The 115343-nt window shown below is 62.3% G+C and carries 100 protein-coding genes and 1 tRNA gene (2 of these 101 only partly in view); 53 read left to right on the top strand and 48 right to left on the bottom strand.

Going from position 1 to position 115343, the window contains the following annotated elements; all coding sequences use genetic code 11:
- From FVE66_RS01535 to FVE66_RS01520, 4 genes are all read left to right on the top strand, one after another.
- Nucleotides 1-2570, top strand: the 3' portion of a protein-coding gene (locus tag FVE66_RS01535) for a pilus assembly protein (protein WP_151445627.1). Its footprint begins 511 nt before the window's first position; only the last 2570 of its 3081 coding nucleotides appear in the window; the start codon falls outside the window, past its left edge; it ends in the stop codon at nucleotides 2568-2570.
- Nucleotides 2571-2582: 12 nt separating this feature from the next.
- Complete coding sequence (locus FVE66_RS01530) at nucleotides 2583-3086, top strand: GspH/FimT family pseudopilin (RefSeq protein ID WP_151445626.1); 504 nt, start codon at nucleotides 2583-2585, stop codon at nucleotides 3084-3086.
- Between the two features lie 10 nt (nucleotides 3087-3096).
- Nucleotides 3097-3666, top strand: a complete 570-nt coding sequence (locus FVE66_RS01525; RefSeq protein ID WP_151445625.1) for an energy transducer TonB — start codon at nucleotides 3097-3099, stop codon at nucleotides 3664-3666.
- An 80-nt stretch (nucleotides 3667-3746) separates the two neighbouring features.
- Entirely contained in the window at nucleotides 3747-4430 is a 684-nt protein-coding gene (locus FVE66_RS01520) for a UPF0149 family protein (RefSeq protein ID WP_151445624.1), read from the top strand.
- Nucleotides 4431-5371: 941 nt separating this feature from the next.
- Here FVE66_RS01520 and orn read toward each other — a convergent pair.
- On the bottom strand, nucleotides 5372-5980 hold the full coding sequence (orn, locus tag FVE66_RS01515) for an oligoribonuclease (RefSeq protein WP_151445623.1): 609 nt from the start codon (nucleotides 5978-5980) through the stop codon (nucleotides 5372-5374).
- Between the two features lie 49 nt (nucleotides 5981-6029).
- On the opposite strand from orn, the gene FVE66_RS01510 reads away from it, so the two are divergent.
- The 6 genes from FVE66_RS01510 (at nucleotide 6030) to ppnP (ending at nucleotide 11288) form a co-directional block, all read left to right on the top strand.
- A complete protein-coding gene (locus FVE66_RS01510; RefSeq protein WP_151445622.1) occupies nucleotides 6030-7292 on the top strand; it encodes a M48 family metallopeptidase in 1263 nt (420 codons plus the stop codon).
- Nucleotides 7289-7636, top strand: coding sequence for a 4a-hydroxytetrahydrobiopterin dehydratase (locus FVE66_RS01505; RefSeq protein ID WP_151445621.1), 348 nt, complete (start codon nucleotides 7289-7291; stop codon nucleotides 7634-7636). The genes FVE66_RS01510 and FVE66_RS01505 overlap by 4 nt, the downstream gene beginning before the upstream one ends.
- Nucleotides 7633-8529, top strand: coding sequence for a ribosome small subunit-dependent GTPase A (gene rsgA, locus FVE66_RS01500; protein ID WP_151445620.1), 897 nt, complete (start codon nucleotides 7633-7635; stop codon nucleotides 8527-8529). Before FVE66_RS01505 ends, rsgA begins: the two co-directional genes overlap by 4 nt.
- A 117-nt stretch (nucleotides 8530-8646) precedes the next feature.
- A complete protein-coding gene (argF, locus tag FVE66_RS01495) occupies nucleotides 8647-9558 on the top strand; it encodes an ornithine carbamoyltransferase (RefSeq protein ID WP_151445619.1) in 912 nt (303 codons plus the stop codon).
- A 60-nt stretch (nucleotides 9559-9618) separates the two neighbouring features.
- Entirely contained in the window at nucleotides 9619-10851 is a 1233-nt protein-coding gene (locus tag FVE66_RS01490; RefSeq protein WP_151445618.1) for an argininosuccinate synthase, read from the top strand.
- A gap of 119 nt (nucleotides 10852-10970) precedes the next feature.
- Nucleotides 10971-11288, top strand: coding sequence for a pyrimidine/purine nucleoside phosphorylase (ppnP, locus tag FVE66_RS01485; RefSeq protein WP_151445617.1), 318 nt, complete (start codon nucleotides 10971-10973; stop codon nucleotides 11286-11288).
- A gap of 27 nt (nucleotides 11289-11315) precedes the next feature.
- Here the strand turns inward: ppnP and murB are convergent, their stop codons facing one another.
- The gene (gene murB, locus FVE66_RS01480) at nucleotides 11316-12344 is read right to left on the bottom strand and encodes a UDP-N-acetylmuramate dehydrogenase (protein WP_151445616.1); all 1029 of its coding nucleotides are present in this window, start codon (nucleotides 12342-12344) and stop codon (nucleotides 11316-11318) included.
- A 109-nt stretch (nucleotides 12345-12453) separates the two neighbouring features.
- Here murB and FVE66_RS01475 point away from each other — a divergent pair, with 109 nt between their 5' ends.
- Complete coding sequence (locus FVE66_RS01475) at nucleotides 12454-12939, top strand: YajQ family cyclic di-GMP-binding protein (protein ID WP_151445615.1); 486 nt, start codon at nucleotides 12454-12456, stop codon at nucleotides 12937-12939.
- A 76-nt stretch (nucleotides 12940-13015) separates the two neighbouring features.
- Here the strand turns inward: FVE66_RS01475 and aroG are convergent, their stop codons facing one another.
- From aroG to FVE66_RS01455, 4 genes are all read right to left on the bottom strand, one after another.
- The gene (gene aroG / locus FVE66_RS01470; protein ID WP_151445614.1) at nucleotides 13016-14086 is read right to left on the bottom strand and encodes a 3-deoxy-7-phosphoheptulonate synthase AroG; all 1071 of its coding nucleotides are present in this window, start codon (nucleotides 14084-14086) and stop codon (nucleotides 13016-13018) included.
- 274 nt (nucleotides 14087-14360) lie between these two features.
- The gene (gene tldD / locus FVE66_RS01465; RefSeq protein WP_151445613.1) at nucleotides 14361-15821 is read right to left on the bottom strand and encodes a metalloprotease TldD; all 1461 of its coding nucleotides are present in this window, start codon (nucleotides 15819-15821) and stop codon (nucleotides 14361-14363) included.
- Between the two features lie 156 nt (nucleotides 15822-15977).
- Nucleotides 15978-16790: a carbon-nitrogen hydrolase family protein gene (locus tag FVE66_RS01460; RefSeq protein WP_151445612.1), complete on the bottom strand. Its 813-nt coding sequence runs from the start codon at nucleotides 16788-16790 to the stop codon at nucleotides 15978-15980.
- Nucleotides 16791-16799: 9 nt separating this feature from the next.
- Nucleotides 16800-21056: a YhdP family protein gene (locus FVE66_RS01455; RefSeq protein WP_151445611.1), complete on the bottom strand. Its 4257-nt coding sequence runs from the start codon at nucleotides 21054-21056 to the stop codon at nucleotides 16800-16802.
- A gap of 120 nt (nucleotides 21057-21176) precedes the next feature.
- Here FVE66_RS01455 and glnE point away from each other — a divergent pair, with 120 nt between their 5' ends.
- A complete protein-coding gene (glnE, locus tag FVE66_RS01450) occupies nucleotides 21177-23900 on the top strand; it encodes a bifunctional [glutamate--ammonia ligase]-adenylyl-L-tyrosine phosphorylase/[glutamate--ammonia-ligase] adenylyltransferase (RefSeq protein WP_151445610.1) in 2724 nt (907 codons plus the stop codon).
- Nucleotides 23901-23971: 71 nt separating this feature from the next.
- Here the strand turns inward: glnE and gap are convergent, their stop codons facing one another.
- Nucleotides 23972-24982, bottom strand: coding sequence for a type I glyceraldehyde-3-phosphate dehydrogenase (gap, locus tag FVE66_RS01445; RefSeq protein WP_151445609.1), 1011 nt, complete (start codon nucleotides 24980-24982; stop codon nucleotides 23972-23974).
- Nucleotides 24983-25023: 41 nt separating this feature from the next.
- Nucleotides 25024-26991, bottom strand: coding sequence for a transketolase (gene tkt, locus FVE66_RS01440; protein WP_241672961.1), 1968 nt, complete (start codon nucleotides 26989-26991; stop codon nucleotides 25024-25026).
- A 172-nt stretch (nucleotides 26992-27163) separates the two neighbouring features.
- Between tkt and FVE66_RS01435 the strand changes: the two genes are divergently transcribed.
- The 7 genes from FVE66_RS01435 (at nucleotide 27164) to FVE66_RS01405 (ending at nucleotide 35429) form a co-directional block, all read left to right on the top strand.
- Nucleotides 27164-27889: a 16S rRNA (uracil(1498)-N(3))-methyltransferase gene (locus tag FVE66_RS01435; RefSeq protein ID WP_151445608.1), complete on the top strand. Its 726-nt coding sequence runs from the start codon at nucleotides 27164-27166 to the stop codon at nucleotides 27887-27889.
- Between the two features lie 127 nt (nucleotides 27890-28016).
- A complete protein-coding gene (locus tag FVE66_RS01430) occupies nucleotides 28017-28994 on the top strand; it encodes a bifunctional riboflavin kinase/FAD synthetase (protein ID WP_151445607.1) in 978 nt (325 codons plus the stop codon).
- Nucleotides 28995-29061: 67 nt separating this feature from the next.
- Complete coding sequence (gene ileS / locus FVE66_RS01425; RefSeq protein WP_151445606.1) at nucleotides 29062-31932, top strand: isoleucine--tRNA ligase; 2871 nt, start codon at nucleotides 29062-29064, stop codon at nucleotides 31930-31932.
- A 69-nt stretch (nucleotides 31933-32001) separates the two neighbouring features.
- Nucleotides 32002-32529: a signal peptidase II gene (lspA, locus tag FVE66_RS01420; RefSeq protein ID WP_151445605.1), complete on the top strand. Its 528-nt coding sequence runs from the start codon at nucleotides 32002-32004 to the stop codon at nucleotides 32527-32529.
- A gap of 83 nt (nucleotides 32530-32612) precedes the next feature.
- Nucleotides 32613-33869, top strand: a complete 1257-nt coding sequence (gene coaBC, locus FVE66_RS01415) for a bifunctional phosphopantothenoylcysteine decarboxylase/phosphopantothenate--cysteine ligase CoaBC (RefSeq protein ID WP_151445604.1) — start codon at nucleotides 32613-32615, stop codon at nucleotides 33867-33869.
- Nucleotides 33866-34315, top strand: a complete 450-nt coding sequence (gene dut / locus FVE66_RS01410) for a dUTP diphosphatase (RefSeq protein ID WP_151445603.1) — start codon at nucleotides 33866-33868, stop codon at nucleotides 34313-34315. Before coaBC ends, dut begins: the two co-directional genes overlap by 4 nt.
- A gap of 13 nt (nucleotides 34316-34328) precedes the next feature.
- On the top strand, nucleotides 34329-35429 hold the full coding sequence (locus FVE66_RS01405) for a M48 family metallopeptidase (RefSeq protein WP_151445602.1): 1101 nt from the start codon (nucleotides 34329-34331) through the stop codon (nucleotides 35427-35429).
- Nucleotides 35430-35520: 91 nt separating this feature from the next.
- Here the strand turns inward: FVE66_RS01405 and clpA are convergent, their stop codons facing one another.
- Complete coding sequence (clpA, locus tag FVE66_RS01400; RefSeq protein WP_151445601.1) at nucleotides 35521-37821, bottom strand: ATP-dependent Clp protease ATP-binding subunit ClpA; 2301 nt, start codon at nucleotides 37819-37821, stop codon at nucleotides 35521-35523.
- Nucleotides 37818-38132: an ATP-dependent Clp protease adapter ClpS gene (gene clpS, locus FVE66_RS01395; RefSeq protein WP_151445600.1), complete on the bottom strand. Its 315-nt coding sequence runs from the start codon at nucleotides 38130-38132 to the stop codon at nucleotides 37818-37820. Before clpS ends, clpA begins: the two co-directional genes overlap by 4 nt.
- A 326-nt stretch (nucleotides 38133-38458) precedes the next feature.
- On the opposite strand from clpS, the gene cspE reads away from it, so the two are divergent.
- The 4 genes from cspE (at nucleotide 38459) to FVE66_RS01380 (ending at nucleotide 40757) form a co-directional block, all read left to right on the top strand.
- Nucleotides 38459-38665: a transcription antiterminator/RNA stability regulator CspE gene (cspE, locus tag FVE66_RS01390; protein ID WP_151445599.1), complete on the top strand. Its 207-nt coding sequence runs from the start codon at nucleotides 38459-38461 to the stop codon at nucleotides 38663-38665.
- Nucleotides 38666-38953: 288 nt separating this feature from the next.
- Nucleotides 38954-39118: a hypothetical protein gene (locus FVE66_RS20110; RefSeq protein ID WP_161993152.1), complete on the top strand. Its 165-nt coding sequence runs from the start codon at nucleotides 38954-38956 to the stop codon at nucleotides 39116-39118.
- Nucleotide 39119: 1 nt separating this feature from the next.
- Complete coding sequence (gene asd / locus FVE66_RS01385) at nucleotides 39120-39980, top strand: archaetidylserine decarboxylase (RefSeq protein WP_151446362.1); 861 nt, start codon at nucleotides 39120-39122, stop codon at nucleotides 39978-39980.
- Between the two features lie 282 nt (nucleotides 39981-40262).
- A complete protein-coding gene (locus FVE66_RS01380; protein WP_151445598.1) occupies nucleotides 40263-40757 on the top strand; it encodes a Dps family protein in 495 nt (164 codons plus the stop codon).
- Between the two features lie 245 nt (nucleotides 40758-41002).
- On the opposite strand, the gene icd is transcribed toward FVE66_RS01380, so the two are convergent.
- Nucleotides 41003-42256: an NADP-dependent isocitrate dehydrogenase gene (gene icd, locus FVE66_RS01370; RefSeq protein ID WP_151445596.1), complete on the bottom strand. Its 1254-nt coding sequence runs from the start codon at nucleotides 42254-42256 to the stop codon at nucleotides 41003-41005.
- Nucleotides 42257-42616: 360 nt separating this feature from the next.
- Here icd and FVE66_RS01365 point away from each other — a divergent pair, with 360 nt between their 5' ends.
- The gene (locus FVE66_RS01365) at nucleotides 42617-43219 is read left to right on the top strand and encodes a pseudouridine synthase (protein WP_151445595.1); all 603 of its coding nucleotides are present in this window, start codon (nucleotides 42617-42619) and stop codon (nucleotides 43217-43219) included.
- A gap of 9 nt (nucleotides 43220-43228) precedes the next feature.
- Here the strand turns inward: FVE66_RS01365 and FVE66_RS01360 are convergent, their stop codons facing one another.
- Both FVE66_RS01360 and FVE66_RS01355 read right to left on the bottom strand, forming a co-directional pair.
- On the bottom strand, nucleotides 43229-44371 hold the full coding sequence (locus FVE66_RS01360) for a HupE/UreJ family protein (protein WP_151445594.1): 1143 nt from the start codon (nucleotides 44369-44371) through the stop codon (nucleotides 43229-43231).
- Nucleotides 44368-45519 (bottom strand): hypothetical protein, encoded by a 1152-nt coding sequence (locus FVE66_RS01355; RefSeq protein ID WP_151445593.1) that lies wholly within the window; start codon nucleotides 45517-45519, stop codon nucleotides 44368-44370. Before FVE66_RS01355 ends, FVE66_RS01360 begins: the two co-directional genes overlap by 4 nt.
- A 163-nt stretch (nucleotides 45520-45682) precedes the next feature.
- On the opposite strand from FVE66_RS01355, the gene FVE66_RS01350 reads away from it, so the two are divergent.
- Both FVE66_RS01350 and FVE66_RS01345 read left to right on the top strand, forming a co-directional pair.
- Nucleotides 45683-45889: a hypothetical protein gene (locus tag FVE66_RS01350; RefSeq protein ID WP_151445592.1), complete on the top strand. Its 207-nt coding sequence runs from the start codon at nucleotides 45683-45685 to the stop codon at nucleotides 45887-45889.
- Between the two features lie 97 nt (nucleotides 45890-45986).
- Nucleotides 45987-46436 (top strand): DUF192 domain-containing protein, encoded by a 450-nt coding sequence (locus FVE66_RS01345; protein ID WP_151445591.1) that lies wholly within the window; start codon nucleotides 45987-45989, stop codon nucleotides 46434-46436.
- 278 nt (nucleotides 46437-46714) lie between these two features.
- Here FVE66_RS01345 and rpsT read toward each other — a convergent pair whose 3' ends face one another.
- Nucleotides 46715-46978: a 30S ribosomal protein S20 gene (rpsT, locus tag FVE66_RS01340; RefSeq protein ID WP_151445590.1), complete on the bottom strand. Its 264-nt coding sequence runs from the start codon at nucleotides 46976-46978 to the stop codon at nucleotides 46715-46717.
- A gap of 189 nt (nucleotides 46979-47167) precedes the next feature.
- On the opposite strand from rpsT, the gene murJ reads away from it, so the two are divergent.
- Both murJ and FVE66_RS01330 read left to right on the top strand, forming a co-directional pair.
- The gene (gene murJ, locus FVE66_RS01335) at nucleotides 47168-48718 is read left to right on the top strand and encodes a murein biosynthesis integral membrane protein MurJ (RefSeq protein WP_151445589.1); all 1551 of its coding nucleotides are present in this window, start codon (nucleotides 47168-47170) and stop codon (nucleotides 48716-48718) included.
- A gap of 75 nt (nucleotides 48719-48793) precedes the next feature.
- A complete protein-coding gene (locus FVE66_RS01330) occupies nucleotides 48794-49633 on the top strand; it encodes a SirB1 family protein (RefSeq protein WP_151445588.1) in 840 nt (279 codons plus the stop codon).
- A gap of 74 nt (nucleotides 49634-49707) precedes the next feature.
- Here the strand turns inward: FVE66_RS01330 and FVE66_RS01325 are convergent, their stop codons facing one another.
- A complete protein-coding gene (locus FVE66_RS01325; RefSeq protein WP_151445587.1) occupies nucleotides 49708-51630 on the bottom strand; it encodes an ATP-binding cassette domain-containing protein in 1923 nt (640 codons plus the stop codon).
- 124 nt (nucleotides 51631-51754) lie between these two features.
- On the opposite strand from FVE66_RS01325, the gene FVE66_RS01320 reads away from it, so the two are divergent.
- Nucleotides 51755-51829: transfer RNA gene (locus FVE66_RS01320), tRNA-Arg, on the top strand.
- Nucleotides 51830-52118: 289 nt separating this feature from the next.
- Here FVE66_RS01320 and FVE66_RS01315 read toward each other — a convergent pair.
- Nucleotides 52119-52772: a helix-turn-helix domain-containing protein gene (locus FVE66_RS01315; protein ID WP_151445586.1), complete on the bottom strand. Its 654-nt coding sequence runs from the start codon at nucleotides 52770-52772 to the stop codon at nucleotides 52119-52121.
- A 223-nt stretch (nucleotides 52773-52995) separates the two neighbouring features.
- Between FVE66_RS01315 and glnT the strand changes: the two genes are divergently transcribed.
- The 4 genes from glnT to FVE66_RS01295 are packed head-to-tail and all read left to right on the top strand — an operon-like array spanning nucleotide 52996 to nucleotide 57305.
- Nucleotides 52996-54324: a type III glutamate--ammonia ligase gene (gene glnT / locus FVE66_RS01310; protein WP_151445585.1), complete on the top strand. Its 1329-nt coding sequence runs from the start codon at nucleotides 52996-52998 to the stop codon at nucleotides 54322-54324.
- 58 nt (nucleotides 54325-54382) lie between these two features.
- Nucleotides 54383-55291 carry a class II glutamine amidotransferase gene (locus FVE66_RS01305; protein WP_151445584.1) on the top strand — a complete coding sequence of 303 codons (909 nt, stop codon included), beginning with the start codon at nucleotides 54383-54385 and terminating at the stop codon, nucleotides 55289-55291.
- Nucleotides 55279-55971 carry a GltB/FmdC/FwdC-like GXGXG domain-containing protein gene (locus FVE66_RS01300; RefSeq protein WP_151445583.1) on the top strand — a complete coding sequence of 231 codons (693 nt, stop codon included), beginning with the start codon at nucleotides 55279-55281 and terminating at the stop codon, nucleotides 55969-55971. The genes FVE66_RS01305 and FVE66_RS01300 overlap by 13 nt, the downstream gene beginning before the upstream one ends.
- Nucleotides 55971-57305, top strand: coding sequence for an FMN-binding glutamate synthase family protein (locus tag FVE66_RS01295; RefSeq protein WP_151445582.1), 1335 nt, complete (start codon nucleotides 55971-55973; stop codon nucleotides 57303-57305). Before FVE66_RS01300 ends, FVE66_RS01295 begins: the two co-directional genes overlap by 1 nt.
- A 129-nt stretch (nucleotides 57306-57434) precedes the next feature.
- Here the strand turns inward: FVE66_RS01295 and FVE66_RS01290 are convergent, their stop codons facing one another.
- Nucleotides 57435-58031 (bottom strand): HutD/Ves family protein, encoded by a 597-nt coding sequence (locus tag FVE66_RS01290; protein WP_151445581.1) that lies wholly within the window; start codon nucleotides 58029-58031, stop codon nucleotides 57435-57437.
- 21 nt (nucleotides 58032-58052) lie between these two features.
- Nucleotides 58053-59237 carry an NAD(P)/FAD-dependent oxidoreductase gene (locus tag FVE66_RS01285; RefSeq protein WP_151445580.1) on the bottom strand — a complete coding sequence of 395 codons (1185 nt, stop codon included), beginning with the start codon at nucleotides 59235-59237 and terminating at the stop codon, nucleotides 58053-58055.
- 144 nt (nucleotides 59238-59381) lie between these two features.
- On the opposite strand from FVE66_RS01285, the gene FVE66_RS01280 reads away from it, so the two are divergent.
- Both FVE66_RS01280 and hutG read left to right on the top strand, forming a co-directional pair.
- Nucleotides 59382-60353, top strand: a complete 972-nt coding sequence (locus tag FVE66_RS01280) for a LysR family transcriptional regulator (RefSeq protein ID WP_151445579.1) — start codon at nucleotides 59382-59384, stop codon at nucleotides 60351-60353.
- Nucleotides 60354-60363: 10 nt separating this feature from the next.
- On the top strand, nucleotides 60364-61179 hold the full coding sequence (hutG, locus tag FVE66_RS01275) for an N-formylglutamate deformylase (RefSeq protein ID WP_338325367.1): 816 nt from the start codon (nucleotides 60364-60366) through the stop codon (nucleotides 61177-61179).
- 36 nt (nucleotides 61180-61215) lie between these two features.
- On the opposite strand, the gene FVE66_RS01270 is transcribed toward hutG, so the two are convergent.
- The 3 genes from FVE66_RS01270 to FVE66_RS01260 all read right to left on the bottom strand — a co-directional run bounded on the left by FVE66_RS01270 (nucleotide 61216) and on the right by FVE66_RS01260 (nucleotide 72056).
- Nucleotides 61216-61950 carry a FecR family protein gene (locus FVE66_RS01270; protein WP_241672960.1) on the bottom strand — a complete coding sequence of 245 codons (735 nt, stop codon included), beginning with the start codon at nucleotides 61948-61950 and terminating at the stop codon, nucleotides 61216-61218.
- Between the two features lie 11 nt (nucleotides 61951-61961).
- Nucleotides 61962-70316 (bottom strand): beta strand repeat-containing protein, encoded by an 8355-nt coding sequence (locus FVE66_RS01265; protein WP_151445577.1) that lies wholly within the window; start codon nucleotides 70314-70316, stop codon nucleotides 61962-61964.
- A 78-nt stretch (nucleotides 70317-70394) separates the two neighbouring features.
- Nucleotides 70395-72056, bottom strand: a complete 1662-nt coding sequence (locus FVE66_RS01260) for a ShlB/FhaC/HecB family hemolysin secretion/activation protein (protein ID WP_241672959.1) — start codon at nucleotides 72054-72056, stop codon at nucleotides 70395-70397.
- Between the two features lie 534 nt (nucleotides 72057-72590).
- On the opposite strand from FVE66_RS01260, the gene FVE66_RS01255 reads away from it, so the two are divergent.
- A complete protein-coding gene (locus FVE66_RS01255; RefSeq protein ID WP_151445576.1) occupies nucleotides 72591-73040 on the top strand; it encodes a glycine zipper 2TM domain-containing protein in 450 nt (149 codons plus the stop codon).
- Between the two features lie 211 nt (nucleotides 73041-73251).
- Here the strand turns inward: FVE66_RS01255 and FVE66_RS01250 are convergent, their stop codons facing one another.
- Nucleotides 73252-73944: a fumarylacetoacetate hydrolase family protein gene (locus tag FVE66_RS01250; protein WP_151445575.1), complete on the bottom strand. Its 693-nt coding sequence runs from the start codon at nucleotides 73942-73944 to the stop codon at nucleotides 73252-73254.
- Between the two features lie 151 nt (nucleotides 73945-74095).
- Between FVE66_RS01250 and FVE66_RS20105 the strand changes: the two genes are divergently transcribed.
- Complete coding sequence (locus FVE66_RS20105; protein ID WP_161993151.1) at nucleotides 74096-74398, top strand: YkvA family protein; 303 nt, start codon at nucleotides 74096-74098, stop codon at nucleotides 74396-74398.
- Nucleotides 74399-74461: 63 nt separating this feature from the next.
- On the opposite strand, the gene FVE66_RS01240 is transcribed toward FVE66_RS20105, so the two are convergent.
- The 6 genes from FVE66_RS01240 to FVE66_RS01215 all read right to left on the bottom strand — a co-directional run bounded on the left by FVE66_RS01240 (nucleotide 74462) and on the right by FVE66_RS01215 (nucleotide 79600).
- Complete coding sequence (locus FVE66_RS01240; RefSeq protein ID WP_151445573.1) at nucleotides 74462-75187, bottom strand: ABC transporter ATP-binding protein; 726 nt, start codon at nucleotides 75185-75187, stop codon at nucleotides 74462-74464.
- Complete coding sequence (locus FVE66_RS01235; protein WP_151445572.1) at nucleotides 75184-75954, bottom strand: ABC transporter ATP-binding protein; 771 nt, start codon at nucleotides 75952-75954, stop codon at nucleotides 75184-75186. Before FVE66_RS01235 ends, FVE66_RS01240 begins: the two co-directional genes overlap by 4 nt.
- Nucleotides 75951-77174, bottom strand: a complete 1224-nt coding sequence (locus FVE66_RS01230; RefSeq protein WP_151445571.1) for an ABC transporter permease subunit — start codon at nucleotides 77172-77174, stop codon at nucleotides 75951-75953. Before FVE66_RS01230 ends, FVE66_RS01235 begins: the two co-directional genes overlap by 4 nt.
- The gene (locus FVE66_RS01225; RefSeq protein ID WP_151445570.1) at nucleotides 77171-78100 is read right to left on the bottom strand and encodes a branched-chain amino acid ABC transporter permease; all 930 of its coding nucleotides are present in this window, start codon (nucleotides 78098-78100) and stop codon (nucleotides 77171-77173) included. Before FVE66_RS01225 ends, FVE66_RS01230 begins: the two co-directional genes overlap by 4 nt.
- 100 nt (nucleotides 78101-78200) lie before the next feature.
- Entirely contained in the window at nucleotides 78201-79151 is a 951-nt protein-coding gene (ispH, locus tag FVE66_RS01220; protein WP_151445569.1) for a 4-hydroxy-3-methylbut-2-enyl diphosphate reductase, read from the bottom strand.
- Entirely contained in the window at nucleotides 79148-79600 is a 453-nt protein-coding gene (locus FVE66_RS01215) for an FKBP-type peptidyl-prolyl cis-trans isomerase (protein WP_151445568.1), read from the bottom strand. The genes ispH and FVE66_RS01215 overlap by 4 nt, the downstream gene beginning before the upstream one ends.
- A gap of 102 nt (nucleotides 79601-79702) precedes the next feature.
- Between FVE66_RS01215 and radC the strand changes: the two genes are divergently transcribed.
- The 4 genes from radC (at nucleotide 79703) to FVE66_RS01195 (ending at nucleotide 81545) form a co-directional block, all read left to right on the top strand.
- The gene (gene radC, locus FVE66_RS01210; protein WP_151445567.1) at nucleotides 79703-80377 is read left to right on the top strand and encodes a RadC family protein; all 675 of its coding nucleotides are present in this window, start codon (nucleotides 79703-79705) and stop codon (nucleotides 80375-80377) included.
- 135 nt (nucleotides 80378-80512) lie between these two features.
- Nucleotides 80513-80782: a 50S ribosomal protein L28 gene (gene rpmB, locus FVE66_RS01205; RefSeq protein ID WP_151445566.1), complete on the top strand. Its 270-nt coding sequence runs from the start codon at nucleotides 80513-80515 to the stop codon at nucleotides 80780-80782.
- Between the two features lie 31 nt (nucleotides 80783-80813).
- Nucleotides 80814-80981: a 50S ribosomal protein L33 gene (gene rpmG / locus FVE66_RS01200; RefSeq protein ID WP_151445565.1), complete on the top strand. Its 168-nt coding sequence runs from the start codon at nucleotides 80814-80816 to the stop codon at nucleotides 80979-80981.
- A gap of 165 nt (nucleotides 80982-81146) precedes the next feature.
- A complete protein-coding gene (locus tag FVE66_RS01195) occupies nucleotides 81147-81545 on the top strand; it encodes a hypothetical protein (RefSeq protein ID WP_151445564.1) in 399 nt (132 codons plus the stop codon).
- Between the two features lie 83 nt (nucleotides 81546-81628).
- Here FVE66_RS01195 and FVE66_RS01190 read toward each other — a convergent pair whose 3' ends face one another.
- The 6 genes from FVE66_RS01190 to FVE66_RS01165 form a co-directional block, all read right to left on the bottom strand.
- Complete coding sequence (locus FVE66_RS01190) at nucleotides 81629-82837, bottom strand: DesA family fatty acid desaturase (RefSeq protein WP_151445563.1); 1209 nt, start codon at nucleotides 82835-82837, stop codon at nucleotides 81629-81631.
- A gap of 68 nt (nucleotides 82838-82905) precedes the next feature.
- On the bottom strand, nucleotides 82906-84249 hold the full coding sequence (locus FVE66_RS01185) for a mechanosensitive ion channel family protein (protein WP_241672958.1): 1344 nt from the start codon (nucleotides 84247-84249) through the stop codon (nucleotides 82906-82908).
- On the bottom strand, nucleotides 84246-85529 hold the full coding sequence (locus tag FVE66_RS01180) for an RsmB/NOP family class I SAM-dependent RNA methyltransferase (RefSeq protein WP_151445562.1): 1284 nt from the start codon (nucleotides 85527-85529) through the stop codon (nucleotides 84246-84248). Before FVE66_RS01180 ends, FVE66_RS01185 begins: the two co-directional genes overlap by 4 nt.
- Before the next feature lie 22 nt (nucleotides 85530-85551).
- The gene (gene purN / locus FVE66_RS01175; protein ID WP_151445561.1) at nucleotides 85552-86166 is read right to left on the bottom strand and encodes a phosphoribosylglycinamide formyltransferase; all 615 of its coding nucleotides are present in this window, start codon (nucleotides 86164-86166) and stop codon (nucleotides 85552-85554) included.
- Nucleotides 86167-86217: 51 nt separating this feature from the next.
- Entirely contained in the window at nucleotides 86218-86682 is a 465-nt protein-coding gene (locus FVE66_RS01170; RefSeq protein WP_241672957.1) for a barstar family protein, read from the bottom strand.
- Nucleotides 86683-86685: 3 nt separating this feature from the next.
- Nucleotides 86686-87138, bottom strand: a complete 453-nt coding sequence (locus FVE66_RS01165; protein WP_421828780.1) for a guanyl-specific ribonuclease — start codon at nucleotides 87136-87138, stop codon at nucleotides 86686-86688.
- Nucleotides 87139-87223: 85 nt separating this feature from the next.
- On the opposite strand from FVE66_RS01165, the gene FVE66_RS01160 reads away from it, so the two are divergent.
- Entirely contained in the window at nucleotides 87224-87586 is a 363-nt protein-coding gene (locus FVE66_RS01160) for a hypothetical protein (RefSeq protein WP_151445559.1), read from the top strand.
- A gap of 33 nt (nucleotides 87587-87619) precedes the next feature.
- Here FVE66_RS01160 and FVE66_RS01155 read toward each other — a convergent pair whose 3' ends face one another.
- The 10 genes from FVE66_RS01155 to FVE66_RS01110 all read right to left on the bottom strand — a co-directional run bounded on the left by FVE66_RS01155 (nucleotide 87620) and on the right by FVE66_RS01110 (nucleotide 97922).
- On the bottom strand, nucleotides 87620-88816 hold the full coding sequence (locus tag FVE66_RS01155) for a patatin-like phospholipase family protein (RefSeq protein ID WP_151445558.1): 1197 nt from the start codon (nucleotides 88814-88816) through the stop codon (nucleotides 87620-87622).
- Between the two features lie 98 nt (nucleotides 88817-88914).
- Nucleotides 88915-90696, bottom strand: a complete 1782-nt coding sequence (ggt, locus tag FVE66_RS01150) for a gamma-glutamyltransferase (RefSeq protein ID WP_151445557.1) — start codon at nucleotides 90694-90696, stop codon at nucleotides 88915-88917.
- A gap of 107 nt (nucleotides 90697-90803) precedes the next feature.
- Nucleotides 90804-91562 carry a 3-hydroxyacyl-CoA dehydrogenase gene (locus FVE66_RS01145; protein WP_151445556.1) on the bottom strand — a complete coding sequence of 253 codons (759 nt, stop codon included), beginning with the start codon at nucleotides 91560-91562 and terminating at the stop codon, nucleotides 90804-90806.
- A gap of 108 nt (nucleotides 91563-91670) precedes the next feature.
- Nucleotides 91671-93827: a sodium-translocating pyrophosphatase gene (locus tag FVE66_RS01140; RefSeq protein ID WP_151445555.1), complete on the bottom strand. Its 2157-nt coding sequence runs from the start codon at nucleotides 93825-93827 to the stop codon at nucleotides 91671-91673.
- Between the two features lie 225 nt (nucleotides 93828-94052).
- Complete coding sequence (gene adk / locus FVE66_RS01135; protein ID WP_151445554.1) at nucleotides 94053-94709, bottom strand: adenylate kinase; 657 nt, start codon at nucleotides 94707-94709, stop codon at nucleotides 94053-94055.
- A 129-nt stretch (nucleotides 94710-94838) separates the two neighbouring features.
- Nucleotides 94839-95600 (bottom strand): 3-deoxy-manno-octulosonate cytidylyltransferase, encoded by a 762-nt coding sequence (kdsB, locus tag FVE66_RS01130; protein ID WP_151445553.1) that lies wholly within the window; start codon nucleotides 95598-95600, stop codon nucleotides 94839-94841.
- A gap of 13 nt (nucleotides 95601-95613) precedes the next feature.
- Complete coding sequence (locus FVE66_RS01125; protein WP_151445552.1) at nucleotides 95614-95814, bottom strand: Trm112 family protein; 201 nt, start codon at nucleotides 95812-95814, stop codon at nucleotides 95614-95616.
- Nucleotides 95795-96796, bottom strand: a complete 1002-nt coding sequence (gene lpxK, locus FVE66_RS01120) for a tetraacyldisaccharide 4'-kinase (protein ID WP_241672956.1) — start codon at nucleotides 96794-96796, stop codon at nucleotides 95795-95797. Before lpxK ends, FVE66_RS01125 begins: the two co-directional genes overlap by 20 nt.
- A gap of 75 nt (nucleotides 96797-96871) precedes the next feature.
- A complete protein-coding gene (locus FVE66_RS01115; protein WP_151445550.1) occupies nucleotides 96872-97303 on the bottom strand; it encodes an ExbD/TolR family protein in 432 nt (143 codons plus the stop codon).
- A gap of 13 nt (nucleotides 97304-97316) precedes the next feature.
- Nucleotides 97317-97922 (bottom strand): MotA/TolQ/ExbB proton channel family protein, encoded by a 606-nt coding sequence (locus tag FVE66_RS01110; RefSeq protein WP_151445549.1) that lies wholly within the window; start codon nucleotides 97920-97922, stop codon nucleotides 97317-97319.
- A gap of 416 nt (nucleotides 97923-98338) precedes the next feature.
- Here FVE66_RS01110 and xseA point away from each other — a divergent pair, with 416 nt between their 5' ends.
- Nucleotides 98339-99700 (top strand): exodeoxyribonuclease VII large subunit, encoded by a 1362-nt coding sequence (gene xseA / locus FVE66_RS01105; RefSeq protein ID WP_151445548.1) that lies wholly within the window; start codon nucleotides 98339-98341, stop codon nucleotides 99698-99700.
- 98 nt (nucleotides 99701-99798) lie between these two features.
- On the top strand, nucleotides 99799-100377 hold the full coding sequence (gene sodB, locus FVE66_RS01100; RefSeq protein WP_151445547.1) for a superoxide dismutase [Fe]: 579 nt from the start codon (nucleotides 99799-99801) through the stop codon (nucleotides 100375-100377).
- Between the two features lie 221 nt (nucleotides 100378-100598).
- On the opposite strand, the gene FVE66_RS01095 is transcribed toward sodB, so the two are convergent.
- Together FVE66_RS01095 and FVE66_RS01090 are read right to left on the bottom strand one after the other, a co-directional pair.
- Nucleotides 100599-101603, bottom strand: a complete 1005-nt coding sequence (locus FVE66_RS01095) for a PA2778 family cysteine peptidase (protein WP_206668698.1) — start codon at nucleotides 101601-101603, stop codon at nucleotides 100599-100601.
- A 21-nt stretch (nucleotides 101604-101624) separates the two neighbouring features.
- On the bottom strand, nucleotides 101625-102020 hold the full coding sequence (locus FVE66_RS01090; RefSeq protein ID WP_151445546.1) for a PA2779 family protein: 396 nt from the start codon (nucleotides 102018-102020) through the stop codon (nucleotides 101625-101627).
- Nucleotides 102021-102310: 290 nt separating this feature from the next.
- Here FVE66_RS01090 and FVE66_RS01085 point away from each other — a divergent pair, with 290 nt between their 5' ends.
- The 9 genes from FVE66_RS01085 (at nucleotide 102311) to FVE66_RS01045 (ending at nucleotide 111376) form a co-directional block, all read left to right on the top strand.
- Nucleotides 102311-102730: a DUF411 domain-containing protein gene (locus tag FVE66_RS01085; RefSeq protein WP_151445545.1), complete on the top strand. Its 420-nt coding sequence runs from the start codon at nucleotides 102311-102313 to the stop codon at nucleotides 102728-102730.
- Nucleotides 102731-102927: 197 nt separating this feature from the next.
- On the top strand, nucleotides 102928-103935 hold the full coding sequence (locus tag FVE66_RS01080) for a sugar-binding transcriptional regulator (protein ID WP_151445544.1): 1008 nt from the start codon (nucleotides 102928-102930) through the stop codon (nucleotides 103933-103935).
- Nucleotides 103932-105470, top strand: a complete 1539-nt coding sequence (gene glpD / locus FVE66_RS01075; protein ID WP_151445543.1) for a glycerol-3-phosphate dehydrogenase — start codon at nucleotides 103932-103934, stop codon at nucleotides 105468-105470. The genes FVE66_RS01080 and glpD overlap by 4 nt, the downstream gene beginning before the upstream one ends.
- Complete coding sequence (locus FVE66_RS01070; protein ID WP_151445542.1) at nucleotides 105470-106543, top strand: ABC transporter ATP-binding protein; 1074 nt, start codon at nucleotides 105470-105472, stop codon at nucleotides 106541-106543. Before glpD ends, FVE66_RS01070 begins: the two co-directional genes overlap by 1 nt.
- A 15-nt stretch (nucleotides 106544-106558) precedes the next feature.
- Complete coding sequence (locus FVE66_RS01065; protein ID WP_151445541.1) at nucleotides 106559-107854, top strand: ABC transporter substrate-binding protein; 1296 nt, start codon at nucleotides 106559-106561, stop codon at nucleotides 107852-107854.
- A gap of 166 nt (nucleotides 107855-108020) precedes the next feature.
- A complete protein-coding gene (locus FVE66_RS01060) occupies nucleotides 108021-108902 on the top strand; it encodes a carbohydrate ABC transporter permease (RefSeq protein ID WP_151445540.1) in 882 nt (293 codons plus the stop codon).
- Nucleotides 108899-109720, top strand: a complete 822-nt coding sequence (locus FVE66_RS01055) for a carbohydrate ABC transporter permease (RefSeq protein ID WP_151445539.1) — start codon at nucleotides 108899-108901, stop codon at nucleotides 109718-109720. The genes FVE66_RS01060 and FVE66_RS01055 overlap by 4 nt, the downstream gene beginning before the upstream one ends.
- A 10-nt stretch (nucleotides 109721-109730) precedes the next feature.
- Nucleotides 109731-110585, top strand: a complete 855-nt coding sequence (locus FVE66_RS01050) for an endonuclease/exonuclease/phosphatase family protein (protein WP_151445538.1) — start codon at nucleotides 109731-109733, stop codon at nucleotides 110583-110585.
- Entirely contained in the window at nucleotides 110582-111376 is a 795-nt protein-coding gene (locus tag FVE66_RS01045) for an HAD family hydrolase (protein WP_151445537.1), read from the top strand. Before FVE66_RS01050 ends, FVE66_RS01045 begins: the two co-directional genes overlap by 4 nt.
- Nucleotides 111377-111479: 103 nt before the next feature.
- On the opposite strand, the gene FVE66_RS01040 is transcribed toward FVE66_RS01045, so the two are convergent.
- Nucleotides 111480-112406 carry a patatin-like phospholipase family protein gene (locus FVE66_RS01040; RefSeq protein ID WP_151445536.1) on the bottom strand — a complete coding sequence of 309 codons (927 nt, stop codon included), beginning with the start codon at nucleotides 112404-112406 and terminating at the stop codon, nucleotides 111480-111482.
- Between the two features lie 174 nt (nucleotides 112407-112580).
- Nucleotides 112581-115343 carry the 3' portion of a bifunctional diguanylate cyclase/phosphodiesterase gene (locus tag FVE66_RS01035; protein ID WP_161993150.1) on the bottom strand. The gene runs 81 nt beyond the window's last position, so the window shows 2763 of its 2844 coding nt (coding positions 82-2844); its start codon lies beyond the right edge, outside the window — the gene reads right to left on this strand; it ends in the stop codon at nucleotides 112581-112583.

The raw sequence follows: 115343 nt of genomic DNA, 5'->3' as shown, positions 1-115343 counted from the left end.
TGATCTACGCACTGACCGGGAATGCGCTATCGTCGAAAACCGCGACCACCTACAACTCGCCGGTCGCTTCGGGCTGCGAGAAGAACTACATCATCTACGTCAGCAACGGCCCGTCCAACGACAACAATTCCGCGATCACCCAATCCAATTCAATGCTGAGCGCGGCCGGTGGCAGCACCACCCAGCTGGCGATCTCGCCCACCGGTTCGCAAAGCAATCCGATCGACGAATGGGCGCGCTTCATGAAAAGCAGCAGCCTGAATGCGGTGACCTACACGGTCGATGTCGATCCGACCACTACCGGCCAGGGACCGGGCTGGAGTGCGGTGCTCAAGAGCATGGCGAATGTCAGCGGAGGGCGCTATGTGCCGGTCAGTTCCTCCGCCGGGTCGGCGGCGCTGGAGGCCACGCTCGGCAAGATTTTCACCGAGATCCAGTCGGTCAACAGCGTGTTCGCCTCGGTCAGCTTGCCGATTTCGGTCAACACCCAGGGCACCTACCTGAACCAGGTCTACATCGGCATGTTCCGCCCGGACGCCAGCAATTTCCCGCGCTGGCCTGGCAACCTGAAGCAATACAAGATGGCCTACATCAACAACGTGCTCAAGATGGTGGACGCGGATGAGAACAGTGCGATCAATGGTCTGACCGGCTTTGTCACCGAATGCGCGCGCAGCTACTGGACGCCGACCAGCGCCGACAGCTACTGGGCATTCCGGCCACAAGGTGTGTGCATACCCCCTTCCGGCTCGGCCAGCGACCTGTACCGCAACTCCAACTACCCGGATGGCAACATCGTCGAAAAGGGTGGCCAGGCTTACATGACGCGTTCCTCCACCACCCGCACGGTGAAGACCTGCTCCAGCACGTTTTCTTCCTGCACTGAACTGCTCGATTTCAACAACACCAATGTCAGCGCCAGCAACCTGGGCGTATCGACCACGACCGAGCGTGACACGCTGATCAACTGGGTCAAGGGTCTGGATACGCAGGACGAAGATGTAGACGGCACCACGACCACTGAAATGCGGCCCTCGGTGCACGGCGACGTGGTCCACTCGCGCCCGGTCGCGATCAACTACGGCACCGATGTGGCGCCATCCATCGTCGTGTACTACGGCGGCAACGACGGCCTGCTGCGCGCGGTGAATGGCAACCGCAGCACCAGCATCACGACCGGCGGCACCACCTATGCCGCAGGCCAGGAGTTGTGGACCTTCGCCCCGCCGGAGGCATTCCCGGTGTTCAAGCGCACCTACGACAACAGCACGCAAATACTGAACCCGAATAACGCCACAGGCTTGCCCAAGCCATACGGCGTGGACGGCACCATTACCGCCCACCAGAACGGCAGCAATGCATGGCTGTATGCAACCATGCGCCGCGGTGGCCGCGCGCTGTATGCGTTCGACGTCAGCACCCCCGGCACCCCGGCCCTGAAATGGAAAGTCGGCTGCCCGAGCAACTTCCCTGTCTCGGGAACGGTCAGCGATACCGGCTGCAGCACGGGCTTTTCCGGCATGGGCCAGACCTGGTCTTCGCCGAAGATCGTCAAGTCCAGCGGCTACGGCAGCGGCAATTCGCCAATGGTGGTGATGGGCGGCGGCTACGACACCTGTGAAGACGGCGACCCCCAGACCTGCAGCAGCGGTACCCCCAAGGGCAACATGATCTACGTGATCGATGCCGATAGTGGCGCCTTGCTGAAGTCGCTGCCGACAGCGCGCAGCGTGGTCGGCGATATCGCGATCGTTCCAGACACCGCGACCGGCCTGGCCAAGTACGCGTACGCAACGGACCTGGGAGGAAACGTCTACCGGGTCGACATCGGCAGCAGCGCACCAGGCTCCTGGACCATCACCCGCGTGGCGGCGCTCGGTTGCGATTCGCTGGCCAGCACCTGCACCGACAACCGCAAGTTCATGTTCGGTCCTGACGTGATCTTCGAGAACGGCATGTACACCCTGCTGCTGGGTTCTGGCGACCGCGAGAAGCCGCTCACCAACTACACCCATGCATATGGCGTGGCCAACCATTTCTTCATGCTGCGCGACGATCCGACAAACGTCAGCTGGCTGACTTCGGAAAGCGCCAACTGCTCGGCCACCAGCGTGATTTGCAAGGGCTCGTTGCTGCAAATCACAGCGTCCAGCACGCCAACCGTGGCCGAAGTCGAAGCGAAGAAAGGCTGGTACCTCGATCTCGCCGCCGGCGAAAAAGTGGTGACGTCATCGATCACGCTGTTTGGCACCGTCACCTTCAGCACGCACCAGCCGGCGGTCGCCACGGCGTCCAGTTGCAGCGCCAATCTTGGCACCTCGCAGGTCTACAACATCAGCTATGCAAATGCTGCGGCTGCAAACGGCGTGGCGCGCTACCAGCGCATCGTCGGCGACGGCTTGCCTCCATCGCCGGTGGCGGGCCTGGTTACGCTGGACAACGGCCAGACCGTCCCGTTCGTGATCGGCGCCAGCCCCAATTCGCCGCTGGAGGCGTCTCCCGGCGCGCCAAGCCCATCCAGTTCAGTGACGCAGCCCAAGAGCCGCGTCTACTGGTACATCCAGCAATAAGGGACGGGCGCCATGCAAACCCGTCATAACCGCGGTGTCACCCTGGTCGAGCTGATGATCACGCTCGCCATCTTTGCGATCCTGATCGCGGTGGCGGCGCCATCGTTCAACGACATCATGCTCGGGCCACGCCTTGGCAGCTACGCCAATTCCATGAGCGCCAGCGCGACGCTGGCGCGTAGCGAAGCGATCAAGCGCAACGCCGCGGTCACCCTCTGTGCATCGTCCGACGGCGCCAGCTGCGCCACCAGCGGCGACTGGGAACAGGGTTGGATCGTCATCAGCGGCACCTCGGTGATCCAGCGGCAACAGGCGCTGCCATCGCACTACAAGGCGCTGGAAACGCTGGCCGCCAGCCGCAGCTTGAGTTTCCAGTCCACCGGCGCGGGAGCGACCCAAGCTGCGATCAGGTTCTGCCAGGCCACGCCCGCCGCAGGCCCCCAGGAACGTGTCGTGACGATCAGCGCAACCGGCCGCACCTCGGTCGCCACCACCCGCACCGGCTCCTGCGCCTGAAATGAGGCGGATGCGCCGCCCCGGATTCCTGCTGCTGTCCGGCGCCGTGCACGCCGGGCTGGTGCTGGCCCTTGCGCTGCATCCAGGACCGGGCGGCTTCGAGCCACCGCGGCTGGGACCAACATCGGTATCGGTGCGGCTGCTTCCCGCTGCCGGCGGCGCCACCGCCGCGGCCCAGGAAGCGGGGACTGCCAGCGCCGGGCCGGCCGCTGCAACGCAAGAGCCGGCGCTGCCTGCCGCGCGCGACCCGCAGCGGGCCACGCAACCCGATGCCTGGCTGCCGAGCGGGCGCCTGACCCGGCTTCCGGTCCCGCTCGATTCGGTCGACCTCGATCCGGCCGAGATGCAGCCGGCCGGATTCAGCGGCCGCATCGAACTCACCTTGCTGGTGGACCGGCATGGCCGGGTCAGGGATGTGCAGTCCAACAGCCGCGATCCGGGAGCGCGCGCTTTTGCCGAGCGCGTTGCCGGCCGGTTCCGCGCCGCTCGCTTCACGCCGGGTGAAATAGACGGAGTTCCCGTCAATGCCCTGCTGAAGATTGCTGTCGTCAGCGAACGCAGCACCAGCGCCGACATGTGAAACCCCGGCTTGCGTCGAATGGTGGCATACGGCGGTTGGCCCAAGTACACTAGTGGCTTTCCTCCTTGACGGTCCCGCCCATGCGCCTCGACATGCCCCTGACAGACAGGGAGTTCGATGAACTCGACCACTTCCTGCTATCCGATCGCTGCAGCGACGAATGCATGACACTGGATGCGCTGCACGGCTTCCTGACTGCGCTGCTGATCGGCCCTGTTCCTGTCCCGATGGAAGAGTGGCTGCCACGGATCTGGGGTCCGTCCGCAAAGGATGCCCCCAAGTTCCGCACGCCAAAGGAAATGGAGCGCATCACCGGTCTGATCGCCCGCTTCAGCAATGAAATCGCGATGACTTTCGAAGTCGCGCCCAAGGATTTCGAACCCCTGTTCTCGCAGTTCGAGGCCGATGGCCATCAATACATCGATGGCGAACCATGGGCGTGGGGATTCTGGGAGGGAATGCAGATGCGCGCCCAGGACTGGGACGCTGCCTGGGAGTCAGACCTCGGCCCGCTGTTGCAGCCGATCTACCTGCTCGGCGCCGAGGAACTGGAAGACGACGAAATGCCGCTGGTCGACACCCCGGCCAAGGTACACCGGCTGTCGCTGGAGATTGAAGCCGCCTTGCCGGAAATCCGGCGTTACTGGATCGCGCACCGCAAGCCGGGCGTGCCAATCGAGCGGGAGGCGCCCAAGACGGGACGCAATGATTTGTGCGCGTGTGGCAGCGGCAAGAAATACAAGAAATGCTGCGGGGCGCATTGAGGGGATGAGCGTCGACGGCCGATCGACTTCATGGCTCCCTCCCTTTCAAGGGTGAGTATTACCCATAACCGTGGGTGAGCGGTTCTGTGGTTTTGCGGCTTCCTGGCTTGCGGGTGGTGTGGCTGGGTTTGATGGCTGTGGTTGTGAAGCCGGGAGACACCCCGGCGGGTGTGTTCCTTTCTTTTGGAAAAAGAAAGGAACCAAAGAAAAGACGTCAAAACCCACTTGGCCAACGGCGGGTCCGATTGCCAACCAGACTCGGATGTCTGGGCTAATCCAGTGCGACGTTCGCGAGAGATGATCCCTCGGCTGTACGCCGCTTACCTAATCAGCCAACCCCATGAAGTGTCTTATACCGATGCCCAGCGCACCGTTGACTCTTAAATTTTTTCGAAGCTACAAACAAGCCACGGAGGGGATCAATTCAGGAACGGCAGAAATCCCCTGAGATCCCCATTCCCGCTGCCAATCGGACCTCAAGAGCCAATTTGCGGCTTCGAAAATAATTGGGAGTCAACGAGCGGTGGTGTGCGGTCGGCGGCATTGAAGCGGGTTGGCTGATCCCGGTCAGAGGCGAACGTGTGCCAGCACCTTCCTCGCGAACGCAGCAATGGTTCGGCCCAGGCGTCCGAGTCTGGTTGCCTATCGAAGCGGGCGTTGGCCAAGTGGGTGTTGACGTCTTTTCTTTGGTTCCTTTCTATTTCTAAAAGAAAGGAACACACCCGCCGGGGTGTCTCCCGGCTTCACAACCACAATCATCAAACCCAGCCACACCAGCCGCAAGCCAGAGAGCCAGAGAGCCAGAGAGCCACAAAACCACAGAACCGCTCACCCACGGTTATGGGTAATGCTCACCCTTGAAAGGGAGGGAGCTACAAGGTCGATCGCCCATTGCCGCCCTCCAAGTCGAGATGCGGGCAATGCTCGGTCCTCGCCCCACCCTACTCCTTGATGAAATTCTCGCGGTAGTACTTCAGTTCCTCGATCGACTCCAGGATATCGGCCAGCGCCGTATGCTTCTGCTGCTTCTTGAAGCCGCTGTGCACCTCCGGCTTCCAGCGGCGGCACAACTCCTTCAGCGTCGATACATCGAGGTTGCGGTAGTGAAAGAACGATTCCAGCTTCGGCATCCCGCGCGCCATGAAGCGCCGGTCCTGGCAGATGGTGTTGCCGCACATCGGCGATTTGCCGTTCGGCACGAATTTGCGCAGGAAATCGATCAGCACATCCTGCGCCTGTTCTTCAGTGATCGTCGACGCCTTGACTCGCTCGATCAGCCCCGACCTTCCATGCGTGCCCTTGTTCCAGGCGTCCATGCCGTCGAGCATTTCGTTGGATTGGTGAATTGCCATCACCGGACCTTCGGCAAGTATGTTCAGCTGCGAATCCGTCACGACCACAGCCACTTCAATGATGCGGTCGGTGTCCGGGTTCAAGCCGGTCATTTCCATGTCGACCCAGACCAGGTTGAATTCATTGGGCCTGTTGGCAGCCGCTTGGGCGGGCGGGTGGGCAGGCTGCCCGGCGTTGGAATCGGTCGCTTGTGACATAATCATTTCCTCTTCAGAACCGCGCATTTTCTCACAGGCGCCCGCCACCATGTCCTCGCAGTTGTTTTCAATCGTATTTGTCGGCTTCCTGTTGCTGACCCTTTCCATCCGTTTCTGGCTGAGCTCGCGCCAGATTCGCCATGTGCTAGCGCATCGCGATGCCGTGCCGCCACAATTTGCCGAACGCATCCCCCTGTCCGCCCATCAGAAAGCAGCCGACTACACGGTGGCAAAAGGTAAATTCGGACTAGTCCTCATGCTGCTGAATGCCGGCGTGCTGATCGGATTCACCCTGCTGGGAGGCCTGCAGTGGCTGTCGAGCACCGTGTTGGCCATGACCGGCCCCGGCATGTTCTACCAGCTCGCGCTGATTGGCGCCTTCGTCCTGATTTCGGGTCTGATCGAACTCCCCTTCGACTATTACAAGCAGTTCAGCCTGGAGCAACGTTTCGGATTCAACAAGATGACCAGGCCGCTGTTCTTTTCGGATCTGGCGAAGTCGATCCTTCTGGGCGTGGCGATGGGCTTGCCGCTGATCTGGATCGTATTGCTGCTGATGGAGAAATCCGGCGACCTGTGGTGGTTGTATGCGTGGATGGTGTGGAGCGGATTCCAGCTGCTGATGCTGGTGCTGTTCCCGACCGTGATCGCGCCGCTTTTCAACAAATTCACGCCGCTGGCCGATGACAAGCTGCGCCAGCAGATCGAGGCGCTGATGCAGCGCGTCGGCTTCGCGTCAAAGGGCCTGTTCGTCATGGACGGCTCGAAGCGCAGCGCCCACGGCAATGCCTATTTCTCCGGCTTCGGCGCCGCCAAGCGCATCGTGTTCTTCGACACCTTGCTGTCGCGACTGGCGCCGGATGAAGTCGAAGCCGTACTGGCCCATGAACTGGGGCATTTCAAAATGCGCCACATCATCAAGCGCATCGTCGTGCTGTTCCTGGCCTCGCTTGGATTCCTGGCACTGCTGGGCTACCTGAAGACGCAGGCCTGGTTCTATTCCGGGCTCGGTGTCGACCCGACGCTGGCCGCCAGCAACGACGCGATGGCGCTGATCCTGTTCATGCTGGTGCTGCCGGTGTTCACCTTCCTGCTGTCGCCGCTGAATTCGCTGACTTCGCGCAAGCATGAATTCGAGGCCGACGCATTCGCTGCCCGCCACAGCAGCGCACGCAATCTCGTGTCCGCGCTGGTCAAGCTGTATGAAGACAACGCCGCCACGCTGACGCCCGATCCGGTGCATTCGGCGTTCTACGATTCGCATCCGCCGGCCACGATCCGCATCAGCCGCTTGCTGGAACAAGCAGCATGACCGGCGCCGAACAGCTGCGGCAGCGGACCTGCCGTCACACGGACAGCGCTCTGGACGAGGCGACAATCGCCGAATTGCTGGCTGCGGTTCCTGGCTGGCAACGCGAGGGGCAACGCATCGTCCGGCATTTCCGCTTCGACAACTATTATCAGACGCTGGCCTTCGTCAACGCGCTGGCATGGATCGTCCACGCCGAAGACCATCATCCGGAACTGAACGTCACCTATAACTGCTGCGTGGTGAAGTTCGACACCCATTCCGTCAATGACGGCAAGGGCGGACTCTCGGAAAACGATTTCATCTGCGCGGCCAAGATCGACCTGCTGCTGGCCGCTTCCGCATGAGTACACTGCGCGGCACCATCATCGCGGCCCATGGGCGTCATTACATTGCCCAGGCCGGAGCCGAACGGCTGCAATGCGTTACTCGCGGCAAGAAAAGCCATGTCGCAGTCGGCGACATGGTCGACCTCAAGAAAACCTCCGGCGACCAGGCGGTCATCGAGCGGGTCGCCGAACGCAAGACGCTGCTGTACCGCTCGGACCAGTACAAATCGAAATTCCTTGCAGCCAATGTCGACCAGATCCTGATCATGGTCGCCACCGAGCCGGGGTTTACCGAGGACCTGGTGTCGCGCGCGCTGGTTGCCGCCACCGCCGCCGGCGCGCAAGCGCGCCTGCTGCTGAACAAGACCGATGTCGAGGCCGGACTGCAGAAGGCGCGCGAACGGGTGGCCCGCTATGCGCAACTGGGCTATCCGGTCCATGAGCTGTCGGTCCGGGCCTATCCGGAGCAGGCAGTCGCGCTGCTGGCGCCCTTGCTGGCCGGCCATACCAGCATCCTGATCGGACAGTCCGGCATGGGCAAATCCTCGCTGGTCAACCTGTTGGTGCCCGATGCCGACATTGCGGTGCGCGAAATTTCCGAAGCGCTCGATACCGGCAAGCACACCACCACCTTCACCCGTCTCTACCAGCTGAACGACGACACCGCCATCATCGACTCGCCAGGCTTCCAGGAATTCGGACTGCATCACCTGACCGAAGGCATGCTGGAGCGCGCCTTCCCGGAGTTCGCTCCCGCCCTGGGAAAATGCCGTTTTACCAATTGCCATCACGTGGCCGAGCCGGATTGCGCGGTGCTGGAAGCGGTGCGCCGCGGCGAGATTTCGCAGGCACGGCATGGCCTGTACCTGCAACTGCGGCACGAATCGATGCAGACGATAGGCTACGGCTGACCGGCCACCGAGCGGCGGGATGGGCTTTTCGGTCTGCCTTTTCGAAAGAAAACGCCTTATAATTGAACAAGTTACAAACTCCGGCGGCCGGCGCCAGCTTGGCCGCCGTTTTCATTCATGGCGATCAAACACTTCCTGCAGTTCTCCGACTTCACGCTTGACGAGTTCGAGTACGTGATCGACCGTACTCGCCTGATCAAGCGCAAGTTCAAGAACTACGAGCCGCACCACACGCTGCTCGACCGTACCCTGGTGATGGTGTTCGAGAAAAATTCGACCCGCACCCGGCTCTCGTTCGAAGCCGGCATGCACCAGATGGGCGGCGCCGCGATCTACCTGAACACCCGCGACAGCCAGCTCGGGCGCGGCGAACCGGTGGAAGACGCGGCGCAGGTCATGTCACGCATGTGCGACATCATCATGGTGCGCACCTTCGGCCAGGACATCATCGACCGCTTCGCCGCGTTCTCGCGGGTGCCGGTGGTTAACGGCCTGACCAACGAACACCATCCGTGCCAGGTGCTGGCCGACGTCTACACCTATATCGAACATCGCGGGTCGATCGCGGGCCGCAAGGTGGCCTGGATCGGCGATGCCAACAACATGCTGTATTCATGGCTGCAAGCGGCGCAGGTGTTCGGGTTTCACCTGCATGTGTCCACGCCGCGCGGTTATGACATCGACCCGGCGCTGGTCGCGCCGGGCAACAGCAACTACACCGTGTTCGCCTCGCCGTCGGACGCCTGCGGCGGCGTCGACCTGGTCACGACCGATGTCTGGACCAGCATGGGATTCGAAGAAGAAAACTCAGCCCGCGTCAAAGCCTTCGACGGCTGGATCGTCGACGAAGCGAAAATGGCGCGCGCGCAGCCCGATGCGCTGTTCATGCACTGCCTGCCTGCGCATCGCGGCGAGGAAGTCTCGGCCGGCGTCATCGATGGCCCGCAGTCGGTGGTGTGGGACGAAGCCGAAAACCGCTTGCACGTACAGAAAGCACTGCTGGAATACCTGTTGCTGGGCCGGCTGTAGGCGACGCGCCTGACCGGCCAGCCCCGCATTTGAAATCTTGTTGATGGAAGAAAGAAGAGCATGAGCGATATCAAGAAAGTCGTCCTCGCCTACTCAGGCGGCCTGGATACCTCAGTCATCCTGAAATGGCTGCAGGACAATTACCACTGCGAGATCGTGACCTTCACCGCCGACCTCGGACAGGGCGAAGAGCTGGAACCAGCGCGCCAGAAGGCGCTCAAGTTCGGCATCAAGCCGGAAAACATCTTCATCGATGACGTGCGCGAAGAGTTCGTGCGCGATTTCGTGTTTCCGATGTTCCGCGCCAATACCGTCTATGAAGGCGAGTACCTGCTGGGCACCTCGATTGCGCGCCCGCTGATCGCCAAGCGCCTGATCGAGATCGCCCGTGATACCGGCGCCGATGCGATTTCGCATGGTGCCACCGGCAAGGGCAACGACCAGGTTCGCTTCGAACTCGGCGCCTATGCGCTGATGCCGAACGTGAAAATCATCGCCCCATGGCGCGAATGGGACCTGCTGTCGCGCGAAAAGCTGCTGAAATACGCTGAAGATGCCGGCATCGACATCGACATGAAGCACAAGAAAGGCGGCGCTCCGTACTCGATGGACGCCAACCTGCTGCACATCAGCTTCGAAGGCCGGCACCTGGAAAACCCGGGCGCGGAAGCCGAGGAATCCATGTGGCGCTGGACGGTCAGCCCGGAAGCCGCCCCGGACGAAGCAGAATACCTCGACATCGAATACGAGAAAGGCGACATCGTCGGCCTCAATGGCAAGCGCCTGTCGGCTGCCGCCGTGCTGACCGAGCTGAACCGCCTGGGCGGCAAGCACGGCATCGGCCGCCTCGACCTGGTGGAGAACCGCTATGTCGGCATGAAGTCGCGCGGTTGCTATGAAACGCCGGGCGGCACCATCATGCTGCGCGCCCACCGCGCCATCGAGTCGATCACGCTCGACCGCGAAGTCGCCCACCTGAAAGACGACCTGATGCCGCGTTATGCTTCGATGATCTACAACGGCTACTGGTGGTCGCCGGAGCGCGTCGCACTGCAAACCCTGATCGATCACACGCAGCAAAGCGTGAACGGCTGGGTGCGCGTCAAGCTGTACAAGGGCAACGTCATCGTCGTCGCACGCGACTCGAAGACCGATTCGCTGTTCGACCAGACGATCGCCACCTTCGACGAAGACTTCGGTGCCTACAACCAGGCCGACGCTGGCGGATTCATCAAGCTCAATGCGCTGCGCATGCGCATTGCCGCCAACGCCCGCACCAGGCGCGGCCAGTAATGACCTCTTTGCCGCCTGGCTCCGACGAGCCGGGCGGCAATCAACGATCCGTGATCGATTCCGGACGCGTTTTCAGGCCCGCTTTCAGGCCCACTTTTACACCCATTTTCAAGCCAATCATGACTGCTCAATTCGACGAAGTTACCGTCATCAAGAAAGCCAACGTCTATTTCGACGGCAAGTGCGTATCGCACACCGTGCTGTTTGCCAACGGCACCAAGAAATCCCTGGGCGTGATTTTCCCGTCCTCGCTGGTGTTCAACACCGGCGTGCCGGAAATCATGGAACTGAACGGTGGCAAGTGCCGCGTGCGCATCAAGGGCCAGCAGGACTGGCACACTTATGCAGCCGGTCAGAAGTTTGAAGTGCCGGGCAATTCCAGCTTCGAGATCGAAACGCTGGAAACGCTGGACTACGTTTGCCATTACGAGGCCTGACGGTCTCTCCGGGCCGGGATCAGCTTCTCAGACGAGGATCGGTTCCGGCTCCAGTTCCACGCCAAACCGCTTTGCCACATCGGCGCGGATTGCAGCCGCCAGCTGCATGACTTCCGCCCCGGTCGCCCCACCCAGGTTCACCAGTACCAGCGCCTGCTTCTCGTACACACCGGCGGCGCCCTGCACTCGTCCCTTCCAGCCGCACTGCTCGATCAACCAGCCAGCCGCCAGCTTGTAGCTGCCGTCCGCCTGCCGGTAACTCACCATGTCCGGATGCGCCGACAGCAGCGCGTCGCGTATCGACGCCGCCACCAACGGGTTCTTGAAGAAGCTGCCTGCATTGCCGATGCGGGCCGGATCGGGGAGCTTGCGCTGGCGGATGGCGATGACGGCGTCCGCCACCTGCATCGGGGTCGGCTCGGTGATGCCGCGAGCGCGCAACTCGTTCGACAATTCCGTGTAGGCAATGCTGGGCTGCCAGCGCTTCGGCAGCGCGAAGGTGACATCGACGATCACTGCACGGTCGCGCAGCGCGTGCTTGAAAACGCTGTCACGGTAGGAAAAATCGCAGTCCGCCCTATGCAACACACGAGTCTGGCCATCGCTCATGTCGAACAGCGTCAGGCTGTGAAAACGATCTTTCATTTCCACGCCGTAGGCACCGATGTTCTGGATCGGCGAAGCACCCACGCTGCCGGGTATCAGCGACAGGTTTTCCAGCCCGGGCAAGTCGTGCGCCAGCGTCCAGAGCACGAACTGGTGCCAGTTCTCCCCGGCCGCTGCTGTGACCAGCACTGCTTCATCGAGCTCCCCACTGACCTGGATGCCGCTGGTGCACATGTGCAGCACCAGACCGTTGAAATCGCCGCTCAGGACGATATTGCTGCCACCGCCCAGCACCAGCCTGGGCATGGCTGCCAGTTGGTAGTCTGCCGCAACGGCGCGCAGCGTGTCGGTGCTTTCAATCCTGATGTACCTGGCCGCGGTGGCATCGATGCCGAAGGTGTTGAAGGCGCGCAGCGCGACATTGTTCTGGATCGGAAGTGAGGATGGCATAGCGGGCGATTATATCCATTGGCTGGCTTTTGACTGGCGGCCGGCACGCCGCTCCGATAGAATTGCCGATTGCAAAACAGGCCTGCATGGCCAGACGGAGAACCCCATCATGCCATCATTTGACGTAGTTTCCGAAGCGAACATGGTCGAGGTGCGCAACGCACTCGATCAGGCCAACAAGGAGATTTCGACCCGCTTCGACTTCAAGGGCTCGGACGCCCGCGTGGAGCAGAAAGAAAGGGAACTGACCGCCTTTGCGGATTCCGACTTCCAGCTCAGCCAGGTGCGCGAGGTGCTGACCTCCAAGCTGGTCAAGCGCAGTGTCGATGTGCGCTTCCTTGATCTCGGCAAGATCGAGAAAATCGGCGGCGACAAGGTCAAGCAGGTGATCAAGATCCGCAATGGCATCGAGTCGGACGCAGCCAAGAAGATCGTGCGTACCATCAAGGACAGCAAGATGAAGGTGCAAGCCAGCATCCAGGGCGAAGCGGTACGCATTGCCGGCGCCAAGAGGGATGACCTGCAGGCAGCGATGGCACTGCTGCGCAAGGAAGTGTCGGAGCTGCCGCTGGAATTCAACAACTTCCGCGACTGAAGCAGCCTTTCCCCGCCGCCATTTGATCGGCGGCCGGGTCACGTGCATCAGCCCCGTGGCCCGGCCGCCTTTTCGCTTACTCCTCGTCTGCTTCCTTGCGCAACCGCCGTTGCCGTACGGACTCGGCCAGGCCTTCCAGCACCTTCACGCTGCTGTCCCAGTCGATGCACGCATCGGTGATTGATTGCCCGTAGGTCAGTTCCTTGCCGGGCAGCAGATCCTGCCGCCCCCCCACCAGGTGGGATTCCACCATCAGCCCGATGATGCGGTCGTCGCCGCCAGCGACTTGGGCACCAACGTCGGCGCACACCGGAATCTGGTTCTCGTGTTTCTTCGAGCTGTTTGCATGCGATGCGTCGATCATCACCCGCGGCGCCAGGCCGTTTGCTGCCAGCCCCTGGCACGCTGCTTCCACGCTCGCGGCGTCATAATTCGGCGCCTTGCCGCCGCGCAGGATGATGTGGCAATCCTCATTGCCATTGGTCGAGACGATGGCCGAGTGGCCGCCCTTGGTGACCGACAGGAAATGATGCGGCTGGGAGGCTGCCTTGATCGCATCGGCTGCGATCTTGATATTGCCGTCAGTGCCGTTCTTGAAGCCGACCGGGCACGACAGGCCCGATGCAAGTTCGCGGTGGACCTGCGATTCGGTAGTGCGGGCACCGATCGCGCCCCAGCTGATCAGGTCGGCAATGTATTGCGGACTGATCATGTCGAGGAATTCGGTTCCGGCCGGCAGGCCAAGTTCATTGATCTGGACCAGCAGTTCACGCGCGATGCGCAGGCCGTCATTGATACGGAAGCTGTTGTCCATGTACGGATCGTTGATCAGCCCCTTCCAGCCGACCGTCGTGCGCGGCTTCTCGAAGTACACCCGCATCACGATTTCAAGCTCGTCCTTGAAGCGCTCGCGTTCCTTCACCAGGCGATTCGCATATTCCAGTGCGGCCTTGGTGTCGTGTATGGAACAGGGACCGATGACGACCATCAAACGGTCGTCCTGGCCGTGCAGGATGCGATGCAATGCCGTGCGCGTCTGCGCGGTGGTCTGCGAGGCGCGTTCCGAACATGGGAATTCGCGTATCAGATGCGATGGTGGAGAAAGTTCTTTCAATTCCCTGATCCGTAAGTCGTCGGTGCGCGGCATGTTTTCTCCAATCGATGTGCTGTGATCGTACAAAAGAAAAAACCGCCATCGCGGGCGGTTTTTTCAGAAATCCGGTTAGTCTCGTTTGCTGCGCGACCTTACCGCTTTTCCACCGCCTGAGGGCTGGAATAGCTAAAGTAAAAGTGGAAGCGAAAGAAACGAATCGCGGTCATGTGCTTTGTGCTCGGTTCTTGAGTACGTTCAAATTCGTACGATTAAAATCAATAGTGCAGTAAATGAAGGATTTTGGCAAGCGCCGCCGCCATTCTGGCCATTACACGGTGCCGCCCACAGTCATGCCTTCGATGCGCATGGTGGGCTGGCCAACACCCACCGGCACGCTCTGGCCTTCCTTGCCGCATACGCCCACGCCGGCGTCGAGCCGCATGTCGTTGCCGATCATGGAGACGCGATTGAGCACGTCCGGACCGTTGCCGATCAGGGTCGCGCCCTTTACCGGATAGGTGATCTTGCCATCCTCGATCATGTACGCTTCGCTTGCCGAAAACACAAACTTGCCATTCGTGATATCCACTTGGCCGCCACCGAAATTGACTGCGTACAGTCCGTTTTTAACGGACGCGAGGATTTCCGCCGGATCGCGGTCGCCGGCGAGCATGTAGGTGTTGGTCATGCGCGGCATCGGCAGATGGGCAAACGATTCGCGCCGGGCATTACCGGTCACTGGCATTTTCATCAGGCGCGCATTCATCGTGTCCTGGATGTAGCCCTTCAATATGCCGTCCTCGATCAGCGTGGTGCACTGGGTGGGGTTGCCCTCGTCATCCATGTTGAGCGAGCCGCGCCGGTCGGGCAGCGTGCCGTCATCGACCACAGTCACGCCCTTGGCGGCCACCCGCTCGCCGATGCGGCCGGAAAACGCGCTCGAACCCTTGCGATTGAAATCTCCTTCCAGGCCGTGGCCGATCGCCTCGTGCAGCAGCACGCCGGGCCAGCCGGGGCCAAGCACGACGGTCATGGCGCCAGCCGGGGCTGGACGCGCATCGAGGTTGACCAGTGCGGCTGCCACCGCCTCGCTTGCGTATTGCTCCAGCAACTCGTCGGAGAAGTAGTCAAAGCTGTAACGCCCGCCACCGCCCGAGGAACCTACCTCCCGGCGGCCGTCCTGCTCCGCAATGACTGTGACAGAAACCCGCACCAGCGGCCGGATGTCCGCCGCCAGTACGCCGTCGCTGCGCACCACCAGCACCACGTCGTATTCGCCGGCCAGTCCTGCCATCACCTGCACCACGCGCGGATCCTTGGCGCGGGCGATGCGCTCAACCTTCTCCAGCAACTGCACCTTGGCGGTCGCATCCAGCGAAGTCAGAGGATCGAGCGGCAGGTAGAGCGAACGACTGCCGACCGCACGGATTGCCGACGCGACCTTGACCTTTCCCGCTCCCTGGCGTGCGATGGTCCGGGTGGCGGCAACGGCATCCAGCAGCGCACGCTCGGAAATCTCGTCCGAATAGGCGAACGCTGTCTTGTCGCCCGACACTGCCCGCACGCCGACGCCCTGGTCAATCGAGAAGCTCCCGGTCTTGACGATGCCTTCCTCCAGGCTCCAGCCCTCGCTCTTGGTGAACTGGAAATAGAGATCTGCATAGTCGACCCGATGGGTGAACATCGTGCCAAGGGTCTTGATCAGGGTGGCTTCTTCCAGGCCGAATGGCGTCAGCAGGATGTCACGGGCAACGGCAAGCGTCTTCAGATTGGGTTCGAACAGGTTCATGCAGGAATGCAGCACGGGGCCGCTTGAAAGGGATGATGGGGAAAGGGTACTAGATTGTAGAGATTCCTGCTTCCCTTGTTGGTTCCGGCCCTGTCCAGGCTGCGGCCGCAAGCCTGAACCAGGTGTTTGCCTGGAACAGAAGCCGGAACCCCGGCCTCACAGGCGCCGATGCTGCAATGCCGGAAGACTGTCCCTGATCCGTTGCAGCGTATCCGCCCGCAATTCGCCGGCCGCGCATCCTTCGCCTTCGGGCACGACCGACAGGATTTCCCCCCACGGGTCGACCAGCATCGTATGGCCCCAGGTCCTGCGGCCGTTGCTGTGCTCGCCCCCCTGCGCTGCGGCCAGCACATAGCACTGGTTTTCGATGGCGCGCGCGCGCAGCAGGATTTCCCAGTGGGCACGGCCAGTGGTCCAGGTAAAGGCGGATGGGACGACGATCAGCGAGCAGGTGCCCATCGCCCGGTACAGTTCCGGGAAACGCAGGTCATAGCAGACCGACAGCCCGACCCTGCCGATCGGCGCTTCGAAGCTGGCGACCTCTGAACCCGGGCGGATGGTGCGCGATTCGTTATATGACTCTTCGCCACGGGTGAACCCGAACAGATGGATCTTGTCGTAGCGCGCCACCAGTTCGCCCGCGGGACCGTAGACGAGGCAGGTATTGAGGACTTTGCCCGGCTCCGGGGAAACCAGCGGCACCGTGCCGCCAATCAGCCAGATTCCATGCTCCCGCGCCGTCTCCGCCATCCATTGCTGTATCGGGCCGGCGCCGAACGGCTCGGCCACCGCGACCTTGTCGGTGTCGCGCATGCCGAGTATCGGCCAGTACTCGGGAAGCAGCACCAGCCGTGCGCCCTGCCCCACCGCGTCGGCCACCAGCTGGCGCGCACGCGCCATGTTCTCCCCGACATCGGGAGACGAGACCATCTGGATGGCGGCAACTTTCATCGAATCGGGATCAGTCATGGCGAATGTTCAGTTTTTCGGATTGGATGGAGCCGGCTCGGCTCCGGTGGAACCATTGTTGCCACTGCCGCCCTGGCTGTCGCTGTCGCTGCCGGTGCCAGCGGAGTTCGATCGGGCCAGCTTGCGTATCGACGGGTCTTTCCATGGCCCAGTGATCTCGTATTCCATCGTGAAGGCGCGCATCAGCGGATCGCGCAGGAACAGCTGGGCCAGGAACGAGCCGATCCCGAGCACGGGATTGACCATCAGTCCATAGGCAACCGAGGCCGCGCCGGCGTTGATTTCCGGTATCACGACCACATGCATGTTCTGGGTTTCCCGCGCCAGGTCGACCGTGCCATTCATCAGGACCGCGGCATTCACGCTGCGCATCTTGAAATTGTCGGTTTTCATCACGCCCTGCGAGATGTTGGCTGCGGCGGTCGCGCCATCGAACGAGAAACCCTCCGAGAACACGTCGCGGAAGTCGAGCGTGAGCCGGCGCGGAAGTGCCTGCAGGCTCAGCACCCCCAGCAATTTCGCCGCGCCCGGGTCGACCTTGAGAAACTGGCCGGCCGCCACGTCGAGATTGAGCTGGCCCGACAATGAGGGAATGTCGATCGAGAATGGCAAGCCATTCCAGCTGACATCGCCCGTCATCGTGCCCTTGCCGCCGCGCAGCACGCTGGGAAATCCCAGGCGGTCGAGCAGGCGGCCGGCGTCCCCGATATCAAGCTTGTAGTTGAGCGTGGACTGGCTTTGCCCGGCACGCGACTGGTAGCTGCCGGTGGCCGCCATGGTGGCATCGCCGTTGATCACCGACAGCTTGTTGATGCGCCATTCGCGGCCAGTCGGCGTTGAAGCATTGTTCGCATTCAACTCGAGGCGGCCGAATTTCTTGTTGAACAGTTCGAAATTCTCGGCCACCACGTCCAGCGCCGGGATACGCGTCGCCGCCCCCTTCCCTTCGAGCAGATCGGACACATCGCCTGCAGCGGATGGGGGAATGATCAGCGAGGCCAGCCGCGCCGTGACCCGTCCCGCACCACGGCCCGAGCGTGACTCGGCCCAGGACAGGTAACCCGACATCTGGTCCGACTCGATGTTTGCCTGCCATAGACCGTCCTGGTGCGAGGCGCCGACAACAACGTTCTCCAGCTTCTTGTTCCCTACCGTCAGCTCGGTGGCGCGCGCAGCCAGCACTTCGGGCTCGAAATACTGCGCGAGGTCGAGGCCGTCAGCAGCGGCTTTGGCGGACGCTGCAGGAGCTCCCGCTGCGTCCGCCTTGCCCGCGATGGCCGCCATGCTGGAACGCCAGGCGTCGATATCGAGCGAGCGCAGGTTGACGTTGACCACCAGTCCGGCGTCCGGCTGCGGTGCGGGAACGTTGACGCCGATTCCGGCACGGACCACTTCCCAAGTGGCGTCATTTCCGGTGCCCTTGCGACGTTGGTAACGGGCGTTGATGGTAGTGCCCAGGCTGGCCTTGATCTCATCGCGCTGCGCGCCGCTCGCTTCGGGCGCCAGTCCGGTCAGTTCAAAACGCAGCGGCATCGCTTCTCCGGGCACCTTGCGCAAGGGCGATGGAAAATCCAGTCCGATTCCCTGCATGCTCGACTCGAGGATGATGTCGGGACGTTTGTCGCGCACATTCACCTGCAGCACATAGCGCGATCCGCCATTCACCCGCTGAAGCAGCCGTTGCATGACGGGCGTGGAATAGGTGCGGCGCAACTCCTCGACCGAGGCCGCGCCTTCAGCGCGTACCGCAATCAGTCCTTCGCGCTGGCTGCCGCCCGAAAGCGCGACCGGTCCGCCAAGGAAATTTGCGCGCAAGCCCGACAATTCGAAACCGGTTTCACTGAAGCGCAGTTCCCCGGTAGTTCGCGACAGCGGCGGCATGTTATCAAACAGCGTGACGTCGTTGTTAGCGAACTGCAACGTACCCTTCACCTTCGAACTTTCCATCTCATGCAAAGGCAGCTGAAGGTTCAGCAACAGCTTGGCGCTGCCGGCGGCACGCGTCTGTTCCGTGAAGTGTCCGATCCACCCGCCGACCGGCGACTGGACGGTAAATCCGAGCAGTTCCTGCAGCGGCCCTTGGGCGGTCCCGGTCACCGACAGCAGCGGACTGGCGGCGATCAGGTCAGGTATGCCTGCCAGGACATTGGACAAGGCCACATTGTGCGACCTGGCAGTATCGGCGCGGACCTCCAGCCGGGTGCGGTCAATCAGCAAGCGCCCGTTGATGTTCTCGATCGACGGCCACATCTGGCGCGAACGATCGCCCTGTGCGAACTGGCCTGGCGCGTAATCCAGCTTGCCGTTCTCGATGCGGCCGCTGACAGTGAACTGGCCTTTGGGCTTTTCGCCGGGACGAGTGGTACGGAAAGGGAAATCGTCCAGGTTGCCTTTCAATACAAGCGTCACGTCATTGAGCTTCCCGTCCTGCAGTCCGCCGCTCAGCCAGTGCGTCACGTCGGGCGAGGCCTTCAGTGGCAGGTAGCGGCTTGTCCTGCGCATGTCTGCCTGATCCAGGTGCCCCTGCAATTCCAGCGCGCCGCGCCCGGCCTGCTTGCTACCCAGCGTGGTGGAATAACGCCCGGCGAGCGACCCGCGCATGCCTTCATGCAGGAAGCGCGAATTATTGACCTGGAACTGCAGGCGGTTGCCTTCCTGCAACGTCCAGCGCGCAGCGAGTTCCAGTTCGTCGAATCCCAGCTCGGGCTCGGCAAAAAGGCCCGGCACTTGCAAGGCTGCCTTTTCCGCATTGATCCTGAGATTGCCGCCCTGTTCGTTCAGGTCGACCGATCCGGTCATGTTCGCGATCCCGGGTATCGCCGGCACTGCCGGCACCGCTGCTGTAGTAGAAGTCTTTGCGCGCCCCGGCCGGGCCGGTTGCGGCCGTATGCCAAGCGCTGCGAAATCGCCCTTCACCTGATAAGACTTGATGTCCGGGTACATGCCCTGCCATTTCGCGCTGAAATTCGTCAGGCGGCCTTCGGGCGCCAGGTCGGCTATCAGGCGCCGCTGCTCCTCGCTCAGCGGCAATCGGCTGGCGAAACTCGCCAGGGCCTGCAGGTCGGCCGAGGCCAGTTCCACTTCGGTGTTCGCAGGCCGGGTGCCGCTGGCGCTGACGAAGCGCTCGCGGATCGTGGTCGGCGGCAACCGCAGGCCGTCACTGGTCTCGAATGAAAAATCCTGGAGCGCAAACCTGTGGCCGCGACGGCCGTACGAGAACAGCCTGTCGGGGCGCTTGCCCAGCGTCTCGGCGGCAGCAACCCGGCCCTCGACCCGCGCAAGGTTCAACACGTCGAGGTCGGGCCGCAGGCGCGTGGAGAGGCCCGACAGGCTCAGGTCGGCGGTCAGGTCGACTACGGCTGCATGATCGAAACTGAGCCAGGCACGCACCGCTCCGCGTCCCTGCTGTATCTCGACCGGATAATCGATCCATGTCGCGCCGCGCGCAAGGTCGGCTTCGCGCCAGTCCGCATACAAGGTTCCCGTCCAGCCCTTTGGATCCGAGATGCGCTGTGCGAACGGCGAATGGGAAAAACGGGCACGAAGGTCCAGTGGCGCCCCTACCTCAGGCGGTGGCGTGGCCTTGATGGCGATGCGATGCTGCAACCAGTTGTTTTCGATGACCGCGGTCATCTGGCCCAGAACCAGCTCGGGGGCATTGCGCCGGGCATCCTTCCAGCGCACCCAGCCATCCCGGACGACGATTTGCTGCTGCTGCAACAGCCAGTCCAGTCCGCTGCCATCGCTCTTGCTGGCCGGATCGATATAGATGCCGCCGACAAACAGGCTACCTTCCGCATCGCGCTCGATTTCGAGGTCCGGGCGCAATATCTCCAGCGCTTCCAGACGCAGATTGGCAACAACGACCGACCACCATGATATCGTTGCCGATACCCGCGGCAGGCTGAGGGCGACCTCGCCCGTGCGGTTGTGGATCGCGACATCGTTCAACACCAGCTTGGGATTCAGTCCATGCCAGGATGCATGGATGGTACCAATCACGACCGGACGGCCGACGACGCGGGTGGCAACCTGCTCGACCGTGCCCTTGTACTGGTCAATGTTGGGCAGGACGACGTAGCGCAGGGCAAGGAACAGCACGCAAAATGCAAAGTAGCCGACCACCAGCGACTTGAACAGGATGGCAAGTATCCGGAGGGTGGCACGGTTGAGCGAACGGATGCCGTGCAAGGCCGCCCGCCCGGCGGCCCTGACAGGGCCGGGGCCGGCCCTGCGCACCGCTTCGGCTTGATCAGTGGAAGGCATCAACCACGCAATGGCAGGACTGGTTGTTCCCGCGGCGGCGGCGGGACGCTGCGGCGGACAGGATGCACAGGATGAACAGGACGTACAAATGCAAGATCAACCCTCTCGTTTCATTTTTTTATGACCAATCGAAGTTTGACTGATGCCAGGGACTCGCGGTTCGTCCAGCGCTGGCTCAATGCCGACCCCGCCCGCCTCCAGCAAGTCGAGAGCCTTGCCGGATTATCTCTCTCAACACCTGATTTTACTCGCCTGTTACAAAACGAAACTGCCGCGGGCATGGCACTGCCCCGCGCCATGCGGCGGGTGCGCAATTTGGTGCTGGCCGTCCTGATACAGCGCGACCTGACAGGCGCGGCCGACCTGGACGAGGTAATGACGACAATTTCCGGCTTCGCCGACTTCGTCGTGCGCACGCACCAGCAGGCCCTGCATGCCGAACTGGTGGCCGCGCATGGCGAGCCGATCGGCGAGGAAAGCGGTACGCCGCAGGAACTGATGGTGCTGGGCATGGGCAAGCTGGGCGGGCATGAATTGAATGTCTCGTCCGATATCGACCTGATCTTTGTCTACAACGAAGACGGCGACACGCGCGCAGATGCCGACAGCCAGCGGCAGTTGTCCAACCACGAATTTTTCGTACGGCTGGGAAAGCGGCTGATCGCTGACATCTCTGCCATCGCGGAAGACGGCTACAGCTTCCGGGTCGACATGGCACTGCGGCCGAACGGCAACTCCGGCCCGCTGGTCGCCAGCATGAACATGGTCGAGCAATACCTGATGGTCCAGGGCCGCGAATGGGAACGCTATGCCTGGGTCAAGGCACGGGCCGTCACGGGCCGGCCGGAGGATATTGCCTTGCTCGACAGCGTGGTGCGCCCCTTCGTCTACCGCCGCTACCTGGACTATGGCGCGATCCATGCGCTGCGCGACATGCATGCGCAAATCCGGGCAGAAGTGACACGGCAGGAAAGCCGCCATCCGGAACGCAGCAACAACGTCAAGCTCGGTCGTGGCGGCATACGGGAAATCGAATTCCTGGCCCAGGTGTTCCAGCTGATCCGCGGCGGCCGTGACCCGGACCTGCGCGACCGTTCCACGCGTGGCACGCTGGCTACGCTGGCGCGCAAGAACCTGCTCGCGCCAGCCGTGGTTGATGGCCTGCTCGATTCCTATACTTTCCTGCGCAACCTCGAGCACCGCTTGCAGTACCTGGACGACGCGCAGACGCACAACCTGCCGGCCAGCCCCGACGACGTGGCGCTGGTGGCGCGCATGATGGACTACGACACCCCTGCCGCCCTGCTCGACGCACTGGCCCGGCACAGGCATTTCGTTGCCACGCAGTTCGATGAAATGTTCAGTGAAAAGACCGGCAGCAGCAGCGGCGAAAATCAGGATGGCGCGGCGCGGGCGCCGCTGCTGGGCGAACACGACAGCGAAGAAGCAATCGCAGCACAGCTTGAACGCCTCGGGTTCGACGATGCGCAATCGACCGCACGGCGCCTGTTTGGCAGCATCAATTCGCCGCGCGTGCAGGCCTTGCCTGCCGCCAGCCACGCCAAGCTGCTGACCTTGCTCAACAACGCGCTGGCCATGGTCGCTGCGATGGAATTGAACCGCGCCGCAACCCTCTCGCGCCTGCTCGACTTCTTCGAGGCGATCGCGCGCCGGGCCGCCTATCTGTCCCTGCTCACCGAATATCCGAAAGCCCTGGCCCGGGTGGTGCGCATGATGAATGCCAGCGACTGGGCCGCCAAGTATCTGACCCGGCATCCGCTGCTTCTCGACGAACTGCTGGACACCCATTCGCTGGAGGCCGAGCCGGACTGGAGCGCGTTCGCGATCGAATGCCGGCGCCAGCTCGATGCGATACCCGGCGACACCGAACGCCAGATGGATATGCTGCGTGAACTGCATCATGCCCAGTTGCTGCGCTTGCTGGCGCAGGACCTGGAGGGCCAACTGACGGTGGAGCGCCTGGCGGACCACCTGTCGGCCCTGGCTGACGTGCTGGTCGGCGCAACCCTGCATGCGGTGTGGCAAACCCTCCCCAACCGCCATCGCGAGGTGCCGCGATTCGGCGTGATCGCCTATGGCAAGCTGGGCGGCAAGGAACTTGGCTATGCATCCGACCTGGACGTCGTTTTCGTGTACCAGGATGAGCATCCCGATGCGCCGATGCTATATGCAAAACTCGCGCAGCGCTTCATCACATGGATGACAACCCACACGCCGGCAGGTGTCTTGTTCGACATCGACATTGCGCTGCGTCCGGACGGCGCCAGCGGGCTGATGGTGACATCGATCGATTCGTTCGAGAAATACCAGAAGGGTTCGGCCTGGGTATGGGAACACCAGGCGCTGACCCGTGCCCGCTTCTGCTCGGGCGACGCCGAGATTGGCGCGCGCTTCGAGGAGGTACGCACGGCAGTGCTGCGCCAGCCTCGTGAAGAAGCGAGTTTGCGGGACGAAATCCTGTCGATGCGGCAGAAAATGCACGAGGCCCACCCGAACCGCTCGGCGCAGTTCGATCTCAAGCACGATGCAGGCGGCATGATCGATATCGAATTCATGGTCCAGTACCTGGTTCTGCTGCATGCGGCGCGCTATCCGGAACTGACGGCGGATATCGGGAATATTGCGCTCTTGAAGCTGTGCGGGGAGTTGGGCTTGATCGACCGCGCACTGGCCGTGGACGTCGCCGACGCGTACCGGAAATTCAGGCGGATGCAGCACCAGATACGCTTGCAGGGCGCGGACCGGGCACGGGTGGAGAAGGTGAAGGTGGAGGCGGAAACCGGACAGGTCCTGGCTCTTTTCCGGGCCGTATTCAAAACCTGAAAGATGCGGCCGGCAGCACAATTGAAAACGGGCCGCGAACGGCCCGTTTTCAATGAAACGCAGGGATCAGCTTACTTGGCCGTCATCAGCGCAACCGTGGTATCCAGCATACGGTTCGAGAAGCCCCATTCATTGTCATACCAGGACGACACCTTCACCAGGCGGCCCGACACTTTCGTCAGCGTCGAATCGAAGTTGCTCGATGCCGGATTGTGGTTGAAGTCGATCGACACCAATTGCTCGGTGTTGTAGGTCAGGATGCCCTTCAGCGCGCCCTCGGAGGCTTCCTTCATGATCGCATTCACTTCCTCGACCGTGGTGTCACGGGCGGCGATGAAGGACAAGTCGACGATCGATACGTTGATGGTCGGGACGCGGATCGCGTAGCCGTCCAGCTTGCCGTTCAGTTCCGGCAGCACCAGGCCGACAGCCGCTGCGGCGCCGGTCTTGGTCGGGATCATCGACATGGTCGCCGAACGGGCGCGGCGCAGGTCTTCATGCATCACGTCGGTGAGAACCTGGTCGTTGGTGTAGGCATGCACCGTCGTCATCAGGCCGGTGGTCACGCCGATCTTGTCGTTCAGCGGCTTGACCAGCGGTGCCAGGCAGTTGGTGGTGCACGACGCGTTGGAGATCACGGTGTCGCTGGCTTTCAGCACGCCGTGGTTCACGCCAAACACGACGGTCGCATCCACGTCCTTGCCGCCCGGTGCGGAAATGATCACTTTCTTGGCGCCGCCCTTGAGGTGGGCCGAAGCTTTTTCCTTGGTGGTGAAAAAGCCCGTGCATTCCAGGACCACGTCCACACCCAGCTCGCCCCATGGGATCTCGGCCGGATTGCGCTGGGCGAACACGCGGATGCGATCGCCGTTCACTATCATGTAATCGCCATCGACTTGCACCGTGCCCGGGAACTTGCCGTGGGCGGTGTCGTACTTGGTCAGATGTGCATTGGTGTCGACATTGCCCAGGTCATTGATCGCAACGATCTGGATGTCGTTTTTCTTGCCGCCTTCGTAATGTGCGCGAAGGATGTTGCGGCCAATCCGCCCGTAACCGTTGATGGCAACCTTGATAGTCATTTTTTTCTCCGGAGTTGAGTGTGTCTTGAATTCTGATCCAGTCAGGCAATTACCGATTTGACGGCGTTCACGACTTTCTCTGTCGTGAAGCCGAAATGCTTGAACAGCACGCCGGCAGGAGCCGACTCGCCGAATGTGTCGATGCCGATGACGGCGCCCTCGAGTCCGACGTATTTGTACCAGAAGGCCGTCACGCCTGCCTCGACCGCAACTCGCGGCATGCCGGCCGGCAGCACGCTGGCCCGGTACGCCGCATCCTGGCGGTCGAACACGTCGGTGCTGGGCATGGAGACCACGCGCACCGGCACGCCTTCGGCGGCCAGCTGGTCTGCGGCCTTGACCACCAGCTCCACTTCGGAGCCAGTGGCAATCAGGATGGCGCGTGCGCCGGGGGCATCGCGCAGCACATAAGCGCCACGCGCAATGTCGGCCACCTGGGACGCATTGCGCTCCTGATAGGCCAGGTTCTGGCGCGAAAAAATCAGCGTCGACGGGCCGTCGGTGCGCTGGACAGCCTGCGCCCATGCCACCGCCGACTCCACCGTGTCGCACGGACGCCAGTTGTCGAGATTGGGAATCAGGCGCAGGCTGGAAACATGCTCCACCGACTGGTGGGTCGGGCCGTCTTCGCCGAGGCCGATCGAATCATGGGTGAACACGAACAGCGCGCGGATCTTCATCAGCGCCGCCATCCGCAAGGCATTGCGGCTGTAGTCCGAGAAGGTCAGGAAGGTGGCGCCGAACGGAATGAAGCCGCCGTGCAGGGCAATGCCGTTCATCATGGCGCTCATGCCGAATTCGCGCACGCCATAGTTGATGTGGTTGCCAGCCTGATCCTGGCGAACCGGGATCGACTCTTTCCAGTTGGTCAGGTTGGAACCGGTCAGGTCGGCCGAGCCGCCGAGGAATTCCGGCAGCACCTGCGCCAGCGCCTGGATCGCATTCTGGCTGGCCTTGCGGGTGGCGATGTTTTCTTTCTTTTCCAGGCAGCTGGCGATGTAAGCGTCGACCGTGCGCTGGAAGTCGGCCGGCAGTTCGCCTTTCATCCGGCGCTGGAATTCGGCTGCTTTCTGCGGGAAAGCCTTGCTGTAGGCGGCGAAGCGCTCGCTCCATTGATTCTCGAGGGCGGCGCCGGACTGCCGTGCATCCCAGTCTGCATAGACTTCCGCCGGCACGTCGAACGGTACGTGGGGCCAGACAATGGCGTCGCGGGTGGCGGCGATTTCTTCGTGGCCGAGCGCGGCGCCATGGACCTTGTCGGTGCCCTGCATGGTCGGTGCGCCCTTGCCGATGACACTCTTGCAGCAAATCAGCGTCGGCTTGTCGGATTGGCGGGCCTTTGCGATCGCAGCGTCCACCTCGTCAACATTGTGGCCGTCCACGTCCGGGATCACGTTCCAGCCGTAGGCTTCGAAACGCTTTGGCGTGTCGTCGCGGAACCAGCCCTCGACCCGGCCGTCGATCGAGATGCCGTTGTCATCATAAAGGGCGATCAGCTTGTTCAGCCGCAGCGTGCCCGCCAGCGAGCATACTTCATGCGAAATGCCTTCCATCAGGCAGCCGTCGCCGAGGAATGCATAAGTGTAGTGATCGACGATTTCCGCGCCAGGCTGGTTGAACTCGGCAGCCAGCAAGCGCTCTGCAAGCGCCATGCCGACTGCATTGCTGATGCCTTGGCCGAGCGGGCCGGTGGTGGTCTCCACGCCCGGGGTGACACCAACTTCAGGATGTCCCGGCGTCTTCGAATGCATCTGGCGGAAGTTGCGAATCTCGTCCATCGACAGGTCGTAACCGGTCAGGTGCAGCAGCGCATACAGCAACATCGAACCATGGCCGTTGGACAGCACGAAGCGGTCGCGATCCATCCAGTGCGGATTGGCCGGGTTGTGCCGGAGATGACGGGCCCACAGCGCAACCGCAATGTCAGCCATGCCCATCGGCATGCCGGGATGGCCGGAGTTGGCTTTTTGTACAGCGTCCATTGCCAGCGCGCGGATCGCGTTGGCCATTCGTGCAGATGTCGGGATCGAGGTCATGATGAGGAAGTAAAATGCCAACCAGCCATGCCGCGGCGCGGCGGGGAGCAAGCAACAAACCCGCAATTTTACCAGAGTGAGGTTCCGGGTTAACCGATGTAGCCGATCCCCGGACTTCCGGCCCACCCTTTCTTTTGACTGAACGATGCCCCGTTTCTATTGCTCCTTCCCTCTGCAGACCGGCACGGAAATCGAATTGCCGGAGAACATTTCACGCCACATCCTGGTGCTGCGGATGCGCGCCGGGGACGAAATTACCGTGTTCAATGGCGATGGCGGCGAACACCTGGCGGTACTGTCCGAAGTCGGCAAACGGAGCAGCCGGGCACTGCTGAAGCATTTTTCCCCGCGCGAAGCGGAACTACAGTTTGCGGTGACGATTGCCCAAGCCCTGCCGGAAGGCTCGAAAATGGACTGGATCATCGAGAAATGCGTGGAATTGGGCGCCGCTGGAATACAGCCGCTGATGTCGCAGCGCTGCGTGGTCAGGCTTTCAGGCGAGCGCGCGCTGAAGCGACTGCAGCACTGGCAGGGGATCGTTGCCGCGGCGTCCGAGCAGTGCGGCCGCAACCGGCTGGCACCGGTGGCGGAGGCGGTCGATTTCACCGCCTGGACCAGCCGTCACGACCTGCACCGGCGGATTCTGCTTACTCCCCGGGCGACGCAGTCGCTGTCCCAGTGGGCGACCCACCAGCCGCGGCAGGCAGTGGCGTTAGTAATCGGCCCGGAAGGCGGCTTCACCGAGGCCGAAGAAGCGCTGGCCGAGTCGCAAGGCATGCTGCCGCTGTCCATGGGCCCGCGTGTGCTGCGCACCGAAACCGCGGCCATGGCGGCGCTGTCCACCCTGTCGGCCCTTTGGGAGCGCGACTGATGGGCGGGCGGGTCTGGCCCATGCCGGGGGAAAACACAGGGGAAACGCTTTATAATGGGCGGTTTTTCGATCACCCGCCAACCAAGGCCTGCTGTGCCATTGGCGGGAGTACCCGACCTGGCTCTGCATGAAGGTATTTCGAGGTCTTCCCAATGCCGAGGCCCGCGCGCCCTGCGCGCTCACCATCGGCAATTTCGACGGTGTCCATCGCGGCCACAAAACCCTGATCTCGCATACGCGGGAGGCGGCGGCTCGCCTGGGCATTACGTCAGCGGTGATGACTTTCGAGCCGCATCCGCGTGAATTTTTCGCAATTGCCGCCGGCGACCCGTCGCGGGCGCCCACCCGGATTTCCAACCTGCGCGACAAGCTGCAATCGCTTGCCGAGACCGGCGTGGACCGTGTCATCGTCGAGCATTTCAACGCACAGTTCGCGGCGCTGTCGCCGCGCGATTTCGTCGAGAGGGTGCTGGTCCAGGGCCTGCACGTGAAATGGCTGATGGTCGGCGATGATTTTCGTTTCGGCGCGCGGCGCGCCGGCGATTTCGAGATGCTCAGGAAGGCTGGCGCAGAATACGGATTCGAAGTGCACAGCCTGCCGGCGGTGGAGCATGAAGGCGTACGGATTTCCTCGTCCGCCGTGCGCGAAGCGCTGGGCCAGGGAGATTTTGCCCGCGCCGCCGAACTGCTGGGTCATCCCTACGCCATCTCCGGCCATGTCGTGCATGGCCGGAAACTGGGGCGCACGATCGGTTTTCCAACGATGAACCTGCGCATTACCCACAAGCGGCCGACAGTTTCCGGCATATTCGTGGTGCAAGTGCATGGACTCGGTCCGCGGCCCCTGCCCGGCGTCGCCAGCCTGGGGGTACGCCCCACCGTCGATGACAGCGGCCGGGTGCTGCTGGAAACATGGATATTCGATTACGACCAGCAGTGCTACGGACGGCTGGCACGGGTCGAACTGTTGCACAAGCTGAGGGACGAACAAAAATTCGACGGCCTCGATGCACTGGTCGCCGCCATCAAGAACGATGCGGAACAGGCGCGCGCTTGGTTCCGCCAGCACGCCAGCGGGGCCGTCTCCGCTACCGACCGAATTTGACCGCCTGCCGCAATCAAGCAAACAAGCAAGCGTCGATTCGATCAACCAGGATACCGAAAGCAAGCACATGTCAGACAAACAGAAACCGGCCGCCAGGCAGCCCAGCAAATACCCGGTCAACATGACGGAAACCGCCTTCCCCATGCGCGGCGACCTCGCCAGGCGCGAGCCGCAATGGGTGAAGGAGTGGCAGGACAAGAAAATCTACCAGCGGATCCGCGCGGCCTCGGCCGGACGCCCGAAATTCATCCTGCATGACGGCCCGCCGTATGCGAACGGCGATATCCACATCGGCCATGCGGTGAACAAGATCCTGAAGGACATGATCGTCAAGACCCGCCAGCTTGCGGGATATGACGCGCAATACGTGCCCGGCTGGGATTGCCATGGCATGCCGATCGAGATCCAGATCGAAAAGCAATATGGCAAAGGCTTGCCGACGGCAGACGTGCTGGAAAAGTCGCGCGCCTATGCCACCGAGCAGATTGCACGGCAGATGAAAGACTTCATCCGCCTGGGCGTGCTGGGCCAATGGGATCGTCCCTACCGCACCATGGATTTCGGCAATGAAGCCGACGAGATCCGCGCGCTCGGCAGCATCCTCGAGAAAGGCTATGTCTACCGCGGCCTGAAGCCGGTAAACTGGTGCTTCGATTGCGGTTCGGCATTAGCCGAGGCGGAAGTCGAATACCAGGACAAGCGCGATCCGGCCATCGATGTCGGCTTTGCGTTCGCCGAACATGACCGCATTGCGAAGGCATTCGGATTGCCGGCACTGCCGTCGCAACATGGCTACGCGGTGATCTGGACCACCACGCCATGGACGCTGCCCGCCAACCAGGCGCTCAACGTGCATCCGGAATTCACCTACGCGCTGGTAGAGACGCAACGCAATGGCGAGACCGTGCTGCTGATCCTGGCCGAGGAACTGGCGAGCGCCTGCCTGCAGCGTTACGGCATCGAAGGCCGCGTGATCGCGACCTGCAAGGGCGAGGCGCTGTCGCTGATCGGCTTCCATCATCCGCTGTGGCAGCTGGACAAGGGCTACGACCGGCTGTCGCCGATCTATCTGGGCGAATACGTGGCGCTCGATACCGGCACCGGCATCGTCCACTCGTCCCCCGCTTATGGCGTGGACGACTTCCTGTCCTGCAAGGCGCACGGCATGAAGGATGACGACATCCTGAATCCGGTGATGGGCGATGGCCGCTATGCGTCCTGGCTGCCGCTGTTCGGCGGCATGACGATCTGGGAAGCATCCAAGCCGATCTGCCAGAAACTGGACGAGGCCGGCGCGCTGTTCAAGCTGGTCATGTTCGACCACAGCTACATGCACTGCTGGCGCCACAAGACGCCGATCATCTATCGCGCCACCTCGCAGTGGTTCGCCGGCATGGACGTGCAACCACGCGATGGCGGTCCCACGCTGAGGCAGACTGCGCTGCAGGGAATCGACAATACCGCGTTCTACCCCGCGTGGGGCAAGGCACGGCTGTACGGCATGATTGCAAACCGCCCGGACTGGACCCTGTCGCGCCAGCGGCAATGGGGCGTGCCAATGGCCTTCTTCATCCACAAGGAAAGCGGCGAACTGCATCCACGCACACCGGAACTGCTGGAACAGGTGGCGCAGATGGTCGAGAAAAAAGGCATCGAAGCCTGGCATGCGCTCGATCCGCGCGAACTGCTTGGCGAGGACGCCGAGATGTACGTCAAGAACCGCGACACGCTCGACGTCTGGTTCGATTCGGGGACCACACACCAGACCGTGCTGCGCGGCTCGCACGCGGCCGAATCGCATTTCCCTGCCGACCTCTACCTGGAAGGGTCGGACCAGCACCGCGGCTGGTTCCACTCCTCCCTGCTGACCTCGTCGATGATCAACGGCTGCCCGCCGTACAAGGCCTTGCTCACGCACGGCTTCGTGGTCGATGGCGAGGGCAAGAAAATGTCGAAGTCCAAGGGCAACGTGGTGGCGCCGCAGAAGGTGTCGGACAGCCTGGGCGCCGAGATCCTGCGGCTGTGGGTCGCCGCCACCGACTACTCGGGCGAATTGTCGATCTCGGACGAGATCCTCAAGCGCGTGGTCGAAAGCTACCGCCGGATCCGCAACACCTTGCGCTTCCTGCTTGCCAATATCTCTGACTTCGATCCCCTGGCGCACGCGGTGCCGGTCGACTCCATGCTGGAGATCGATCGCTACGCCGTCGCGCGGATGGCGCAACTGCAAGCAGAAATCCTGGCGCATTTCGACGCCTACGAATTCCATCCGGTCACAGCCAAGCTGCAGATGTACTGCTCGGAAGACCTGGGCGGCTTCTATCTTGATATCCTGAAGGACCGGCTGTACACCGGCGGCATCGATTCGCCGGCCCGACGTTCGGCACAGACCGCGATCTGGCAGATCACCCAGTCGCTGCTGCGTCTGATGGCGCCGATCCTGTCGTTCACCGCCGAGGAAGCGTGGGCGGTGTTTGCCGGGGAGGCGGGCTGGAAGGAAAGCGGCGAGACCATCTTCACCCAGGCCTTCCACAAGTTGCCGGCGGTGGCGGATGGCGAGAATTTGCTGGCCAAGTACGCCCTGCTGCGTGAAATCAGGACAGACGTTACCAAGCAGCTGGAAGATGTGCGTGTTTCCGGTGCGATCGGTTCATCGCTGCAGGCGCAGATCGAGATCAAGGCCAGCGGCGAACGCTTCCGCGCTTTGAGCAGCCTGGATGACGACCTGAAATTTGTTTTCATCACCTCCGCTGCGAGCGTCACCGAAGTCGGCAGCGCCGCGGAAGAAGCGGTGCTGGTCACCGCATCGCCATACCAGAAATGCGAACGCTGCTGGCACTACCGGGCCGATGTCGGCGCCGACCATGCGCATGCCGGACTCTGCTCCCGCTGCGTAAGCAACCTGTTCGGCCGTGGCGAGAAACGGGTCCACGCTTGACGGATTGTTGCCCGACCAACCGGCGGCCGGCATCCCCGGCCGCCACCAGCACCTGAAAAAGAGAACGACATGGCAACCAGGAAGCAACGGATATCTCCAGCAGGCAGCAGCGCCAGGAGCACCAGCGCCGGCGGCAGTATCGCGCCGTGGCTCGGCATTGCATTCATCGTGGCCCTGCTTGACCAGCTGACGAAGATCACGATTGTCCAGATGTTCAGCTATGGCGAGTCGCGCACGATCACCGGCTTCTTCAATCTGGTACTGGCCTATAACAAGGGCGCCGCGTTCAGCTTCCTGGCTGGCCAGGACGGATGGCAGCGCTGGTTGTTTACCGGCATCGCCGCGGCCGCCGTCGTCTTCATCCTCTACCTGCTGCGCCGCAATGCCGCCCAGCGACTGTTCTGCATGGCGCTGGCGCTGATCCTCGGCGGCGCCATCGGCAACCTGATTGACCGCGTCATATATGGCCATGTCATCGACTTCCTCGACTTCCATGTCGGCGGCTGGCACTGGCCGGCATTCAATGTGGCGGACGCCGGCATCTGCGTCGGCGCGGCCTTGTTCATCCTGGACGAACTGCGGCGCGTGAACCGCTGACGAAGGTCGGCCCGCCCGGCACTGCTAAACTGACGTCCGAAGTCCATCGCCCCAAGCCACACCTACCTCCGGAGAATTTCAACATGGACCTGGCTGGCAAGAAGATCGTCCTCGGCCTGACCGGCGGCGTCGCCTGCTACAAGGTGGCCGAACTGACGCGCCTGATGACAGGCGCGGGAGCCACAGTGCAGGTGGTGATGACCGAGGCTGCGACCCAGTTCATCACGCCCGTGACCATGCAGGCATTGTCCGGCCGCACGGTGTATGTCAACCAGTGGGACAGCCGTGTCGCCAACAACATGGCGCACATCGACCTGACCCGCGATGCCGACGCCATCGTGATTGCACCGTGCTCGACTGATTTCCTGTCCAAGCTGGCCCACGGCGCCTGCGACGATCTGTTGTCGACGCTATGCGTGGCGCGGCCGTCGCATGTAAGGCTGTTCGCGGCGCCGGCAATGAATGTCGAGATGTGGCAGAACCCTGCCACGCAACGCAATGCGCGCCAGGTGGAGCAGGACGGCATCGCCCTGCTCGGCCCGGCTGCCGGTGCCCAGGCCTGCGGCGAAACCGGCATGGGCCGCATGCTCGAACCGGCCGAGCTGCTGGAAGAACTGGTCTGCGCATTCGCTGACAAGCCGCTGGCGGGCAAGAAAATACTGATCACGGCCGGACCGACCTTCGAGCCGATCGACCCGGTGCGCGGCATCACCAATCTGTCGTCAGGGAAAATGGGCTACGCGATTGCTCGCGCTGCCCGCCACGCCGGCGCAACGGTGACCCTGGTTTCCGGCCCGGTTGCACTGCCAGCGCCGGCTGGCGTGCACAGGATCAATGTCCAGACCGCGCAACAGATGCATGATGCCGTGATGTCGGTGGTGAAGGGGCAGGAGGTCTTCATTGCCGTCGCCGCGGTGGCCGACTGGCGCGTTGCCAATGCCAGTACGCAGAAGCTGAAAAAGCAGCACGGCCGTAGCGTGCCGCAACTTGAATTCGAACAGAATCCGGACATACTGGCGACAGTCGCCGCGCTCCCCGAGGCGCCGTACTGCGTCGGTTTCGCGGCAGAATCCGAAAACCTGATCATGCACGGGCAAGCCAAGCGCGAGCGCAAGGCGGTACCGCTGCTGGTCGGCAACCTCGGACCGCAGACCTTCGGTCAGGATACCAACGAGCTGGTGCTGTTCGATGCATCCGGTCATGTGACGCTTCCCGCCGGCGACAAGCAAGCGCTGGCACAGGAACTGATCGTGGAGATCGGACGCCGTCTCGCCGCTGCGGCGCCGGCGGTGGCATCTATACCGAAACCCGCGAAAGAACATGGTAAAAGGACCGCATGAAAAAACTGGATGTGAAGATCATTGACGAGCGGATGCGCGAGCAGATGCCGTCTTACGCGACCCCCGGTAGCGCAGGGCTGGACCTGCGGGCCTGCATCGACCAGGCGATGGTAATTGAGCCGGGCGAAACGAAACTGGTGCCGACCGGTCTGGCGATACATCTCGCGGACCCTGGTTACGCCGCGCTGATCCTTCCGCGCAGCGGACTCGGTCACAAACACGGCATCGTCCTTGGCAACCTGGTCGGCTTGATCGATTCCGATTACCAAGGGCAGCTGATGGTATCGACCTGGAACCGCGGCTCAAGCGCTTTCACCCTCAACCCGATGGAGCGACTGGCCCAACTGGTCATCGTTCCGGTGTTGCAGGTCGAATTCAACGTGGTGGACGAGTTCGGCGAGAGCGAACGCGGAAGCGGCGGTTTCGGCAGTACCGGAAAACATTGAACACGGAGGCTGCATGACCGATGCGAACCAGTCCTTGAGCGGGAAGCAGTCATCCCCGTTCCCGACCCGCCTGTTACAGGCAGCCTGCCTGCTGGCACTGCTGGCCGGTTGCGCTAGCGTTCCGCTGCCAACCCAGATGCCGCGCCCGGTTCAGCCCAGCGTATCGACCGCGCCAGCACCAACGGCCGAGCAGGAATTCCTGCGCACTCTGGTTACCTACCAGGACCGCCTGTACCGGGTGGCCGGACCGCTGCTGGTCAGCAATCCGGAACTGTGCAAGGGCAACAATGCCCGCAATCTCTTTGGCTTCACCGCCAAGAACAAATATTCCTGGTCGCCTGACCTGGCCGACGCCGCGCAGGCGCTGTTGGGTCTGGACGAGCGCCTGCAGGTGATCGGGGTGCTTGCCGGCAGCGGCGCCGAACGTGCCGGCCTGAAGCGCGGCGACAAGCTGGTGTCAGTCGAAGGGACCGCAATTCCGACCGGACCGAATGCCGAGCGACGGGCTGCTGGCGTGCTGGCGCCGATGGTCGGCCGCAAGTCCAGTGTCAATGCGGTCGTCGAGCGCGGCGGCGCAGCGGTGCCGATGGTGATCAGGCTGACCCGGGCCTGCGCCTACAGCGTAGAGCTCGGCAATGCGGAGAACGTCAACGCCTACAGCGATGGCCGCCGGGTAATGGTCACCCGCGGCATGATGAATTTTGCGCAGTCGGACGACGAGCTGGCGCTGGTGCTGGCCAAGGAAATGGCGCACAACTCCTTGCTGCACCCCAGCAAGCAGAAGACCAGTGCAACGGCAGGCGACCTGATCGACAACCTGCTGCGAATCCGTCCGGACATGAGCGCGATGGCAGGTGCAGCCGGCCTGCGCCCGATGCCGCAGGAACTCGATGCTGCAGCCGACGTGCTATCCCTCTACATGGTCGCACGCGCCGGATACCGCTATGAACAGGCGCCACGCTTCTGGGCCAAGCTTGCGAACCAGTATCCCGCCAGCCTCCTGAATAGCTACGCGGCGAATCATCCTGCTACCGAGTACCGGCTGTCGGTGATCGAAAAGATCGTGCCCGAGATCAAGGCCAAACAGGCAAGCCGGCAGGCCTTGCTGCCGTGATGGCCTGATCCTTTGTCAGGACGAAAAAAAGCCCGGACTTGTCCGGGCTTTTTCATGTGCCGCCACTTGCATCAAGCCTCAAGCCGGCGCCCTACTCCACTTCGACAATCTCGGCAGGCGATGCCGGCGGAGCCGTGTCGCCCTCGACGAATTCGAGCTTGACCTTCTCGTGCTCGTCCATGTCCACCGTGACCCTGCCGCCGGACACCAGCTTGCCAAACAGCAGCTCGTCGGCCAGCGCCTTGCGGATCATGTCCTGGATCAGGCGCGACATCGGCCTTGCGCCCATCAGCGGATCGAAACCCTTCTTCGCAAGATAGCGTCGCAGGTTCTCGGTGAACACGGCCTCGACCTTTTTCTCGTGCAGCTGCTCTTCCAGCTGCATCAGGAACTTGTCGACCACGCGCATGATGATGTCCTCGTCCAGCGCGCGGAAACTGATGATCGCATCCAGCCGGTTGCGGAATTCAGGCGTAAACATCCGCTTGATCTCGCCCATCTCGTCGCCAGTCTCGCGCTTGTCGGTGAAACCGATGCTGCGCTTCTGCAGGCTCTCGGCGCCGGCATTGGTCGTCATCACGATGATGACGTTGCGGAAGTCGGCCTTGCGCCCGTTGTTGTCGGTCAGCGTCCCATGGTCCATCACCTGCAGCAGGATGTTGAAAATGTCCGGATGGGCTTTTTCAATCTCGTCGAGCAGCAAGACCGCATGCGGCTTCTTGGTGATGGCTTCGGTCAGCAAACCGCCCTGATCGAATCCGACATAGCCCGGCGGCGCGCCGATCAGACGACTGACGGCATGACGCTCCATGTATTCGGACATGTCGAACCGGATCAGTTCGATGCCCATGATGAACGCCAGTTGCTTGGCGACTTCGGTCTTGCCGACGCCGGTCGGTCCGGAGAACAGGAACGAGCCAATCGGCTTGTCCGTCTTCCCGAGTCCGGCACGGGCCATCTTGATGGACGCCGCCAGCGCTTCGATGGCGTTGTCCTGTCCGAACACGACATTCTTCAGGTCGCGCTCGATGGTCTGCAGCTTGGCCCGGTCGTCCTGGTTGACCGATTGCGGCGGAATGCGTGCGATCTTCGAGATGATGTCCTCGATGTCCGCCTTGCCGATCGTCTTCTTCTGCTTCGATTTCGGCAGGATGCGCTGCGCAGCGCCTGCTTCGTCGATCACGTCGATTGCCTTGTCGGGCAGGTGGCGATCGTTGATGAAGCGGGCCGACAGCTCGGCCGCCGAGGTCAGCGCCGACGCCGAATATTTCACGCCGTGGTGCTCCTCGAAGCGCGATTTCAGGCCGCGCAGGATCTGCACCGTCTGCTCGACCGTAGGCTCATTGACGTCGATCTTCTGGAATCGACGCGACAGCGCGTGATCCTTCTCGAACACGCCGCGAAATTCCGTGTAGGTGGTCGCACCGATGCACTTGAGCTGGCCGCTGGCGAGCGCCGGCTTCAGCAGGTTCGACGCGTCCAGCGTGCCGCCCGATGCCGAACCGGCCCCGATGATGGTGTGGATCTCGTCGACGAACAGGATGCCGTTGGGGTTGTCCTTCAGCTGCTTGAGCACGGACTTCAGCCGCTGCTCGAAGTCGCCCCGATACTTGGTGCCGGCCAGCAAGGCACCCATGTCGAGCGAATAGACGACGGCATTCTGCAATATTTCGGGCACATCGCCCTGGGTCACGCGCCATGCCAAGCCTTCGGCAATCGCCGTCTTGCCCACGCCGGCCTCGCCGACCAGCAGCGGGTTGTTCTTGCGACGGCGGCAGAGGGTCTGGATGACCCGCTCCACCTCGGACTCGCGGCCGATCAGCGGGTCGATCTTGCCCTCGATCGCGAGCTTGTTGAGGTTCTGGGTGAATTGGTCGAGCGCGCTTTCCTTCTGCTGCACGTCGGCCGGTGCCTCTTCGCTGCCTTCCGGCGCCTTTTGCGGATCGGCCTGCTGGTCCTTGCGCACGCCATGCGAAATGAAGTTCACCACGTCCAGCCTTGTCACGCCCTGCTGGTGCAGGTAGTAGACGGCATGCGAATCCTTCTCGCCGAAGATCGCGACCAGGACATTTGCGCCGGTCACTTCCTTCTTGCCATTGGACGCGGACTGCACGTGCATGATGGCGCGCTGGATGACGCGCTGGAATCCCAGCGTCGGCTGGGTGTCCACTTCACCGGTCCCAGGGACGGTCGGCGTGTTGTCGCTGATGAAATTGGTGAGGGTCTTGCGAAGATCCTCGATATTCACTGCGCAGGCACGCAGCACTTCCGCCGCTGACGGATTGTCTAGCAGCGCGAGCAGCAGGTGCTCGACCGTTATGAATTCATGGCGCGCCTGCCGGGCCTCGACAAACGCCATGTGCAAACTTACTTCCAGTTCCTGAGCGATCATGCTTCCTCCATCACGCATTGCAGGGGATGACCCGCTTTGCGCGCGTGTGCCAATACAAGTTCAACCTTCGTGCTCGCTATGTCTTTCGGGTAAACGCCGCACATTGCCCTGCCATCGCGATGTACCTTGAGCATGATCTGCGTCGCTGTTTCGCGATCCTTGTTGAAATATTCCTGGATGATTGCCACTACGAACTCCATCGGGGTGTAGTCATCGTTGAGCAAGAGCACCTGATACATCGGTGGCGGCTTGAGCCTTTCCTCCTGCTCCTTGCGCACAACAACAGTGCTGTTCTCATCCTTGGTTGCCATGCGTCTATTCTAAAGCCTTCGATTTCCAGTGCAACGCGCGTCTGCGCGAACCTTGACATTTGCATTGATATTACGCCGATTCTTGACCATCCGCAGATGGCGCTGCGAATCCTTAAATCAAGGGCTGGCAGCACCCGGAAAAGGGACTTTTCGGGCACCCCTAAAAATATTGACATTTTTATTTTTTCATCGAACAATGCGATTTATTAATTAGTGCCTACAGGAAAGCACTATTGATAAGAAGTGAGCAAGTCGGAGGAGGGGCAGCGTTACGCGAGGCTTCTTGCTTTTACGGCTCGTGTGATTGTTTTAACTTGGAAGCTTCTATGGCAACTGGCACCGTTAAATGGTTCAACGATACCAAAGGATACGGATTTATCACCCCCGATGACGGTGGCGAAGACCTCTTTGCACACTTCTCGGCAATCCAGATGAACGGCTTCAAAACCCTCAAGGAAGGACAAAAAGTCCAGTTCGAGGTGACCCAAGGCCCGAAAGGCAAGCAAGCATCCAATATCCAGGCTGCGCCCTGATAACCTCAGGCGCCGGTCTTGCATGATTCAAGAATCCCCGCTAACCGCGGGGATTTTTTTTCCTGCCCGCCTGGCATACATTCCTGTCCGGCGCGGCGGAACCAACGCCCTTCTTGCCGGCGCCCGCCGTCGGGGGCGATGGAGTCCTGAACGGGTCAAGGCGAGTTCACGGCCGGTTCACGTCGACCTGCACTCTGCTGATTGAATTCCGCCACCGGCAAAGCCGTTGTGATGGTGAGGCACAGGATCGTCGGTACAATCACAATCCTTTGCAACGGAAAACGCCCCATGGACAGACTCGGCAACAACGAAACCCGCATGTTCCCGCAGGAACGCAACAAGCTGCACCGTTCCCGGACGGATTGCGATCAGGTGGACGGCGCTTTCGGTGCTGCAACGGGCCGCGGCTGGTTCGGTGGGTGCGACATGACGGGGTGCCGCGCACATGCCTGACCTGCTCGAACGCCTGGCAGTCTTGCCGCAGTACCTGATGCCGAAGACGATGCTGACGGTCTTCGCTGGCAAATGCGCTTCCTCGCACGCCCGGTGGTGGACCAGCAATGTGATTCCCTGGTTCATCGGGCGCTACAAGGTCAACATGGCCGAGGCGGCCAATCCCGACCCGGCCAGCTATGCCAGCTTCAACGACTTTTTCACGCGAGCCCTCCGCGATGGCGCCCGCCCGCTGGCCCAAGCCGACTATGTCAGCCCGGTGGACGGCGCCGTGATTCACTGCGGCCCGATCGAGGGGGGCCAACTGATCCAGGCCAAGGGCCACTTCTACAGCACCCACGCGCTGGTCGGCGGCGACGCCGGCCTTGCCGCGCAGTTCGACGATGGCCAGTTCGCGTCCATCTACCTGAGTCCGAAGGATTACCACCGGATCCACATGCCCTGCGACGGCCGCCTCACGCGCATGATCCACGTGCCGGGCGAACTGTTCTCGGTCAACCCGACCACGGCACGCGGCGTGCCCGGACTGTTCGCACGCAACGAGCGCGTGGTCTGCGTGTTCGAATCTGCGCGCGGCCCATTCGTGCTGACCCTGGTCGGCGCCACCATCGTCGGCAGCATGGCGACGGTCTGGCACGGCGTGGTGAATCCGCCGCGCACGGGGGCGGTGCGGGAGTGGCGCTACGACGACCAGTCCATCACATTGCGCCAGGGCGAGGAAATGGGCCGCTTTCTCCTCGGCTCCACCGTCATCATGCTGTTCCCGAAGAACATGTTGCAGGTGCAGGCCGACTGGGTGCCGGCGCGCACCGTCCGCATGGGCGAAGCGATGGCCATGGTTCCCGGTGCGCACCAGCCATGAGTGCATTGCCCGCGGCGCACGCACGAGCGGGGAAAATAGCTGCCGGCTATTCATCAGATCATCACAATCAATTCGATAACCTGCGCACTTGTAGTTACCATGTAGTCAATCGCCGTTCGTCAATGACGCGCAGTCACATCGGCACCAGCGCCAGATGCGATCACGCTTGCGGTGCTGGTGCTGCCAAGGCACCAGGCCTGACGGCTTGAAGCGATAGTCCGAGCAATCCTTGCAGGCATACAGCCCTTGGCTGCGCGCCCGTTCTTTCAAAGGAAACTACTGATGGCAAGCACGAAAACAAAAAAAACCGCAATCGACATCGGCATTTCGGATGCTGACCGCAAGAAGATCGCAGAAGGCTTGTCCGGCCTGCTGGCAGACAGCTACACGCTCTACCTGATGACCCACAACTTCCACTGGAACGTGACCGGCCCGCAGTTCAACAGCCTGCACCAGATGTTCATGGGTCAGTACACCGAGCAGTGGAATGCCCTCGACATCATTGCCGAGCGCATCCGGGCATTGGGCTATCCGGCACCCGGCACATACAAGGAATTCGTCAAACGGGCTTCGATCAAGGAAGTCGAAGGCGTGCCAAAGGCAACCGACATGGTGCGTCACCTGGTGGCTGCCCAGGAAGCGACTGCCCGTACCGCCCGCAAGCTGTTTCCGCTGGTCGATGCCGCCAACGACCAGCCGACGGCTGACGTCCTGACACAGCGTATCGACATCCACGAGAAAACTGCCTGGATGCTGCGCAGCCTGCTGGAAGAATAAGCACTGGCATCGAACAACAGTCCTGCCGTCGCTCAGTTTGCGCGGCCGGGGCCTGAAGCAATCAGAAAACCCTGAATGGCGTTCTGGGATATTGCCCTTCCGCTGACGGTGATGGGCTTCTCGCTGCCGTTCTTCTTCATCCCCACCACGACCATCGCGCTGAAACAGAAAAACCCCAGTCGAATCAACGATCTGGGGTTTTTAATGGAACCGGACGGGACGTCGCGAGACGTCCCGGAACCGCGTTACATGTGGTCGATCATCACCTGGCCGAAGGCGGAGCACGACACCTGTGTCGCACCTTCCATCAGGCGGGCAAAGTCATAGGTGACTTTCTTCGATCCGATCGAACTTTCCATCGACGAGATCACCAGGTCGGCTGCTTCGGTCCAGCCCATGTGGCGCAACATCATTTCGCCCGACAGGATCTGCGAACCGGGGTTCACGTAGTCCTTGCCGGCGTACTTCGGTGCCGTGCCATGGGTCGCTTCGAACATCGCGACCGAGTCGGACATGTTGGCGCCCGGTGCAATGCCGATACCACCGACTTGGGCTGCCAGCGCGTCGGAGACGAAGTCGCCGTTCAGGTTCAGCGTGGCGATCACGCTGTACTCGTTCGGGCGCAACAGGATCTGCTGCAGGAAAGCATCGGCGATGACGTCCTTGACGATGATTTCACGGCCAGTCTTCGGGTTCTTGAACTTGCACCACGGGCCGCCGTCGATCGGCTGTGCGCCGAACTCTTTCTGCGCCAGTTCGTAGCCCCAGTCGCGGAAACCGCCTTCGGTGAACTTCATGATGTTGCCCTTGTGAACCAGGGTAACCGATGGCTTGTCATTGTCGATCGCGTACTGGAGCGCTTTGCGGACCAGGCGGGTGGTACCTTCGATCGAAACCGGCTTGATGCCGATGGCGGAGGTGTTCGGGAAGCGGATCTTCTTCACGCCCAGCTCTTCGATCAGGAATTTGATCAGCTTCTTGGCGCCCTCGGAACCCGATTCCCATTCGATGCCGGCGTAGATGTCTTCCGAGTTCTCGCGGAAGATCACCATGTCAGTCTTTTCAGGCTCGCGCAGCGGCGAAGGAACGCCCTTGAAATAGCGCACCGGGCGCAGGCAGACGTACAGATCGAGTTCCTGGCGCAGAGCGACGTTCAGCGAACGGATGCCGCCGCCGACCGGGGTCGTCAGCGGACCCTTGATCGAGACCACGTACTCTTTCGCAGCTTCCAGCGTTTCAGCAGGCAGCCAGACATCCGGACCGTACACCTTGGTCGACTTCTCACCGGCGAAAATTTCCATCCAGTGGATTTTCCGTTTGCCGGCATAAGCCTTCTCGACCGCGGCATCCAGCACCTTGATCATCACCGGGCTGATGTCAGCGCCAATGCCATCGCCTTCGATGTAGGGGATGATCGGCTGGTCGGGAACGTTCAACGAATAGTCGGCGTTGACGGTGATTTTCTGCCCTTGGGCAGGCACCTTGATATGTTGATACATCGTATTTCTCCGGGTGGACGGGCGGGATGGAAAGTGAATCGGCCTGTTGCGTCGTTGCTGGTGTCAGCCAAATTGCCAGCTGTACTGCAAGCCTGCCCTGAAAACCGGACAAGCTGGCTTACAATCTGGTCTTATATAAGACATAAGACTAGGCGTTATATTATGCACCAGTTTTTTACCCTATGCCACAATTTTCGGCTGCGCCGGACCGTGTTTGCGGGCTGGCATGAAGCATGGCAAGCGGGCCGGGATTGTGGCTGGGCAGCGAAAGCCGGCGCAGCCACAATCAGCACAATCAGCACCGGGGGCGGCGAGATCGTCACGCGCAGTAGCTCCCCGGCGGCCTGTTAAACTGTGCGAATGCTGATTTTGCTGAACAAGCCCTTTGAGGTGATATGCCAGTTTTCACCCCATCCCACCCGCCCCACCTTGGCCAGCCATGTCCCGCTCGCCGGCATCTATCCGGCCGGGCGGCTGGACGCTGACAGCGAAGGGCTGGTGCTACTGACCGACGACGGCAAGCTGCAGCACGCGATTGCCGATCCCCGCCACAAGCAAACGAAAACCTATCTGGTCCAGGTGGAGGGCGAAGTCTCGCGCGAGCAGCTCGACCGCATGGAGCAAGGCCTCGACCTCGGCGACTTCACGACAGCGCCTTGCCACGCGAGCAAGGTGCTGGAACCCGGATGGCTCTGGCCGCGCGATCCGCCAGTGCGCCAGCGGGCCAACCAGCCGACCAGCTGGCTGGTGGTCAGATTGACGGAAGGAAAAAATCGACAGGTACGCCGCATGACGGCTGCAGTCGGCTTGCCCACACTGCGCCTGGTGCGGGTTGCGATCGGTCCGTTTTCGCTCGAAACCAACCCGCTGCTACCGGGCGAATGGCAGGAGGTGTCGCCGGCCGCATTGCAGCCCGCATTGCAGCCCACATCGCAGCCCGCATCGCAGCCCGACAGGCAATAGCCGGGTCGATCAGCCGGAAATCAGCTTGAGGTCGAACACCCTTTCCGTCAGCCATACGCAAGCAAGGATGGCGATCAGGGCCGAGCCGCCGATCAGTACCCAGCGTTTGTAGAAAATGCTGGAGCGCAAGCGGTATGCGACTGGCAGGAATGCGCAAACGATGGCCAGCTGGCCGGCCTCGACGCCGAGGTTGAATCCGACCAGCGCAATCGCCAGCGTGCCGGAAGGAAGTCCAAGATCGCTCAGCACGCTGGCAAAGCCGAAACCGTGGATCAATCCGAACAAGAACGCCATCACCCATCGTCGCTCCGCAAACAAGGGGAAGATATTGTTCAGCGCAGCAATGACCACGGAAAGTGCGATCGTCGATTCGACCAGCCGCGACGGCAGGCTCACCACCCCGAGGGTGGCCAGCGTGAGCGTGATCGAATGGGCAATGGTGAATGCTGTGACGATGCTGGCGACGTTGACCAGAGCTGGCCAGAAGGCAGGCACCGGTTCCCAACGGCGAGCGACCCGGACTGCGACCGCGGGCAACAACAATGCCATCAGGAACAAGATGTGGTCGAAGCCGATCCAGATGTGCCACACCCCCTGGGCGGCATAATCGGCGAACTGCTGCAGCCGCGACGGCTGGGACAATGAAAAGACCTGCTGCCCGGTATCGGGCGTGAAAACCCCGGTGCTGACCGTGCCTCCCCGCTGCAGGCGCAGCAGGCCCTTGTGCTGCGGGTCAATGTCGAAGAACAGCCCATAGCGTATTGAAATTTCGTTGCCAGTCGATGGACAGCGCGCCTCGAAGCGCATGACCTCGTAGGCGCCGTCAGTGTGGTCGTCGACCAGGTGATCGCTGGCCGCCAGCGCGCAGGATTGGCCACTGGACGAGATGGACAGCCGGGCCAATGCATAGGCTTCGATCTCCCGCTGCTTCTGCTTCAGCTCGCCCCAGGTGATGCTACCGTCGCCGCTGCTGTCGAGGCCAAGCGCGAAATCGAGGTCGCGCAAGGCGATATCCCACTGGCCGCGCACTGTATTCCCTTCCACCGTGAGCGCCAGGTAGCTGTCACTGGGCTTGTGGGCCTGGGCCGGCGACAGCAACGCCAACCACAGCAGGAGCAACAGCAGGCGCAGGTGGGGGTGAAGGCGCTTCATCGGGGAAGCTCCCCGACCCTGCGCGCCAGGTCGTCCAGGACTACATCGTCCACGCGGTTTGCTGCCCGCCACGCGAGGACCGGCGCCGCCGCGGCTGGTGCATGCGCCGCCAGTGCCGCTTGCAGCAGGACCCGGGCATCGCGCGGCTCGCGCTGCAGCCGCCAGTTGTCGACCGCCAGCTCCAGCGCTGCCTGCGCCGGCTGCCCGGTTTCCAGCATGAAGCGCGCCTCCTCTTGTTCGTGGGCCGTGTCGCCGCGCAGGCGGGCGGCAGCATAACGGGCCGCAAGCGTAGCGGACCGGGCCGGCGCCTCCGGCAGACCCAGCGCCCGCTCCGCCAGCACCAGCCGCAGCAGCAGCCCATCGGAGGAAGATCGATCCTTCAGTAGCGCCACGACCTCGCGCGGGCGCTGCAAGTCGAGCAGCAGGTCGGCGTAAGCCGCAAGCAGGAAGGTATCGTCCCGGCCGAGCGAGAGCGCCTGCTTGAAATGCCGCTCGGCGACCGCTGTCTGCCCCAGCCGCCGCGAGATTTCCGCCAAGCGCAACAGCACCCACAATCTGTCGGTCGCCGCGGCACCGCCATTGGCTGCCAGCGCAGCTTCCAGTGTCTTGTATGCCATTTGCGCACGTCCGGTCAGTCCATCCACCATCGCCTCGCAGCCGGTTGCGATCAGCTCGCTGCTGCTGTTGCGCAGGGCGCTGCAGTCGGCGCGCGCCAGCGGGTAGCTGGCCTGCACGATGTGGATCGTGGCGCGCAAGGCCCTGGCCGGCCCATTCGCGGGATTGCGGGCCAGCACTGCATCGAGATCCCGCACCGCACCGTCGAAGTCGTGACCGAACTGGCGCAATGAAGCACGCAGCACACGCACCTCGTCCGGCGGATCAGGAAGCGTCCACCAGGGCTTTAGCGCCGCTTGAGCGTAGCCGAGATAGCGCGGATCCCCCTCGCGCCCCACCAGGTCGTAATAGCGCTGTGCCAGCCGCACCGCCGTCCCCAGGTCATCGGGATCCGAGCGCAGCGCCTGCCGCAGGTTCGCCAGCTCGCGGGTAACAGGATCGGTGGGACGAAGTGGAAGGCGCTCCAGCACCTCGGCATCTGCTGCCGGCTTGCGCGGCGCCGCCGAGGCCGGGAGGAGAACAACAAACGCCATGGCCATGGCCATGCATTTGGACAGCGTCCGGAGACGAAATGGCAAGCGTAGCAAAATTTTCGAGATTTCCGAAAAAAAATGTCAACCGGTAACACGGCCGTGCGTTGAAGGATTGATTCTTCTCAGAATCGCCTTACTTTAACGTTAAATTGAAGGACATAATATGAAACTGATCGCTGCCCTGGTTGCTGGCCTGTTCTCCCTCTCCGCTTTCGCTCAAGCTGCTGCTCCTGCTGCTCCTGCAGCTGCTGCTTCGGCTTCGGCTTCCGCTTCGGCTCCTAAGAAAGCTGAAAAGAAAGCAGAAAAGAAAGCTGAGAAAAAAGCTGAGAAAAAAGCTTCGGCTTCGGCTTCGGCTGCTGCTTCGAAGTAATTCGAGCTTCAGTAGTAATAAAGGCAGGCTAGTCCTGCCTTTTTTTTGTTTACACTACCTGCTCCCTGCTTTGCAGCCCGAAACCCGAACCCGCCCAATGAAATCTGCTCTCCTGCGGACCAGCCTGGCACTTCTGATCACGCTGGCCGCCACCACTTCCACGGCCGAGAGCCGCCTGCCGGTCAAACAGATCACGGCGGGAATGCATGTAGTGCGAGCCGAAGTGGCCGCGCGTGACCAGGACCGGCAGCAGGGCCTGATGTTCCGGGAAAAAATGGGACCCAACGAAGGCATGCTGTTCATATTCGACCAGTCGGACCGGGTCTGCATGTGGATGAAGAACACGCTGCTGCCGCTGTCCGTGGCATTCCTCGACGACAAGGCGCGTATCATCAATATTGAGGACATGGCGCCGCAGACGCTGGATACACACTGCTCCAGCGAGCCGGCCCGCTATGCACTGGAAATGAATCGCGGCTGGTTCCGGGAAAAGAATATCAAACCGGGAACCGTGATTGGCGGTGTGCCGAAGCCTGCCGTCAAATAGCCATTCCTCGCCCTGCCCGGCACAGCCAGAAAGCCGTCCGGCCCGCAAGATCGACCAGCGTGCCGCACAAGATCAAACCAGATTCCGCCAAGATCCAATCGCCATGAAGGCTGCGTGGTACGCAGCGAGCGCCGCCCGCACGCGCTCCGAATAGAATTTGAAACGAAATTTAAAACGAAAAAAGCCCGCGCGGCATGACCGGCGAGCTGCTTCCGAGTTTCTTCTTTTGCTACTTTTTCTGCCGGGCCCGAACTTGCCGGGCCGACGCGAGCATCCGCTTAGGCCAGGGCCTTCAGGGCAGCTGCCAGGCGGCTCTTGTGGCGAGCAGCCTTGTTCTTGTGGATGATTTTCTTGTCGGCGATGCGATCGATCGTCGAAATCGACGACTGGAACACCGCAGCGGCAGCAGCCTTGTCGCCACCCTCGATTGCCTTGCGCACGGACTTGATTGCAGTGCGCAGTGCGGAACGCTGCGACGAGTTATGGGCGTTCTGTTTGACCGCCTGGCGTGCGCGCTTGCGCGCTTGTGCTGTATTTGCCATTAAAAATATCCTGGTACGTAATCTGAAAAAGCTGATCGGGAAGCCGCAGGAAAACCACCCGCCGGCCGAAATTCTGTCAAGCGTCGGAGTATAGCCGGCTTTCCTTCCCGGATCAAGCTCAACACGCCAAGTCAGGCGCGGCGCCGGTGTTTTACGGACAGCAAGACCCCTGCCGCTATAATCCCCCGCATGAATTTGCACAAAACCCTGGCCACGGTTTCCGGCCTGACCATGCTGTCCCGGATCACCGGATTGATCCGGGAGTTCCTGATCGCCCGTGCATTCGGCGCATCCGGCTACACCGACGCCTTCTTCATTGCCTTTCGCATTCCCAACTTGCTGCGCCGGCTGTTTGCCGAAGGAGCATTTGCGCAAGCCTTTGTGCCTATCCTGGCCGAATTCAAGAATCAGCGCGGCGAACAGGCCACCAAGGAGCTGGTTGACCATGTGGCAACCGTGCTGTTCTGGGTATTGATCCTGACCACGCTGGCCGGCATCGCAGCAGCCCCGGTGGTCGTGTTCATGATGGCGAGTGGCCTGCAGGCTGATCCGCTGGCATTCGATGCCTCGGTCCAGATGACACGGATCATGTTCCCATACATTATTTTCATGTCCTTCGTCGCGCTGGCCGGCGGCATACTCAACACTTGGCGGGAGTTTCGCATACCGGCTTTCACGCCGGTGCTGCTGAACCTGTCCTTCATCGGCTCGGCGCTGTTGCTGGCACCGCATCTGTCGCAGCCGGTGTATGCCCTGGCGATTGCAGTGCTGGTGGGGGGCATGTTGCAGGTGGCGATCCAGTTGCGCGCGTTGCGACGCATCGGAATGCTGCCGCGCATCTCCTTCCGGGTTCGTGCCGCCCTGGCCGACCCCGGCGTGCGGCGCGTGCTGCGCCAGATGCTGCCCGCGACGTTTGCCGTTTCGGTCGCCCAGATCAGCCTGATCATCAATTCCAACATCGCCTCGCATCTGCAGCAGGGCAGCGTGTCCTGGCTGTCCTATGCCGACCGGCTGATGGAACTGCCGACCGGATTGCTTGGCGTCGCGCTCGGGACCATCCTCCTGCCCAGCCTGTCGAAGGCGCATTCCCTCGGCGACACCACCGAGTACTCCGGACTGCTCGACTGGGGCTTGCGCCTGACTTTCCTGCTCGCCCTGCCCGCCGGCGCCGCCCTCGCCGTCCTGGCCGAGCCGATCACGACCACGCTTTTCCATTACGGCAAGTTCGACGCGCTATCGGTTGAGATGACCAGCCGTGCACTGATCGCCTACGGCGTGGGCTTGATCGGACTGATACTGGTAAAAATCCTGGCGCCCGGCTTTTATGCGCGGCAGGACATCCGTACGCCGGTCAAGATTGCAGTCGGCGTGCTGATTGCGACCCAGTTGATGAACCTGATGTTCGTCCCGTTCATCGCCCACGCAGGACTTGCGCTGTCGATCGGATTGGGTGCCTGCCTGAACGCCGGATTCCTGTACGCCGGCCTGCGCCGCAAGGGGATCTACCGGCCACAACCCGGCTGGACGATGTTCCTCATGCAAGTCGCCGGTGCGGTGTGCCTGATGGCCGGCGTTGCCGGCGCGACGGCCTCGTACTTCAACTGGATTGACCTGCAGGGACAGCCGCTGACCCGTGTCGCATTGCTGGCCGGGATCGTGGTTGCCGCCGTCGCAAGCTATTTCGGCGCGCTGCTGCTGATGGGGTTTCGCTTTCGGGACTTCAAGCGTTCGTCAGGCTGATCGCGCTCAATCGGACCGCCGCTTCCGGGCCTGCAGCTTTATTTACAGGAAGCTGCGAGATATGATGAATTGCATATGACGCTCACACCGCTCGAGTATTTCACGTCGCTGGTGCAGCAGGACGACTCGATTCCCCTGTTCGAGGCGGCGTTGTCAATTGCGCAGGACGAAGATCCGGAACTGGACCTGACCGCCCTGCAATTCGAAATCGACCTGATGGCAGAAAACCTGCAACGCAGGTTTCCGCCCGACGCCTCGCAGATCCAGAAACTGCGGCTGCTCAATCATTTCTTTTATCGCGAACTCGGGTTTGCCGGCAACGTCAACGATTACTACGCCCCGGACAACAGTTACCTGGACCGTGTGCTGACCACCCGCCGCGGCATTCCGATCTCGCTGGCAGTCGTCTACATGGAATTGGCGCAGCAAACAGGGCTGGAGGTGAAGGGAATTTCCTTTCCCGGTCATTTCCTGATGAAGCTGTCAGTCAGCTCCGGCGAAATCATCCTCGATCCATTCAACGGCAGCAGCCTGTCGCGCGAGGACCTGGAAGAAAGGCTGGAGCCATTTATCGAGCAGGACGAGCCGCCGGCAGAACTGCCGCTGGGCTTGTACCTGCGGGAGGCACAGCCGCGCAACATTCTGGCTCGCATGTTGCGCAACCTGAAATCCCTCTATGCCAGCCAGTCCGACTGGCACAGGCTGCTCAACGTCCAGCAACGGCTGGTCATTCTGCTTCCCGGTGAAATCGAGGAGCGCCGCGATCGCGGGCTGGCTTACGCTGAAGTCGAATGCCCGGAAGCTGCGCTGCGCGACATCCGGGCTTATCTTGCAGCCTGTCCCGATGCGGACGACGCCTCCGGGCTGCGGCAGCGCCTGCCCTCGCTGGAACAGGCGTCCAGGAGGATGAATTAGGAAACCGCTGCCCGCTTGCAGTCGGGCAAGGGGATCATCAGTCCTGGCGAGACGGAAATTCCCGGCTTCGCTGGTCAGCTTTTCGACCTGGCCTCGATCGTCTCCCACTTCTCCAGGTTCTCCATCAGCAGCGCATCAATCTCGGCAAAGCGCTGGTTCAACCTCTGCACTTCGTCCGGCTGGCTCTTGTACAGCTCTGCATCGCCCAGGCGCTCAGTGATGGATTTCTGCTCCTGCTCCAGCTTCGCGATCAGCTTCGGCAATTCTTCCAGGTCGCGTTGTTCGCGGTAGCTGAGTTTCTTCTGCTTTGGCGCTGGTGCAGGCTCGGCCGCGGGTGCCGCGGAAGGTTCATCGGAACGCTTCTGCTCCTGCCGCGCAGCGCGCGCGGCCAGTTCGGCTTGCGCGGGACGCATCCGCTCCCAATCGCTGTAACCACCCACGTATTCGCGCCAGCGGCCTTCGCCCTCGGCAACAAACACCTGGGTGACGACATTGTCGAGAAACGCCCGGTCATGGCTGACCAAGAACACCGTGCCACTGAATTCTTCGAGCAAGACCTCCAGCAATTCCAGCGTCTCGATATCGAGGTCGTTGGTCGGCTCGTCCAGCACCAGCACATTCGCTGGCTTGGCAAACAGCCGCGCCAGCAACAGCCGGTTGCGTTCGCCGCCGGACAGCGACTTCACCGGCGAGCGCGCCCGCTCAGGCGAGAACAGGAACTCATCCAGATAGGACATCACGTGCTTGCGCTGGCCGTTGATCTCGACCCAGTCGCTGCCCGGCGCAATGGTCTCGGCCAGCGTTGCGTCTTCGCTCAACTGCGCTCGCATCTGGTCGAAATAGGCGACCTCCAGCCGGGTGCCCTGCCGCACTGTGCCGGTATCGGGCGTCAACTCGCCCAGCATCAGTTTCAGCAACGTCGATTTGCCGGCGCCATTGGGCCCGATCAGGCCGACCTTGTCGCCGCGCAGGATCGTCGCGCTGAAGTTATCGACAATCTTTTTCGCACCAAAACTCTTGCTGACCTCGACCATCTCGACCACGATCTTGCCGGATTTCTCGGCCATCGAGATGTCGAGCTTGACCTGTCCCTGGCGATCGCGCCGCTGGCTGCGCGCCACCCGCAAGTCCTCCAGGCGTTTGACCCGGCCTTCGTTGCGGGTGCGGCGTGCCTGGACGCCTTTCCTGATCCACACTTCTTCCTGCGCCAGGAATTTGTCGAACTTCGCAAACTCGGTCGCCTCGACCGCCAGCAGGTCAGCCTTGCGCACCTGATAAGCGCTGAAGTTGCCGGGAAAGGACAGCAGCCGTCCGCGGTCGAGCTCGACGATGCGGGTGGCGACATTGTCGAGAAAACTGCGGTCATGGGTAATGAACAACACCGAGCCGCGATAGTCACGCAACAGGTTTTCCAGCCAGATGATGGAGTCGAAATCAAGATGGTTGGTCGGCTCGTCGAGCAGCAGCACATCCGGCGCGTTCACCAGCGCGCAAGCCAGCGCCACCCTCTTCTGCGTGCCGCCCGACAGCGAGCCCAACAAGGCGTCCTTGTCCAGCCGCAGCCGCTCAATCATGTTTTCCACCCGCTGCGGCGCGGTCCACGCATCTGTCGCATCGAGCCGGGACTGCAACTCGTGCATGCGTTCCAGCAACTCCTCGTCGTTGCCGGAACCGAAGGATCCGGCCAGATTCTCGTACTCATCCAGCAACTGGCGGGTCTCGCCCAATGCATTGGAAACCGCCTGGAACACGGTCAATTCGGGATCGAACGAAGGCTCCTGCTCGACATACGCCGTTCGCAGGCCCTGTTGCAGCACCAGTTGGCCATCGTCGAGCTTGAACCTGCCCGCGATGATTTTCAGCAGCGAAGACTTGCCGGTGCCGTTGCGCCCGATCAGGCCGACCCGCTCCCCGCTTTCGAGGGAAAATTCAGTGTGATTGAGGAGTGCGACGTGGCCAAATGCGAGCTGCGCATCGGACAGGGTAATGACTGCCATGAAGATAGATACCGATTCGTGAATTGTTGTTGGCCGGGGCCAGAAGATAAACAGGCGGATGCCGAGCGCCGGAACGGCGTGCTGCTCGGCTATAATTCGTCAGCTTTGGGTTGATCCCCGCGTCCTCGCCGTAGTTCAATGGATAGAACGAGTGCCTCCTAAGCGCTAGATACAGGTTCGATTCCTGTCGGCGGGACCATATTTTCTTTTAAATCAATGATTTAGAAGAAAATAACGGCGCGCGGACCCAGCGGGGACTCTTTAGACCGCTAGCTTACTATGAAAAACCGGGGCAGGCGCGAGGCCAGGCACCCTCCCCGACCAGGAATCGTCCAAACCGGCCCGATTTCAGTTCTGAAATCCACGCCCCTCCCCCAACGCCACTGCTGTCCAACGATCTGTCCAGGATCGCAAAACCAACTCAGGTCGCCCCGCTCGCCCCGAAGAAATACGCCGGCCTGCTAATACCCGAGCTTGCTTGCAGCAGGCTAATCCGCCGCCTTCCCACCCTTGCCGCGATCGTCGAACCTCGCCTCCCGCGCTTCCAGGCTTTCTTCCGGCGGATAGATGATCACCGACAGGAAGGTGATCGGACATTCAAGCAGGTTTTCCGGCCCGTGCGGAATCTCTCCGCGAAACGTCAGGGCATCGCCAGGCGACAGTACGTAGGTGCTGTTTCCGTGCCGGTACTCGATTTTCCCACCCAGCATGTAAATGAATTCCGTTCCGGGATGTTCGAAGGACGGAAAGCGCTCCGACTCATGGTCAATCGTGATCAGGAAGGGATCAAACACCTTGGTCGGCCCCTGGTCATAGGCCAGCAGGTGATAGGTGTGCCCCAACTTGCTGCCGCGCCGAACCACCTCCATGGCTTCGTCCTTCCTGACCAGTTGGGCATTTCCCTGCGGCATATCGTAGTCGCGGAACAGGGCGGACATTGAAACGCCCAAGGCCTGCGAGACCCGCGCCAGCGTGTCCAGGCTGGTAGCCGTCTGCGCATTCTCTATTCGCGACAACATGCCGCCGCTGATGCCCGCGCGCGCCGACACGTCGGCAATCGTCAAACCTTGTTGCAGCCTTGCTCGCCTGATGGTGCTGCCCAGATGGCGTTCGAGCATGCCGGATTGTTCGTGTTCGTTCATTTGATTGGAGGAAATGGATAAAGCAGCGAAGCATTGCCAATGGGGCAATACCTGAGCAATAAGTTTAATACAGCGAAAAAAAATTGACCATGACGAATTCTTTCATGCACAATGAGCACAAATAGTTCGCTGTATGCATATTTCGCAGCCGCGCCAAGTAAGGCCCGGGCAGCGACATCCTACCGGGAACTATACCAATTCACTCATTTCAGGAATGGTTGCCATGTCCCCAATCGAAGCGAAACAGTTTCTGGAAAAGAACGACATCAAACTGGTGCTGGCACAGTTTGTTGACATCCACGGCGTGGCGAAAGCGAAGTCGGTGCCGGTGAGCCACTTCGACGACATTCTTGGAAACGGCGCTGGCTTTGCCGGCTTCGCGATCTCCGGCATGGGAATCGATCCGCACGGTCCGGATTTCATGGCACGCGGCGACCTCGCCACGCTCTCGCTGGTGCCGTGGCAGCCGGGTTACGCACGGATCGCCTGTGATGGTCATGTCAACGGCGAGCCCTGGCATCATGATGCGCGCGTCGTGCTGAAGGAACAGATCCGGCGCCTGGAACAACGCGGCCTTGGCTTCTTTACCGGGCTCGAGCCCGAGTTCTCGCTGCTCAAGCGCAGTGAAGACGGGAGTGTGGCCCCGTTCGACAGTACCGATGTCCAGCAAAAGCCCTGCTACGACTACAAGGGCCTGACCCGCGCGAACCAGTTCCTGGAAAAGCTGGTCAGCAGCCTGCAGGGTGCCGGGCTGGATATTTTCCAGATCGATCATGAAGACGCCAACGGACAGTTCGAAGTCAACTACACCTTCGCCGATGCCCTGAAGTCGTGCGACCAGTTCGTGATGTTCAAGATGGCCGCATCCGAGATCGCCAACGAGCTCGGCCTGATCTGTTCCTTCATGCCCAAGCCCTTTTCCAACCTGCCCGGCAATGGCATGCACATGCACATGTCGATCGGCGACGGACAGCGCAACCTGTTCGAGGACAAGAATGACCCGCGCGGGCTGGACCTGTCGAAGTTGGCCTACCAGTTCCTTGCGGGTGTGCTCAAGCATGCGCCGGCACTGGCAGCCTTGTGCGCGCCGACCGTCAATTCCTACAAGCGCCTGGTGGTGGGCCGCTCCCTGACCGGCGCGACCTGGGCGCCGGCCTACATCAGCTACGGCGACAACAACCGTTCCTCGATGGTGCGGATACCAAAGGGACGGCTCGAACTACGCCTGCCTGACGGCGCCTGCAATGCCTATCTCGCCACTGCGGCCGTGATCGCCGCAGGCCTGGATGGGATTGACAACGACCTCGATCCCGGCGAACCGCAAAACACCAATCTGTACCTGCTCTCGGAGCGGGAACTCAAGGAGAGAGGGATCGGCATCCTGCCGCAAAACCTGCTGGCTGCCGTCACCGCGCTGGAATCGGATGGCCTCATCCGCGACGCACTGGGTCCGATCGCGTCAACGTTCATCGAGCTCAAGCGCATGGAATGGGTCGAGTACATGCGCCACGTGTCGGACTGGGAGCTCAAGTCCTATCTCGAATTCTTTTAATGCAGCTGCTTTGATTTGTAAGCGCCCTGATCTTGATGTCGGAAATAAGGAAAGAACCATGTGTGGAATTGTAGGTTTGCTGGTCAAGACGCCAGCCTTGCGCGCACAACTTGGCGAACTGATGGTTCCCATGTTGCTGGGCATGACAGAACGCGGGCCGGATTCGGCTGGCCTGGCGGTATTCACCGCCCCGCTCGCGGGCGAGCAGCGCAAATACAGCGTGTACTCGGGCCTGCTTGCGGAGGGCGATCATTTCAACTGGCAGGTGCTGGCGGACCAGCTGGGCACCGAGTGGAACCTCGCGGTCACCCTGGAAGCCAAGGGCAATCACGCCATCGTCACGGCAGCGCTAGAGCCGGCGGCGTTCAGGACGTGGCTGGGAAGCGCCTTCCCGGGCCTGTTCCTGCTCTCAGCAGGCCAGTCGATCGACCTCTACAAGGACATTGGCACGCCAGCCGAGGTTTCGCAGCGATATGGATTCAGCTCGATGCAGGGTACGCATCTGGTCGGTCACACCCGCATGGCGACCGAGTCGGCGGTCACGCCGGATCGTGCCCACCCCTTTACCGCCGGCGAGGACTTCTGCCTGGTGCATAACGGCTCGCTGTCCAATCCGAATGCGATCCGCCGCAAGCTGCAACCGCTGGGCATACATTTCGAAACCGACAACGACACCGAAGCCGCGTGCCGCTTCATCGAGTGGCGCATGCGCGAGGGTGACGATCTTGAGCAGGCGCTGCAACACGCGTTCAAGGAACTTGACGGCTTCTACACCCTGCTGATGGGAACCAAAGACAAGCTCGCGCTGGTACGCGATCCCTTCGCCTGCAAACCGGCAGTGGTTGCCGAGACCGAAGACTACGTCGCCATCGCATCCGAGTTCAGGTCGCTGGCGCACTTGCCGAACATAAAAAACGCTCGCGTATTCGAGCCTGCACCAGAGGAGATGTATGTATGGACCATCTGACATTTGACCTGACCAAGACGCCACTGCGCGAGGTGAACCGCTTCCTGCACCAGGAAGTGAAGGAAATCGGATCGGCCCGGGTCACCATCGTCAACGCCGACGGCGCGCACAGCATTGCTGCCGGCCTGAACGCACCGATCGAAGTTGAAATCCACGGCCATGCCGGCTACTACGCCGCCGGCATGAACCAGCATGCCAACGTCACGATCGACGGCAGCGCCGGCACCGGCGTGGCCGAGAACATGATGAGCGGCACCGTTCACGTCAAAGGCTTTGCCTCCAATGCAGCCGGCGCAACGGCCAACGGCGGCCTGCTGGTGATTGACGGCGACGCCGGCCTGCGCTGCGGCATCTCGCTCAAGGGTGCGGACATCGTGGTGGGCGGATCAGTCGGCAGCTTCTCGGGCTTCATGGCCCAGGCCGGCAATCTGGTCGTGCTCGGCGACGCTGGCGAAGCGCTCGGCGATTCCTTGTATGAAGTGCGCATCTTCGTGCGCGGCAAGGTCAAGAGCCTGGGCGCGGATTGCGAGGAAAAGCCCATGACCGCAGCCGACGCGGACATCCTTGCAACGCTGCTCGATCGTGCCGGACACAAGGAAGTCAAGCCGGCCGAGTTCAAGCTTTACGGCTCGGCTCGCACTCTCTACAACTTTCATGTCGACAATGCAGGAGCTTACTGATGAGCGACCATCCCCACACTCCCCGGACTTTGCCGCGCTTCTCGGCGACCTTCGATCCAAATACCCTGTCCGAGATCCGGCGCGCAGCCCAGACCGGCATCTACGATATCCGCGGTGCGGGCACCAAGCGCAAGCTGCCGCATTTCGATGACCTGCTGTTCCTTGGCGCTTCCATCAGCCGCTATCCGCTGGAAGGCTATCGCGAGAAATGCGGCACCGACGTCATCCTCGGCAGCCGCTTTGCCAAGAAGCCCATCCACCTGAAGACGCCGGTCACGATCGCCGGCATGAGCTTCGGTGCACTTTCCGGCCGGGCCAAGGAAGCACTCGGACGCGGCGCATCGATCGCCGGCACCAGCACTACAACCGGTGATGGCGGCATGACCACCGAAGAACGCGAGCAGTCGAAGATCCTGGTGTATCAGTACCTGCCCTCCCGCTATGGCATGAATCCGGACGACCTGCGCAAGGCCGATGCGATCGAAGTGGTGATCGGACAAGGCGCCAAGCCGGGCGGCGGCGGCATGTTGCTGGGCCAGAAAATCAGCCCGCGCGTGGCAAAGATGCGCTGCCTGCCCGAAGGCATCGACCAGCGTTCGGCTTGCCGTCATCCGGACTGGACCGGACCCGATGACCTCGAGATCAAGATCGCCGAACTGCGCGAGATCACCGACTGGGAGAAGCCGATCTATGTGAAGGTGGGCGCAACCCGGCCGTATTACGACACGGCGCTGGCGGTGAAATCGGGTGCGGACGTGATCGTGCTGGACGGGATGCAAGGCGGCACCGCTGCGACGCAGGAAGTCTTCATCGAGCATGTCGGCATCCCGATCCTGGCGGCCATCCGTCCGGCTGTGCAGGCGCTGCAGGATCTCAACATGCATCGCAAGGTGCAACTGATCGTCTCCGGCGGCATCCGCAACGGTGCCGACGTGGCCAAGGCCCTGGCGCTGGGTGCCGATGCGGTGGCAATCGGTACTGCTGCGTTGGTCGCACTGGGTGACAACGACCCGAGGCTGGAAGCCGAGTACCAGGCACTGGGAACCACGGCGGGCGCCTACGACGACTGGCACGAAGGCCGCGATCCCGCCGGGATCACGACGCAGGACCCGGCGCTGGCTGAGCGCCTCGACCCGGTGCTTGCCGGCCGTCGCCTGGCCAACTACCTTGCGGTGATGACGATGGAAGCACAGGTGATTGCCCGCGCATGCGGCAAATCGCATCTGCACAATCTCGAGCCCGAGGATCTGGTTGCACTGACGATGGAAGCGGCCGCAATGGCACGGGTTCCACTGGCCGGCACCAACTGGATTCCGGGACAGGGATCGTTCTGAGATCGGTCGGGCGGCGCAAACGGCCGGCCCCGACAAATCGTCGGGGTCGGCCGCTGGCGTTGTTGCCAGCGTTGTTGCCAGCGTTGTTGCCAGCGTCGGGCAATGCCCGGTCCGGCGGATCAGGCGGCGTCAGCCGGGCGCACTCTGCGTCGCTATCACGATGGCGATGAGCGGCCCCCGGGGACAAGTCGGAACTCGTATTTCAAGCGCACGTTCATCATCGAGCACCAGGCCTTGGTAGCAGTCCAGCCGGGCGTCCCCCGCCAGCCATCCGTCGCTGGCGGCAAAGAGGATTGTAAATCCCTGGGGCACCAGCATCGTGTCGGCGTGGATCGCAGTCACCGTAGCGTGCGCAGCGCCACGGCGCGTCATTACGTTCAGGCACAACACCGGATCGTCACCAATATTTCCATGGAGCGCAAGGTCCCCCGGGAATACAAGCGGCTGATGGCGTTCAGCAACGAACAGCGGCTGCATCAGGCTGCCCAGAGCCGGCCCCTTGGTCAGGCGCAGCGGGCCGTTTTCCAGAATCGTTGCAACCCGGTCCACGCCCTGGAATCGCGAGAACGGCCCGCTCTCCGCAATCTCCGCGACGCTAATGCGCCAGTCGAAGGCGCCGAAAGGTGCGCTGTCGTCCGGGCAAGGGCGGGAGAACAGGGTGCGTGTCATGCCGCCGCCATTCTTCCAGGGCTCCGCTGGAAATTCCTGCAATGCGAATCGTCTCATCAACTTCCCCTGCAGCGGGAATCAGGAAACTGCGCCGGCACCGTACTTGCCGACCAGCAGGGAGCCGGACGCAAAGCGCTCGATCGAATACGGTTTCAGCGATACATCAGTCGACAGGCCCATTGCTTCCTGCGCCAGGACCTTGCCGATTGCAGGCGAGAGCTTGAAGCCGTGGCCGGAGAATCCGTATCCCATCACCAGGCCAGCCACGCCGGGCAAGCGCCCCAGCACCGGGTTCCAGTCGGGGGTCACGTCGTAGACCCCGGTCCAGGAAGACGCAAGTCCTGCCGTCTCATAGCTGGGGAACCTCTCGGCAACCTGCGCCCCCACTTCGGAAATGTAGTCGAGCGAGATGTCGCCCTGCTCATTGTCGGCGCTCGACAAGGTCTCGCCGACCGTGCCCTCGCTGACCAGCATCTGCGAGCCGCCATAGCTGCGGCAATAAAGCATGCCCGGCGATCCCAGGTCCTTGAATACCGGCATGGCGAAGGTGTATGGCTCGGGTCCTTCCAGCGACAGCACAGTGTGGCGCTCCGGCTTTACCGGCATGCTGGCGCCGGTCCAGCCCGCGAGTTCCGGCGTCCAGATGTTTTGCGTACTGATGACGACATTGCTGCCGAAGCTGCCAACGCTGGTGTCAATGCCGACCACCTTGCCTGCCTCAATCAGCAGCCGGGTCACCGTTACGCCTTCCTTGATGACCACGCCCCGGCGGCGGGCAGCCTTTGCGAATCCGGTGGCGACCATGTAGGCATCGGCAAATCCGGCTTCGGGCTCATACCCGATCAGGGCTGCATCGTCGAAGCGTGCGATCGGCAGCAATTCGCTGGCCTGCATCTGGTCCAGCAGCCGTACTTCAATGCCCTGCGCCTGCTGTGCGGCAATCGACGCGCGCAGCGGATCGAGCTTGTCATTTTCGGGAGAAGAAATCAGATAGCCGCATTTCACCAGGCCGGCAGACGCTTCAGCATCATCCAGATATTCGGCAAAGTTTTCGAACACGCTCCAGGAGCGCCTGGCCAGATCAACGTTTTCCGGAACTGAATAATGGGTCCGCAGGATGCCCGACGATTGCGAAGTGGTACCGGCGCCAATCATGGAGCGATCCACCACCAGCACCTTCTTCACGCCCAGTGCTGCGAGATGAAAGGCGACGGATGATCCGATCACGCCTGCGCCAATTACGATTGCATCGAAGTGTTCCATTGTGTTCCCCGGTTGAGTGCGTGCGCAATGACGATATCCGTGCCGGGCACCATCAAGTTCTAAATTAGAATAGCTAAATATTTAAAGCAGTATTTCTAATACTAATACTGCCTCCTCCTACCTTCCTCATGATTACGATCAGCCATGAAATCAATCGAAGCCATCCCGTTTGACCTGCGCGCACTTCAGGCCTTTGTCGCCGTCTGCGATTGCGGTTCGATGAGCGAAGCTGCGCGCCTTCTTGGTGTGACGCAAAGCGCGGTCAGCCAGTTGGTGAAGTCCCTGGAAGGACAGAGCGGAGTGGTCCTGCTGGACCGCGATTTCCGGCCTTCGCGCCCGACCAGCGCTGGCCGGATATTGCTGGAACTGTCGAATGAATTGCTGGATCAGGCGCGCCGCATTTCAGCGCGCCTGGCAGATGCGTCGCGCGCGCAGGAAGTCCAGATTCGCCTCGGTTGCGTGGACTCGTTTGCAGCGACCGTGGGACCGGCACTGGTGAAGGCGATTTCCGGAACCGCCCGGCAAATCACGATGTGGTCGGGACTGACGCCGATGCTGAACGAGCAGATCCAGGGGCGCGAACTTGACCTCGCGATCGTGACCGAGACCTCGCTGAAGAACCCGCGCATCCGGCAGGAGCAGTTAATGTCCGAAGCCTTTGTCGCTGTGCTGCCGAAGAAACGAAAAAGGCCGGACCACCACGGCTTGCAGGCGATGTTGAAGAACATGCAGCTGATTCGCTACACGCCACGCTCCGTAATTGGCCAGCAAGTCGAGCGCTATATACGGCACATCGGCATCGACAGTCCGCGCCGTTTCGAGTTCGATGCGACCGACCCCCTGCTCAGCATGGTGGCGTCCGGCATCGGCTACGCCATCACCACCCCGATTTGCCTGTGGCAGGCGCGGCATTACCTGAAGGAGGTGGCGGTGCTGCCACTACCGGACAGCAAGCTCGGGCGGCGTGAATTTTTCCTGCTGTCGAGGGAAAGCGAATGGTCCCGGCTGTCTGCCGAAATTGCGCAACTGACCCGGCAGGTATTGACCAGGCAGACCATTCCGGAAATCCGAAAGGCGATCCCGGAACTCCCCGCAACCGCACTCCAATGCTCCTGACGAGAACTCAATGAACGATATGAACGATGCGACATTCAAGCTGGTGCCCGGCAACTCGCCGCTCCTGATTTCAATCCCGCACCTCGGCACCGGCATCCCGGCAGCCCTGAGGCCGGCCCTGACGGAGATCGGCGCCAGCGTCAGCGACACTGATTTTCATCTGGACCAGCTGTACGAGTTCGCCGTGCCAGCCGGGGCGACCATGTTGTCGGCCACTGTGTCGCGCTACATCATCGATATCAACCGGCCTCCCGATGGCGCCAGCCTGTACCCGGGACAAGTGACCACTGGCCTGGTGCCGCTCGAAACCTTCCACGGCGAGCCGGTATACCTGCCCGGCCAGGAGCCCGATCAGGCCGAGATCGCGCGCCGCGTGGAGACCTACTGGCAGCCCTACCACCAGGCGCTGGCGCAGCAGATCGAGGCGATCCGCAGCAGACACGGCTTTGTGCTGCTTTGGGAGGCGCACTCTATCAACAGCGTCCTGCCGCGCTTGTTCGATGGCGTCCTGACGGACCTGAATTTCGGCACCTTCGACGGCAGGAGCGCAGCGCCCGCTGTCAGCGATGCCGTGCGAGCGGTGGCCGGCCAAGGAGAGTTCAGCTGGGTGCTAAACGGCCGCTTCAAGGGTGGATACATCACGCGCCAATATGGCCAACCGGAGCGCGGCATTCACGCGGTGCAGCTGGAAATGTCGCAGCGCATCTACATGGATGAAACCACACCCTTCAACTACCGCAAGGACCTGGCCTCACGGGTGCAGCCGCTGCTGGAACGACTGCTGGATGCATCACTGAAGGCGGCATCCCAAGCTGGCATTCCATGAAACCCGGGCAGGGGGCGACCTGCTGGCCTGCCTCCATCACTGCGCCACGCACTGGTTGTCGCTGGTATTGGCCACGCCCCTGCCAGTCCCCTGGTTCTGACTGATCGCGCTCGGCATGGTGACCTGCACGCCCCGGTTCGGCGGCACCACGACGGGGGGTGCAGCCGGGCTGCTCACATAGCCGAACTGACCGGCATTGAAGGACTGCGTGCCGGCATTGTTTCGCACGACGATCACGCCATCCGTAACGTCGACATGCAAGCCGTTTTCCGGTGGCCTGCCACTGGCCGTTGGCACGCCGCCGCAATTGTCCTGGCAGAACAATGCGCCAAAGTGCGTGCCCCGTATGCCGATCGTGGCCGTCGGCGTGGTATAGGTCACCGCCTCCTTGTTGCGCTTGCCGATCAACCCGCTGACGGCGCGCAGGCCGCCCTTGAGCATGCTCAGAGCCGCGCTGTCGCCCTGCGGCCTGGCCGCGTCATACGAATAGCTCGACACGACCAATTGGGATTCGGGCCGCATCACGACTTCCGCATCATCCATGAATTTCAGGCGGGCATAGGCGTCCTTGTAGGTCGTCAGGACATCGCCCTGCATCACATCGGAACGGACTGAAAGCGAGCGCACCGCGCCGTCTGCACCCTTGACCGTCATCAGGCCGGACAGATGGGTGACGCGGGCGACAGCCTCAGCTGCGCCAGCAGGAACCGCAATTGCCATGCACAAGGCGCACAGCACGTACCGCATCGACGATTGGAAGTGAATTTTCATGTGCGTCATTCTCAATTGCAGACCGGCAGGGATTTGCGCGCCTGCTTGCTGGCAAGCTGCGGCTTCTGTGCTTCGGACTTGTCCTCCTTGGCGCCCTGCTCGTCTTTCTTGCTGCCGCTACCACTATCCGCCGACGTGGATGAGGACGAGGAGGACGAAGAGGACGTGGTGGGCGAGGAAGACGATGAAGATGAGTCGCTGGCGGTGCTCGATGACTGCGTGCTGCTCGAACTCGAGGAACTGCCGGGGGTGGTGCTGGCGAAACCAGTGGAACTGGCCGTACCGGCTCCGGCGCTGCCGGCATCGCTCCCGGCCGTGCTGGATGCACCGCCGAATGTGTCGGCGGTGCCACCGACGGTCTGGCCGCCAAGCGATGCCAGGCTGGTCGAACCGGACGGCGCCGCCGGTGCCGTTGGAACAACCGTGTTGTTCCTGATGCTGTTCGTCGCGGTCGCGGTCGGGTTGGCGGACTTGATGGCAGTACCGACGATGGTCGTCACCGCAGCCAGCGTGGTGCTGCTGGGCGCAGTGGAAACCGGCGGCACCGTCACTGGCGCCGGCAGCGTCACCACCGGCGTGGCACCGACGATGCTGGCCGGATCGGCAATCGAGACCGTGCCGCCGGTCGAGGTGAGGGAAATCGTCGACCCGCCCGGTACCGACAGGCTGCCGGCAGAGGTCACTGCAAGCTGTGCTCCCGCCGACAACTGCAGTGCTCCACCCGTGGAGCTGACACTGCTGTTGATCGTCAGGTTGTCATTTCCGCCGGTGCTGGACATTGCTTGCAGGCTGACATCGCTGCCAGCCGAAATCGGCGCGTTCACCGTAATCGGGCTATGCGCCGTCAACGCAATCTTGCCACGGGAAACGATCGGCGCATTGTCAACAATGCCGCCGGTATTGTCGATGCTGACATTGCCACCGGCAGCAGTGTTGGTGATGCCGTTCAGGACCAGGCTGGAAGGACTCGATACACTGACCAGCGAAATATTGCCGGATCCGGTGTTGTAAGCCTTGAAGCTGCGCACCTTGTTGGCGGCATTGTTCAGCACTGTACCCGCAGCCGAGGTCGTTTCCAGTTCATCCGCGCGCAGCGCATTCGTGATTGACAGCTGTCCGATCGAACCCGCAGAAGCAAGCAGCGTGAGCTCGCCTGCCACGATATCTCCGGTCACCAGGTTGCCAGTCTGCTGGGCCAGCGACACAATCGCGCCGGGCATGTTGATGGCGCCACCTGTTTGACTGAAATTGCGGGTAACGGTGAGCGAACCGCTGCCACTCACGCTACCCGCGCTGATCGCCAGCAGCGGCATGCTGGAAGTACCATTCAGTACCAGGTTGCCGCCGGCCACCTGCAGCATGCCGCTTCCGGCGATATTGCCGTTTGCGGTGTAGGTTCCGCTTCCGGTCGTCGTGAGCCTGCCGTCAATGCTGGTCAGGCCACCCACCGAGATCGAGCCACCACTCACAGACAGGGCGGTGGCATTTGCCAGCGTCAGCTTGCCGATGGCGTCGGTCCCTGCTGCGTGGAAGATGGTGCTGCCGGCGTTGAGCCAGACGTCATCCGATGCACCGGGCCGCACATTGCCCGCCCAGTTGCCGGCGTCGCTCCAGGCCAGGCCACCGGCCGCATTGTTGAAATAGGCGGTCGTCGCGGAGGGCAGCATGGTCAGGCGCGCAGCCTCGCCTTCAAACAAGCTGTAGCCGGCCCGGATTCCGCTGGGCGCCTTCGTGGCCGAAAAACTTCCGGAACGGGTGCCGCCAGCCGTCAGGAACGACCAGGAATCGCCGGCTGCTGGCGCGTAGGCGCCAAGGGACGAGACCGTCAGGGTGCCATCCAGCGCGAGCTGCCCGCTCGCGGCCACGCGATCGAATTGCGCGCCTCCGGCCAGTTCGATTTCGGTCACGCCAGTAGCGCCCTGCTGCAAATTGCCCTGCACCGCCAGCGTGCCAATACCGGCATCGCCACCAGGGACCAGGCGACCGTTGTTGACCAGGGAATTCTGCCCCGTGTCCACGGTGCCGCTGCCGGCCAGCAGGCCACCCTCAAGGTTGCTGAATCCGTCCCGCGCCGCCAGGGTCGCTCCGTTGGCCAGCTGAACCAGGCCAGTGTTGCTGAAGCTGGCCGCGCCGAAGCGGCCGCCGCTGATATTGACGCTGCCGGCGTTCGCAATCGCGCCAAGGCTCACATTGCCGGTGCTGTTGAGGACACCCGACCCGGTGATGGCAAGCGTACTGGACGCCGCAGCCGAGCCGGTACCGCCGGCCAGCAGGTTCAGGGTCCTGCCGTCAAGGGCCAGCGTACCCTGCGTGTCGAGATTGCCGACCTCGAAGGCCGCATCGCCGGCGCTGCCACGGATGGCGCCGCCGCTCCAGGCAAGATTGGCCGCCCTGAAGCTGCCACTGCCGGCCAGCGTGCCGCTTGCCAGGACCGCGTTGTTGACGGACAGATCCGTGTTGACCCTGGTGATGCCTGCTGCCTCGCCTGACGATGAACTTGAGGTCGACCCGAACTGCACCGTGGTGAGTCCGCCGTTGCTGCGGCTTTCCGAAATGGTGGTGCCGGCATTCAGGTCAACCGTCCCACCATAGTGATAAAAGGTCAGCTTGGCGTTGCCGGGACCGCTTGCGTCGAGCTGCAGGCTGCCGTTATGCGTCCCCGGCCCCAATTCGAGCGTGCTGTCCCTGACTATTACCGTTCCACCGCTCAGGTTGTTGAAGCGGGTGGTCGACTCGTTCACCGCCGCCACGCCACCAATCGCATTGGTCAGGCGTTCAGAGGAATCCGCGAGACTGATGATGGTCCCGCTATTGTTGATTTCGGAATCGCCCGTGAGCTTGACCGGGAAGCCGAGGAAACTGCCGTTGGACAAGCTCAGGGTTCCTGCGTTGTTGATGCGGGCGCCGGACGACATCCACAGCACGCCCCCGTCAACGGTGGAATTTCCACCCGATTGCAGATTCAGGGTCCGCCCTTCGAGCGTGGCGGTGCCGGACAGCAGCAGGTTGTTGATCGCGTATGCGGGATCCGGCTCGCTACCGCTGATGGTGCCACCGGTGAAGAACAAATTGTTCGCACTCAGGCCGCCGCTGCCTTTCAGGGTGCCGGCTGACACCGACACATCGCTGATCTGCGTCGGACCGTTCAGTGTCATGCTGCCGCCGCGCACGTCGAGCATGCCGGCGCCGGACACCGATCCGTTGGCGGTAAAGCTGCCGTCACCGGAGGTGGCAAGTATGCCGTCGACCGTCGTGATGCCATCAACCGTCAGCGCGCCGCCGTTGACGGCAATCGTCCCGGCGTTGTCGAGCCTGGTAGATGACAGCGTGCCACTGGCGACCAGTACGCTGCCCTGGTTGCTGATGGAGCCGAGCGAATGCGAACCATTGCTCGTCAGGACCGATCCGCGCAGCAGGCTCAGGCCTGCATCAGCCATGGCGGTGGAAGCCCCCCCGGAGCCGAGATTGATCTTGCGGTTGTCAACAACGACCTGTCGGCTCAGGTTGATATTCCCGAAGTCCCAGGCTGGATCCGGACTTTGGCCACGGATCGTTCCATCCGACCAGTCCAGTGACGAGACGGCCAGCTTGCCGGATCCCTGCAGTGTCCCGCCGTCGAATGATGCGCTCTGCAGCGACAGGTTGCCGTCGATGTTCACCGCCCCGGTCGAATTCCCTGCGAAGACGATTTTCGCGATGCCGGCATCGCGGCTGTTCTGATTGATCACGGTACCGGCCCCCAGCGTGATCGCTCCCGGGCCGTCAGCGGACGACGCGGCAAATTCGAGGATGGCGGGACCACTGGCACTGGCGTTGACATTGAAGGTCCCGCTGTGCGTCCCGCCGGCTAGCTTCAGTGTTCCGTCATTGAGGTTGACGACGCCGCTGTTGTTGAAGCTCACCACCCGGCTCCCTTCTCCGCTTCCCAGGCTGCTGAAATAGGAATACGAACTGAAGCGTGCGTTGTACGAGTCATCCTGCGTGCGGGCGACGTTGATCGTACCCGCGTTGTTGATCGTGCCCTCGGTTCCGGCGGATCCGCCGCTCGCCAGCCCGCCCAGGCGGCTGCCATTGAGCAGGTTGAATTCACCCGCATTGTCCAGCTGCGCTCCATTGGCCATCAGCAGTTCCGCATGGCTGGCATTCGAGGTTCCGCCAGCCAGCTCGAGGCGGCGGCCGTCGAGCAGCGCCATGCTTGAGAGCTGCAGGTTCTTCACCTTGAAAGCGCTGTCGCCTGGCTTGCCGGCGATGATGCCGCCGTTCCACTCCAGGTTAGTGGCGACCAGCCGTCCGCTTCCCTGAAGCGTACCGCCATCGATCGATGCGTTTTCGACGGCAAGATCAGTGTTCAGGTTGGTCGTGCCGCCCCCGTGCGCAAGGGTGAGGAAGGTCCTGGCACCTGTCGCTGCAGTCTCGACAATGCTCGCGCCCGCATTGAAATTAGTGACGGCTTCGTTGCCGTTCCCGAAGAACAGTTGTGTAACGCCGTCGGGATGAGTCGCGTTCAGGTTGAAGCGCCCTGAGTGATTGCCCGGCCCGAGCAGCAGCAGCGCATCAGACAGGTTGACGGTACCGGCATTGTTGAAACTGATCTTGTTCTGATCGTCCCACCGTGTGCCCAATACGTTGGCGTAGCCGCCCGAACCGGCACTGTTGGCGACATCGAGCTGGCCGAAATTATTGATCTCGGACACGCCCGTGTCGTACCAGGCATTGGCGCCGATCCGGCCGCCGTCGCGCACCGTCATGAGTCCGTGCAGATTCAACTGCGCTCCCTGCGTCAGTTGCATGTCTGCGCCCGGGTTGAGGGTGGATGTGCCGCCTTCGACCAGGTTCAGCGTACGGCCATCCAGGTTGATCCAGCCGCCAACGCTCAGGTTCTTCACGTGGTAGGCCGGGTCGCCTGCGCGTCCCTTGATTGTTCCTTCATCCCACGCCAGGTCGTTCACCCGCAGGCTGCCGCTGCCTTGCAGCGTGCCGCCGTTCAGCGTCGCATTGTGCAGCGTCAGGTCGGTGTTGATATTGGTGGTGCCGCCATACATCCCCAACTCGACCATCGTGCTGGCACCATTGCTGCGGCTCTCGCTGATGGTGGCGCCTGCATTGAAGTCAATCGTTGCCGCGCCACTTTCACCGCCTTCCAAGCGCAGGCGGGTCGTCGTGCCGGGCTGGCTGGCCTGCAACTGGAAGCTGCCGCTGTGGGCTCCGGGACCAATATTCAGCGAACTGTCACGAACCGTCACCGTCCCGTTGTTGTTGAAGCGAGTGCTGCTGCCCCAGGCACTGCCGATACTATTGCCGCCGTATCCATCCTCCGCGGTGCTGAGAATCGTGCCGGTGTTGTTGATCTCGGATGGCGCCGACTCCCAGCCGCTCGCACCAAGGTAGCTGCCGTCGGTCAGGGCCATGGCGCCCGCATTATCAAGCCGCGCGCCGTTCTCCATCTGCAGGTATGCCCCGGACACGGTCGACTTGCCTCCCGCTGCCAGAGCGAGGGTGCGGCCGGCCAGCGTGCCGTAATTGGTCAGCGTCAGGTTGGTGACTTCGTAGGCGGGATCGCCAGCCTTGCCGCGGATTTCACCGCCGCTCCAGTTGAAATTCGTGGCCCTGATCTGGCCAGTCCCTCCCAATACGCCGCCCGACAACGCGAGGTTCCCCAGGGTCAGGTCCGTATTGACCATGAAGGTGCCGCTACCCCACGCCCTGCCGAACCCCACGCTGGTACTGCCGCCGTTACTGCTGCTTTCGCTGATCGTTGCACCCTGTTCGAGCGTGACGGAACTGGAATAGCCACCGCCAAACACGAGTTCAGCCGTTCCCGGCTGGTCGGCCTGCAGCTCGAAGCGTCCGGAGTGCACACCGGAAGAGAGTTCCAGGGTGCTGTTGCTGACCCTGACCGTACCGCTGTTGTTGAAGCTGGCGCCGTGATTCGCCTCCCCCTGGCTGCCAAGGTAATTGGCACTATTGGCCCAGGCGCCGCCAGTGCTGATGATCGTGCCGGTGTTGTTGATCTCGGACGCAACGCCCTCGCCATAGTACGAAACAGCGCCCAAGTGCGCACCATTCGTCAGTGTCAGCACGCCTGCGTTATTCAGCCTGGCCCCATCGCGCATCGACAAGTAGGCACCATCGGCTGAAGAAATCCCTTCGGCGCGCAGCGTGAGCGTGCGGCCGGCAAGTTCGGTAGAACCGGAGAGCGAGAGGTTGCCTACGTCCCAGGGAGAATTGCCAGGCATGCCACTGATGGTGCCGCCGCTCCAGGCGAAGTTGGTGACACTCAGCTTGCCCGTCCCGGACAACGTGCCGCCCGTAATCCTTGCGTTTGCCAGCGTCAGGTCGTTGTTCAGGATCGTCGTGCTGCCATAGCTGCCGGAAAAATCGACCAGCCCGGTCCCCTCGGACGATTGCATGTTGACGGTCGCTCCATTCAGGTTCGCCGTCTGCCCATCCCCGGGCGCGAAGGAAAGCATGGTGTCGCCGCCGGCCAGCAAATTGAAACTGCCGCCATGCTTGCCATTGCCGGCGAGCCGCAGTGTTCCCGCATGCACGTTCACCTCGCCGGCATTGCTGAACTCCTCCAGCACCGTCACAGCGGGCGTTATCTTGTTCAGGATGCCGGCATTCACCATGGTGCCGCCCGACGACGCAATCGCTGCGTACGTGTCGCCGGTGAGGTTGACGGTGCCGCCGGCCAGGTTCTGGAAGCTGGTGCCCGCGTCGAGCAGCAAGCTTCCATTGTTCGTGAACTCCGCCAGCCCGGTATTGCTCCACACCGTGCCGCCAGAGAAGCGCGTCTGGGCATCGGTGACAATGGTCGAGTTGGTGCCAGTGCCGCTGGTGTTGAGCTTCACGCCATCCAGCGTGGCGCCGGCCAGCACCAGCCGGCCGCTGCTGGCGAGCGTGCCGCCGTTGAGCGCGATCGAACTGCGCAGCGCTGCCGTGCCAGCCTGCGACAGTGCCACATTCAGCTTGCCGCTGGTCGCCGTGATCGCCTGATCCAGGTTGATGTTGTTATGCGCGTTCAGGCTCAGCGTGGCGTCGCCTCCGGCGCTCTTGACGATCGCGTCATGGACGTTGATGTCGCCCGCTTGCGATCCGCCAGCAGTGGTGGTGATGCTGACATTGGTGCCGGCATCAAGCGCGGCTTGCAGCAGGTCGGTGGTGACCACCGCATCGTCCGCGGTATTCTCGAACGCCGGACCGTCTGTGACATTGGAGGCGAGTTGTTGGGCGCGGATCGAAATATTGTGGGGATCGATCAGCCATTCGCCGCCGGGCCCGAGGTCCGGGGCGCGCGTGATTGAAAAGCCTTGCTTGCCGGAGGTTTCCACAAAGCCGCCGCGTCCCTCGGTTCCGCGGGCAACCAGGCTGCCGTTGATCTGCGCCCGCTCCTCGGCCACCAGCCGGATGTCGCCGCCCGTGATGCCGCTGGCATCGATCAATGAATCAGCATCGGTGATTACCGTTTTCGTCGCCCGCAGGAAAACCCTGCCGCCCTCGCGTACGACGCTGCTGGCGTTGATGGTCCCGCTGTGCCTGACCAGCGCGCCGGCCAGGCCGACCCGGCCGGCCTCGGCCAGCACCTGGCCAACATTGAGCACGCTACCCTCGGTGCCGGTGATTGCCACCTTCACGCCGGGGGTCGCGGTATCGCCTATCTCGACAGTCTGGCCTGCGGCCAGCAGCACTTCGCCGCCGGGTGAACGAATCAGCCCCTGGTTCTCCACGCTGGAGCCGACCAGGTACACATTGCCCCCCTGCGGTGTCGTGATGCGGCCGAAATTCGAGACCGCGCCGCCAGGACCGCTGAAGTTGAGACGATCGGCGAGGAAATCCTCATTGCGCACATTGAGCGTGCTGCCGATGAAGCCGCCGACGTCGATCGTGGCGCCCGGGCCCACCATGATCCCGGCCGGATTGATCAGCCAGACGCGGCCATTGCCGGTCAGCGTGCCCAGCAGAGAGGACGGGTTGTTCGTAATGACGCGGTTGAGCACGGCCGACGTGCTGGATGGCATCTGGAAATTCACACCGGCCGCGCTGCCGATATTGAAGGTGTTCCAGTTGATGATTGCCTTGTCGCTTCCCTGGCTGACCAGCATCTGGTTGCTCAGTTGCGAAATGACGGCCTGTCCTGCCACCAGCTGGCCGCCGGTGGGAAGCGCATTTGCCGCGATCTGGGCAAGCGCAGCAGTGGAAAGCCCGCCCAGCACCACGCCGGCCAACGAGCGCAGCGAACGTGCCAGCAATGCTCTCAACAAGCCGGGCACGCGCTTGCGGGGCCGCCACGTCAGGGTCATGCGACGGCCGCCAAGACGCACCGTCATCACGATCGGCTTGATTGTTGTCCTGCTTGCCTTTTCCATGCTTCCCCCGCTTGCCGGTTCCCTCCCGGGCACCGGCTGCTTGTAACTCGTTATCGGGTCCGAATCAGGGTCCGGAACTCAGAATCCGATCATCAAGGCCACATGTCCGCGCCAGTGGCCGTCGCGCTCCTGCGCCAAGGGGCCGGTCTCGACGATGCGGGCAAAATCAGCCCGGATGGCGACATTGCGCCCACTCGCATAGCGCAGGCCCGCGCCGATGCTGGCCACGGTCCCGCGGCGCGGCACTGCCGTGCCGCCGACATTGTTGTTGAATCCGGTTGCCAGGTCCTGGAACGCCAGCAGGCGAAGCGTGCCTGGAATACCGGCGCGCGCAGCCAGCTCCGGCGCGTACCACTCGAGGTTCGCCGTATAGCCGCTGTCGGCCGCCAACGCGCGCTCGCTGAAGCCGCGGACAGTGGACGACCCGGCCAATCCTATCTGTTCGGCGGCAACCAGCGGGGAGCGGCTGAACTGGAACGTCCCACTGGCCTTGAGCTGCCAGTCGGCAGGCAAGGCCCTGAGCCAGTTGACACCGCCGCGCAGGATGCGGAAGTGATCCTGGGTGCTGCGGCTGCCGGGGTTGAGGTACGAATAGCGATCGACGGTGCCGTCCAGGCTGGTATAGCGAGTACCGCGTGCGATGTTCACGGCAATGCCGAAATTGAAGTCGAGCGACTGTCCCGGCGAGGTGTGCTGCCCCACCCATGTGGCGCTGAGCGGGTTGGTGGTATAGGGAACGCAACTCGATACCGGCGGCGTCGGCGGTGCGATGCTGAGCGGGATGCCGTTGAACGAGCAGCGCGCGTCGCTGTACTTGTGATCCAGCCCCACGACCAGTTTCTCCGTCTGCTGGCCCCGGCGCGGGAAATAGTGATTCCAGCGCACGCCGAGGATATCGCCCTTGCCGACGATAGCCAGCGCGCCACCGAGCGTGGGCGTGCTGCTGGGCGTGTTCACGCTCGAATTGCCGTAGATGAGGTCGAGACTGTCGCCGATTGCATAGAGCGGCAGGCGATAGCCAATGCTGTACATGTTCACATTGACGCCCGAAGGACTGTCGGGCGAACTCGTGTAGGCCATCGTCATCACGTGGTCGCGACCAAACAGGTTTGCGTGCTGAAAGGCCACGCCGGTACGCCATTTGCCAGTGGCCGGCGTGCCGGTGTTGTCTGCGGTGAAGAAAATGCGCTGCGGCTTGACCTCGGTCACCGTCACCTTGGCGTCGACCTTGCCCTCCTGGTCGCCGGCTCCCAGCAGCACCTCGACCTGCTTGGCGGGGTTTTCATTCGACAGCTGGATATTTCCCGACAGGGCAGCGAGATTAGGTACCTGGCGCAGGCGCAGCGAAGGCAGCCCGGCGAGCACGTTTTCGTTGGTGAAATGCAGATTGTCGACCACCGTGATCTTTCCCAGCACCGCCTCGGTCACGCGTATCCGGACCGCCCCGCTGCCGAGTTCCTGCTCGGGAACGTGGACCTGCACGGTACTGTAACCGCGACCCCGGTATGCCGCTTCGAGGGCTTCCAGCGCCTTCTGGATGTCGCCGTACACCCGCCCGCGGCCAGTCATCGGAGCCAGCAGCGCTGCGACCTCATGGGCGGGCAGCAGCGTGTTGCCCTCTACCTGATAACGCTGGATATCGAAGCGTTCGTCTGCGGCCAGGACGAACGAGGGCAGAACCGCGAGTAGCAGAACGAGAAATGAATACGGGACGCTGATGCCGGGTCGGAAGGACAGCATGCCTGACAGCTACTCCAGATGAAGGGGACGCTGGCCGCCGTGCCGCGAAACGGCGACTCAAGGAACCAGGGTGAGGGTTGCCAAGGCCAGCCCCATAGTTGCCAGTCTATAACATTCGACGTCCGGTTGTCGAACAGATAATTGCTGACAGAACACTGACATTGTGAGGAAAAGCAGGAGAAAACCGGGGGCTTCGCGGGGGCGAGAGAGGAAGGGGTGACCGAGTGTCAGTCCAACAGCCAGCGGACAAGCAAGATCATGCCGCCAATACTGACGGCAGCCGAAACCAGCATCCATAGCACGCCGAAAACGCGGTTCCTGTTCATCTTCATATTCGCAAGCGAATTCCCGAAGCGCCGTGCGGAATGGCAAATAACCAGTCCTCGGTCAGAGGATTGTCCTGCGCCGGCGCCAGTGTGTAACAAGCTATTATTTCGGCAACTTCCTTTGCCCGGCCCGACTATATTGCAGAATACGGACTCACTGTGCCGCACGGCCTGGCGCTCCCGGCCCCCAACCCGTAAGGAACATGATATGAAAACAAGCAAATTCATTGCCAGCGCAACCATCGCTGTCGCTGCGCTTCTCACGGGCTGCGGCTCGACCAGCCAGCCCTCCAACAACTATCCATCCTCGACCACCGCGGCGACGTCGGGCACTGGCCGGGTCGAATCCATACAGCCTGTATCCAGCGAGCGATCGGGCCTTGGCGTGGGCGCCATTGCCGGCGGTGTCATCGGCGGCCTGCTCGGCAACCAGGTCGGCAGCGGCACAGGCCGTACCGCTGCCACAGCAGCCGGCGCCATTGGCGGCGCGGTGGTAGGCAACCAGGTGGAGCAACGCAATCGCACCCAGACCAACGCGTATCAGTTGGGCGTGCGCATGGACAACGGTGGATACGTCACGGTGACGCAGGAAAGTGTCGGCGGCATCAACGTCGGCAACCGGGTACGCATTGAGAATGGCCGTGCCTATCCCTATTGACCGGATCCGCATCGAATCATTCAGTCCGGGGCTGGCAATTAGCTTGGAATAGTAATTGCGTTGTCTTTCTGTGAATACTCACTGGCACCCTGCCCGTCTGGCCGATGATGCCGGCGGGCAGGCTGCAATCGGATCGCCGCTTGCCATTAAAAAAACCCGCTGCACCTTGCGGCGCTGCGGGTCTTTCAATGCGACACGAGGCAAGGTCCGTTCAGACGATACGCACTTTCAGTTCGCCCAGGCCATCGACCGCGCCAACCAGCAGGTCGCCCTTCTTGACGGCAGCAACGCCCTCGGGCGTGCCGGAAAAAATCAGGTCACCCGGCTGCAGTTCGAAGTATTTCGACAGGTGCGCGATCATTTCGTCCACGCTCCAGATGAGCTTCTTGACGTCGCTCTTCTGGCGGTGCTCGCCGTTGACCGTCAGGGAAATCGTTCCCTGCGTGATCAGGCCGGTGTCCTGCACCCGGTGCAGCGGTCCGATCGGCGCGGAAGCGTCGAATGCCTTGCCCAGATCCCACGGACGGCCCTGCTTCTTTGCTTCACCCTGCAGGTCGCGGCGGGTCATGTCCAGGCCCAGCGCATATCCCCAGATATGCTGGGCAGCGTCGGCCACCGAGATGTCCTTGCCACCCTTGCCGATCGCGACCACCATTTCCATCTCGTGATGGAGGTCGTTGGTCATCGACGGATACGGCATTTCACCGACTTGTCCGTCCGGCACGACCAGCAGCGCGTCAGTCGGCTTCATGAAGAAGAACGGCGCTTCGCGGCCAGTGTGGCCCATCTCGATTGCGTGTTCGACATAGTTGCGGCCAACGCAGTAAATGCGGCGTGCGGGAAACACCTGGTCGCTGCCGACCACCGGAATTGTCTGGACTTGCGGGGGGAAAACATATTGCATTTCGGGCTCCTTGGTTTTTTTTGCATTATGCCATTGGCGCAATTGCGCCGACGGCGCACTCAACAGAAAAAGGCGCCGATCCGTGCCTGAGCGCCTTGTAGCGGACACGATACGCACGCATATATTGATTGTTGCCCGAAAGGAGTATCCGATGCTGCTGCGCGTGCGCCGCCTTTTCAAATCCGCCGGACGCAATGTGCTCAGGCTTTATTACGCATGCCGGGATCCGCAAACGCCACGCATCGTGAAGTTTGCCGCCCTGCTGCTTGCCGCCTATCTGATCAGTCCGATCGACCTCGTGCCTGAAGCACTTCCGGTGATCGGCGTACTCGATGACATCACGCTTGCGTCTTTTGTCATACCGGCACTGCTGCGCCTTCTGCCAGAGCAGGCGCGCGCACAAGCCGACCGGGCCAGCGACGCATTTCTGCGCCGCCTGGCTTTCTGGCGCTGACGTTCACCAGCCTGACTTTCACCAGCCTGACTTTCATCAAACCCTGATGGCCATGACGAGTTGTCAGGCTTCGCCAAGGTAGGCGCGCCGGACCGCCGGATCGTGCAGCATGCTGGCAGCCGCCCCGGACATGGTCACCAAGCCTGATTCCATCACATAGGCCCGATGTGCCGCCTCCAGCGCCAGACGTGCGTTCTGTTCCACCAGCAGAATCGTGACCCCCTGCGCCGACACCTGCCGGATCACCTCGAATATGCGCTGGACCATGATCGGCGCAAGTCCCATCGACGGTTCGTCGAGCAGCAATAGCCGCGGCCGGCTCATCAGCGCGCGTGCCATTGCCAGCATCTGCTGTTCGCCGCCGGACAGCGTGCCGGCCAACTGGTGCAGCCGCTCTGACAGGCGCGGGAAAATGCCCAGCCATTGGTCAAGGTCGGCGCCGATGCCATCATGATCGCTGCGCGAATAAGCGCCCATCAGCAAGTTTTCATGGATCGTCATGCGGGTGAACACGCCGCGTCCCTCGGGCACCATCGCCAGGCCGCGCTTGACCAGTTCGAACGACTGCAGGCGCGCCAGAGACTCCCCCAGATAGGTGACCTGCCCCTGCACCCGTGCCTGCGGCAGCGTATTGGTGATGGCGCGCAAGGTGCTTGTCTTGCCGGCGCCATTGGCGCCGATCAGCGTCACCAGTTCGCCGGTGCGCACTTCAAGGTCAATTCCCTTGACGGCTTCAATCCCGCCATAGGCGACCCGCAGGCCGGACAGTTCGAGGACCGGAGAACTCATGCGTGCTCCATACCGAGGTAGGCTTCGATCACGGCCGGATTGCCCTGCACGTCCTGCGGCACCCCCTCGGCGATGACACGCCCGTAGTCGAGCACGGTGATACGGTCGCACAGGCCCATCACGAGTTTCACATCATGCTCGATCAGCAGGATGGTGGTACCGCTTTCGCGGATGCGCAGCAGCAGCTCACGCAAGCCCTGCTTCTCGGTCGCATTCATGCCCGCCGCCGGCTCGTCGAGCGCGAGCAGCAATGGTTCAGTGGCAAGCGCGCGGGCGATCTCCAGCCGCCTCTGGTCGCCGTAGGAAAGATGGCGCGCAGTCCGGTGCGCCGAGGCGGCGATTCCGACCAGATCGAGCAGGGACAATGCGCGCTCGCGGATTTCTGCTTCCTCCCGCCGCGCCGCCGCGTGCCGCAGGATCGCGCCGATAACGCCCTGCCGCGTGCGCACATGCCGGCCTACCATCACGTTTTCGAGCGCGGTCATTTCGCCGAACAGACGGATGTTCTGGAAGGTGCGGGCAATGCCGGCCTGCGCGACCTTGTCGGGCGCACTGGGCGAATAGGGCTTCCCGTCCAGCACGAAGCTGCCGGCATCGGGCTGGTAGAGGCCGGTGATCACGTTGAAGAAAGTCGTCTTGCCGGCGCCGTTGGGCCCGATCAGGCCGTAGATCTGTCCGGACAGGATGCGAACGCTGACGCCGGACAACGCCAGCAAACCGCCGAAGCGCTTGCTGGCGCCACCGATCTCGAGGAGCGCATTCGTCATCGGGCCAGGCTCCCCGGCGCCGCTGCAGCAGCCGCATCGTGACTTGCGGTCGGCCGGTCTTCGGCGCGCCGCGAAGGCCACAGTCCTGCCGGACGGTACAGCATGATCACCACCATCGCCAGCCCGTACAGCAACTGGCGCAACACTTCAGCTTCCAGCAGGACGACGCCGAATATTGCGGTCTGCACCGGCTCGACCACATGGCGCAGCAACTCCGGCAATGCTGCCAGCAGCAAACCGCCAAGCACCACGCCCGGTATGTGTCCCATGCCGCCCAGCACCACCATGGCGACCACCGCGATCGACTCGGTCAGCGAGAACGACTCGGGTGACACGAATCCCTGGAAGGAAGCGAACATCGCACCAGCAACGCCGCCGAAGGATGCGCCCATGGCAAAGGCGAGCAGCTTCATGTTGCGGGTGTTGATGCCCATTGCCTGCGCCGCGATCTCGTCCTCGCGGATGGCGATCCAGGCGCGCCCGAGCCGTGAATGCTGCAGCCGCAACGAAATGAACATCGTCAGCAGCGTCAAGCCCAGGAACAGGTAGTAATAGGCATTCACCGAGGGCATCGCGAGCGGCCCGACCTGCACCATTGCGCCGCTGCCCGGCTGTCCCGCGAGCGAAACGCCGAAAACGCGGATCGGATCAATCATGTTGATTCCCTGCGGGCCGTTGGTGATGTTGACCGGCCCATTCAGGTTGTTCATGAAAATCCGGATGATTTCGCCAAACCCGAGCGTCACGATGGCCAGGTAATCGCCGCGCAATTTCAGGGTCGGTGCGCCGAGCAGCGCCCCGAACAGGGCGGCCAGGGCCGCGCTGAGTGGAACAATGGCCCAGAGCGACAGGTGGATGCCGTTCTTCACCACCTCCGGACCAGCAATGGCGACGAGCGCATTGCCGATCGCCGGATACTGATTGATGAAAGACTCGATCACCGCCGCGAACTGCGGCGACGCGAGCAGGGCCGTCATGTAGGCGCCCAGCGCGTAGAACGCGATATACCCGAGGTCCAGCAAGCCGGCGAAACCCACTACGATGTTGAGGCCCAGCGCCAGCATCACGTACAGCAGCGCCTGATCCACGATGCGTACCCAGGAATTGCCGAACTGGGCAGCAATGAATGGGAATACCAGCGCCACGACCAGTAGCAGCCAGCCGAGGCGCCGGCGCGTCGCAGGATCGAGCGCGCCCGGCCTCAATCTGATCGGACTCATGCCCGGTCCGCCACGCGTTCGCCCATCAAGCCGGAGGGCCTCAGTGTCAGCACCACGACCAGGACGACGAATGCAAAAATGTCCTGGTAGTGACTGCCCAGGAAGCCTCCGGTCAGGTCGCCGATATAGCCGGCCCCCATGCTTTCAATCAGCCCCAGCAAGATCCCCCCCAGCATTGCGCCATAGATGTTCCCTATCCCGCCCAGCACCGCAGCCGAAAATGCCTTTATCCCGGGCACGAATCCCATTGCGAACTGGGCCGACGAATAATTGGCCGCCCACAGCACGCCGGCCACCGCGGCCAGCGCTGCGCCAATCGCGAAGGTCAATACGATCACCCGGTTCGAATCGACGCCCATCAGGCCTGCCATGCGCGGATTCTCCGCCGTCGCGCGCATCGCCCTGCCGACTTTGGTTTTTTCAATCAGCAAGACCAGTGCCAGCATTGCGAGGACTGCGATCGCCAGCAGGAGTATTTGCGTGGTCGAAATCAGTGCGCCGAAAAAGTGCAGGGGCTCGCCCGGCATCACTTGCGGGAATGGCAGGGGATTGCGGCCCCAGATGATCATGGCCAGCGTCTGCAGCAGGATCGACACGCCGATGGCCGTGATCAGCGGCGCCAGCCGCGGCGCATTGCGCAAGCGCCGGTAGGCGACGCGCTCGATCACCACGTTGACGACGATACAGACCGGCACCGCTCCCGCCATCGCCAGCAGCAGCTTGACGATGCCCGGCCACTCCGGCACCACGGCATTGATCCACTTGAGCAGGGTCAGGCCGGTCAGGGCGCCGACCATCAGTACATCGCCATGCGCGAAGTTGATCAGGTTGAGCACGCCGTAGACCATGGTGTAGCCAAGGGCAACCAGGGCATACATGCTGCCCAGGACCAGGCCGTTGACGACCTGCTGGATAAATATGTCCATCGATGCCTTTCAAATTGGCCGCGCAAGCCGGGAGGCTAAAAAAAAAGCACTCCGGGAGAGTGGAGTGCCTTTCAGATTTTTGCAAGCCTTGCGCTCCGGTTCAGCCGGGACGGGAGACGTCCGCCAGGCCTTTTGGCAACGGGAAGGTAACGTGTTCCTCAGCCCCCTCGAGGGTACGCACGCTCGAGGCACCCAGCTGCTTCAGGCGCACGATGACCGCATTGACCAGGACTTCCGGCGCCGAAGCGCCGGCGGTGACGCCAATGCGCCGCTTGCCCTGCAGCCATTCCGGGCGGATGTCGTCGGCGCTGTCCACCATGTAGGCCGGCGCTCCCTTCTTTTGCGCCACTTCCCGCAACCGGTTGGAGTTGGAACTGTTCGGGCTGCCGACCACGATCACCACGTCCACCTGCGGCGCCATGAACTTGACGGCCTCCTGGCGGTTGGTGGTCGCATAGCAGATATCGGCCTTCTTCGGCTCCGCAATGGCCGGAAAGCGCGCACGCAGGGCGGCGATCACTTCGGTGGTGTCGTCGACCGACAGCGTGGTCTGGGTGACATAGGCGAGCCGGTCCGGGTCCTGCACCTGCAAGCGGGCGACATCGTCCGCGGTTTCCACCAGCAGCATGCCGTCTTCCGACTGCCCCATCGTCCCTTCGACCTCGGGATGGCCGTGGTGCCCGATCATGACGATTTCACGGCCATCGCGCCGCATCTTGGCCACTTCGACATGCACCTTGGTGACCAGCGGACAGGTCGCATCGAACACGTTCAGGCCGCGACGCTCTGCCTCGGCCTGTACTGATTTCGGCACGCCATGGGCGGAAAAAACCAGCGTGCTGCCGGCCGGCACGTCGGCCAGGTCCTCGATGAAGATCGCTCCCTTGGTTCGCAAGTCGTTGACCACATAGGCGTTGTGCACGATCTCGTGACGCACGTAGATCGGCGCGCCAAACCTGGCAAGCGCCCGCTCGACGATCTCGATTGCGCGATCAACCCCGGCGCAGAAACCGCGCGGCTGAGCCAGCAGGATTTCCTGGTCGGTCGTCATATGACCCCGATGATCTTCACTTCGAAATCCACTGCCTGGCCGGCCAGCGGATGATTGAAGTCGAACAGCGCGTCGTTTTCGCCGCACTCGCGGATCACGCCCGCAAAACGGCCGCCGCCGGGGGCCGCAAATTCCACCACGTCCCCAACGACGTATTGCTCGCCGTCGGCCGAGTGCTGCTTCAGCATGTCGCGGGTCACGCGCTGCAGCAGCGCCGGGTTGCGCTCGCCGAAGGCCTCTTCGGGCTTCAGCGAAAAACTGCGGTGCGTGCCTTCTTCCAGGCCCAGCAGACACTGCTCGAGGAACGGCGCCAGTTGCCCGCTGCCGACCTGCAATGTAGCGGGCGTGCCGTCGAAAGTACTGACGATTTCGCTCTCTCCGGCGCGCAGGCGATAGTGAAGCGTCAGGTGGGCGCCGGGATGGACAACAGATTGTGATAGATTTGACATGGAATTGTGAATTTTTGCGACTCTTGGCTTGGCCTCTATTTTAAGCCACCCCGCAGTCGACCGCCCATTCGATTGCCCTCCCCTCCTGCGAAAGGCACGTTCATGCGTATCACCGATTGGCCAATTGACTCCAGACCCCGTGAACGCTTGCTGACCGGTGGCGCGCGCACCCTGTCCGACGCCGAGTTGCTCGCCCTGTTCCTGCGCACCGGCGTTGCCGGCAAAAGTGCGGTCGACATCGGGCGTGATCTGATCGTCCGTTTTGGCTCGCTGCGGAACCTGTTCGACGCAAGCCTGGGCGATTTCTCCAGCGTGCAGGGGATTGGCCCTGCGAAGTACGCCGTTCTTCATGCGGCACTTGAACTTGGCCGGCGCATGCATCAGGAAGAGTTGAGCCAGGGAGACGTGATGAAAACGCCATCCTGCGTACGAGACTTCCTGGGCCGCAGCCTGAGCCATAGCGGCCATGAAACATTCGCGGTGATGTTCCTTGACGTGCGCAACCGGATGCTGGGCTACGAGGAGATGTTTCGCGGCACACTGACGCAAGCCAGTGTTTATCCGCGCGAAGTCGTGAAAGCATCGCTCGCCCGCAATGCCGCCGGCGTGATCCTGGCCCATAATCATCCGTCCGGGGATCCGAGCCCCAGCGGGGCCGATCATGTACTCACCCGCAGCCTGCAACAAGCGCTGGCGCTGGTGGACGTCAAGGTCCACGATCATTTCATCGTAGCTGGCAAGCTCAGCTATTCATTCTCTGAGCACGGACACCTGTAGCGGCCAGCCATCGCAAATGTTAAATACCGTAAAATTATTACGTAACTATTGTTTTACGCAAGTCGTTGAATCGTCTGAATTTTTTCGCTATACTCGTCGTTTTCCGAATTTTCGCGTATTCACAGGAGCAAGCAAATGGCACGTGTATGCCAAGTAACAGGGAAGAAGCCGAAGGTCGGCAACCACGTATCCCACGCCAACAACAAAACCAAGCGTCGCCAGTTGCCTAACCTGCAACAACGTCGCCTGTGGGTCGAATCCCTCGGCCGCTTTGTGACGCTGCGCCTGTCCGCAGCCGGCCTGCGCACCATCGAAAAAATCGGTATCGAGGCGGTTCTCCAGGACATGCTCGCACGTGGCGAGAACATCCCCGGCGCGCCGAAGAAGTTCACCGCGCCAGCCTGACCCAATTTTTACCAGATAACGAGGAATTACCATGGCTTCGAAAGGCCGCGACAAGATCAAGATGGAGTCGACCGCAGGTACCGGTCACTTCTACACCACCACCAAAAACAAGAAAACGACGCCCGAAAAACTCTCGATGCTGAAGTTCGACCCGGTCGTTCGCAAGCACGTCGAATACAAAGAGACAAAGATCAAGTAATCGATCTGCTGTCCTGTTAAAAAAGCCCCGCATTGCCGGGGCTTTTTTTCGCCTGCCCATATCCTGCTCTCCTGTTGTCCGGCCTCAAGCATGTTCGATTTCTGCACATGCGCCCTGCTCTGCTCCCCTACTCTGGGCGACACAGAGAATCCGACAGGTACCAGGATGAACAGGAATCCATTCAACCAGGTCACGGCCATGCTGATCGCGACGCTGCTGCCTGCTGCGCTCCTGGCCTCCTCCAACGCATTGTCGCAAGCAGGGGCTGCAGCCTGTGCAGGGCGCTCCGGGGAAGAGCGGGCCACCTGCCTGCGCGAGGAAGCCGCCGCACGGCAGGAGCTTAAACGCGGGAGATTGGACGACGCTGGCGCCGACTATCGAAAGAATGCGCTGGAGCGCTGCCGCCCATTGTCAGGGCCTGAGCGCGACGACTGCATACGCCGGGTGGAAGGTGGCGGGGTAAGCAGCGGAAGCATCGAAAGCGGCGGCATCTATCGGGAGACACGTTCGCTTGAGCCGGGACCAAGTCCGCCGCCCGAGCCAGTGGACCTGACCCCGAGATAAAGGCACAGCGCAAGCACCCTTGAATATGAAACGGGGCGCAAAGTGCGCCCCGTCCATTGAACCGTTCCTCAGCTACCGCTGCGTCATGCGTAGCTGCGCAGCCTCAGCGAAAACTCTTGCAGGGACTTGATCCCCGACTCCTCGGCGCGCTTGCACCAGTCCTGCAGCAGGTGCAGCAACTGCTCGCTGGTGAAATGGGATCGCTCCCAGATCGCTGCCAGCTCGACTCGCATGTCGTGCATGGTCTTGAGTGGTTTGCTATGGGCAAGGATCTCGCCAAGCTGCTGGCGCTGCGGCGCTTCCAGCTTCGCCGGTTCCTGCTGTAGCAACTTGCGGGTAGTCTTGAGTGTACGCGGCGCGAAATCACCCTTGTTCTTCAGGTGTTCGATTTCGTCTGCCCACGCCTGCTTCAGGGTCTTGGCATATTTCGCCATCACGTCGTAGCGATTCGCTACCACTGCCTGCAGCGTGGCATGGTCAGCCACCGACTTGCGACGATCAAATTTCGGCTCGGGTGCGACCTTCTTGACCTTGGCCAATCCCACCATTTCCATCATGCGGATATACATCCAGCCGATGTCGAACTCGTACCACTTCGACGAAAGCTTGGCCGAGGTCCCGAATGTGTGGTGGTTGTTATGCAGTTCCTCGCCGCCGATCAGGATGCCGATCGGAAATACATTGGTAGCCGCATCGTTACAGTCGAAATTGCGGTAACCCCAATAATGACCGATGCCGTTGATGATGCCGGCGGCAGTGATCGGGATCCACATCATCTGGACTGCCCAAACCGAAACACCGACCACGCCGAACAGCGCGACGTTGACAATCAGCATCAAGGCTATGCCGAGCACCGAGTGCGGGACATAGATGTTGCGCTCGATCCAATCGTCCGGCGTACCCTTGCCGTATTTCTCGATGGTTTCGAGATTTCTCGACTCGATGCGGTACAGTTCCGCGCCTTCAAGCAGCACTTTCTTGATGCCGCGGGTCTGCGGGCTGTGCGGATCTTCTTCGGTCTCGCACTTGGCGTGGTGCTTGCGATGGACAGCCGCCCATTGCTGGGTGCCCATGCCCGTGGTCATCCACAGCCAGAACCGGAAGAAGTGGCTTGGGATCGCGTGCAGGTCCAGCGCGCGGTGCGCCTGGCAGCGATGCAGGTAAATTGTTACTGCCGCGATCGTGATATGGGTCACGACCAGCGTATAGATGACAACCTGCCAGGCCGTGGCCCGGGTAACGCCGTTTGCCGCGAAATCAAGCACGGCGTTGAAAACTGCATTCAAAGTCATTACTGCTCCATTTGGGTGACCTGTCCAGCCATATGGCGACGCCGGTCAACGAAAGCAAGAATTTTACGCTATTTTTCGGCTATGTCGCCGAAAGAAGGCGCTTTGCCAACGATAGTCGGAGAAGCGACAGGCTGCTCCGGGGCCACGAAACGGATTTCTCGCTGCGGATAGGGAACGGTGACACCCTGTTTGTTGATGACTTGCCAGATCGCCAGGTTAACGTCGGACACCAGGTTTCCCCTGCCATTTTCCGGATCCTCCAACCAGAATCCCAGCTCCAGCTCGAGTCCGTCCGCGCCGAAACGCAACAGCAAGGCCTGCGGTGCCGGGGTGGCACACACGCGGGGCACCCCGGCAACCGCCTCTGTCAGCATCGGAAACAGCGCGTCCAGGTCGGTTTCATAGCCCACCGTCACCTGGGTGGCCAGCCGGGACTTTCGATCGGTCAGCGAAAAGTTTTGCACTGTCTGCGAAACAAACATGTCGTTGGGCACGATGGTTTCCGCGCCGTCACCGGACCGCAGCACCGTATAACGGGCGTTGATGCGGGTCACCTGGCCCTGGTACTGGTCCACCTTGACCAGGTCGCCCAGCGTCATGCTGCGCTCGAGCAGGATCACAAACCCCGAAAAATAGCTGCCGACGATCTTCTGCAGGCCGAGGCCGAGGCCCACGCCCAATGCACCACCAAAGACCGAAAGCACGGTGAGGTCGATGCCAACCAGCGACAGGCTGAGCAGCACGGCAACCAGAACCAGCATCGCCCGCACGATCCGGACCATCACTGACCGCAACGACGAGTGCACGGTCTCGACGCGCATCAGGCGCTCTTCGATCAGCGCACCAACCCACAAGGCCAGCACCAGGGTGACCGCAACCGAAGCGCCCGCCTGCAAGATAGTCAGCATGCTGACCTTGTTGCGGCCTATCGGGATCACGGTGTGGTCGAGAAAGTCCACCACGTCGGGCCAGATCCCGGTGATCCAGGCCGCGACACCCAGCCAGACCAGCAAGGCAAACAATTTTTCGAACATCACGAGGAAGGTGCCGACATTGCCACTGCTTGCAAATGCCCGCCTCAACACGTAGAACACACCCCGGATCAGGGCAAACGAGATCAGCAGGGCAATTGCCATGCGCAGCATGCTGACACTGGTCCAGCCGGCCAGCACCGGCTTGACCAGCGCCAGCAGGGCTGCCGCGACCAGCGGCGCAAGCACCGTCGACAGCGGCCGCATGGTGCGTCCGGCCAGCGTCGCCTGGTCGTGCTCCTTGCGCCAGCGGCGCATCAGCGCGCCGGCTCCCCATCCGATTGCGACGCACACGGCAATCGCCACCAGCTGCCAGACGAGCCGCGGGTTCTGCAGGTCCGAAAGAAGGTCGGACCAGAATCCGTGTGCGAGGCCCTTCATTCCTCTGCAGGTGAACTTGTGACTGGCGCCTGCCGCCTCATGACGGCGGCAAAGAATCCGTCAGTGCCATGTACATGAGGGGCCAGTTTCAGGTAATCGCCCATCTCCAGCGGGATTTTCTGTTCCGCCAGCACCTGGCTCATCGGCACCAGCGAATACTCTGCATGGCCGGCGAGAAATGCCGTGACGATGCCCTCGTTTTCCTCTTCCAGGATGCTGCAGGTGGCATACACCAGGGTGCCCCCCGGCTTGACCAGTCGCGCCGCCCCGGCCAGTATGCTGGCCTGCTTCGCGGTCAGCTCCTGTACTCCCTCGGGGCTCTGGCGCCACTTCATGTCCGGATTGCGCCGCAGCGTACCCAAGCCGCTGCAGGGCGCATCGATCAGCACACGGTCGACCTTGCCCGCCATGCGCTTCACCTTGGCGTCGTTCTCGTGGGCGATCACGACAGGATGGACGTTCGACAGGCCACTTCGCGCCAGCCGTGGCTTGAGTTTGGCCAGCCGCTTTTCCGACACATCGAATGCGTACAGCCGGCCGGTATTGCGCATCGCAGCGCCAAGGCCGAGCGTCTTGCCGCCTGCGCCAGCGCAGAAATCGACAACCATCTCGCCGCGCTTGGCGCCTACCACCTGTACCAGCAACTGGCTGCCTTCATCCTGCACCTCGATCGCACCCTGCTGGAACAGCGCGATGTGCTGCAACGCCGGCTTCACGCCGATCCGGACGCCGAGCGGCGAGTACGGGGTAGCCGCGCATTCGATCTGGGCCGATGCCAGCGCCGAGAGCACGTCCTCGCGGTTGGCCTTGAGCGTGTTGACCCGCAAGTCCAGCGGCGCAGCCCGGTTGAGGCCTTCCGCAAATGCGACGGCGCCCTCCTCGCCGAACTGCTGGGTCAGGCGCTTGAGCAGCCACTCCGGCAGGTTCAGGCGCAATGCCAGCGGCAATGTGGTGCGATCGATCTGCATTACACGCGTGAGCCACTGCGACTCGGTCTCCACCAGTCCGCCAATCGACTCGACGCCGACTGTCTCGGCCAGCCCCAGCAGGGCCATGCGCCGCATCGCCGGGCCGCTGCCCGATTCGGAAAAATTGGTGTAGACAAGCCGGTTTCGCAAGACCGCGTAGACCGCTTCGGCCAACGCCGCCCGCTCGCGCGGCCCCAGCTTGGGATTCTCGCGGAAATAGCGCGACAGGGTGATGTCGGCGGGGCCGACAAAGCGCAGTATCTCGCGCAGCACGGCCTCGGTACTTGCTGCTACCAGGGGGGAAAGTCTCATGTCTGCATCCTTGAAAGTAAAGTCATCGGTCAGACGTATACGGCAGCACCCGGCCCTGGACGATACGAAGCCGGCCTTCGGCGACGTCGCGCACGGCGCGGGGGTAGATGATGTGTTCCTGCTCCAGCACGCGTGCCGCCAGGGATTCTTCGGTGTCCTCGGGCAGGACCGGCACCACGGCCTGGTCCACGATTGGCCCGACATCGAGCTCGGCGGTGACGAAATGCACGGTTGCGCCATGGAACCTGACACCGGTTGCCAGCGCCCGCGCATGGGTATCCAAGCCGGGGAATGCCGGCAGCAGCGACGGATGGATGTTCAGTAGCCGCCCTGCATAATGTTCGACGAAACCGGATGTCAGTATCCGCATGAAACCGGCCAGCACCACCAGGTCCGGCGCGTGGCGGTCGATTTCCTGCTGCAGGGCGGCGTCAAAGCTGGCGCGCTCCGGATACGACCGCGACGGCACCACCGCGGTGGGAATGCCATAGCGGGCGGCGGTTTCAAGGCCCTTGGCATCGGGACGGTTGCTGATGACGGCAACGACTCGGGAATCCCACTGGTCGCGGCGCGCCGTCTCGAGTATGGCTTCCATGTTGCTGCCACGTCCCGAGATCAGGATGACGATTTTTTTCATGGCGCGCATTGTACCCCGGCCCGACTTCTGGCCAAACGCCGCCAGCCCGCGCTACTCGAATGAATAGAAGACGCGAAACGCAACTTTCTTGTCGGCCCAGAAATCGGCCGCATCGCGGAACACGTCCAGCAGGGTCTCGCGCGCTTCACGATCGAATTTCGGCGTATGCGGAAGCTGTTCGATCACGACCAGGAACCCGGGCTGGGGACCGGCCTTGAACATCAGGCTGGTCAGGCAGTCCGACAGGGCGTCGAAATTCTTGCCAAAATGCCGGGGAAAATGAAAAGCGGTCGCCAGCGTCGCCAAAACCTGATGCTTCGTTGTTGCGTCGCCACAATATGCGTAAAGAAAATGATTCCCGAGCCGTTCCGCCTCCGCCTGGAGTTCGGCCACCCTGAATGCGCGGATCGACTGCACCGTATTGGACGGCACATTGCATAGCAGCTCCTGCTCGCGCAGTTCCGGCTTGGGTTCGATCGGGGGGTGGTCATGCGCCACGAGGCTATAAATGTTCACTTCTTACTCTTTGATGCGTTGAAATGACGCATAGTGATTACCCGTGTAATACAGTTCGCGGGAGGTCTTCCAGTCACCGCCGACCACAATCCGGCGGGCACCGCGACTGGACAGTCCGGGCGTTTTTACGGTGAACTCGTGATAATACCCCCGCTTTTGCTTTGGCAAAACCCCTTCGTAGTTGCCAAAAACGCTTCCATCCTTGGCATAGGGGAAAGGCCCGCCCTGCCGGATCAGCCTGACAACCTCCCGTGCTTCGGCCGGAAGTTGTTGCCATTCGATTACCGTCACATCGGGTGTGGCCCTCGCCATTGCAGCGCACAAATTCAATAGCAGCAGAAGCCCCACGCACGCTGTCAGCAAAGCCGTGGCCCAGCCCCTGCCCCATTTTTGGCTGGCGCGACGGGCTCTTGCTCCCGAGCATTCGATCGACCTTGCTGGCGTTTCCTGACACATATTGTTTCTGTTCTTACTGGTTCAAGGGTGACACTTCCCCGGGCTGGGGCGTTTAATGACTGTGCAGACAACGAAAGGAAATGCCATGAAAAACGTCTTCAAACTTCTTATCGGCTCCGCCGGCGCCGCCATCCTGCTCGGTATGGCATCGGGCGCGCAGGCGCAAGCTTATCCTGATGTCAGCTGGTCCATCAACGTCGGCAGCCACGGACCGTCCTACGGACCGCCGGTGGTCTATGCCCCGGCGCCGGTCGCTTACCCTGCGCCGGTAATCATGCGGCCGCGTCCGGTCTACGTGGCAGCGCCTGGACCTTACTACCCGCCGGTCGCCTATTACGGCCGTCCTGGCTGGGAAGGCCACCGTCACCACAGGCACGAGCGCTGGGATCATGGCCGCGGCCGCGGTCATGGCCACGACCGCGATGAATACAGGCACGGTCACCGCTGACCATAGCCGGAACCGCGCCGGCCGGCATGACCGCTAGCCGGTCCGGCGCGTTGCCTGTCTCGACATCCCGATGTCAAAAAATGCCATGACTTCATCCCGCTTGCCCATGGCGTCCTGCACCCCGAGAGCGACCAGCTCCCTGGTGTAACTCTCCTCGAACAGCAGGTACGACGCCAGGGCAGCGCCGCGCAATTCCGTACCGCCAACGCCGGCGAGCAGCGTGCGCACCGGTCGCGGCAGGTGATGCACATGGCGGGAGGCGATGTCGTCGAGCCGTTCGGACGGCGAAATCACCAGCATCTCGACCTGACGCAGATCGGTCCCGGCGCGTTGTTCGGCGGTCATCAGCGACAGCGTATGGTTGATGCGTTTCGAGCGCTCGATGTCGATCGCCAGCGCATCCAGGAATATTCCCGACAAGGCGTGACCGCCTATCTGCGCCAGAGTCGGATAGGGCGCCCGCTCCGGCAGGGCGCGGGCCGGCTCCACCAGCCGGCCGGCCCCGATCACCAGCAGCCGATCCGCGCCGAGGTGGATAGCCGGCGAGATCGGCGACAACTGCCGCATCGAGCCGTCGCCAAAGTATTCGCAGCGGCCATCGCGATAAAGCGGTATCGACGGAAAGATCAGCGGGATCGCGGCCGATGCCAGCAAGTGTTCGACGCTTATCCGGGTCGCCTCTGCCACCCGCTGCGATCGCTGCCACGGCACGATGCCGCCGCGCGACTGGTAGAACGTGTGGTGCGCGCCCGAGGTATAGGACGATGCGGACACCGCCAGCGCTTCCAGCGCGCCGGACTCAAGGGCTGCGTCCAGGCGCGGAAGGTCCAGCAGCCGGTGCAACAGGCTTACCAGCGGCGTGTTATCGAGCAACGACGCCGGCGGGCTGGCATGCCAGCGCCGCAGCAGCCAACCGAAGGAAAGCAGGGACAGCCAGCGTGCGCCGGAGCGCAGCACGCCGAGCGAATCGGCCCGGTACACCTGCTCCGCGCGAAAATGCTCCCACACTGAGGCCAGTCGTTCGATCGCATCGCCGAAATCATCGGCCCGGCACGCCAGTCCGGCCGCATTGAGAGCGCCGGCAGAGGTGCCGCAGATGATCGGGAACGGATTGATCGAACGATCCCATCCGGCCTCGTCAAGGATAGCGGCGACCGCCTTCAGCACGCCGACCTGATAGGCCGCCCGCGCCCCGCCTCCGCTCAATATCAATCCGGTCTTTGCCTGCATGCGGACAGGTTAGCAGTCACTTGGGGAAATGCCCACCGGTATTGACTTGGGCTTACCCACATCTCGATTTGGAGAGCGGCATGCCATCGCCATCCGGCTCACTCCCCCATTGCCACGCCTTCGCGGCGCGGGTCGGCGCCGGCGAACCACTGCTCGCCGCGCCCGCGCTTCATGCGCTGGATCCCGTGCAGGCCGGAAGTCTGCTCGATTGACACCACCGCGTGCCCGCGCGCGCGCAGGGAATCAGCGAACCCGGGAGGGAATCGCCCCGCTTCCAGCTCAGTCGGTCCGTTGCGGCTGCCGAAGTTGGGCAGGTCGATCGCCTGCTGTACATCCAGCCCCCAGTCGAGCACCCCTACCAGCGCCTTGGCGACGTAATTGATGATGGCAGGCCCGCCCGGAGAGCCGATCGCCAGCACCAGCTCGCCTGTGCTCCGGTCGAACACGAGTGTCGGCGACATGGCACTGCGGGGACGCTTGCCCGGCTCGACCCGGTTTGCAATCGGCCCGTCGCGGTCTGCCGGCAGGAAGGAGAAGTCGGTCAACTGATTATTCAGCAAAAAGCCGTTGACCATCAGCCGGGAGCCGAAAGCGCGCTCGATGCTGGTCGTCATCGTCACGGCATTGCCATCGGCATCCACCACCGAGATATGCGAGGTGGATGGCAAGCCGGGCGACTGATCCTGCCCCATCGCCACTGGCGCCGCAAGCGGCCTGCCCGCGGCGGCGGTGCCGAGGGATGTATCACCGATCATCGACGAGCGTCGTGCAAGATAGGCCTTGTCGAGCAGCGCGACCGGACTGCCGCCGGGCAGTGGCACGAAGTCGGTGTCGGCGACATAACGGGCGCGGTCTGCAAACGCCAGGCGTCCCGCCTCGGCGAACAGGTGCACGGCCTGCTGCTGCGGCTGCCCGGAAATTGGACCGAGCCGGGCAATCGCTGTCGTCTCCAGCATGCCGAGCATTTGCAGGATGGCGATGCCACCTGAAGATGGCGGCGGCATGCCACACACGCGCCACTGTCGATACTCGCCGCACAGCGGCTCGCGCTTGAGCGCCCGGTAGGACATCAAGTCATCTTCGCGCAATAGGCCCGGATTGCGCGGATGCGATGCCACCTTTGCCACCATGGCGGCGGCGATTTGGCCGCGATAGAAAGCATCCGCTCCCTCCCCTGCAATACGCTGCAGGCTGCGCGCCAGCGCCGGGTTCTTCAGCAGGTATCCGGCCGGGCGCGCTTGCCCGTCCGGGCCGAAGAAATAGCTGCCGGCCTCGCTGTCCTCGCGCAGGCCCCGGTCCCGCTTGAGCAGGGCTGCCAGCCGCGCACTGACCGGGAAACCCTGTTCGGCCAGCCGGATTGCTGGAAGGAACAAGCGCGCCCAGGGCACGCGGCCGTGCTCGCGGTGAGCCTGCTCCAGCATGCGCAGCACGCCCGGCGTGCCGACCGATCTCCCGCCGACTGTCGCCTCGGCGAAACCCATCGGCCGTCCATCGGATTGCAGGAACAGACCTTGCGTCGCGCGCCGCGGCGCGCTTTCCCTGCCATCCCATGCCTGCACCTCGCGGGCGTTGGCATGCAGCAGGAATGCGCCGCCGCCGATGCCGGACGATTGCGGCTCGACCAGCGTCAGCACCATCTGGATCGCGATGGCGGCGTCCACCGCAGAGCCGCCTTCGCCGAGTATCTCGTAGCCTGCGCGGGTGGCCAGCGGATGCGCGGCGACCGCAATGAACTTGCGCGCTGGCCAACCCGGCTTCGCTGTCCAGCCGCTCGCGGCCTCCGGCGCTCCCGCCTCCGGGGCGACCGGCGCAAGCGCGCAGCCGGATACGGCCAGCAAGGACAGGCACGACAGGACGACGGCGCCCAGGCGTCGCAGCATTGCTTCTCCCTGAAAATGAAAAGGCAAGCAGCACGCTTGCCTGCTTGCCGGTTGGCGGTAGCCGGTAGCCGGTTGCCGGTTGCCGGTTGCCGACGCTGCAGCTTTCCTTACTTGGGCTGCATGCGGATGGCGCCGTCCAGCCGAATCACTTCGCCGTTCAGCATGCAGTTCTCGATGATGGCCTTGGCCAGATGCGCGTATTCCGCCGGCTTTCCCAGGCGCGGCGGGAACGGCACCATGCGGCCCAGCGCGTCCTGCACTTCCTGCGGCATGCCGAGCAACATCGGGGTCTCGAATATGCCTGGTGCGATCGTCATCACGCGGATGCCGTTGCGCGACAGGTCGCGCGCCATCGGCAGGGTCAGCCCGGCCACCGCGGCCTTGGAGGCGCCATAGGCGGTCTGGCCGATCTGTCCGTCGTAGGCGGCCACCGACGCGGTGTTGATGATCACGCCGCGCTCGCCATCCGCAGTCGCATCCTGTTTCGCCATCGCATCTGCCGCCAGGCGAGACATGTTGAAGGTGCCGACGATGTTGATGTTGATCGTGCGCTGGAACACGTCCAGCGGATGCGGGCCATCCTTGCCCAGCGTGCGTACGGCAGGGGCGACGCCGGCGCAGTTGATCAGTCCGCGCAGATTGCCCAGCGACAGGGCCGCCGCCACTGCTGCCAGGCCGTCTGCCTCGGACGTGACATCGCACTTGACGAACTTGCCGTTCAGTTCCGCAGCCAGCTTCTGGCCCGGCTCCACCTGCACATCGGCCAGCACCACCTTGCCACCGTTTTTCACCACCATGCGGGCGGTCTCGGCACCGAGTCCGGATGCGCCGCCGGTGACGATGAACACATTGTCCTGAATTTGCATTGTTTCCTCTGTTCTACTTTGAAAAAAATCCGTGTACTACCGGATTGTGCCACCGTCCGCGCCAACAAAAAAGGCAGCCGAAGCTGCCTTTTTCCAGAACCGCAGCCTTTACTTTGCGGCTGCGGCACCGCTGGCAGGAATCGCAAGCGCAGGGGCAGTTGCGGCCGGCGCCGTGACCGCCGCCGGTTTCGATACCCCATGCCCGGCAATGGCCGGGGCGGCAGCCGGCAACAGCGGCACGATCAGCAGTGCAACGATGTTGATGATCTTGATCAGCGGGTTCACTGCCGGACCTGCAGTGTCCTTGTACGGATCGCCCACGGTGTCGCCGGTGACGGCAGCCTTGTGCGCTTCCGAACCCTTGCCGCCGTGGTGGCCGTCTTCGATATATTTCTTGGCGTTGTCCCAGGCGCCGCCGCCAGTCGTCATCGAGATGGCGACGAAGATGCCGGTGATGATCGCACCCATCAACAGGCCACCCAGCGCAGCGGGCCCGAGCAGCATGCCGACCAGGATAGGCACCACTACCGGCAGCAGCGAGGGCACGATCATTTCCTTGATGGCTGCGGAAGTGAGCATGTCGACCGCCTTGTCGTATTCCGGCTTGCCGGAACCGTCCATGATGCCCTTGATGTCGCGGAACTGCCGGCGCACCTCGACCACCACCGCGCCTGCGGCACGGCCGACTGCCTCCATCGCCATGGCGCCGAACAGGTAAGGAATCAGTCCGCCGATGAACAGGCCGACGATCACCCGCGGCTCGGACAGGTCGAAGGACACCGACTTACCGACTGCTTCCAGCGCATGCGTGTAGTCGGCAAACAGCACCAGCGCGGCCAGGCCGGCGGAGCCGATCGCATAGCCTTTGGTCACGGCCTTGGTGGTATTGCCGACGGCGTCGAGCGGATCGGTGATGGCGCGAACCGAATCAGGCATGCCGGCCATTTCGGCAATGCCGCCAGCATTGTCGGTGATCGGGCCATAGGCGTCGAGTGCGACAATGATGCCGGCCATCGACAGCATCGCGGTGGCAGCAATCGCAATGCCATACAGGCCGCCCAGCGAATAGGAGGTGAGGATGGCCGCGCACACCGCCAGCACCGGCCATGCAGTCGACTTCATCGATACGCCGAGGCCGGCGATGATGTTGGTGCCATGACCGGTGGTGGATGCCTGTGCCACGTGCTGGACCGGCTTGAAGTCGGTGCCGGTGTAGTACTCGGTGATGTACACCATCAGTCCGGTGAGGACGATGCCGACTACCGCCGAACCCATCATCGGCACGCGCATCTCGGCGGGCAGGACGGTCCAGGTGACCGCGGCAAAGCCGATCAGCGACAGACCGGCAGCCCACCACAATCCGGTGTAAAGGGCCGACATGATCTTCTTGCCCGGCTGCGCCTTGACCATCGAGCAGCCGATGATGGAGGCGATGATCGAAACCCCGCCCAGCATCAGCGGATAGATCGCGGCCTGGGTCTCGAAGCCCTTGATCATCAGCGTGCCGAGCAGCATCGTCGCGATCAGCGTGACGACATAGGTCTCGAACAGGTCGGCCGCCATGCCCGCGCAATCGCCGACGTTGTCGCCGACGTTATCGGCGATCACCGCCGGATTGCGGGGGTCGTCCTCCGGAATGCCGGCCTCGACCTTGCCGACCAGGTCAGCGCCGACGTCAGCACCCTTGGTGAAGATGCCGCCACCCAGTCGGGCGAAGATGGAGATCAGCGACGCACCGAACGCAAGCCCGATCAACGGCTTGATCACGTCATGCTGGCTCACCGTGTAACCGGCGCCATGCGGTGCGCTGGCAGTCAGCACCCAGTAAAAAATCGTCACGCCCAGCAAGCCTAGTCCAACCACCAGCATGCCGGTGATGGCGCCGCCACGGAAAGCGACGTTGAGGGCCTCGTTCATCCCGGTGTTTGCAGCCTGCGCGGTACGCACGTTGGCACGCACCGAAACATTCATGCCGATGAAGCCACAAGCACCGGAGAGAACCGCACCCACCAGGAAGCCGACCGCAGTCGACATGCCCAGGCCAGGCACGAAGGCAATGATGAGGAACAGGGCCACGCCGACGATGGCAATGGTCCGGTACTGGCGCGCCAGGTAAGCCGCCGCCCCTTGTTGAATCGCCGCTGCGATTTCCTGCATGCGGGGATTGCCGGGATCCTGCTTCAGGATCCAGCTGCGCGAGACCAAACCGTAGATCACAGCGATCAAACCGCATGCGACGGCCAACCACAAACCTGCTGCTGCCATTTCGACTCCTCCTTTTTTGACGACAAAGTTTTACTACAGCCACATTGCCCGCCGCCGCCTTGAAGGCCGCGCCGATACCGCGAACTGCAACAACTTCCCGCTCCCTGTGCAGCGAACCTGCTTTCAGCAATCGTTCCCGATCGTGCTGGCCGCTTCCGGGGTTAATTCATGTTCTGGAGATGGAGCAAACAAAAAAAGAGCGGACACTTGGTCCGCTCGTCATGGCTAACTGGACAGCGCAGCAAACGCGCTGTCGCGAATCGACTCGACCGGTCCGACACCTGCAATCTTTCGATATTGCGGCGCGCCCGGCTGGCCCGACTTCGCCCAGGAATTGTAGTAATCGATCAGCACTTCGGTTTGTTCGTGATAAACCGACAAGCGCTTCTTCACCGTATCTTCGTGGTCGTCATCACGCTGGATCAGGTCCTCGCCGGTGATGTCGTCCTTGCCCGCGATCTTTGGAGGATTGAAGCGGACGTGATAAGTCCGCCCCGACGGCTGGTGCACGCGGCGTCCGCTCATGCGTTCGATGATTTCACAATCGGGCACGTCGATCTCGAGTACATAGTCGATATGGACGCCAGCCTGCTTCATCGCCTCTGCCTGCGGAATGGTGCGCGGGAAGCCGTCGAACAGATAACCACGCTGGCAATCCGGCTCTTTCAGCCGATCCTGCACCAGGCCGATGATGATGTCGTCGGACACCAGTCCGCCAGCGTCCATCACCTTTTTCGCAGCCAGGCCAAGCGGCGTCCCGGCCTTCACGGCGGCACGAAGCATGTCCCCGGTGGAGATTTGCGGGATGTTGTATTTTTCCTTGATGAAGGTGGCCTGGGTCCCCTTGCCGGCCCCCGGCGCTCCTAACAGGATGAGGCGCATGTACGTATTCCTAAACTAGTTTTCAATTTTATTGAGGCACGGCCGGCTTGGCCGAGTGCCTTCTATTCTGTCTTGTAGCACAAAAACTTTGCACGAAACTTACCACAGAATGCACTGCTTTCATGCATTTCAGGCCATTCCAGCACTGATGATCCGGCGTACCCGCTCCAGGTCTTCGATCGTATCGACCCCTGCGTGCGGTACCCGATCGGTCACATGAACCGCGATGGAATGTCCGTGCCACAGCACGCGCAGTTGCTCAAGCGCCTCGACCTGCTCCAGCGGCGAAGGCGGCAACTGCGGGTAAGCGCGCAGAAACCGATGGGAAAATGCATACAGGCCGATATGGCGCAGCACCACATGCCCGGGCGGCAGCTGCTCCATGGAGCGCGCATAGCCGTCGCGATGCCACGGAATGGCTGCACGCGAAAAATACAGCGCCCGCGACTGGCTGTCGAGCACCACCTTGACCACGTTCGGATTGAGCACGTCCGCCATCTCGTGTAGCGGATGCGCCGCCGTGCTCATCGGAACCTGCGGTCCGACCAGCGCAGCAGTGGCGCGGATCAGGTCCGGATCGAGCAGCGGCTCGTCACCCTGGACATTGACAACTGTTTCGTCGTCCGGCAATCCGATAGCCGCGGCCGCTTCGGCAATGCGGTCGGTGCCAGATGGATGATCCGCGCGCGTCAGTTGCACCTCGATGCCAGACTGCCGGCACGCAGCGGCAATGTCCTGGTGGTCGGTGGCAACCAGCACCCGGCGCGCGCCCGAAAGCGCCGCGCGCTCTGCAACCCGCACCACCATGGGCTTGCCGCCGATGTCGGCCAGTGGCTTGTTGGGCAGCCGGGTCGCGGCCAGCCGCGCCGGAATGATTACGGTGAAGGACATGCGACGCGACCTGCTAGACGTCGGCGTCGGGAAGTTCGGGCAACGATGCCGCCTGCAGGTCACGCGCTTCGTCCGGCCACATGATGGGAATGCCATCGCGAATCGGATAGGCGAGCTTGTCTGGCTGGCAGATCAGCTCCTGCGCCTTCTTGTCGTAATCAAGAGGGCGCTTGCAGATCGGGCAAACAAGGATGTCAAGCAGGCGGGGATCCACGAAGTCTCTCCAGAATTCTTTGAGTAAGCGAGGTTTCCAGCGCGGCCGTGACCGGCACGACCCACAGCCGGGCATCGCCATTGAGTGCAGTATTGCCCCTGCATTTTACTGCATCCTTTTCAGTGATCAGGATAATCTCCTCCGGGCGCCCCTCGAACGGATTGCGCTCGAATGCATAGTGATCCGGCAGCGGCAGCGCCTGGAATTGCAGGCCGATCGCCGCCAGCATGTCGAAGAAACGTGCCGGATTGCCGATACCTGCCGAGGCCAGCACCTGTCGTCCGGCGCACAGCAGCGCCAGCGGCATGCGGCGCTGTGGATCGGCCAGTTGCCAGGCATTGCCGGGTTCCAGCGACATCCGCCAAGCCTGGCCCGCGACGCCCGGTGCCGTGGCCGCGCCATTGATCACCGTGAAGTCGCGCATGCGCCCGGCGGGCTCACGCAGGGGGCCCGCCGGCAGCAGCCAGCCGTTGCCGGTGCCGCGGGTGTCGAATACAGCGATCTCGACCTGGCGCGGCAAGCGGTAGTGCTGCAAGCCATCGTCGGAAACAATGACGTCGATGCCAGGGTGCCGTTGCAGCAACAGGCGCGCGGCCGCCACGCGGTCGCGCCCCACCACCACCGGACAGCCCGTGCGCGAAGCGATCAGAACGGGTTCGTCCCCGGCCTGCCCGGCAGCAGAATCCGGCAATACTTCCTCGACGCTGCCGCTGCCGCCGTAACCGCGCGAGATGATGCCAGGATGGTGACCGGCCGCCGCGAGTGCGCGTGCGAGCCAGATCACGAAAGGCGTCTTTCCGGTTCCGCCGACGAAAACATTGCCGACCACGATGACCGGCACCGGCAAGGAACGCGAGCGCAGCATGCCACTGCCGTAAAGCCACCGGCGGCACGCAACGATCGCGCGAAAAAGCAAGCTGACCGGCAGCAGCAGCCAGGCGAGCGGGCCGCGCGACAGCCAGAAGGCAGGCAGCGCATTCACGATGTTTTCACTCCGGGTCAGGGCAGGTCAGGTTGGCCGTGAAGAAAACGGCCTGGGACGCCTGCCCGCGATGGATCATTTCCTGGTGCTGGCCTGCGCCGCAAAAGTCACCTGCGCAAGTCCGGCCTGGCGCGCCGCCTCCAGCACATTGATCACGGTCTGGTGAGCCGCCAGGGCGTCGGCGTTGATGATGACCACGGTTTTCCCCTCGTTCGGGGCCGGGCCAGCTGCCTGCTTCAGGGAATCCGCCAGCGCGCCGACGTCGCGGTAGGCGACCGGTACGTTGTTGATTGCATATCGCCCCTGGGCATCGATCACCACATTGATTTCGTGCGGACGCTCCACCGCCTTCTCGGCATCGGCCGTCGGCAGCGTGATCTGCAAGGCGGTGAACTTGCTGTAGGTGGTCGTGATCATCAGGAAAATCAGGATCACCAGCAGCACGTCGATGAATGGGATCAGGTTGATCTCGGGATCTTCACGGTGCGAGCCACGGCGGAAATTCATGCTTACCGGCCCTTCAGCGACGCGCGCCGTGGACAATGTCGACGAACTTCACTGCCTGCTGCTCCATGTCGACGATGAAACTGTCTATCAGGGCACGGAAGTGGCGGTAGAAAACCAGCGCCGGCATCGCGATCGCAAGGCCGAAACCCGTGTTGTAAAGCGCAACCGAGATCCCGTGTGCGAGTTGCGTGTGGTCAGTGCCGCTGGCATTGGACGCGCCGAACAGTTCGATCATGCCGACGATGGTGCCGAACAGTCCCATCAGCGGTGCCAGGCTGGCGATGGTGCCAATGGTAGTGAGGAAACGTTCCAGTTCATGGGCAGCGCCACGGCCCGCCTCCTCTATCGATTCCTTCATCACTTCGCGCGGCGCATCGACATTGCGCAACCCGGCGGCGAGCACGCGGCCAAGCGGGGAATTCTGCTCCAGCCCGGAAACGACTTCCGGCGTCACACGGCCGCCCTGGTACACGCGCACCACTTCCTGCAACAGTGTCGGCGGCAGGATACGCCCGCGCCGCAGATACAATATGCGCTCGACGATCAGCGCAAGGGCAACGACAGAAGCCACCAACAGAAACCAGATCGGCCAGCCTGCAGCCTGGATAATTGCAAACAAACGGATGCTCCTCGTTAAAAAGCGGGGCAAAGCGGGATGCAGAATGGTACGTGCTGGCCCGGCGGCGGGCAAGCGTGGCCGGGTACCCAATCAAAATTATGGGCAAAATGTTGGTAATCACTGACTCTTTCCGCAAGCCGCGATTACTCTGGGGCAATGGTCAATCCGACCACCGATCATCGCCAACAGGTGCTGTGCAAAACCCACAGGTTCTGTGGATAACTTTGTGAACAAGTCGGCGGGGAACCCTGAAGTCCCTTGATTCATAAGGATTTTTTCACACCGCCCAAGCAGCAGGCAATCTCAATTCTTCTTTTAAATCAAACACTTATCAGGGAATACTTCAAGTTGTTTTGTTAGAGATGGGAAACCAGTAATTTCCCTCTTTCTGTGGATAGATATCCGATGGGCACAACATGAACGATCTGGAAAGTCAAGCATCGCCCGCCTCCGGGCCGCCGGTGCTGACTGTTTCGGCGCTGAACCAGGCTGTATCGAAATTGCTTGAGCGCAATTTCCCATTGTCGTGGGTTGCTGGCGAAATCTCGAACTTCACGCGCGCCGCATCCGGCCACTGGTACTTCACGCTCAAGGACGCACAGGCGCAGGTGCGCTCGGTCATGTTCAAGAGCCGCGCGCAATACGCCGATTTCATGCCGCGCGAAGGGGACAAGGTCGAAGTGCGCGCGCTGGTAACGCTGTACGCGCCGCGCGGCGAATACCAGTTGAGCGTCGAATCGATCCGTCGGGCTGGCCTGGGCAACCTGTATGAAGCCTTCCTGCGCCTGAAACAGGCGCTGGCGGCGGAGGGGCTGTTCGACCCGGCGCGCAAGCGTCCCCTGCCCGCCTTTGTGCGCACCATAGGCATCGTCACCAGCACCCAGGCAGCCGCATTGCGCGACGTGCTGACCGCCCTGCGCCGGCGCGCTCCCCATGTGGCGGTCGTGATTTATCCGACACCCGTGCAAGGAGATGGCGCTGCCATACGCATTGCCGACGCGATCCGGACCGCCTCCGCGCGCGCCGAGTGCGACGTCCTGCTCGTCTGCCGGGGTGGCGGCAGCATCGAGGATCTGTGGTCGTTCAACGAAGAAATCGTGGCGCGGGCGATCGCCTCGTGCTCGATGCCGGTCATCAGCGGGGTCGGCCATGAAACCGACTTCACGATTGCCGACTTCACTGCCGACCTGCGCGCGCCGACGCCGACGGCGGCGGCAGAACTGGCGACCCGGCCGCGCAGCGAATGGCAGCAGGCGATAGAAGCCGGCGCGCGCGAGCTTGCCAACGCGATGCGCAGGCGCTTGCGCGACCAGGTGCAGACGCTGGACTGGCTGACGCGCCGCTTGCAGAGTCCGGCGGCGGCAGTTGGCCATGAACGCGTAAAGCTGCGCGCCCTCGAAGTGCGCCTGCAGCATGCCGTGCGCGCTCCGCTGTCGCGCTCCCGCTTCGCGCTGCTGCAGCTGCTCGGCCGGCTGGGCGCCTGCCTGCCCGATGTAGCGGCCCGCCGGCGCGATATCGGCGAATCAGCACGGCGGCTGTCGTCCTGCATGGAGTCGCAGCAGGGGCTGCGCCGACAGCACCTGGCTGCGCTCGCCGCGCAGCTCGAACTGCTCAATCCGCAACGCACCCTCGAACGCGGCTATGCGATCGTGACCGACCGCAAAGGGCACATCGTGCGCACGCCGGCGGCCTTGAAACCACGCCAGTTCCTGCAGCTGCGCCTGGCCGAAGGAAGCGCCGAGATCAGCATCGCGACCGTCCAGCAGACGCTTGAATGAGCGGCACTTTGATGCCGATCCTGCAAGCGAAGCGCAACCGACTTACAATGCTCCGTTCATAAAATATCTCCCTAGAACAACCACCAAAGGAACGCACCATGGAACACACCCTGCCGCCCCTGCCGTACGCAATGGACGCACTGCAACCGCATATCTCCCAGGAAACGCTGGAATATCACTATGGCAAGCATCACCAGGCCTATGTGACCAACCTGAACAACCTGATCAAGGGCACCGAGTTCGAAAACGCATCGCTGGAAGACATCATCAAGAAGTCATCGGGCGGCGTGTTCAATAACTCCGCTCAAGTCTGGAACCACACGTTCTACTGGAATTCCATGAAGCCCAACGGCGGCGGCGCGCCGACCGGCAAGATCGCCGATGCGATCAACGCAAAATGGGGTTCGTTCGACAAGTTCAAGGAAGAATTCACCAAGTCCTGCGTCGGCAATTTCGGTTCCGGCTGGACCTGGCTGGTGAAGAAAGCCGACGGCTCGGTCGACATCGTCAACACCTCGAATGCCGCCACCCCGCTCACCGGCGCCGACCAGCCACTGCTGACCTGCGACGTCTGGGAGCATGCCTACTACGTCGACTACCGCAATGCGCGTCCAAAGTACGTTGAGCACTTCTGGAACCTGGTGAACTGGGATTTCGCGAACAAGAACCTGGGTTGATCCTTCTCGGCCCCACTGGCGCTGAAGCAGAAGCGTCATTGAGGGCAATGCAAGCGATGCAAAAAAACACCCCGTGAGGAGAGATTCCCACGGGGTGTTTTTGCTTCTGGCGTAGTCAGGCGGGGATCAATCTTGCGGATCTGGAATCGGGCCATGTCTGATCTATCCGGATTCCGGGCAAGCAGACAACACCCAGCGCTGCGCAGCGGCCGCCGTCCGCGTCAGCGAGCCGACCGACTCTCCCTGATCTTCGCGTCGATTTCCCGCAAAGTTGCGGCTGCGGTCGCCTGCAACGGACCGCCAAGCGACACTGCCCTGGCGGCGACCGGGCGAGCTTCATCGAGTTGACCGAGTTCCGCCAGCACCGACGCCAGGTTGTTGAGCGCCGCGACGCTGTCCGGATGATCCTCTGCCGCCCGGCGGAAAGCCGCGAGCGCGGCCTGCCTGTCCTCGGCGCGATACGCCGTGTTGCCAGCGCCAAGCTGCAGGCTCAGGTTGCGCGGCCAGCGCTGCAGCGCAGCCGCATAGGCCGTGGCAGCCGATTTGGGGGCAGCGCTTTTCTCGAATGCGACCAGTGCGTCGACCAGTCCGGCCTCGCCCACGGTGCGCGGCATGCGGCCCGGCGGCAGCGCCACCATGGCCCAGTGGCCGCCGCGGCCCCATGTGTGCTCGAAGGTAGAAAGCGGCATTGCAAGCCGGCGCGTGGTGCCGGAGCGCAGCACGATCTCCTGCTCCGCGAGGTCGTAACCGATTACCACTGCGTAATGCCAGACCGGGTAGATCGGCAGGCTCAGGTTCTGCAGCACGACCACCGGATTGCCGGCCGCCACTTCGTCGAGCAAGTCACGAAGCTGCGGGGCAAGGGTCACCGCCAAAGCGCCGTTGCGACGCGCCGCCGCCAGCATCTCGGGCGCCAGGCTGCCCTGCCGGGCCGGTACATAGACCTGCGATACCAGCGCGTCCGGTGTGGCGGGAATGGCTGCCGAATGCAGCACGGTCGCCAGCGCCGCCGGGCCGCATTGATAGTCTTCCTGCGCGAAAAACGGCGTGTCCTTCAGCTCGACACGGGCAGGCAATCCGGCAACCGGCGCGGACAACAGGGTCCGGGTCTGGGTCGCGCAGCCGGCCAGCAGCAACGCCAGCAGCGCCAGCGCTCCCAGCAGTGGCCATCGCCGCCGGCACTTCATGTTGCTGACGTCCGCCAGCTCGGCCCGCTTGATCTGCAAGTTGTCGCCCAGCCGAGCCGATCAGCGATGGCCGCGTGTGAACGGATAGACTTTGGTCAAGCCGAGCAGATCGGTCACGAGCAGCAGCACGAAGATGAACACCAGCGCGCCCACCAGGCCGTCGCCGCCGGCTGGCAGGCTGTCCATGCGCTCGGCCATCATGGCGGCTTCCGAATCGGTCAGCGCGGCCACGCGCGCCTGGGCATCTGCCGGGGCAACGCCCATCTTTTCCAGTTGCGACAGCACTTCAGGCCGGTTCAGTTCGCTGACAATGCGATCGCGGCTCTGCTGCGCCGCTACCGCCGCATGGGCTTGGTCGGTGCCGACCATGGCAGCCTGCACGGACTGAGTGAAGCCGGTGAATGTCACGATGACCAGGGTGATGGTGACGAACAGTCGTTTCAATATGCTTGGCATGGAATCAAATCCTCTTTTCTCGTTATTGGCGGCCAGATGGCATGGCCAGATTTACCCCGCTTCGTTCCGGCGTGGGGGCAAGCGCACGGCGTCAGGTTACCTGTCTCCGCGGTTACAGGTGTTACCATTTGTCAATATCCGTGTCAGCCCACCATTGCCTGCTTATCTTCCGATCCGGCGCCCTGGACGGCGACAGCTTGCTGCGCGCCCCAGCCGGCCGATGCGATCCAGTGCAAAATGGGAGGCATGGGCACTACTCGGGACGCCGTACAAACGCGCCAGGAAAACCGATGAAACCAAAACACTTACTGCTCGCCACCCTGCTGGCGTCATCTGCCCTGGCACACGCTGCCAACGAAAACATCACCGTCTACAAAGATCCGGACTGCGGCTGCTGTACCGCATGGATCGACCACCTGCGCCAGAACGGCTACAAGGTCAAGGCAGTCGACACAGGCGACCTTGCTGCCATCAAGAAAAAATATGCGGTGCCCGCGAAGTTCGAGAGCTGCCACACGGCAGTGGTCGACAAGTCAGGGCAAATCATTGAAGGCCACGTGCCGGCCACCGCGGTGCGCAAGTTGATCGACCAGCCCAAGGTCAAAGGGCTGGCTGTGCCTGGCATGCCGGTCAATTCACCGGGCATGGGGAAAATGGACGGCACCCTGGTCACCGTCGACTTCTCCGGCAAGGCGTTTTCGCGGGACTGATCCGGCACTTCCCGTTGCTGCAGGGCGGGTTGGCCAGGTGCCACCCGCCTGCTCCCTGGCCGCCGCAGATGAGCGCGCCACTGCGTCACCTCTCCCCCGACATCCACTCGCCCAGCATATCTGAAAATATTGCCCGATCGGTAAAAAGCGGTTAGGCTTGAACATTCGTTCAGTGATAATGAACATCTGTTCAGACCATGCGCAACCCGACTCATTCCGACACCGTCCACGCCGCAGTCCACGTTGCCCGCTTGTATTACTACGAGCGCATGACAACCGCTGCCATTGCAGAAGAAATGGGCACCTCGCGCGCGACCGTGTCCCGGCTGCTGACTTATGCATCCGAAAATGGCCTGGTCGAAATCCGCGTGCACGATCCGCAAGCCCATCCGCAATCGGTCGAGAGCCGGCTGCTGAAGAAATTCAAGCTCAAGCGCGCACTGGTGGTGCCGGTTCCCGCCGGCATTCCCGATAGCGACGTCCTGCAGCGTGTCGCCCGCCAGGCTGCCGCGCACCTGAACACCTTGATGGCCTCCGGCACCGTGCTTGGGATCGCCTGGGGCAAGACAGTCGAAGCGATCGCCGGCCAGCTGAGTCCGCGCCAGCTTGCCAACATCGAGGTGGTCCAGCTCAACGGCTCCGGCACGGGCGAAGGCATGGTGAATGCTTTCGGTGAATCGCTGGTGATGCGTTTTGCGCAAAACTATGGCGGCCGCGCCCACAGCTTCCCGGTACCGGCATTCTTCGATTACGCCCAGACGCGGGAAGCGCTATGGCGCGAACGCAGCGTGCAACACCTGCGCCGCCTGCAGGACCGCGCTGAGGTCCTGCTGTTCTCGATCGGCGCGGCGGAAACCGGCAGCCTCGTGCATACCGGCGGCTACCTGAGCGCAGCGGACACCCGTCGCCTGCAGGCCGACGGCATGGCAGGCGACATCGCCACCGTATTCTTCCGCGAAGACGGCAGCTGGCAAGGCATGGACATGAATGCGCGCAGCAGCGGGCCGGAACTGGATCGCTTCCAGCGCGCGCCGCACTCGATGTGCGTGGTGGCCGGGCAGGGCAAGCTGCGCGGCCTGCGCGCCGCATTGCGCGGCAAGCTGATCAACGAACTGGTGATCGATGAACCTAGTGCCAGCGCACTGCTGGATGAACCCGACGAGACCATGCCCGCCGCCAGCAAGAAGAAAGTCCGTACCCGATGAACATGCCGCCATTTGACCTGTTGATTGTCGGCGGCGGCATCAATGGCGCCGGCATCGCGCGCGACGCCGCAGGTCGCGGCCTGCGAGTGGGGCTGTGCGAGGCGAACGATTTCGCCGGCGCCACCTCATCGGCCAGCACCAAGCTGATCCATGGCGGCTTGCGCTACCTGGAATATTACGAATTCAGGCTGGTGGCGGAGGCGCTGGCCGAGCGCGAGAACCTGCTGGCCATCGCGCCGCACATTGCGTGGCCGCTGCGCTTCGTGATGCCGCACGTCAGGGAATTGCGGCCCCGCTGGATGATCCGGACCGGCCTCTGGCTGTACGACCGGCTTGGCGGGCGAAACTCCTTGCCGAAATCGGCATCCGTAAAGCTTTCCGGTACCCGATGGGGGGCCGGTCTCTCGCCGCAACTCCACGACGGCTTTGTCTATTCCGACGCCTGGGTCGACGATGCCCGCCTGGTGATACTCAATTTGCGCAGCGCACAGCAGCACGGGGCGGAGATATTTGCCCGCACCCGGCTGCTGGATGCCCGCCGCAGCGACGGACTCTGGCATTGCACGGTGGCCGATGCAAGCGGCGCCACTCGCATCCTCACCAGCCGTACGCTGGTGAATGCCGCCGGTCCCTGGGTCGGCCAGGTCGAACAACTTGCACACAGCAGCCGCAACAGGCAGGGCTCGGCCGTCAGGCTGGTGCGCGGCAGCCATATCGTGGTGCCCCGCCTGTACGACGGCGAGCATGCATACATATTGCAGAATGATGACCGCCGCATCGTGTTCATGATCCCCTACGAAGGCGAGTTCACGCTGATCGGCACCACCGATGTCGCGCAGGAAAACATGGATCATGGCGTGCAGGTCGCGCCGCATGAGGAAGCCTATCTGCTGCGCGCGGTGAACCGCTATCTGGCGCGGCCGGTCGACGCCGGGCAAATCGCCTGGCGCTACGCTGGCGTGCGTCCGCTGTTCGACGACGAATCGGACAACCCGTCCGCCATCACCCGCGATTACACGCTCGCCCTGGATGAAGGTAGCGGACTGCCGCTACTGTCGATCTATGGCGGCAAGATCACCACTTACCGGCGACTGGCGGAGGCGAGCTTGAGCAAGCTGGCGCAATGGATTCCTGGTGCGGCGGATCCATGGACCGCGACGGAGCCGCTTCCCGGCGGAGAATTCCCGCCAACCGAGCGCGCGGTTCAACTGCGGCGCTTGCAGCAACGCTATCCGGGCCTGCCGGCCCAGTGGCTGGCGACGCTCTTTGCGCGGCATGGCCTGCTGGCGCACGCGATCCTGGATGACGCCCGCTCATTTTCCGACCTGGGACGGGATTTCGGCGGCGGACTGAGCGAGCGCGAGGTGACGCACCTGGTAAAACATGAATGGGCTGCCAGTGCCGACGACGTGCTATGGCGGCGCACCAAATGCGGGCTGCACATGCAGCCCGCGGAACGCGCAGCATTCGCGGACTGGTTCGACCACGCACACGCCGGCCGCGCGATGACCACAACCGAATCCGGAGAAACCTGATGGCAGACATCACACTTGCAGGCATCACGAAAAGCTGGGGCACATCCAAGGCAGTCAAGGGGATCGATTTCACGGTTCGATCCGGCAGCTTCACCGTGCTGCTGGGGCCATCCGGCTGCGGCAAGTCCACCACCTTGCGCCTGATTGCCGGCCTTGACACCCCGAGCACGGGCACCATCACGATCGGCGGGCGCGACGTCACCGGCCTGCCGCCATCCGAGCGCAAAATCGCAATGGTATTCCAGTCGTATGCGCTGTTTCCGCACCTGACGGTGGGCGAGAACATCCTGTTCGGCCTGCGCGTGCGGCGCGAACCGGAGAAAGATTTCGCTGCGCGGCTGAAACGCGTCGCCGACATGCTGGGACTGGGCCCGTATCTCGACCGCCGCCCAAGCCAGCTCTCCGGCGGCCAGCAGCAACGGGTTGCGCTGGGACGCGCGATCATCGCCGAGACCGACGTCTGCCTGATGGATGAACCGCTGTCGAACCTGGACGCGCAACTGCGGCAGGAGATGCGGCGCGAAATCCGCGCGCTCCAGCAGCAACTCGGCATCACCATGGTCTATGTGACGCACGACCAGACCGAGGCCATGAGCATGGCAGACCAGGTAATCCTGCTGCGCGACGGCCTGATCGAACAGGACGCGCCGCCAGCCACGCTGTACGCGCAACCGACATCGGTATTCGGAGGGCGCTTCATCGGCACGCCGCCGATGAACATCCTGCCGCTGGCACCGGCCGCATGCGGCCTGTCGATAGCAGGCAGCGGCGGGCCGGCAATCGTGCCCGGCCAGGAGCGGCGGCTGTTACTGGGCCTTCGTCCCGAACATATCCGTCTGGTCGATCGCGGCTGTCACGCTACTGTCACCACCGTCGAGTATTTTGGCGCAGACACCATCGTCGGCGCCGCAATCGGTAATGCGTCGCTGCTGGTACGCGTGCCCGGACAAGTTGTGCTTGAGCCGGGCAGCAAGGTGCAACTGGGATGGGACACCACCCATCAATATTTTTTTGACGCAGAAAACGGCTTGCGCTGCTCGCCCGACCTGGCAAGGGAGGCAGCGACCGTTTAAAAATAGGAATACATCATGCGCAGGAAGTTCATCACGACAGTAGCTGGCCTGGCCGCCGGTGCAGCAATCGGCATCTCGCCCGCGTTGGCTGCCAATCCGGTCGAAATCTCGTTTTACTATCCGGTCGCAGTGGGCGGTCCGGTGACCCAGACCATCGACGCGATGGTGGCGGAGTTCGAGAAGGCGAATCCGGACGTGAAGATCAAGGCCGTCTATGCCGGCACCTACCAGGAGAGCCTGGTCAAGGCGCTGACCGCATCCAAGAGCGGCACCCCGCCGACGCTGGCGGTGCTGCTGTCGACCGACCTGTTCACGCTGATCGACGAAGGCGCGATCGTGCCTTTCGACACCGTCGCCAACACGCCCGCCGACAAGGCCTGGATCGGCGGTTTCTACAAGAGCTTCATGCAAAACAGCCAGACCGGCGGCAAGACCTATGGCATTCCGTTCCAGCGCTCGACCATCGTCATGTACTGGAACAAGAATGCGTTCAAGGAAGCCGGCCTGAATCCCGACAAGGCGCCCGCCAACTGGAATGAACTGGTCGATACTGCGAAAAAGCTGACCAAGGCCGATGCCAGTGGCAACGTCACGCAATGGGGCGTCAAGATTCCGTCGACCGGCTTCGCGTACTGGATGTTCCAGGGCCTGACCACGCCCAACGACACCATCCTGATGAACGCAGCCGGCACCGAAACCTGGTTCGACAAGCCGGGCGCAGTGCAGGCGCTGCAATACTGGGTCGACCTGGGACACAAGCACAAGGTGATGCCCAAGGGCGTGATCGAATGGGGCACCACGCCCAAGGATTTCCTGGAACAGAAAGCTGCCATCGTCTGGACCACCACCGGCAACCTGACCAACATCCGCACCAACGCCAAGTTCCCGTTTGGCGTGGCGATGCTGCCGGCAGCCAAGCACCCGGGCAGCCCGACCGGCGGCGGCAATTTCTACATGTTCAACAAATCCACGCCTGAACAACAGAAGGCCGCGATGAAGTTCATCAAGTGGACCACCGAACCGGCGCGCAATGCACGCTGGAGCATCGCCACCGGTTATGTTGCAACCCGCCCGGATGCGTGGGAAACGCCGGAAATGAAGAAATACCTGCAAGACGTTCCGGCGGCAGGCGTGGCGCGCGACCAGTTGCAATACAGCGTCGCCGAGCTGTCAACGCATGACAACCAGCGCGTGACCAAGGCCTTGAACGACAACTTGCAGGCTGCGCTGTCTGGGACGAAAACACCGGAAGTGGCGCTGAAGGATGCGCAACGCGAGTCGGTGCGCATCCTGCGCGCGGCGGGTCGCTGATCCTGTAGATGGTGTCCGCTGGCGAGTCGTTGGCGGATCGCTGTCCCTGTGTTCACCCTCCCCTTGCCGGAGAAGGTGAACACGGGCGTGACATAGAGTTCGTGGACCCGATCCCGATCCCGACCCTCCCCTTGATGCGCGAGATCGGGATGGACGCAGATTGAATATGACCAAGCGCAACGCCCCTTTTCCCGTCACCCCCTGGCTGCTGCTGTTGCCGGCCATGCTGTTGCTGGTCGCCTTTACCCACTATCCGGCTGTCGCCACCATCTGGGACAGTTTCTTTTCCACGCCGAAGGCGAACCGGCCGTCGGCATTCGTCGGCGCAGAAAATTACGTCCTGCTGATGAACGATCCGGTGTTCTGGCAGGCATTGAAGAACAACCTGCTCTACGCGCTGGTCACCATACCGGTCGCCATCGGGTTGTCGATCGCGATGGCATTGTGGGTCAACGACAAGCTGCCCGGGCGCGGCGTGTTGCGGCTGGCCTACTTCACCCCGACCGTGCTGCCGATGATTGCCGTGGCAAACATCTGGCTGTTTTTCTATACGCCGCAATATGGCCTGCTGGAGCAGGTCACGCAGTCGATCGGCCTGCCATCGCAGAACTGGCTCGGCAATCCCGATACCGCGCTGTGGGCGGTGATGGTGGTGGCGATATGGAAGGAAGCCGGCTTCTTCATGATTTTCTACCTGGCCGCGCTACAAGGAATTTCGCCGACACTGGCCGAGGCCGCGAGCCTCGAGGGCGCATCGCGCTGGCAATATTTCTGGCGCGTCCAGTTCCCGTTGCTGATGCCGACAACGCTGTTCGTGCTGATCAACGCGCTGATCAATTCGTTCCGCCTGGTCGACCATATCATGGTGATGACCAGGGGCGGACCGGACAATGCCAGCTCCCTGCTGCTGTACTACATTTACGAGATCGGCTTCGGCTACTGGGATTCCTCGTATGCGGCGGCGCTGACCGTGGTGCTGCTGGGGGTGCTGGCGCTGGTCGCCATCGTCAAATTCCGATTCCTCGACCGCAGGACACACTACCAATGAACACCGTTTGGGACACGCGGAACCGCTGGCTGGAGACCACATCCGCATGGGTACTGGGCCTGTTGTGGATGCTGCCGCTGGCCTATGCGTTCTGGACCGCATTTCATCCCGCGGAATTCGCCACCCGCTTCTCGCTCGACGCGCCGCTGACGCTGAAAAATTTCGAGAACGCCTGGTCAGCCGCGCCCTTTGCCCGCTACTTCCTCAACACGACGATACTGGTAGCGATGATCCTCGCCGCGCAATTGGCGCTGGCCACGACCGCCGCCTACGCCTTCGCCCGATACACCTTCCGTGGCAGCGACCTGATGTTCGTGCTGGTGCTGATGCAGCTGATGGTCATGCCCGACATGCTGATCATCGAAAACTACAGCACCATGAACAAGCTGGGCCTGCGCGACACCATCCTGGCAATCGGCCTGCCCTATTTCGCATCCGCCTTTGGCATCTTCCTGCTGCGCCAGACCTTCAAGTCCGTGCCGCGCGAACTCGACGAAGCCGCGCGCATGGAAGGCGCCAGCGCGCTGCAGGTTCTGTGGAAAGTCTACATACCTCTGGCCAAGCCGGTCTACCTGGCCTACGGCCTGGTGTCGGTCAGCACCCACTGGAACAATTTCCTTTGGCCGCTGATCGTTACCAACTCGGTGGAAACCCGGCCGCTGACGGTGGGCCTGCAAGTGTTCTCGTCCACCGACCAGGGCGTGGACTGGTCTATCATCACCGCAGCCACCCTGATGACGTCGGCGCCGCTGCTGATTGCGTTCTTGCTGTTCCAGCGGCAATTCGTACAGTCGTTCATGCGCGCCGGCATACGCTAGGAGAATTCCGATGAAGCTGATCAGCTGGAACATCCAATGGTCCCTCGGTGCCGATGGCAAGGTAGATCCCCGGCGGATCGTCAAGGCCGCGCGTGCGCTGGCCGATTTTGATGTGCTGTGCCTGCAGGAAGTGGCAGCCGGCTTTCCCGATCCCGGCTTGCGCGCCAACAGCGGCGACAACCAGTTCGAAGCGTTTGCGAGATTGTTGCCCGGCTTTACAGCCGTGCCGGTGGCAAGCGTGGATGTGATCGGCGCCGACGGCAAGCGGCATGTATTCGGCAACATGGTGCTGTCCAGGCTGCCGGTGTTGCGGGTGCTGCGCCACCAGTTGCCGTGGCCGGTCGACCCGGCAGTGATCAGCATGCCGCGCACGCTGCTGGAAGTGACAATCGACTCCCCGCTGGGTCCTGTGCGGGTGATGAATACGCATCTCGAGTATTACTCGTTGATCCAGAGAACGGCGCAGGTTGACGCCGTGCGCAAGCTGCACGCAGAGGCCTGCGCGCGCGCCAGCGGCGAACGCAGCAAGGAATTGAACCCCACACCCTTCCTCGCCGTGCCGCAATCGGCAGCGGCCATCCTCACCGGCGATTTCAACCTGCGTCCGGAGGATCCGCTGCACGAGCGCATCCAGCAGCCACCAGACAGCGGCGGCCCGCGACTGGTCGACGCATGGCAGCACCTGCACCCCGGCCAGCCCCATCCGCACAGCGTGGGCCTGTATGACCCTGGACAGTGGCCCGAGCCGTTCACCTGCGACTTCATGTTCGTCACCGAGGACTGGTTGCCGCACGTAAAACGCCTGCATGTCGACCAGGACTGCAATTATTCGGATCACCAGCCGCTGCTGCTGGAGCTGGGATGAGACCGCTGGCAGAACTCGATGCGCGCGGGGTGCACACAGTGTTCACCGATATCGACGACACCCTGACCACTGCCGGACAGCTCACAGCCGCTGCCTATGCCGCGCTGCAGGCCCTGCAGCAGGCCGGGCTGCGGGTAATTCCCGTCACTGGCCGGCCGGCCGGCTGGTGCGACCATATTGCGCGGATGTGGCCGGTGGATGCAGTGATTGGCGAAAACGGCGCCTTCACCATGTGGCACGACCGTCAGGCCAACCGGCTGCGCACCCGCCATCTGCTGGACCAGAGCACCCGTGCGGCAAATCGCAGCAGGCTGGTGCAAGTACAGGAACAGATACTGCACGAGGTGCCGGGCGCCGGCATTGCGTCCGACCAGTTCTGCCGCCTGTACGACCTGGCGATCGATTTCTGCGAAGACGTGCCGCCACTTGATGATCACGACATTGATCGCATCGTCGCGCTGATGGAGCAGGCCGGCATGAGCGCCAAAGTCAGTTCGATCCATGTCAACGGCTGGTTTGGGGACTACGACAAGCTGGGCATGGCTCGCATCCTGATGCAGGAGCGCCATGGACTCTCGCTCGACGACCCGGCCAACCGCGCCGCATGCGTGTTTGCCGGCGACTCGCCCAATGATGCGCCGATGTTCGGGTACTTCCCGCTGTCGGTCGGCATGGCCAACGTGCGGCACTTTGCCAGCCGCCTGGCCCAAGCGCCCCGTTTCGTGACGCCATCAGCGTGCGGCGCCGGCTTCGCGGAACTGGCGCACCACTTGCTGCGGGCAAGGCAATAGCTGCAACGCCAGTCGAGGTGTCGGGTCAAGGCGTGGCCCGTAACCCGGCATCCCCCGGCAGCGATCGCAGGCACCGGGTTTCATATTCCGGGGCGGCGCGCGCCTAGGCCGGGTGTTCCTCGCCATTGCGCCCGAACGCGCGCGCCGTGCGCTCCCGTCCCAGCCGGATCAACTCTTCTGCCCGCCAGAACTCATGGATGCGGCATGCATTGCGCGGTATCGATATCGTGATGTCGGGCGTGTAGGCAGCCAGTTTCAGTCTGGCGATCGTGTTCTCCATTGCCTCCATCGAACGCAGCGCAACGTCGATCATGCCCGGCGTTTCCGGAGTAACCGCCTGCGGATACACACTTTCAACGAAGGCGCGGATGCGGCGGGCGTAATCGTTCTGCGCAGGCAAGCTGTCGGTGATCGCGACATCCAGGCCGGCTTCGGCCGGACCACCCAGGTTGACGGCCACTGTCAGGTCGGTCGTATCGTTGAGCGTCGGGGCGATCGGCACCGGATTCACCAGGCCGCCGTCGACCAGCATGCGGCCACGGTACTCGACCGGCGTCAGCAACAAGGGAATGGCAATCGAGGCGCGCACGGCATCGAACAGAAGTCCGTCGCGCAGCCAGATTTCCTTGCCGGATTCGAGGTCCATCGCGACCGCCGTGAACGCAATGTCGAGGTCTTCGATGCGCACATCGCCGACGAGGTTGCGCAGCACGCCTATCACCCGGTCGCCCTTGATCAGGCCGGCGCCGCCAAATGCGAGATCGAGAAGCCGCACCACTTCCAGGCGTTCCAGCGCCAGCGCCCATTCGGCATAGGTGGACAGCTTGCCCGCCGCGTAGATGCCGCCGACCAATGCGCCCATCGACGTGCCGGCGATGTTATGGATGACGTAGCCGTTTTCAGTCAGCCACTGGATCACGCCGATATGCGCATAACCCCGCGCGCCGCCGCCACCAAGCACCAGCGAAACGGTTTTCTGTTGAGTGGCCTGAGTGACGTGACTGACGTGAGTGGATTGAGTGACTTGCATTTCCGCACCGGAAGATTTTGTCCGGGCAAGTGTAGCAGCCCCCGTGCCTTGGCAGGTTGGAGAAGAACGGTGCGAACGGATCGGTATTTGGGGCTGGCGCGCGCAATCGCAGCCAGGGCAATCTGGCACCGGAGGCCCCGGAATAGGCCCGCGCAGCAGTGTTTCACCCGCTTGCTAGAGCATGAATTGTTCCGCAGGCACTGGTCGGGAAAACAGATAACCTTGTGCAAAGTCGCAGCCGACGCCGGCCAGCAGGCTGCGCTGCTTCTCGGTTTCCACCCCTTCAGCAATCACCGAGATGTTGAGCTTGTGGGCCATCACGATGATCGCTTCACACAGCGCCATGTCGTCCGAATTCGCTTCCAGGTTTCGCACGAATGACTGGTCTATTTTCAGGCTGTCGATGTCGAATTTCTTCAGGTAGGACAGCGCCGAATAGCCAGTACCGAAGTCGTCGAGCGACACATGCACGCCTGCCGCCCTCAGTGCCGCCAGCTGATCCACCACCATTGCATTTGGCTCCAGCAGCAAGCCTTCGGTGATTTCAACGGCGATCGACTCGCCTGGCAGTCCGAGACCTTTCAGGAACTCAGCCCACGAACTGACGCCGCCGCGAGCCCGAAACTGCACTGGCGAACGGTTGATGCTGATCTGGAACACGCGATTCTCGTGATCGCGCCAGTGCTTGATCTGGGATGCCACTTCGCGAAACACCCATTCACCGATCTCGACGATCAGCCCGGTCTCTTCCGCAATCGGAATGAACACCGCTGGAGGAATGTAGCCGCGGGCCGGATGATTCCATCGGATCAAGGCCTCGGCCTTGCCGACGTGACCGGTGTTCAGGTCCACGATTGGCTGGTAGACCAGTTCGAACTGCTCGCGCGCCAGCGCACTGCGCAACTCGTTGGCCATCCACATCCGGGCCCGGGTCGCCGACTGCATGGACTCCGTAAAATAGCGATAGCGGTTGCGTCCCTGGTTCTTGGCGCTGTACATGGCCTGGTCGGCGTTCTTCAGCAGGGTGTCGATATCGCGCCCGTCTTGCGGATAAAGCGTGATGCCTATGCTGGCCGATACATAGGCCGATTCAATGCCCAGCTGGAACGGCTCCGCCATCCGCCGCAGAATGTTCTGGGCGACGAAGGCGATATGCGAGAGCGTGTCCAGTTCAGACAGGATGATGGTGAATTCGTCCCCGCCGAGCCGAGCCACCGTATCGCTGGCACGAACGCAGCTGCGCAGGCGCAACGCCGCCTCCTTCAACAGCACGTCGCCGACGTCGTGTCCGAGCGTGTCATTCACATCCTTGAAGCGATCGAGGTCCAGGAACATCAGCGCTAGCGGCAGGCCCGTGCGGTTCGATTTTATTATCTCGGTTTCCAGGTGTTCCTGGAACAGCCGCCGGTTCGGCAAGCTGGTCAGCGCGTCGTAGTTCGCTTGTTGCCAGATCATTTCTTCAGATGCTTTCTTGTCGGTAATGTCGGCAAAGTTGCTGACGACAAGATCGACCTCGCCATTGCGGTCGAACAAGAGCTCGGTATTGATCGACACCCACACCTGGCTGCCATCGGGCCGCTCCAGGCCCATCACGACGTCGCGCTGGGGACGGCCGGTGGCAACGCTGACCATGGCCGGATGCAAGGCCGGATCGAATATGGCGCCATCTTCATGCACCGTGCGCATCAAGTCCGCCAGCGAATGAGCGCCGCTCATTTTTTCGGCGCTCATGCCGAGTATCACCTCGGCGGCGCGATTGAGCTCGATGAAACTGCCATCGCGCGACTGCACCACCAGGCCATCGGTGACGGCGTCGAACACCGAGGCCAGTCGTTCGCGGGAGGAAAGCAGGTCGTACTCGACCTTGCGCCGTTCCATGATTTCCTTGTTGAGCGCATTGTTGGTGGCGCGCAGGTCCGCCGTGCGTTCCTGCACCCTTTCTTCCAGTTGGTCGCGGGTTCTGCGCAGTTCGACGGTCATGTCATGCGCCAGTCTCACCGCCCGTACGCGGCCGCTGGCCAGGAGAAAAATCAGCACCGACAACAACAGGCTGCCTGCGGCCCCGGTGGTTGCGATGTAGGCCGGCTTGCCGTCGATCACCCCGGCCTCGAACTCCGGCCGGGAGTCCACCTCCACAGTCCAGGTGCGACCGGCGATCCTGAGGCTCTCGACACTGTGCATCATCGATTGCCGCTCGCCCCGGTCCGGGTCGGAGTCGAACAGTTTGTTTTCCTCGGCAACCGATTCACCGTCGAACAGCCGGATCTTGACATCGCCGGGCCGTGCCGCCCCCAAGCCGGCCATCATGTCCGTCATGCGAAATGGCGCGTAGACCCAGCCGGCAGAAGCAGCGCGCCGCGCCTCGAAAGTGCTGGCCGGCATCGAGTGCAGGTACAGCGGCAGGAACATCAGCATGCCCGCTTCCGGTTTGCGGCTACCAACCTCCTGCACCCACATTATCTTGGCAGTGATGGCGGCACGGCCGGTGTCGCGCGCCTGCTCCATCGCAGTGCGGTGATTCGGTTCGGTAAACATGTCGAAGCCGAGCGCCCGCCGGTTCAAAGCATCGAACGGCTCGATGCGGGTGACCAAGGAGTAGACCGGGCGCTCGCCACTGGGCCATATGCTGTAGCCGGGAAGCCCTTCCCGGCGGATGGCATCGACATGAGCCGCCAGCCTGCTGGCCGGAATCACTTCGACCATGCCGATGCCTTGCACGCCGGGAAAATTTTCCTCCAGACGCAGCGCCCGAACATATTCGGCGAATTCCCGCCTCCCCACTTTGTCCGATGCGAAAAACAGACCTTGCGCGCCGCGCAACACCTGTTCGTAGGTTTCCATGCGCTGTTCGAGCCGGTTGGTCAGCTCGCGCGCGCTTGCCTGGAATTCATTGCGTGCAAGGTCGAGGTTTTCACTGCGCGCCGCCTGCCATAGCAG

The sequence above is a fragment of the Lacisediminimonas profundi genome (assembly GCF_008831265.1).
GTDB classification, from domain to species: Bacteria; Pseudomonadota; Gammaproteobacteria; order Burkholderiales; family Burkholderiaceae_D; genus Lacisediminimonas; species Lacisediminimonas profundi.
Note: the sequence above shows the minus strand (reverse complement) of the source record. Positions and strands in the feature narration are given on the sequence as shown.

Bases quoted from the DNA above. Each gene is read 5' to 3' on its own strand.
- FVE66_RS01530 (WP_151445626.1), top strand. From the start codon at position 2,583: ATGCAAACCCGTCATAACCGCGGTGTCACCCTGGTCGAGCTGATGATC.
- FVE66_RS01525 (WP_151445625.1), top strand. From the start codon at position 3,097: ATGCGCCGCCCCGGATTCCTGCTGCTGTCCGGCGCCGTGCACGCCGGG.
- FVE66_RS01520 (WP_151445624.1), top strand. From the start codon at position 3,747: ATGCGCCTCGACATGCCCCTGACAGACAGGGAGTTCGATGAACTCGAC.
- orn (WP_151445623.1), bottom strand. From the start codon at position 5,980: ATGTCACAAGCGACCGATTCCAACGCCGGGCAGCCTGCCCACCCGCCC.
- FVE66_RS01510 (WP_151445622.1), top strand. From the start codon at position 6,030: ATGTCCTCGCAGTTGTTTTCAATCGTATTTGTCGGCTTCCTGTTGCTG.
- FVE66_RS01505 (WP_151445621.1), top strand. From the start codon at position 7,289: ATGACCGGCGCCGAACAGCTGCGGCAGCGGACCTGCCGTCACACGGAC.
- rsgA (WP_151445620.1), top strand. From the start codon at position 7,633: ATGAGTACACTGCGCGGCACCATCATCGCGGCCCATGGGCGTCATTAC.
- argF (WP_151445619.1), top strand. From the start codon at position 8,647: ATGGCGATCAAACACTTCCTGCAGTTCTCCGACTTCACGCTTGACGAG.
- FVE66_RS01490 (WP_151445618.1), top strand. From the start codon at position 9,619: ATGAGCGATATCAAGAAAGTCGTCCTCGCCTACTCAGGCGGCCTGGAT.
- ppnP (WP_151445617.1), top strand. From the start codon at position 10,971: ATGACTGCTCAATTCGACGAAGTTACCGTCATCAAGAAAGCCAACGTC.
- murB (WP_151445616.1), bottom strand. From the start codon at position 12,344: ATGCCATCCTCACTTCCGATCCAGAACAATGTCGCGCTGCGCGCCTTC.
- FVE66_RS01475 (WP_151445615.1), top strand. From the start codon at position 12,454: ATGCCATCATTTGACGTAGTTTCCGAAGCGAACATGGTCGAGGTGCGC.
- aroG (WP_151445614.1), bottom strand. From the start codon at position 14,086: ATGCCGCGCACCGACGACTTACGGATCAGGGAATTGAAAGAACTTTCT.
- tldD (WP_151445613.1), bottom strand. From the start codon at position 15,821: ATGAACCTGTTCGAACCCAATCTGAAGACGCTTGCCGTTGCCCGTGAC.
- FVE66_RS01460 (WP_151445612.1), bottom strand. From the start codon at position 16,790: ATGACTGATCCCGATTCGATGAAAGTTGCCGCCATCCAGATGGTCTCG.
- FVE66_RS01455 (WP_151445611.1), bottom strand. From the start codon at position 21,056: ATGCCTTCCACTGATCAAGCCGAAGCGGTGCGCAGGGCCGGCCCCGGC.
- glnE (WP_151445610.1), top strand. From the start codon at position 21,177: ATGACCAATCGAAGTTTGACTGATGCCAGGGACTCGCGGTTCGTCCAG.
- gap (WP_151445609.1), bottom strand. From the start codon at position 24,982: ATGACTATCAAGGTTGCCATCAACGGTTACGGGCGGATTGGCCGCAAC.
- tkt (WP_241672961.1), bottom strand. From the start codon at position 26,991: ATGGCCAACGCGATCCGCGCGCTGGCAATGGACGCTGTACAAAAAGCC.
- FVE66_RS01435 (WP_151445608.1), top strand. From the start codon at position 27,164: ATGCCCCGTTTCTATTGCTCCTTCCCTCTGCAGACCGGCACGGAAATC.
- FVE66_RS01430 (WP_151445607.1), top strand. From the start codon at position 28,017: ATGAAGGTATTTCGAGGTCTTCCCAATGCCGAGGCCCGCGCGCCCTGC.
- ileS (WP_151445606.1), top strand. From the start codon at position 29,062: ATGTCAGACAAACAGAAACCGGCCGCCAGGCAGCCCAGCAAATACCCG.
- lspA (WP_151445605.1), top strand. From the start codon at position 32,002: ATGGCAACCAGGAAGCAACGGATATCTCCAGCAGGCAGCAGCGCCAGG.
- coaBC (WP_151445604.1), top strand. From the start codon at position 32,613: ATGGACCTGGCTGGCAAGAAGATCGTCCTCGGCCTGACCGGCGGCGTC.
- dut (WP_151445603.1), top strand. From the start codon at position 33,866: ATGAAAAAACTGGATGTGAAGATCATTGACGAGCGGATGCGCGAGCAG.
- FVE66_RS01405 (WP_151445602.1), top strand. From the start codon at position 34,329: ATGACCGATGCGAACCAGTCCTTGAGCGGGAAGCAGTCATCCCCGTTC.
- clpA (WP_151445601.1), bottom strand. From the start codon at position 37,821: ATGATCGCTCAGGAACTGGAAGTAAGTTTGCACATGGCGTTTGTCGAG.
- clpS (WP_151445600.1), bottom strand. From the start codon at position 38,132: ATGGCAACCAAGGATGAGAACAGCACTGTTGTTGTGCGCAAGGAGCAG.
- cspE (WP_151445599.1), top strand. From the start codon at position 38,459: ATGGCAACTGGCACCGTTAAATGGTTCAACGATACCAAAGGATACGGA.
- FVE66_RS20110 (WP_161993152.1), top strand. From the start codon at position 38,954: ATGGACAGACTCGGCAACAACGAAACCCGCATGTTCCCGCAGGAACGC.
- FVE66_RS01380 (WP_151445598.1), top strand. From the start codon at position 40,263: ATGGCAAGCACGAAAACAAAAAAAACCGCAATCGACATCGGCATTTCG.
- icd (WP_151445596.1), bottom strand. From the start codon at position 42,256: ATGTATCAACATATCAAGGTGCCTGCCCAAGGGCAGAAAATCACCGTC.
- FVE66_RS01365 (WP_151445595.1), top strand. From the start codon at position 42,617: ATGCTGATTTTGCTGAACAAGCCCTTTGAGGTGATATGCCAGTTTTCA.
- FVE66_RS01360 (WP_151445594.1), bottom strand. From the start codon at position 44,371: ATGAAGCGCCTTCACCCCCACCTGCGCCTGCTGTTGCTCCTGCTGTGG.
- FVE66_RS01355 (WP_151445593.1), bottom strand. From the start codon at position 45,519: ATGGCGTTTGTTGTTCTCCTCCCGGCCTCGGCGGCGCCGCGCAAGCCG.
- FVE66_RS01350 (WP_151445592.1), top strand. From the start codon at position 45,683: ATGAAACTGATCGCTGCCCTGGTTGCTGGCCTGTTCTCCCTCTCCGCT.
- FVE66_RS01345 (WP_151445591.1), top strand. From the start codon at position 45,987: ATGAAATCTGCTCTCCTGCGGACCAGCCTGGCACTTCTGATCACGCTG.
- rpsT (WP_151445590.1), bottom strand. From the start codon at position 46,978: ATGGCAAATACAGCACAAGCGCGCAAGCGCGCACGCCAGGCGGTCAAA.
- murJ (WP_151445589.1), top strand. From the start codon at position 47,168: ATGAATTTGCACAAAACCCTGGCCACGGTTTCCGGCCTGACCATGCTG.
- FVE66_RS01330 (WP_151445588.1), top strand. From the start codon at position 48,794: ATGACGCTCACACCGCTCGAGTATTTCACGTCGCTGGTGCAGCAGGAC.
- FVE66_RS01325 (WP_151445587.1), bottom strand. From the start codon at position 51,630: ATGGCAGTCATTACCCTGTCCGATGCGCAGCTCGCATTTGGCCACGTC.
- FVE66_RS01315 (WP_151445586.1), bottom strand. From the start codon at position 52,772: ATGAACGAACACGAACAATCCGGCATGCTCGAACGCCATCTGGGCAGC.
- glnT (WP_151445585.1), top strand. From the start codon at position 52,996: ATGTCCCCAATCGAAGCGAAACAGTTTCTGGAAAAGAACGACATCAAA.
- FVE66_RS01305 (WP_151445584.1), top strand. From the start codon at position 54,383: ATGTGTGGAATTGTAGGTTTGCTGGTCAAGACGCCAGCCTTGCGCGCA.
- FVE66_RS01300 (WP_151445583.1), top strand. From the start codon at position 55,279: ATGGACCATCTGACATTTGACCTGACCAAGACGCCACTGCGCGAGGTG.
- FVE66_RS01295 (WP_151445582.1), top strand. From the start codon at position 55,971: ATGAGCGACCATCCCCACACTCCCCGGACTTTGCCGCGCTTCTCGGCG.
- FVE66_RS01290 (WP_151445581.1), bottom strand. From the start codon at position 58,031: ATGAGACGATTCGCATTGCAGGAATTTCCAGCGGAGCCCTGGAAGAAT.
- FVE66_RS01285 (WP_151445580.1), bottom strand. From the start codon at position 59,237: ATGGAACACTTCGATGCAATCGTAATTGGCGCAGGCGTGATCGGATCA.
- FVE66_RS01280 (WP_151445579.1), top strand. From the start codon at position 59,382: ATGAAATCAATCGAAGCCATCCCGTTTGACCTGCGCGCACTTCAGGCC.
- hutG (WP_338325367.1), top strand. From the start codon at position 60,364: ATGAACGATATGAACGATGCGACATTCAAGCTGGTGCCCGGCAACTCG.
- FVE66_RS01270 (WP_241672960.1), bottom strand. From the start codon at position 61,950: ATGAAAATTCACTTCCAATCGTCGATGCGGTACGTGCTGTGCGCCTTG.
- FVE66_RS01265 (WP_151445577.1), bottom strand. From the start codon at position 70,316: ATGGAAAAGGCAAGCAGGACAACAATCAAGCCGATCGTGATGACGGTG.
- FVE66_RS01260 (WP_241672959.1), bottom strand. From the start codon at position 72,056: ATGCTGTCCTTCCGACCCGGCATCAGCGTCCCGTATTCATTTCTCGTT.
- FVE66_RS01255 (WP_151445576.1), top strand. From the start codon at position 72,591: ATGAAAACAAGCAAATTCATTGCCAGCGCAACCATCGCTGTCGCTGCG.
- FVE66_RS01250 (WP_151445575.1), bottom strand. From the start codon at position 73,944: ATGCAATATGTTTTCCCCCCGCAAGTCCAGACAATTCCGGTGGTCGGC.
- FVE66_RS20105 (WP_161993151.1), top strand. From the start codon at position 74,096: ATGCTGCTGCGCGTGCGCCGCCTTTTCAAATCCGCCGGACGCAATGTG.
- FVE66_RS01240 (WP_151445573.1), bottom strand. From the start codon at position 75,187: ATGAGTTCTCCGGTCCTCGAACTGTCCGGCCTGCGGGTCGCCTATGGC.
- FVE66_RS01235 (WP_151445572.1), bottom strand. From the start codon at position 75,954: ATGACGAATGCGCTCCTCGAGATCGGTGGCGCCAGCAAGCGCTTCGGC.
- FVE66_RS01230 (WP_151445571.1), bottom strand. From the start codon at position 77,174: ATGAGTCCGATCAGATTGAGGCCGGGCGCGCTCGATCCTGCGACGCGC.
- FVE66_RS01225 (WP_151445570.1), bottom strand. From the start codon at position 78,100: ATGGACATATTTATCCAGCAGGTCGTCAACGGCCTGGTCCTGGGCAGC.
- ispH (WP_151445569.1), bottom strand. From the start codon at position 79,151: ATGACGACCGACCAGGAAATCCTGCTGGCTCAGCCGCGCGGTTTCTGC.
- FVE66_RS01215 (WP_151445568.1), bottom strand. From the start codon at position 79,600: ATGTCAAATCTATCACAATCTGTTGTCCATCCCGGCGCCCACCTGACG.
- radC (WP_151445567.1), top strand. From the start codon at position 79,703: ATGCGTATCACCGATTGGCCAATTGACTCCAGACCCCGTGAACGCTTG.
- rpmB (WP_151445566.1), top strand. From the start codon at position 80,513: ATGGCACGTGTATGCCAAGTAACAGGGAAGAAGCCGAAGGTCGGCAAC.
- rpmG (WP_151445565.1), top strand. From the start codon at position 80,814: ATGGCTTCGAAAGGCCGCGACAAGATCAAGATGGAGTCGACCGCAGGT.
- FVE66_RS01195 (WP_151445564.1), top strand. From the start codon at position 81,147: ATGAACAGGAATCCATTCAACCAGGTCACGGCCATGCTGATCGCGACG.
- FVE66_RS01190 (WP_151445563.1), bottom strand. From the start codon at position 82,837: ATGACTTTGAATGCAGTTTTCAACGCCGTGCTTGATTTCGCGGCAAAC.
- FVE66_RS01185 (WP_241672958.1), bottom strand. From the start codon at position 84,249: ATGAAGGGCCTCGCACACGGATTCTGGTCCGACCTTCTTTCGGACCTG.
- FVE66_RS01180 (WP_151445562.1), bottom strand. From the start codon at position 85,529: ATGAGACTTTCCCCCCTGGTAGCAGCAAGTACCGAGGCCGTGCTGCGC.
- purN (WP_151445561.1), bottom strand. From the start codon at position 86,166: ATGAAAAAAATCGTCATCCTGATCTCGGGACGTGGCAGCAACATGGAA.
- FVE66_RS01165 (WP_421828780.1), bottom strand. From the start codon at position 87,138: ATGTGTCAGGAAACGCCAGCAAGGTCGATCGAATGCTCGGGAGCAAGA.
- FVE66_RS01160 (WP_151445559.1), top strand. From the start codon at position 87,224: ATGAAAAACGTCTTCAAACTTCTTATCGGCTCCGCCGGCGCCGCCATC.
- FVE66_RS01155 (WP_151445558.1), bottom strand. From the start codon at position 88,816: ATGCAGGCAAAGACCGGATTGATATTGAGCGGAGGCGGGGCGCGGGCG.
- ggt (WP_151445557.1), bottom strand. From the start codon at position 90,696: ATGCTGCGACGCCTGGGCGCCGTCGTCCTGTCGTGCCTGTCCTTGCTG.
- FVE66_RS01145 (WP_151445556.1), bottom strand. From the start codon at position 91,562: ATGCAAATTCAGGACAATGTGTTCATCGTCACCGGCGGCGCATCCGGA.
- FVE66_RS01140 (WP_151445555.1), bottom strand. From the start codon at position 93,827: ATGGCAGCAGCAGGTTTGTGGTTGGCCGTCGCATGCGGTTTGATCGCT.
- adk (WP_151445554.1), bottom strand. From the start codon at position 94,709: ATGCGCCTCATCCTGTTAGGAGCGCCGGGGGCCGGCAAGGGGACCCAG.
- kdsB (WP_151445553.1), bottom strand. From the start codon at position 95,600: ATGTCCTTCACCGTAATCATTCCGGCGCGGCTGGCCGCGACCCGGCTG.
- FVE66_RS01115 (WP_151445550.1), bottom strand. From the start codon at position 97,303: ATGAATTTCCGCCGTGGCTCGCACCGTGAAGATCCCGAGATCAACCTG.
- xseA (WP_151445548.1), top strand. From the start codon at position 98,339: ATGAACGATCTGGAAAGTCAAGCATCGCCCGCCTCCGGGCCGCCGGTG.
- sodB (WP_151445547.1), top strand. From the start codon at position 99,799: ATGGAACACACCCTGCCGCCCCTGCCGTACGCAATGGACGCACTGCAA.
- FVE66_RS01090 (WP_151445546.1), bottom strand. From the start codon at position 102,020: ATGCCAAGCATATTGAAACGACTGTTCGTCACCATCACCCTGGTCATC.
- FVE66_RS01085 (WP_151445545.1), top strand. From the start codon at position 102,311: ATGAAACCAAAACACTTACTGCTCGCCACCCTGCTGGCGTCATCTGCC.
- FVE66_RS01080 (WP_151445544.1), top strand. From the start codon at position 102,928: ATGCGCAACCCGACTCATTCCGACACCGTCCACGCCGCAGTCCACGTT.
- glpD (WP_151445543.1), top strand. From the start codon at position 103,932: ATGAACATGCCGCCATTTGACCTGTTGATTGTCGGCGGCGGCATCAAT.
- FVE66_RS01070 (WP_151445542.1), top strand. From the start codon at position 105,470: ATGGCAGACATCACACTTGCAGGCATCACGAAAAGCTGGGGCACATCC.
- FVE66_RS01065 (WP_151445541.1), top strand. From the start codon at position 106,559: ATGCGCAGGAAGTTCATCACGACAGTAGCTGGCCTGGCCGCCGGTGCA.
- FVE66_RS01060 (WP_151445540.1), top strand. From the start codon at position 108,021: ATGACCAAGCGCAACGCCCCTTTTCCCGTCACCCCCTGGCTGCTGCTG.
- FVE66_RS01055 (WP_151445539.1), top strand. From the start codon at position 108,899: ATGAACACCGTTTGGGACACGCGGAACCGCTGGCTGGAGACCACATCC.
- FVE66_RS01050 (WP_151445538.1), top strand. From the start codon at position 109,731: ATGAAGCTGATCAGCTGGAACATCCAATGGTCCCTCGGTGCCGATGGC.
- FVE66_RS01045 (WP_151445537.1), top strand. From the start codon at position 110,582: ATGAGACCGCTGGCAGAACTCGATGCGCGCGGGGTGCACACAGTGTTC.
- FVE66_RS01040 (WP_151445536.1), bottom strand. From the start codon at position 112,406: ATGCAAGTCACTCAATCCACTCACGTCAGTCACGTCACTCAGGCCACT.